The organism is Pedobacter sp. FW305-3-2-15-E-R2A2 (genome assembly GCF_038446955.1).
GTDB lineage: Bacteria > Bacteroidota > Bacteroidia > Sphingobacteriales > Sphingobacteriaceae > Pedobacter.
Genome location: NZ_CP151803.1, coordinates 7323505 through 7438847, shown reverse-complemented (window position 1 = coordinate 7438847; position 115343 = coordinate 7323505). Strand labels below are relative to the sequence as shown.

Here is a 115343-nt window from a genome sequence, read left to right as displayed (position 1 = left end):
CAAAAAATGTGATGTTCTCCTTTTCAAATACTTCGTTCATTCCGGCAGCATCGATGGCCATCACCAGACTATCAAAAAGTACCGGTTTAGCTTTAAGGTATTGCAGGATGGTACCATTGTATTTAGCGTTATGAACGCCGGTATCCACAAAATAGCCATCCTTCGAACAGGACATTAGCATACAGCACATCACACCTAGTATAGCCGCGCTTGTTTTAATTATCTTTAACATATCGTTTTTCATCATTTGTTTTTTCGAAGTATTCCTTGTTTTAATGGTACTCAAGAACACTTCGTGGTTTTTAACGGTTATGAGCTTGCATAAGCTGATGCAGGTTTCCTTCTAGTATTATTTCCAATAGTTGTTCAGCACCATATAAGGATTGTCTATCAATGCGCTTTTATCTATCGGCCATGCCCAGGCGCCAGCTTTAAAAGCTTCTACCGGTATCGGGGAAAAGCAATATTCCTTATCCAGCACCTTTTTGGTGCGCACCAGGTCATAATAGTAATGACCCTCACCCATGAGTTCGCGACAACGTTCATAAAATATGGCATCTTTCAGTTCCTTACCACTCTCGGTAACCGGAGTAGCTACAGCCCTGGCGCGGATTAAGTTCAATGACGCTTTAGCACCATCTTCATTCCCCAGCTCAGCCTGTGCTTCTGCCCTCAGCAAAATGGCATCCGGCAACCGGAATACGATCAGGTCATCATCAGGAAGCACATCTTCTCCCTCAGCAGCAAATATGTTCACGAACTTCAGCAGCTCCCAGCTTCCGTCTGTGGCGTAAATAGTTGCCGGATCAAACCAATATTCACTGCGTTTATCTGGTGTCCCTGAGGGATATAGTTTCGCCATGAACTTGGGATTATAATAAATGTAACTTTTGGTGATTGACTTTACCGGCTTATGAGGGTAGTGTAATACCATATCGGTAAAAGTATTATAGAGGTAATTTCCTGTCGAATATTCGCCATAATTCAGGCTCCGCAACACTTCGAAAAGGCTTTCTTTAGTACGCCCTTTAAAGATCTCCTTAGTTCGGGTAATGGGAAGCAGCTCGTAACTGTTGGTACTCATGATTTCCTGCCCCAATTCATCAACGGCAGTATAATAGCTCGTTTTATCCCCTTCAGTAAATCCCGCAGCCCACATATTCATGTGCATCATTAAGGCGATGGCACTTCCACGCATGGCCCTGATCCCAACAATTGAAGGATCCTCATAGGTCCAGGGTAAATCGTTCTTTACCGCTTTCATATCGGCAATACAATTGTTCAGCACTTCCACCATTTTCATTCTTGGTAAAGCAGCCTGATTGTAAGCTTTAGTATAATAAGGGACATCTCCGAATTGACGAACCATAAAGAAATAGGCCAGGTTACGCAGAAATACAGCTTCGGCACGGTATTTTTTCCGCTGTTCTGCGCTAAGTGCTTCTACTTTATCCGCTTGCACGTATAAGATATTGGCCGCCTGAACCATCTTGTACCAATTGTTCCATTGGGTTAAACTTTTGTAGTTAAAAATCTCCTGATAATAACCGGTGCTATTGATCAGGATGGAAAGAGAATTGGTCGCAATCTCTGTAATATAAGTACGGCCCAGCCCTGGAGTTGCAATTGCAGGACTGCAACGAAGGTCGCCGGTTGTAGCGAAATAAGGAGAAGACAGGGTATTCTCTCTAAATTGATTATAGATCCCGGTAGTAAAGGCCTCTACATCTTTCTGGTTTTGCCAGTAATTGTTCCCCGATAAATTATCGATGGGAGTTACATTTAAGTATTTTTTACAACCGGAAAAGGTGATGGCCCCGGTAGTTAAAATAACGACTGCAAATAGGATACGTTTCATAAAACCCATTTTAAGATTAGAATTGAACATTAAGACCAAAAGTATACGTACGGGGATTCGGATATCCCTTTGAAGAATCCCTACCCAGATCAGTAACCGTTTCAGGACTCGGACCTGAGTAGTTAGAAAAAGTATAGATGTTATATGCTGTACCGTAAACACGGATGGAACTGGCTCCAAACCTTTTGGCATACTTCTTATCGATATTATAAGAAAGCGTGGCCTGCTGAAGTTTTATATAAGAACCATCTTCCTGAAACAAGGTCTGATCATACCGGAATGGACTGTATACGGAATAACGGGTATAATCATAAGGATTTGGATAAGTCGCCTTATCTCCTGAATTCTTCCAATAATCATACTGTTCCAGGGGCACTAAAGAATTTAAAGCAAGTGGATTTTCGAAACTTTGAAAACGTGAAGTAAGTGCATTGTTTAAGACATCTCTTATTAAGGTAAAAGATCCGGTAAGACTTAATGAAAAACCTTTGTACTGCATGAAAGAAGTAAAACCGCCTGTAATCAGTGGCTGAGAATTTCCTGCTCCCACCAAATCATTATCGTCAAGAATGTAATCCCCGTTAAGGTCAGTCCACATTGGGTCACCCCCTCTGAAGTAGGTACGCCGGTCAATTACTGATCCCGCACGATATCTTAAGCCAGTTAAGGGATCAACAGGAACACTCAAATCTGTCGTATAAACCCCTCTTGTATTTAACAATACATTGGTTAAACTATTTTTTCCCAGACGGTAAAGAATGTTCTGTCCGGTGGACGCATCTTTTATTAAAAGCTGACTTACATTATCAGGCAAGTGCACCAAGACATCTTTGTTAAGTGCAGCATTTAAACTTAGGGTCCATTTTAATTTGCTGTTTGCAGATAGGGGACGGGCGTTCAACGTGAGCTCATAACCATAATTTACCATACTCATTTCGTTGGTTTTCACTTCTCCGAATGCATTGATATTGGAGATCTTTTTCGTCCGGAGCATATTGTCTACCTGCTTGTAGTAAGCTTCAAAAACAAATCCGAATTTATTGTTCAGGAAACCGGCTTCAAAAGCAGCATTGTATTGTGTGGTCGTGGTAGGCGTTAATGCCGTGTTCGGAATTACCCCCAGATCAAGGTTTACCGTAGGCAGCTGATTGTAATTACCTCCGGCTACGTATTTTCCATAAACATCATAAATATTCCCTGTAGGGACGATGTTCTTTCCATAACTGGCGCGAAATGATCCATAATCTAACCAGCTTTCTGTGGAGCGGAGCCAATTCTCCTTATAAAAGTTCCATCTGGCGGCAACTGAAGGGCTTTTTGAATACCCCGCGTCCGGTCCGTTTGTAGAAGAACCATCGACCCGGTAAGTCAGGTCCAGCACATATTTCTGATCGTAATTGTACGAGAATGAACCGGCAAGAGAGGCAGATCTAAAATTGCTGAGGTTGTTTAACGTCCCACCTTTGGAATTAAACCAATCTGAACCCAAAGGTCCTTTTACCTGATCATTAGGTGTACTCACCTGCTGAGAAACATCAGCCCTGAAATTTGTAGAATTCAGTTCTGAGAATACGGCTGCATTAAAGTTGTGTTTTTCCGCAACCTGCTTTACATAAGAAAGCCTCGTTCTGTTATACAAAGTATTTTTACGATCAAAATAATTGTAAACAGAATCGACACCAGCACTCAGAGCGCCCGGAGTAAACCGGTCTTTTGCCTGTGTAATGTAATTGAAACTAAATGAGCTTGATGCCCTTAATCCCTTTACGACTTCATATTCCACATCAATATTGGTGGATACGTTGATCGTCTTATTATCGTCGTCGGTATTCAATGTATTTAATAACCCACTTGAAGCGGTAAACAACGAAGGTGCCGGCAACAAGGAAGATGAGGAACCCGATTCTGACAAACCAGTCTGACTTAAACTGCTTCCACCTCCCGAACTGCTGTTGGCCATCACGTTATTTAAAGAAGCCAATAACTTAAACTTCTCATTTGGCTGGTATTGGGCATTCATATTGAGGTTGTAGCGGGTAAAAGCCGTGTTTTCGACGATCCCTTTTTTATCGAAATAGCCTCCGTTCACCTTATAGTTAAACTGCTGATCCCCACCGGAGATAGACAAGTTATGTGTTTGATTAAAGGTAGTCCTGTAAAACAACTTTTGCCAGTTTGTAGAATTGTTATAAAAAGCATTTAAGCTATCCGCCAGGAAAGGATTTTTATTGATGGAATTCAACCCGTGATAAAAATTGGTGTCATTTTTTAAGATCTGATCAATACGCATCAAACGCTCTCCCCTTCCTCCAATCACTGATTTTAGCGCTGGTGGAGTATCAACTGTAAAGTTTGAAGTGAATTGAACAATAGGAACCTTTGAGTTCCCTCTTTTTGTAGTCAGCAAAACGACACCATAAGCACCCCTGGAGCCATATAGCGAAGTTGCCTGCGCATCTTTTAATACTTCTATTCGCTCGATATCCTCCACCGGAATTAAGGAGATCGGACTAATTCCAGGACCGGCAGACTCAAACCCGTAAGAATAATCAGTATTGTCATCAATAGGAATACCATCGACTACAAATAACGGAGAGGTAGGTGTTAGGAAGGCGTTATCTCCTGATCCGGAAACATTCAGGTTGGAAATCCCCCTGATGGTCATTGACCCTCTCATTCCGGGCGCACCATTGTTGTTCTGAATATTTAAACCTGCAACTTTACCCTGCAACAGCTCCATTACGTTGGCAACGGGTACGTCCTGTATGTCTTTAGCAGTAATAATCACACTTGAGCCTGTTGAAATCTCTTTGGTTTTTTTAGCATATCCGATGATCACCTGTTCTTTAAGCGCATTTACAGATTCCTCCATGCTGATGTCTATCGTCGCACTGCCCGACACTTTTCTGAACACTGTTTTATAGCTCAGGTATCGGAAGGTAAGCTCAGTACCGGGGTTTACGCTTAAGCTATATCTTCCATTACCATCAGTTTGACCAAGAGGGGTCTGGGATTTGCCTGAAGTGATGACCACTCCCGGGATAGGTCTTTTATCTGCCCTATCAATCACAGTTCCTTTAACTACAATATTCGTTTGCTGTGCTGTTAAGCGGCCGCTGAAGCCAAGCAACAGGAACAAAGAAAATATTACGACTGTATATCTCATATTAAGTCTTATATAAATTAGAAACTCCATGTTATTAATCATTAGTAAATTTTGGACTCTCTCCGGTAAACCAAATGATGATCTCCCAATTGCCCTTTTCATAGATTGAAAAATCAAGACTTAAAAAAGCCTCCTCGCGTATGTTTCCAAACCCCTGTCTTTCATACTTGAAAAGCGTACGCGCCCTATTACCCGCCGGATTGGTATATGGAGTCTGAAAGGCGATAAGTGGAATTGGGTAAGCCACATCATACTTTACAGATTCGTTGGTTTTAACCATGTTGAAGCCGTGCACAAGCTGGTCCCATTTAGTGAGGTTGAAGCTATTTGGATCTATCGTTTTAAACAGGGAATCGACAAACCGGAACTTCAAAGAATTGCCTGCCCCACTTACTTTATTAAACAAGACGGTAACATCATCATAAAAAAGTCGTTGATTGGTCTTCGCTCCACGTATATTCATAAGGCTGCTTGGAATTAAGCCAATAAACCTGGAGAGGCCTGTGATGGGATCTAAAACGGATGGCTCAAAAGGACGTTCTTTTAGCGGCATTAGTTTAAGGTCCCTGAAATATCTGCGTCCGCCGGAGTTAGACATCTCAACATCAAAAACATATCCCGAATCTGGTTGGGTTTTAAGCAGGGTCGATGTTGCTGCAGACCACATCAAAAACTGACCGGAATGCGCTCTGATTTCAAAGAGAGGACGGTTTTCCATTTTCCGCTTTGTTTCTATTTCTTCAATAGATTTTTCCGTACCCAGATAAGGCAGGCTCCATACCTGAACAGGAGTGTTATTAGTGAGTTCCGGAGCAGGTGATCCGTCTCTGGTCCTCATATTGATGATCTTAAAATTGAGTGGCTGTGAAGAAGCTCCAACAAAAAGATTATCAGAAAAAAGGGTATTTCGACCCAATACCGGACTATAAACGGTTTGTGTAAAACGGGTATCCAAACCTATAGACTCCCGGTCCTCAGGCAAGCCTTTCTTGCAACCTGAGGTTAGTATAAATAACATCAGCCCTATAAAGAAAGTGCCTGATGATAGTAAAGGATATTTTGTAGTCATTATGCTCATCATCTTAATTATTAACACGGGTTACAAACTCGCCAAAACCAAAATCATGTCCTGGAGACAATACATTTATGATGGCATTCTTTGTCTTAATGTTTACTGAATTGGTGGGCGTACTCTCCCAATACCTCACGAAAATGGAGTTCTTAGGATCGGTAAATGTGATCACTGCAGGGCCGCCGCCTTTAAAACCCGATGCATCTGCTTTTTTGTAGAGCACGTGCATGTTGTAATTGTGGGCAATGCTTTTTACAATCAGTCCATCTGCATAATCCTGGAAATATGAGCTGTTGAACTCTCCACGGATAATGTACTTGCTCACCATCGTATCCAATTGTTTTACATCCATATTGGCGAGGTACAAGGGCGCTTTATTGACTCTTTTACGAACGGCATTTAAACTCTCTACAGAAGTCTGAAAACTTCTGTTGGTGACCGCAAAAAAAGTGACCTTTTGATTTTTCAGAGAATCCTGCAATGAGGGTAAGCGGTCAAGTACAAGCAACAGGGAATCATATACCCCCGATTGCTGTGCCTTTAAGTATTCAAATGCATTTCCATCAAATTCCTTCAGGTCATTTTCATAATTGTAATATTCGGAATCATTTTTTTTGCAGGAAAACAACATGACACAGAGCAACATAGCCATCAGCATAGAAAAACCAAGTGTTTTTTTATTTCTCATTGATATCATGGGATTTGTATTTGGTGCTAATTCTTCTTTAGTTATTTTCATCTCCAATAGTTATTTTGTTCCAACTTATTGTTTGCATTCAGCACCTCTTTTGCAATTGGCCAGTAGATCCCTTTTTGCTGGATCAGGTTCATAAATGCAGGGTTGTTGTTTTGTATTTTATGGTATCTGATCAGATCGTACCAGCGCCATCCCTCTCCCATCAACTCCCGCCTGCGCTCCGCAAAGATTTCGCTGATCAGGTCCTTACCCGCTCCGTCATTGATCGTTTTTACACCCCGGTTTTTCTTAATGGTGTTTAGCAAAGTGATCGCGTCCTGACGCTGGCCAAGTACCGCCAGTGCTTCTGCTCTAAGTAAAACCAATTCCTCTAAACGGGTAAAAAGGATGTTTGAACTGTAAATGGCAAAATTTCCATTTGTGGAACCACCTCTTAAAACTTTAATTTTGCTAAAGACCGGGATCTCTCCGGTGAAATTCACAAAGTAGTTTGTTCTTGGAAGACCTGAAATCGTGTCTAACCCAAAACGCTGATCATTGAGGTCCGTAAATACAGATGCGATTGAATCTTTCGATATATAAAGATCAGGCGTCTGCTTTGAAATGAGTGGAGATGCAAGGACCAATTGTTCGATATGTCCATTTGCGGTAGACTCTCCATAAACGTCATTGAAACCAAAGGAGATCACCTGACTATAAGACTGTCCATTAAAAATGCCATCAGAAGCTGTTAATTGTGAGGTGGTAGAGTAAGCGATGTTTGCCTTTGCATAATTGGTCATAATGAAGTCTGTGTAAACAGAAACATCAAGATAATGTGACTGCCAGGCAGCGATATGTGCCAGAACTGCATAAGCAGATATTTTGGTAAACAAAGCACCTCTCCAGCGGTCCACGCCATAACCATAATAGGAACCAGGCAGAAGCTCATCTCCCTCTGCGCCATAAACATAAGGCAGGTCTTTGGCTGCAGTGATCAACTCGGTTTCTGCATAGGCTAAAACTTTCGACTGATCCGTTTTAGGCTTTTCTTCAAAAGTTCCATCATGTGAAGCTGTAATTAGAGGAACATCACCCCAGATGCGCACCATATAGAAATAGGCAAATGCCCTCAAAGCCCTTGCCTGGGCCAGGTCAGCCTTATAATTAGGTTCGGTATAACGGATATCTGTTGCCCGTACTTCCGCGGCTCTTTCGATGAACAGACTTGCGCTGTTAATCACCGCATAAAATGCCCTCCATGAAGTCAGCTTTTGTACCAGGGGGAAAGACGCTTTCAGGTTTTGATTAATGATTACTTTAAGATCGGATCTGCTGGAGGCAGTAAAATCTCCATTTCTCAATTCGCCCCATAACCAATGCGCATTGTTCTCAGCCATCGCACTCCTCATCAAGGAATAGCTGGCCATCAATCCTGATCTGGTATCCTGAAGCGAACTCCAATGGGTGTCTTCATTAGAAAGCCGGCTTGATTCAATATCAAGCATCTTCTTGCAGGAAAAATTAAGGCCCGAAATTGCAATTAGCAAGATCAGTAAGCCTTTATTAAACCGGATATTTATTTTAAAAATAGATCTCATATACTAATAATTTTATAACCTTATACCTTTATAAATCAACTTTAATTCCCAGTGTATATGTTTTTGGAATAGACAGTCCGTATCCGGTGTATAGCCCATTATATTCTATCAGCTCTGGATCGCTGCCGGAAAACGAAGTAACTGTCAATAGGTTGTTTCCCGTTACATATAGGTAAGCCCTTTTTATTGTGGTTTTATTTTTAAACAAAGCTGTTTTGGATAAATCATAGCCTAAAGACACTGTTCTCAATTTCGCATATGATGCATTCTCTAAAAACAGGTCCTGTTCTAAACGGTAAGGCACAACGCTACTCCAGGGATTGTATGTCGGATATTTTGACGCATCAACATTGACTTGCCAGGAGAAAACTTCCCTGACTGAATTAATGTCATTTGCCGCTTCCCTATTAATGAAATCATACTGAAAAGCAGCAGATTGATTTAGGGCTTTCTGCCCAACAGCATAAATAACATCAACATTCAATTTGAAATTACCATAGCGGAATTCATTCGACCAGCTACCGGTTAGCTTAGGCATCGAGTTCCCTTTTAATACTTTATCATCGCTGTTAATGGTAAAATCTCCATTGGTATCCTTCCATCTTGGATCGCCGGCTTTAAGTGTCGTACCCTCAAAACTCAGGCGCTGATTAGTAGCCGGATTAACCGGAACTTCGGCATCAGCAGTATAAATTCCCTGGTTCTCATAAATCCAGAAGCGGTCAATTGCTTCACCAACTTTCAATTTCCGATCTCCGATGATCAGTTCATTAAGTCCATTCGGAAGAGACTGCAGCTTGTTCTTATTGAAATTAAAGCCAAGCCCTGAGGTCCAGCCTAAATTCCTTCCAGTAAGAATATGCCCCTGAATACCTAAATCTATTCCGGTATTTCTAACGGCAAGTCCACTGCTAAACTGACTGGCGAATCCAGTTTCTGCCGAAATCGGACTGTTTAACAACATTCTCTTGTCATCCTTAAGGTAATAGGTGACAGATGCACCCAAACGGTTTTTAAAGAACGAACCATCGAAACCTATATTAAGCTGATCGGTATATGGCGTTTTGATATCATACCCAACCCAACCCGAAGAATAAGGTCTGGATATTGTTGCAATTCCGTTGTAACCCGGGATGGTTGGTTCCAGCGCCCAGCCAGAATTACTGCGGTATTGAGGACCAGCGGCAAATCTGTCATCGCTAAAAAGCTTTCCGATTCTAGACCAGGAAGCATCCACATTCAGTTTATCAATCCAATTGTTTGCTTTTAAAAATTGATTCTTTAAACTCCAGCTGGCACTGGCAGCTGGTGCGATAAACCAGCGGCTTCCTGGTTGCGAAGAAGAAGAACCATCATCGCGAACCAACGCAGAAAACGTAAATAAATCTTTGTAGGAATATTTTGCAGAACCGTATACTGAAAATAACCTGTTGTGAATTTTGTCGTTATATCTATATACCAAATAGCCAACAGGCTTAAGGTAACTGTCCTTCTTTTTATCTCCTTCAACAACGTTAATCTTGATAAAGTCGTTTGGCCCGTTATAAGCATTGGCATACCCGTACTTGTGCAGATCGTCTTGAATAGACTGACCGGCTTCAAAATAAATCTGATGATCCCTATTAAAGTGTTTGGTATAATTTACAGCATTGTTGATCATAAACCGCTGGTTGTATCCGAAGTAATTGGATACGTAATTGTTCCCTGCCATCAATGTTGTTGGATAGAAAACATCCCTCACCCCCTCGTTATAATCAAAATTAAATGTCGAAATAAAGTTTACTGGCTTAAGATCGAATTTCAATGACAGATAGCCCTGAACCAATGTTGTCCGGTTGTCGTCAATTGTTTTGTCATATTCATTAAGCAATGATTGATAGGTAGTTTTTGACGGTGAAATCGGATTGTATAAATCAGGAATATATCTGGTTTCTGCAAAACGATCTCTCAGGTTACGGTTTCTGTCGCGATCCAACCGGCTTGCATTCACCATGCTGGATACCGTTACCCAGCTAAATGGAGCCATATTGATTTGGAAGGAGGCGGCATACCGGTTTAACTTTGTATCATCCGAATTTCCTGCATTTTGAGTTGCTGATCCAAAAAACCTGAAATTAGCCCTTTCCGAGCCCCCGGTCAATCCTAAATCAGCTGAATATATAGCATGGTTCTTAGCATACAAATCACTCCATTTTGCAGGCCCGTAATAATCGAGGTTTGTAGAATCTCTTAAATAACCAACATAATTTAAGTAATCAGACTGTGAAGCATATTTTTGATAAAATGGTTTACGAAAGATGTTCTCGTATTGGGCATTTACGGTTTTGATATTACTTGCCTGTACCATACCGAAGTAGGTATTCACGCTTAAATCTCTATAGCCGGATTTTGCCGCTTTAGTCGTAATCCAAATGGCCCCGTTAGCAGCATTAGGCCCGAGTTTAGCCAAAGCTGCCGGATCCTTAATCACTTCTATCGAGTTAATGTTACTAATGTCGATTGAACTTAGTAAGTTCGTTGCAGGGCCGATTCTATTGTAATCATATTTTTGAATATCAAAAACATAAGCGTTTTCCTGAATCATTGGAATTCCATTCAGGTAAACCATTGGTTGAAGCCTGTAAATGTCATTTTTACTAAAAACAGGCGCTGAAAGTCCACGGATAATCATGCTCTGTTCTGAGCCCGGTTCGCCGCTTGCTTCCTGCACATACAACCCCGCAATCTTACCTTTCAGCATTTGCTGAACAGAAAGATGTGGATTTAATGCAGCGTGTTTTGCGTTCAGAGAATCCATTATTCCCTTTACCTGGCTCCGCCGGTCTGCCAGAATAATTGTATCCAGTTTTTTTTTGGAAGTGTCGTCAGTATCTTGTCTTAAAAGAATACTGTTGTAATTCAGTGGAGCAGTATAACGCGTTTTTGCCTCCGTCTTTGACAAACAAAGCACAGAAAGCAGGACGGCAGAAATCATACTCGCAATAATTCGGACCATTTTCATTCGTATTAATTAATTATTAGACGGTTAATTTTCTATTGCTCAATAAATTAGAAAGGAGCTGTCCTCTTGAGGATGGGGCATAACTATCCCATGACGACAACTACCTGTAGTTGCGATTGGATTATTTAATTAAAAAACAGGCAGATAAATACCGAACCACAGAGAATGCAGTTATCGGTATAGTATCAAAAAGGATTAATTGAATAACCTAATGGTTCTATAGATTAGAAGTGATCCTAATGCTTTATAAAACGATTGAGATCTGGATGTTGAAAAAAAGTAGAGATTTTGGTCATGGTCTGGTGGTTTAGGTTGTTGGGTCGGTATTGGTTTAAAAAGAGATTGCTCCCCTGGTTTTTATTTGGTCGGTTATCTCATTGTTGCAGAATTAATTACTCTGATGGTCGGTCAACAAGTAAGATTGTTTCTATTTACTGAAATCTAATTTAGGTCATTTCATTCATCTCTTTATTTCAATTTATAGCGCAAACGTTTGATAACCTAAAAATTACCTTCTGGCTTATGAATTACAGCAAAAAACGAATCTATTTTTTCACTTAAAGAAATATTATGCACCTTCGGATAAAGATTCATTTAAACCCGGAATTCCCCGGAACTTAAAACAAGATGAATGCTTTAGAAGAACCAATCGGCCCTATTTCTGTTATACTGCTACATGTGCTTCCTACTGAATAAATAAAAGCGAAAAAATAAACACAATAATTTAATATACAGACAGTTACAAAACTGAAAATTAACCAATCCACCCGGGTAAACAATTACTTTTCCTTAATGAGGAAACAGCTGAGACTTAGATTATTTTCCTGTTGGATTGCCATATTAAATTATCATGTTATATCAACACAAACGTTTGCATATCCAGTAATAAATATTCATCAAAGATTTTTTTAATAAAATTATCAAAAGCAAAAACCCCTTAGAATTGCAACAAAAGCATTTTTATCCACCAATTACATAGACATTAAGGATATTTGCAAATTACGTTGACAATCTTTATCGAAACCTTGCAACTCCAAAAAACAGCTATAGATGTTAAAATTGATGCCTGGGGGAATGATTGTTAAAAAAACACCTGTTTTCAGACGTTAATTCAGTGGATCTTAAGACCTTATTACAGAATTTTATGAAAAATGTGGGATCGAAAAAATTGGAAGTTGCAGTGATTTTTATCCTAATCTCCAATAGCCAGCTAAAAATATAACACATGGGGTACTTAAAATCCTGGTCCTTTTAAAAAGGATTTACTTGCATCTTTTTCGGTTAATTTATCAGAAAAAATTTTATCTTACTGATTTATATCCCAATAGTCAATCATTCACCTAAATTGGAATAATTATTGACATTAACATCTTGATTAACCACCGTATATTCTCCTTTTTAACCCCTCAACCAGCAAATGTTTTTCATTTATCAGATCAGAACACTAACACCTAAAGTAACGCCCTGTACTGACCTCAACTGCCCTTTATGCGGATCAAGGGCTGGAGTTGAATTGGCCATATTTCAAAAATATGCCTGGTTTATAATGCCCATGTGGCCAGAAGGTAAATTTGGAATAGCCTACTGTGGCAACTGCCAGCAGAAAATCCCCAATGTTAAATGGACGGACGAGCTGGAAGAACGTTATTATCAACTAAAGAAAGAAACAAAAACGCCACTAAACCTATGGCGTGGGCTCTTCATCAACCCGCTCTTATTGGCCGCTTTTATAGGTATTATCGCCGGCACGGTTTATATGCTTGCTCAAAGGAATAAACGGAATCAGATTGAAAACAAAGCCCTGTTATCTGAATATATAGTTGCCCCCAAAGCAGGTGATCTATACCGGGTCGCAGTATTAGTAAACGAACCATCGCCTTCCTATAACTACACGTATTTTCGCTATATGAATACCTCCGGCGACACGCTGTTCGTAGAAAAGCTAAAGAAGGGGCTACCCACATATGGTAGCTGGGACCAGCTCAATACCAGCGAAGCCAATGCCTTTGAAGGCAAAAAAATACCGCTAAACCATTCTGTTTTTAAAAAAAATCAGGATTTTCTAATCATGGGAGAAGAGACGATCCACATTTTCTTTAAAGGGATTGAAAGAGCTGGCCATACCTTGATAAAAAACTAACTAAACAAACGCAATACATGCAGATACCTGAAAAAAATCAAAATGAAGAGTATGAGTTCGTAAATCACGCTTCAAGAACGCCAAAGAAAAAAATATCGCCTATAGCATTGGGCCTCCTATTCATCGCAGGCGGCTTCGTCTGCAGCTATTTTTTCATTTACCAAAAAATACAACAAATGGCCGAACATTCAGCATCTGTTTCTTACTCCATGAAAGCAATGATGCTTGGGCCTATGTTGCTGATATTTGGCTTATATTATGCAGTAATCCGGCCAGATGATTTAAATCCGGTGTCCCCAAGGGATAAAAAATGGTTATATATTTTTGTTGCCATATTCATAATCGCAATGATTGCGCTGTATGCATGGTTTACAACGATAGCCAGAGGGTATGGGTACAGTCTATAGTTTTATAGTTTGCGAGATATTTTCCTATCCCTAAAACTATCTTTGTTGAGTTGGAACAAGTCTTTTACCTTCTGAATTTTTTTGGAAGTGTGAGCATCAATTTCCGGAGGTTTTAACGGCTTCCAGTCTTGAAAATAAGATTGAATTACAGAAACAAGTCATTGATCATAAAGAAGAGTTGCTGGTAACACAACGGAAATATATCTCAGAATTAGAATCCGGGATTCAAAAGTAAACTTTTAGGTGATGAATTAAGAAAGCGGAAATGATCTCCGACCATTCCCGCTTTATCTAAATTAACGCTCTCAAACAATAAGACGATAAAGAAGCATAAATATTGTGCCCGCTAATAAATTATCCAAGGCTATCCGGTTTAAAACCAATTCTTGTTCTTGTTTTTCCAGCAGTTCATCCAGGTAGCGAAATATGAAATCATCAGGGAAACACTTAATATTCCTTGTAACAGCTTTATTTAAATTACCTGTGGTTACACTTGATACAATTCAGCCAAATCTTCCTCTAGCATCACTTTACGTCCACGTATATAATAAATCTGGCAACTCATCAACGGCATCCGCATGTAGGTTGGGATTTTAACTCAAAAAAGGCTCACATATAATGTAGGAAAATTTGAATATTTTGGCAGGTCGGCAAAGCAAAAAAGCCTGCTATCGTATGATAACAGGCTTTCTAATATTTTGAAAAATTTGCGGACCGGACGGGACTCGAACCCGCGACCTCCGCCGTGACAGGGCGGCATTCTAACCAGCTGAACTACCGGTCCGTGTTTCCCTCTCGGGTGGCTTTTATAGTAGGGCCTCTACTTATTAAAAATAAAAGCACTCTTCTGAGTGCTTTTGCGGACCGGACGGGACTCGAACCCGCGACCTCCGCCGTGACAGGGCGGCATTCTAACCAGCTGAACTACCGGTCCGTTGTTCCCTTTCGGGATTGCAAATATAGAGCCTTTATTTATATTCACAAACTATTTTTTAAAATAATCGTAAGTCCTTATGCTACAGAACCTTCTTTCATTTTCTCTGCGTTTTCAGCAAACTGTAACGCATCAATCAGCTCCTGAACACCGCCATCCATCACGCCACTTAGGTTATAAAGTGTCAATCCGATACGGTGATCCGTTACCCTACCTTGTGGATAGTTGTAAGTTCTGATCTTTGCGGAGCGGTCACCGGTAGAAACCATAGTCTTACGTCTTGCCGCAATGTCTCCATTTTTCTTCTGCAATTCGATATCATATAATTTACTACGTAGCATCTCCATGGCAATCACCCTGTTTCCTAGCTGAGAACGCTCCTGCTGACATACTACCACAATCCCCGAAGGTCTGTGTGTCAACTGTACTTTTGTCTCCACCTTGTTCACATTCTGACCACCAGCACCACCCGAACGGGAAGTCTGCAAATCAATATCTGCCGGGTTCACATAAAGGTCAATCTCTTCTGCTTCCGGCAATACCGCTACAGAAGCTGCCGACGTATGTACACGTCCCTGAGTTTCTGTATCCGGTACACGTTGTACGCGGTGAACACCTGACTCATATTTCAATTGTCCGTAAACATCTTCTCCACTTACTTTCAGGATCACCTCTTTGTAACCACCAGCAGTACCTTCAGTCACATCAACAGTTTCTACCTTCCAGCCTTTTTGTTCAAAGAAACGGCTGTACATACGGTATAAATCGCCGGCAAATAAAGCCGCCTCATCACCACCGGTACCACCTCTGATCTCAAATACTGCATTTTTAGCATCCTCAGGATCTACCGGAATCAGCATCAAACGTACTTTTTCTTCCAGTTCTTCCTGTTGCTTTAACAGCAGATCAAGTTCTTCCTTGGCCATCTCGCGCATCTCAGCATCCTTCTCTGTAGTCAGGATCTCCTTGTTTGCATCGATATTGCTCATTACATTCTTGTAGATCTTATACTCATCTACAATCTTGCCTAAATCTTTGTACTCCTTATTTAAAGCCGCAAAACGCTTCATATCCTGCATCGTATCAGGATTACTCAACTGCTCTTCTACATCTTCCCAGCGCAGCTTAATTGCTTCTAATTTCTCTAACATATTCTTTTTTCAGAAAATTAAAACTTGTTGCCTTTTCAATTAAAATCCGTCCTGCGGAGATCTATCCTGGCAATTGATTTATTTGGGCAGCAAAAATACGGCTTTTTCAGTTAATGATACTAAAAATTTATTCGTTGCCGGATTCTTTTACCCCGTTCATTACTTTTCGAAATAGTTCAGTGTTAAATCTTTGCCGTCAAATACCGCATAAGAATTAAAATTAATCCATTCCCCAATGTTTATATACCTGCTTTTATCGGTCAGCTGAATATCCAGAGGCAGGTGACGATGCCCAAAAATAAAATAATCAAAATGCGCCTTTTGCAATTGTTCCTTCGCATAAACAGCCAGCCATTCATTTTCTACACCATTAAAAACCTCTTCAGTACTATTCGCCAGCCTGCTGCTGCCAGACCACCAGTTCGCAATTCCCAATCCAATTCTTGGTGGAACGATAGAAAACAACCACTGACATACCGGATTCCGGAAAATCTTCCGCAACACTTTATATTTTTGATCCCCCGGACCAAGCCCATCTCCATGATGGAGATAAAAACGCTTCCCTCCTCTTTCCATCACCAATTCATCACTAATGATCTCAATGCCCATCTCTTTTGTGAAATAGTCATTTACCCACATATCGTGGTTCCCTTTGAAAAAATAAATTTTTATTCCCGCATCGCTCATCATCGCCAACTTCCCTTGCAAACGAACAAAGCCTTTAGGAACGACCTCACGGTATTCAAACCAGAAATCAAAAATATCACCCATCAAAAAAAGCTCACTGCAATTACCTTCAATAGCATTTAACCAGCGAATGATCCGATCTTCGCGCTTCCTGCTTTCGGAATGACTCGGAGAGCCCAGGTGGAAATCAGAAGCAAAATATATGTTTTTTGTCATCAGTATGAACAAAGATAAGTAAAAAAATTATCCGAGTTTTGTCAGAAGTTCTATCAATTATCTAGAATATATCTAAACTACCGCTGTTATTAAAACAAAAGTTCGTAAATTCGCCAAAAATTTAAACACATGATTTCTACTGATATAGCCATTATTGGCGCCGGACCCGTTGGTTTATTTGCAATTTTTGAAGCTGGACTCCTTAAAATGCGTTGTCATCTGATCGATTACTTACCTCAGGTAGGTGGTCAATTGTCTGAAATATATCCTAAGAAACCTATTTATGACATTCCCGGATACCCAACAGTATTGGCCCAGGAACTTATAGACAACCTGATGGAACAGGGAAAACCTTTCCACCCAGGCTTCACTTTAGGAGAAAGAATCGAAGGTTTAGAGAAACGTGGAGAAGGCGATTTTGTATTGACGACCAATATGGGTACCATCATAGAATCAAAAGTGGTGGTTATTGCCGGTGGATTGGGATGTTTCGAACCTCGTAAACCAGCAGTAGCAGGATTAGAACAATTTGAAAACGGAAGAGGGGTCAACTATATGATCCTTGATCCGGAACAATACCGCGGACAGAAAATGGTGATTGCAGGTGGTGGTGACTCTGCCTTAGACTGGACCATCTTCCTGGCTGATATTGTGGACGAATTGACATTGGTTCACCGCAGCGAAAGCTTCCGTGGTGCCCCGGACTCTGTAAATAAAGTAATGGCCCTGGCAGAAAGCGGAAAAATCAATCTGGTATTAAACAGCAACCTGAGCTCCGTAACCGGAAACGGAAAACTGGAAAATGTAGAATTGGTGCACAACCGCAGCCTGGAGAAAAGCAATATTGCTGCAGACCATTTAATTCCTCTATTTGGTTTAAGCCCTAAACTAGGCCCGATCGAACAATGGAACCTAAACATCAACAAAAGCGCAATTGAAGTAAATACTGATGATTATTCAACGAATATTCCGGGTATCTACGCTATTGGTGATATCAATACCTACACAAATAAATTAAAACTAATCCTTTGCGGTTTCCATGAAGCAGCCTTGATGAGCCATAGTGCCTATCAGTACATGAACCCGGGAATTAAATATACCATGAAATATACTACCGTTAACGGCGTATCAGAATTTTAAGCATGGAAGAAAATAACATTACCCTGCACGTAGAAAATCCGGACGGTAGCAGAACGACATTGGAAGCCCCTGTAGATATGGGCCTCAGCTTAATGGAATATTTAAAAGCATGTGAATATGACATCCTTGCCACCTGTGGCGGAATGGCACTTTGTGCCACCTGCTGCGTAGATGTCCTGGAAGGCGAAGACAAATTAAAAGAAATGAGCGATGACGAATATGCCATGCTCGATACCCTGCCAGATTTGCTTCCAAATTCCAGACTGGCCTGCCAGCTACAGCTAAACCACGAAATGGATGGCCTTGTGGTTAAACTTCATGGCACAAACTAATCACTAATTTTCTATAGGTACAGCCGCAATTGTCTTGATTGGGCTGCCTATAGTTTTATATTCGCCCTCCCCTTTCAAGATCGCCAGCATTTTAGTGTTGCTATTTAAGACCGCCTTAGCCGCAGTCAATTCCTTATCGTATTGAAATGCCTGGATCACTTTCCCTTTCTCATAATAATAACGACTCACAATTTGTGTTTCCAGCACTTTTTTGATCTCTGATTTAAAAGTAATCAGGTCCGTTTTCTTCGCACCCAGCATCTTCGCTTTAAGGTCCTCCAGATCGGCCTTTACCGCAGGAAGTTTGTTTTCCTTTTCCGCTTCCGTACGCAAATCTGACAACAAACGCTCCGCACGGGAAGTATAAGAATAGTCTTTCCCTTCCAGTGAACTTACAAAAGCAGCGTAATCCTGATCCGTCAGTTGAAAACTGGCAGCGGGAGCAATGGTCTTATTGTTCTTTTTATAGCTGTTCGCATAGTCAAAAAATAAGCTCTTATTCAACAAGGAGATCGTAATCGGACTAAACTTCGATGCTTCCACGACAACATCAGGAAACACGCCATTTCCATCATATACATTTCTGCCCACCTTCGTACTGAATCTCGTCATGACCGAATCCGCCACCTTAGGGGTCTTGCCATTCGCGTCTTTATGGGCATAATCAAGCGCCTGGATGCATCTTCCTGAAGGAGTAAAGTATTTAGCCACGGTCACCTTAACCAGGCTGTTATAAGGCAGGTTAAAAGTTTGCTGTACCAGGCCTTTTCCATAACTGCGCTGACCTACAATAATCGCCCTGTCGAGATCCTGTAAAGCACCGGCAACAATTTCTGAAGCAGAGGCCGAAGAACCGCCAACCAGGATCACCAGTGGGATCTGAGGAAGAATAGGTTCGGCCTGAGTTTTATAGGTAATGGTCTTCTGTGGATTCCTTCCTTTCTGAGTCACCACCAAAACATCCTTATTCACAAAGAGATTCACAATCTTTACCGCCTCCTGCAAAATCCCACCACCATTATACCTTAAGTCAATGATTAAACCTTTCGGCTGCTGTTTGTTTAAAGTCAATGCTGCCTCTTTTACTTCCTGGGCCGCATTTTCCAGAAATTTATCCAGACGGATATAACCGATCTGATCGTCCGTCATCCCGGAATAAGGGACATTAGGTTGTTTAATTTCATCTCTGATGATGCTTTTGGTAATCACCGAACCATTTCTGATCAATAACAACTCAGCTGTAGAACCTTTTGGTCCTCTCAACAACTGGCTCACCTGTGCACGCTCTTTCCCTTTCACCTCCACATTGTTGATTTTCAAGACCTGATCACCTGGCTTCAGGTCCTGCTTATCTGCCGGATAACCTTCAGAAACTTCATTCACAAACAACTTACCCTCAATAAAAAGCGTAGTCGCACCTATCCCCCCGTATTGAGTACTGACATATTTTAGTTTATAGTCTTCAATCTCAGACTCCGGAATATATTCTGTGTAAGGGTCAAGGCCTCCCAACATGGCATCAATGCTGTTGCGCATCAAATCCGATGGATTGGTTTCCTCGACATAATTGATATTAACCTCCTTATAAAGGGAAGCGAAGATATCCAGGTTCTTGGAAACCTGAAACAAATCCTCCTTAAAAGACCAGCTTAAAGAAGCGAAAGCAATAAGGGAGAAGGCTGCGGCAAGTTTGTATTTTTTCATTTTACCCATCTGTTGAAAGGTAAATTTACAAAAAAGCCTTGTAACTCAATAGGCTATTGAAGATTTATAGCCTGTTGCCATCAGGATCAGCCAAAGCCTTCTCGATGGTAAATTCAATGTACTTACGGTCTCTTTTTACTAAACTCATCAATTGCTCCACCAACTGGTCCTCTTGTCCGGGAACAAAAGAAATTTCCACGCTTGCCAAATCACGGTATTTTCTAAGAAACTTGATTTTAACCTTTTTCCAGGTCTCAGGAGTAAGTGTAAAACTTGCCATAATATATACTTTGACGCAAAAATAGGAAAATAACTAATAGGATTTGCGCTTTAAAATAAAGACGGCAAATAAAAACGCCCCTGGAGTTCAGAGGCGTTTCTATTTTTAAAGGAATAACTATCGGTTAGCCGTATTGTCTATAAACGTCCTGTTCGCAGCCGTGGTTCCTCCTACGGTGATGTCACCCCGCAAGGTCAAAGTATAAGTATTGGATTTCGTAAAAGAAACTTCCGTTCTGGTGTATATATTGGTATTGCTGTTAGGATAACGCAAGAACAAATCGTAAACCCCCTGAGGTATTTTCACAAAAGCTCCCCCTGATTTATAAGGAAGATTAGTCGCGATGGTCAGCTCCGCTTTACTGGTCCTGTTCTGAATGATCAGATCTACAGGGTTTGCATTTGGAGAAGTATGAACCAGCCTAACATAGGCCGCCGAAGAATCTATCGCAGGAAGTACATCCTCCAGTATAAAGGAGTCACTCGTCTTTGCCACCGTATTATAGAAACCACAGAGGTACACAGAATAGTTCTTGCCCTCTACCAGGGTTGTACTGAGTTTATTAATCACAAGTTTAGGATCTGCAGCCGCATTAGTTGGACGTGTAGCCTTCAGGTCATAGGTGCCGCCTGGCAATATCGCATAGGCATTCGTAGCAGGATAAACCGCTGCATAAGCCAATCCGGTTGTGCCACTCTCTGCCCCTGTTGTAGAAACGGCAGCAGTCACCTTAGTATCATTCGCGTAATAATTAACCACAGGACCATTTACCGCGAAATTAAAGAACTTCACCGAAGCGCCCGTAGCAGGCCCGTCAATCGTCTGAATGTCGGTCTTGTCGCAGGAATATATGATGGTCGACAGCAGAAGTACTGCTGATAATAAAAATTTTCTTTTCATATGATTAAGGTAAAGTAATCCACATTTCTTTGGTATGATAGTCTGTTGTCAGTCCGCCGATTTTGTCCAGCGCCTCTCTGTTCCAGATGTACTCAGAATTGTATCGCGGACGAATACGGTAAACGAATTTACCGGCATTATCTGCATATAAGTTTGTTGGAGGGGTAAACCCTGCAAAAACCTGGGCCCCGGTTGCAGCGTCAAGATCCTTATAATGATACCTCCGTAAGTCCATCCATTGCTCCAAATGTCCATATCCCCACTGCGCAATATACTTTTGAAGCATAATATTGGTCAGGGTAAGATCATTTGGTGATGTCGGGATAACCAAAGCAGAAGCCATATAAGTGGCTTTTTCAGTGGCAGAAATCTGGGTAGGCACCTGTCCGTCATCTGAATTTCTTGCATTTACAAAATCGAAATGCGCAGAGACTCCCTTGGTATAGGCATCCAAAGCCGTTACCTTATCCCCTTTTTTAAAGGCTGCTTCCGCCTTTACAAACTGGAGTTGAGAATAGGTGAACAGTGGCAATTTGGACTTGGTAGAAAAAATATATCTTGCCGGCGTTCTTACAGAAAGCGCCAGCGTTGGATATCCCCAAAAATTATTTGGCAGCTGAGCAGTCGTCAAGGCCCCGAAGCCAAGTGCAATATCCAATCCTCTATACTGGCCATCCGGTGATGGAGACAACATCCTGCTCATTCTTGGATCTACTAAACCAGGGTATTGTGTTCCATTCATTAGACCAAGAATAAATTTAGTCTGACGGTAATTGGTCAGGTTATCTCTAACCCCCGCGTAAAAATTAATGTCATCATTGGCCGTACCGGTATAAGCAAGCAACGGTTGCTCCGCATCACTTGCCCCTATGGAAGCATCTACTGCAGCGATCACATCGTCAGGTTTATACAAGCCGGTTTTATTGGAGAAATGGTTCAATGCCATCGCTTTTAAGCCATTGGCAAATTTGATCCACATGTTCGTCTTTCCTTTATAAATAATGTCTGTTTTCGCCAGGTAATTATTATCAACGGCCCCATCCGTCCTTTTCAGGTTCGCAATGGCGAGGTCAAGCAAACGAAAGGATTCCTGATAGGCAAATTCCTGCGTATCATAGTCAAACGTGGTTTTTCCCTCAAATGCCTGTTTAATGGGAATTTCACCATGGACATCGGTTAGTGCCAACCAGCCCCAGGCTTTCAAAATCTGTCCCACCCCAAGCAAATCCCAACGCTGTTCCTTTTCCGCGATGGAATTCATATTTACAAGATTCTGCCCAAGACTCCAATAGACGTCCCGGAACAACTGAGCCGCATTATCTGAAGCCGGGTCATAACCCTGCCTGTCCCAGGTCGTAGCTGTCGTGGTGATCGTCCAGTTTTGAGTGTAACGTCCGATAAAACGGGCGTCGTACGTAGGTGAAGTGACCATCCAATGCAGCATTGGAGCGAGGTATAAATTTGCTTCCACCACCTGAGGTGCATTTGGATTATCATTTACGTCCAGAAACTTCTTGCAACCTCCAAGGGTTACCATTCCGGCCATGATCAATAGTATATATATTTTTTTCATCTTTAATTACCTTTAAAAGCCAACCTTAACACCAAAATTAAATCCTTTCGGAATCGGGAAATTTCCATAGTCAATTCCCTGTGAGCCTGAGCCCCCTACCGCAGCGGTATTGCCATTCACAACAGGATCAAGCCCGGTATAGTTCGTAATCAAAAACAGATCTGTACCTGTAAAGAAGACACTTGCGTTCTTTATGAATCCTTGTTTCTTCAGGAAAGAGGCAGGTAATCTGTATTGCAGTGTAATGTCTTTTAGTCTGATCCAGTTGATGTCCTTTTCAATAAACAATTCCTCACTCATCTCGGTATAATACAGGTTCTGATAGAATGGAGTAATACTGATATTATTACGTGTCGGATTCGCGCTGTTTTCCAAACCATCCCTCATTACGCCCTGAACAATCCTCGGTTGCAATCGGTCCAGCGTCATCGGCGACAATCCCAATTGGGTCAGCAAACTTTGCGTTGCATTCAGGATGTCCCCACCTTTTCTAATGTCCAATAAGAATGATAATGAGAAATCCTTATACCTGAAAGTATTCGTGATGCCTAAAGAAAAATCAGGCTGACGGTCATAGCCTCCTTCAATAAAGGTGGTAGACCTTACCGGCAAGCCACTCGCAGGATTAATCAGGATTTCGCCCTGATTATTGCGCAGATAATAAAGCCCGGTTAGCGTCCGGGTTGAAAATCCTTTAGTCACCCCATTCCTTACATTTCCATATAACCAACTGTCCGATACATAAGATTCAGGAAGAGAGTTAGGTAATGCCAGCACCTTTCCCCTGGTCATATCAAAATTAGTCATAATGTCCCAGCTGAAGGCATCAGTCTTAACAGGCGTCCCCCTCAAACTGATCTCCAATCCCTGATTTCTGGTTTTAGCACCGTTTAGGTTGAACAAAATAAACCCGGTCGCATAACTTCCCCTTACATCATTCACTATCTGATCTGTAGTTTGTTTACGATACACCGTCACATCAAGACCCAATCTGTCTTTGAAAAATGCCAGCTCTGTTCCCAATTCATAAGAACTTGCGAATTCAGGAACAAGTCTTGGATTAGGTCCTGTAAAACCATACCCATATCCCCCACCTACTGTGGTTTTACTTTCCAATGCAGGCGTATAAGCATAAGGTCTTGCATCTTTACCTACATTGGCAAAAGCAGCCCTCAGCTTACCTGAGGTAAATATTTTACTTAAACTGTTTTTAAACGCAGGAACTTCTGTAAACACAAAACTTCCCGATACTGATGGGTAAAAGAAGGAATTCGCACCCACCGGAATCGTAGATGTCCAGTCATTTCTTCCGGTTAAGGTAAGGTATAAGTAATCCTTATAGCCTAATGTAGTCCGGGCAAACAAACTAAAAACCCGCTGTCTGGCTTCAGAAGACTTTGCATTTCTTAAGGTACTGGTCGTATTGTTGATGGAAATAAAATTAGGGTCAAGAAAGTTCTCTCCATACTGACTTTCAATTTTAGAACTCAATGCTTTTATGGCATTACCAAATGTCGCATCAATTGTAATGTCCTTGGTGATGTGCTGTTTGGTTAAATTAATTAGCGTCTGAGAGTTGATGTTACGGGTATTGTCATTGGCAACATCCATAATGCCTCCTTTAAGAAAACCTCTTTTACTTTCAGGGTGACTTAAAATCAATGCATTATTATTATACGCATCTATCCCAACATTTGTTCTGATGTTCATCCAGCTTACCGGCGTGATGGTGAAGCCCAAATTAGAAATGGTCCGGTTGTTTTTTGTGGTAGACTTATTTTTATTCACATTGAAGTAAGGATTTTCAATTTCCAGTGTTTGATCACCTCCGGTGAGTAATCTTCTTCTGGTTCCGGATGCCGTGAGGTAATCTTTCGCATCGTCATTCTGTGGCCAAACCAATAAACCAATCAGCGGACCTCCATCCCCTTTAAATGCCTGGTTATTGGTTGCATAGGAATAGTTCATCGATAAATCCATATCTAACCACTTATTGATCTTTCCTCCTGTTGAACCCATTAAAGTGAACCGGTTATAATCGGAACCTGGAACAACGCCTTGCTGATCCGTATAGGAAGTAGATACCCGAAAATTAACGGCATCAGAACCTCCTTCAATGGACAAATTATGTTTTTGCGTAAACGCGGTCTGAAAAAATCCATCCACATTGTCATAAAACTTGGTTCCCTCAGCGTATCTGGGCCCAAAATATCTTAGTCTGTCGCTAAAGGGGGTACCAAAAGAACCCAGATCAAATTCCTTTTGCAACTCAGGAACGGTAGTTGTCTTTTCTGTGCGAAAGCTGTTATTGTAATTGATCGCACCGAGACCAGCCTTTCCTCTTTTTGTCGTGATGACAATTGCACCGTTTGCAGCATCAATACCGTACAAAGCTGCTGCTTCAGGACCTTTTAAGACCACCAGGGTCTCAATATCTTCCGGATTGATATCTGCAGCTCTATTGGTGAAATCGACGCCTCTGTTTGCAAAAGAAGTCGTAGAACTGTTCTCCGAATAAAACGCAGAGGTGTTTAAGGTCTTATTATCGATAGGCAATCCATCGACAACAAATAAAGGCTGATTACTTCCACTAATGGAACTGATCCCACGAATGGTAATCGAAGAAGAAGCTCCGGGCACACCAGAGGAACTGGTCACCTCTACCCCTGCAACACGTCCCTGAAGCGCATTAATGAAATTCTCTCTTTGTGTTTCCGCAATCGCTGCGCCGCTCACCTGCTGCTGTGCAGTGCCGATAGCGCGTTTCGAGGCCTTTTGACCCAATGCAGTAACCACAATCTCATTGAGCGAATTTGCGTCATCCAATAAAGTGACGTTCATCACTGCGCCGGTAACGAGCTTACTCTGCGTGGTCATGCCGATATAAGAAAAAGCAAGTACATCCCCGCTGTTCACCTTAATACTGAAAACCCCATGCACGGAAGTCTGAGTCACAGCAGTTGTTGCTTTAGACTTTACCGAAACCCCCGGGATGGGCAACCCGTCGGCAGACTTGACTGTACCTGTAACCGTAATTTGCTGCGCAAACGTTTGCGTAACAAAGACAGAAAGGCCCATAAAAAGTAATAGTAGTTTTCTTTTCATAAAAGCTTATTTGGTTAGAATTTTAATTTTGATTGTCTGTCCCCCTGAATTAAACACGCAATTAAACGCAAAATAAGTCAGTACTTTAGTAAATATCACAAATGTTTTTCATTATTAGCAGAAACAATTGCCCTTAGTCACAATTTTGTTACGGACAATGTCGCATAAACACGCATAAACCCGCAACTATGGTTTTCCTTTTTTTTACTACTTTAGTCCAAAAAAAACCAGATGTTAAAAAAAGAAAGGCACGACTCCATTATGCGACAGATCAATCTGCACAATCGTGTACTGACCTCTGATTTAGTGCAATTGTTAAGTGTCTCAGAAGACACCATCCGTCGCGACCTGCAGGAACTTGCAGAACGGGAACAGCTTTACAAGGTCCATGGAGGGGCACTTTCCAAATCGTATCAATCTTCTTTTGACGATAGTACCGTATACGCCAAAGAAGCCAAAATTATGATCGCAAAGAAGGCAATTACATTGATCAAGGACGGAATGGTTATTCTAACCGGAGGAGGTACGACCATCATTGAGATGGTAAAACAACTCCCTGAAAACCTCCACGCCACCTTTTTTACCATCAGCCCTTTTGTAGCCATCGAGTTGGCCAATTATCCAAGGGTGGAAGTCATCCTCATCGGAGGTTTATTTTCTAAGAATTCCCAGGTTACTTATGGTGGACATGTGATCAATCAATTGTCGGAAATCAGTCCGGACCTTTGCCTGTTGGGAACAAGCGCGCTTCATCCCAACGATGGCCTCACGGATACCGACTGGGAAATCAATCAATTGAAGAAAACGATGCTCAACTGCTCAAAAAAGACGGCCGTATTGTGCATCTCTGAGAAATTAAACATCTCATTAAGGCTCAAAGTAGCCCCCATAACAAATATTCAATACCTGATCACAGAATTGCCGGCAGACGATCCTCAGCTGGATGACTACCAAATAAAGAGCCTTGATATTTTATAAAAAAACAATCTTAAAACAAAACCGCCTTCCCGTATTAAATATAGGAAGGCGGTTTCATTATTCCTTATGCCCAGGCTAAAATGCCGGATCAGCGGGAACATTTAGATTTCCGCCGTCTCTTTCCACAAAAGGGTAAGGGAAAAAGTTTCTTTTCCGATCCGTGAGTGGTTTGGCAAACCTCCTCATATCTTCTATCTTTAATCCGGAAAGATAAAGCTCAATACAACGGTGTTTATAAATTAAGGCCAACAGTTCCTCTTGAGAATAAGATCCGGTTAATTCAGGCAAAGCTGCTCCTAATCCAAAAACATCGAGTGCTGCAGTTTTCGTCACCACTTTATTCAACTCAATTAAAGCATTGCCCGGATCCGGTTGGCGTGCAAGCGCCTCTGCTTTAATCAAGATCATTTCTCCCGGCAGATATACCGGAATAATCGCAGCCGTAGCATTACCAAAACCGTTTAAACTGATCAATGGAGCTTTAGTTCCAAACAGAATGTGAAAAGGAACGCGCTTGTCGTTGGCATCAGGAACATCAGTCCCTTTTAAGCCCAAAGTTGCATTTAGAGGCTGGAATACATTATTCGTAGAAGTCGCGATGTCGTAAATTGGGTTTGGTGCATTCCCATCAAAACCAAAATAAGACTTTACATTCAGATCCACGCTGCCTGCTGAAGTTAGCGCAAGCGGATAGTTTTCCGAAAAGAGCGCATAACGCGCTTTTAAAGCATAAAGCGTATTTTTGATGTCAATCCCTTTAGGAATATTGGCTAAAAATGCGCTGCTGATCTGATTTGCGGTGATCACCGACAATGCATTATCAATTACCGCAATTGCCTTTATAAAACCATCTTTCCGGCTGACAAAGTTAACCTGCTGCCCCACACCATTTGGAACCTGCTGCCAATATTGAGATAAATTACCAATGGCTAAAGCTTTAAAAATGCTGGAATAAGCAATCAATCCGGAAGCATAGGATTTGTCGGACAGGTTTGCTGCATTATTGATCACATTATCTGCGTCAAAGATGATCTTACTCGAATTCGCCCATAAATTGGTCAGAATCGCGTTGGTTCCATCCACTTTAGCCCCACCGGTAAACAATTGCAATTCAGGGATATTTCCGGCATTGGAAAGAAAAAGTTCGTTGGTCACGAAGCCATTTGCCGTAATAGAGCTAAAAAACACGCCCGGACGTCCTACGGAATAAACTCTTTGTAAACCTACAGCCACTCCCGTCAGTCCCTTTGCCGATTTCAACACATCGGTAGCCAATGCCCCATTCGGATCCTTAAAATCTTGCTTACAAGAACTAGCCGTCATGAACAACATCAGGACGAGCGCTATTTTTAGCGAATAAAATTTTTCTATATAATTTTTCATGTCTGATCTTTTTAAAATTAAAACTTAACCTGTACACCTAAGGTAAAACTACGCGGAATCGGCACTGACCCGAAGTCAATGTTACGAAGAATGGTCGACTGCCCTCCTGAGTTTAACTCTGGATCATAGCCTTTATATTTGTCCCATGAAACAAGATTTCTGCCGCTTAGGTTGATGGTTAAGTCGTTAATAAACTTCACCTTACCCACATTGTAACTAAGGGCTACTTCCCGCAGCTTAACAAAAGAGCCATTGTCTATCCGCCATTCTTCCGTTGCATATACGCCGGCAACATAACCTCTTGGTAACAATCCCATCTGTTCCTGCTCTGCAACCTTACCACTTCCAACTCCCTGACGTGTCCGCCAATCCGCATTCCAGACATCTGAACCCCGGACAGCGTCCAGCTGAACATGAAGGCTCAGTTTTTTATAGGTAAAGTCATTCACGAACGACAACGTATAATCCGGATTCGGATTACCGATCACTTTTCGCAATGTCGTTCCCGTAGGCATACCATTGGCATCTCGCTGAGGGGTATAACTGGTCGCTGAATTCTGAATTCCAGCCTCCAGCTGAGGAATCCCCGCAGCATTTTTCAGCAGACTTCCATCTGCATTCCTTGCGAAGAAAGTGCCGTAAAAAACACCGATAGGCTGTCCGTCAATAATGGCAACAGGCGCTCCGGGATTAGTAGAAATCAACCTCAACCCACCTGTCCCCACTGCCTTATTTCTATTTCTATTGAATATAAAAGTGGTATTCCATTTGAAATTTTCTTCAGAAATGGGCATACCGGTCAGCATTAATTCTATCCCTTTGTTCTCTAATGCCCCGTTGTTATCCAATAAGCTGGAATAACCAATGGTAGGCGAAATCACCACGGGAATCAACAAGTCTTTCACTTTCTTGTTGTACCAGTTAAAAGTCAGGCCCAAACGGTTGTTGAAAAAAGCCATATCCGTTCCGATTTCCAATTCCCGCTGGCGCTCAGGTTTTACATTTTCATTGGCCAAAGTCGCACTAGACACGAAAGCGCCCTGTTGCAATAGCGGATTGGAAGCATATTCATTAAAACGATCATATGCACCAATTCCGGTTAAATTACCCGATTCTCCATAAGCAGCCCTTACTTTAAAAGCAGTCCACCATTTGGATACACCCAGATTTTTCCAGTAATCAGCAGAAGAAAGCACATAACTGACATTCGCTTTCAGGTATTCTTGTGTCCTGTGTTTCACGCCAAATACGGATGATTGATCCACTCTTAGCGCTCCAGTTACAAACAAATGGTCTCTGTATTTGAAATTTTGCTGTAAATAAGCCCCCATAATGGTAAATTCAGACCTGCGATCACTATTGGGAAGAACCGTACTTGCGGCATTTACTGTTTCAATGAAAGGGGCCAAACCACGGCCGTTTAGTAAAGAATACAGATCTTTTTGGTATTGAAAGGATCCCCCAAGCTGAGTGGTCGATAATAAACCTTCAGCAATTTTGGAATCATAAGTAAAGTTCAATTCGTTGTTAAACATGGTGGTGGTCGCATTTGCAGCACTGGCATAACCATTCAATGCCGGAGTCTGTGCAGCTCCTCCTCCATAAAAGCCTGTACTCACATTGTAGGCAAAAGGAGGTATAAGTGTCGTTCCATTCTGAATGGTATTGTCTACACCCATCGTATAATCAATACTTAAGTTTTTTACCGGAGTCAGCTTCAATCCTGTATTGGCCATAATGCGGTTGGTAAATTGGCGCTGCTTGATGTCTTCAATTACAGAAACAGGATTTACCCTGCCCCGCTCACCAACAGCTTTAAGATTTCCAAAAACGTCTCTGGTAAAAAGATCATGAAAGTTACCGATAATGGTAACGGAGTTCATAGGAGAGAAAAAGGAGTTCCCATCCGGTTTCTCATCTGCATCACTGTGCACATAGTTAAATCCTACGGTTAATTTTGCCCAGTCAGCAATCTTCTGATCTACGTTCGCACGGAAATTATACCGCTTAAAATTGGTATTCTTAATGATCCCCTGATTTGAAAAATAGCCCGCAGAAGTATAAAACTTCGTATTGTCATTTCCCCCTGATAAGGAAACCGCATTATCAGTCCCTAATGCAGACTGAAAAATATAATCCTGATAATTATATCTCGTAACATTGGTTTTTTCGGTTGACAAAGCCGGAGGATCCCCCACCAATTGGATCACATCCTGAGTCGCAGCATCCACAGAACCGCCAAATTTAGTCGGCGACTGGTTTACTTCTATTTGTTTACGCAATTTGCTGGAGCTGATGCTGGAAGAAAAACTCAGTACCGGAGTACCACTCTTACCTCGCTTGGTAAAAATCTGCACTACTCCTGAATTTGCTCTGGAACCATAAATAGCTGCTGCTGCAGCACCGTTTAAAACCTCAATCCGTTCAATATCATTAGGACTGATATCGACCATTCTGTTCTGGCCGATACTGCCCACAAAATTTCCATTTTGCCCAACAGCACTTCCGGAATTGTTACCACCGTCATAATTTGCGGAGGTATTCGTGACACGGGTAGTCGAGTTATTCACGATCACACCATCAATGATGTACAAAGGCTCTGAAGAAGAGTTGATGGAACTTACCCCACGCAACCTTACTGACATTCCCCCTGCAGGATCTCCGGAATTCTGACTAATCTGCGCTCCGGCTGTTTTTCCCTGCAAAGAGGAAAGTACGTTCCCACTAGGTGCTTTATTCAGATCATCACCTTTAACCGTGCTGACGTAACTTCCCATCTGCTTCCTCGTCGTTCCTTGCGAAGTTCCGGTAACAATCACTTCATCAAGGCCAATGTTGTCTGTAGCCAGCTCCCCATTGATCACAAGCTCAGTTTTTTCCCCGAAGGTGATGCTTTTTTGTTGTGACCGGTAACCTATGGAAGAGAAAACAACCTGATAGGTTCCTGCCGGGAGATCTGCAGGCAGGCTAAATTTCCCATCTCCATTCGTCGCAGCCGCGAATTTCGTATTTTGTATCTTGACCACAACGCCGGGGATCCCCTGGCCCGCAGTCCCTTCTGTGACTTTGCCGGTTAAAATGTACCGCTTGTTCTGCGCGTAGGCAACCTGGCTAAACAGGATTAGAAAAATTGGTAACCAGAAAGCCAACAGGTTTCTGGAGAAACCAAAAACGTAAAGTTTTTTCATAAAATTTGGTTTAGTTTGTATAAATATAGTTTTTACACCTATCATTTAAACAAATAACCAAATATGTTACCTCAGAAAACTATTCCGGCAAACAAATTTTCCCCATCGTAACCGAAGGTACTCCTTCCCGGTTTCCGAAGTTAGTTTGCTCTCCCACAAGCGTTTCATTAGCAAGAACAGCAAAAAGCACGGCCTCTTTTGCATCGGGATTGATGTCCAGATCGTCTGTGGTATAAAATGCTGCCTTTGGCAAGCCATTCCTCAGGGCCGCGACCAACAAAGGATTGTGCATCCCGCCTCCACTCATAAATATCGAAGGTGTTTCAGCCTGACCGAAACATTTCTCTACCGCAGCCACAATCACTGTCGCAGAAAAACGACATAAAGTAGCCAGAATATCCTCGTTGCGCAGTCCTTTCGTTCCGGACCTTTCCTGGGCCTCCTCGAGATAAGAAAGATTGAAAAGTTCCGGACCTGTTGTTTTTGGAAAATCTGCACTTAAAAACGCAGCCTGCATCAACGCTGTGAGCAAATCTGCATTTACCTCCCCGGTACTTGCAATTGCTGCGTTTTCATCGAAATACAAGCCTTCATAATGTTTTTGAATAAACTGGTCCATCAGCGTATTGCCTGGTCCGACATCAGTAGAGAATACCTTCGAAGCATCGTTATCTGCCGGCAGGTAGGTGAAATTGGCAATGCCTCCGATGTTCAGCATAATGCGGTCTTCCCCTTTTTTGGAGAACAATAAATAATCCCCATAAACAGCCAAAGGAGCACCTTCTCCACCCGCAGCGATGTGTTTTTGTCGAAAATCACTAATGGTGATGATGCCGGTCTTAACCGCAATATGATCTCCATCTCCAATTTGAAGAGTGGCATTTGGATAAGCAGACAGGCCATGCAATGATGCCGGAGCATGGAAAATCGTTTGCCCGTGACTGGCGATGACATCCACCTCTTCAGGCTTTCTTCCCCAGGATTTCAGCGCCGCCAAAATCAGCTCTGCGTGAAGCAATCCAATCTTTTCATTCATCAGACAGACCATTTGCAAATCTGCATCTCTCCTGGAAAAAATAGATTTCACTTCTGCTTTTAAAGCATTGTCGTAAGGAATGGTGCTAAACTCCAGTACCCTGACCTTCGTTTCCGCCCCCTTGCCCTGAATAGCGCAAAGCGCGATATCCAGACCGTCTAATGAGGTTCCCGACATTAATCCGATGATCAGGCGTTCCTGCTTTTCCAGTATTTGAAATATTCTTTTCCAGTTTGAATTCATAGCCGCAATTAATGAGTTTAACACGATAAACAAAAGTAAACAATCCCGACAGGAGATTTCCAGGGCCCTGGTCGAAAACAAGTTTATTTGCAAATACCGAAAATCAATGCTGATCCGCAACAAAAAACAAAAATCCGGACCGATTTCGTAAAAAATTAATCAAAACCCTTGCAAAAACTACCAAATTCACAAAAAAGACCTCCTCAAATTATCGATTTTAAACAAAAAACCGCTTCGGGTTAAAAAACTTTGATTAAGTCAATAGAGTCACTATATTTACTGCTCCGTACAAAATTTAAGAACAATTAAATGGCAAGATTAAATCTTCTGGAAGAAACGCGCTTTGAAAAACTGCCCGTTTCTGTCTTTGAAAATCCTAAAGCAGCATCTTTAAGTGTTGCTCACCGCATCGGGGACCTTATTAAAGAAAAACAAAAGAACAATTCCAAGGCTGTCTTAGGCCTAGCTACCGGAGCTACACCAATAGCGGTGTACGCGGAATTAGTTAGAATGCATAAGGAAGAAGGTTTGAGCTTTAAAAACGTAATCACGTTCAATCTCGACGAGTACTACCCTATGCAACCAGATGCTGCACAGAGCTATGTATCTTTCATGAATGAGCATTTGTTTGATCATATCGATATTGATAAAAACAATGTTAACATTCCTGATGGAACACTAAAACTGGAAGATATTCCTGCTTTCTGTCTGAACTACGAAAAGAAAATCACTGAAGTAGGTGGATTAGACATCCAGATTCTGGGTATCGGTCGTACTGGTCACATTGGTTTCAATGAGCCGGGATCAGCACCAAACTCAGGAACACGTTTGGTAACCCTGGATGATCTGACAAGAAGAGATGCAGCCAGAGATTTCGGTGGTAAATCTTTTGTTCCGACAAAAGCCATTACCATGGGTATCGGTACCATTTTCAAAGCCCGTGAAATCATCCTGATGGCATGGAACAAGAAGAAAGCGTCCATCATCAAAAAAGCAGTAGAAGGCGAAATCTCAAGTGAAGTTCCGGCTACTTACTTACAATTATCTGATCATGTTGAGTTTATTCTAGATCAGGATGCAGCTTCTCAACTGACCCGTTTTGATACACCATGGTTGGTAAAAGATTGTGTATGGGACGACGTACTCACCAGAAAAGCAGTAATCTGGCTGGCAAACACACTCAGCAAACCGATCCTTAAACTTACTGAAGACGACTTCAATAACAATGGCATGGCTCAGCTGGCTGTTGAAAAAGGCCCTGTATACAACATCAACATTCATATTTTCAATAAATTACAACATACCATCACCGGATGGCCGGGAGGTAAACCAAACGCAGATGATTCTCAAAGACCTGAGCGTGCGGAACCTGCGAAAAAACGTGTGGTGATCTTCTCTCCACACCCTGATGATGATGTGATCTCTATGGGGGGTACTTTTATCCGCCTGGTAGATCAGAAACATGATGTACATGTTGCTTATCAAACTTCCGGAAATACAGCAGTATGGGATGATGATGCACTTCGATTCGTAGAATTCAACATCGATTTCTCTGAAAAAATGGGAATGGGCCAACAGGGAATGAAAGACCTGTACCAGAACATGCGTAAGTTCATCGAAAAGAAACAGCCTAACCAGGTAGATACTCCGGAGATCCAATCCGTAAAAGGACTGATCAGAAAAGGAGAAGCAATTGCTGGCGCAAGGTATTGCGGATTAGAAGATGATCATATCCATTTCATGGCACTTCCTTTCTATGAAAGTGGTAAAAACCAGAAAAATCCGGTTACAGAGAAAGATATCGAACTGACCATGGAGCTGTTACAAAAGATCAAACCAGAGCAGGTATTTGCTGCCGGAGATTTTGAAGATCCACATGGTACACACATCGTATGTTTTAACATCATCTTAGCTGCTTTGCAAAGATTGGCAAAAACAGAAAGCTGGGTGAAAGATTGCTGGTTATGGTTATACCGTGGTGCATGGTTGGAGTTTGAGACCTATGAGATCGAAATGGCTGTTCCATTGAGTCCGCAGGAAGTAGAGCGCAAGAAATTCGCCATCTTTAAACACCAATCGCAAAAAGACCGCGCCGTATTCCCTGGTGATGATGCAAGGGAATTCTGGGAAAGAGCTGAAGACAGAAACAGAGAAACTGCCCAGGCTTACGACAACCTGGGATTAGCTGAATATGAGGCGATGGAAGCCTTTGTTCGTTACAAGTTTTAAATTATATTTATAGCCGCTACTGTTCAAAAAGTAGCGGCTTTTTTGTTTTAAAACCATTGATATGACCTCTTCTCCAAGCCTGCAGGATGCCCCTGTCAGATTACTGTCTCTAGATTTTTTTAGGGGTGCAACCGTTGCAGCCATGATCCTGGTGAACAATCCCGGAGACTGGGGGAATATATATGCGCCTTTAGAACACGCCAACTGGAATGGCTGTACACCAACAGACCTGATTTTTCCGTTTTTCCTGTTTATCGTAGGGGTTTCCATTGCTTATGCCATGGGCAGTAAGAAAACAGATCCGGCCACACATCAAAAGACAATTCTCAAAGCAGTAAAAAGAGCACTGACCTTATTTGCCCTGGGTTTATTCCTTTCCTTATTCCCAAAAGTATTTACCGACCCGATAGCCGCCTTCCAACATGTCCGCATTCCGGGCGTATTACAACGCATCGCGATCGTTTTCCTGATCTCTTCCATTATCTTTTTGAAGACCTCTGAAAAAAACATCTTTAGAATCATGATCATTCTCCTGGCGGGATACTGGGCAGTCATGACCTTTATCCCTGTCCCAGGTGTAGGATATGCAAATCTGGAGAAAGAAACAAATTTAGGCGCATGGATAGACCGTGGTCTCCTTACCGAAGCACACCTCTGGAAATCTTCAAAAACATGGGACCCTGAAGGATTACTGAGTACCATTCCGGCAATTGCGACCGGCTTATTCGGAGTTCTTGTTGGCGTTTACCTGAAACGTAAAGACCTTGAGGCCGCCACCAAAATAGCCTGGTTATTTTCCGCAGGATGCCTTGCTGTTGCCCTCGGACTCATTTGGGACTTACAGTTCCCCATCAACAAACAACTCTGGACCAGCTCATTTGTATTGTATACCGGTGGCCTGGCAACGGTAATTCTCGCGCTATGCTACTGGATCATAGACATCCAGCAATACAACCGATTCACCAAACCCTTTGTCGTTTATGGCGTCAATGCCATTACCGTATTTTTCCTTTCCGGCTTAATCCCACGCATCCTGCACATGATTAAACTAAATCAGCCTGACGGAAGCCAGATTGATCTTCAGGCCTGGTTATATTCCGGTTTTACCGCCAGCTTTTCACCGGTCAACGCCTCTCTGGCCTGGGCGGTTACCTTTATTCTCTTCTGGTTGGTGATTCTTTGGGTGATGTACATCAAGAAAATCATTATAAAAGTTTAACGCCTTAACCTATTAAGACTCCTTAACATTTATTAACATTTTATTATGGATCATATCTGCTGATTCTTCGCATATTTATCCTCGTCAATTATTAAACAAAATTTAAATAGTTTCTTAATTTAGCAAAACTTATTATCTATCCATCCTGAAGCCATCAATAATATACCGCTCATACACAGCAATGTGTCTGCTCATAGGGGCTTCTTATCCATAAAAAAACAAACAATTACCAATGAAAAAGAACCTTCAGATTCTGGCCATAGGACTTGTTGCTCAACTGGCTGTTTACAGTCCGGGTTATGCACAAAAGAAACCTGTTGCCACAAAAAAATCAACAACCGTTCAAAAACACGACGGCAATGTCATTCCGAATGACCCTAATGTAAAAATAGGTAAGCTTGCCAATGGCCTGACTTATTACATCAGAAAAAATACGGAGCCTAAAAAAAGGGCAGAACTTTACCTGGCTACCCGCATTGGTTCCTTAATGGAAAATGACGACCAGCAGGGACTGGCGCATTTTACGGAACATATGGCCTTTAATGGTTCTAAAGATTTTCCAAAGAACGAAATGATCAATTACCTGCAAAGAGCAGGGGTACGTTTCGGTGCCGACCTGAATGCCTATACCGGTTTCAACCAAACGGTCTACCAATTGCCGATCCCTACAGATAGTGCAGAAGTATTCAAATCCGGATTTAAAATCCTGGCCAACTGGGCAGGAAAAATCATCATGGAAGGTGAAGAAATTGACAAAGAACGTGGTGTCATCATCGAAGAAGACCGCCAGCGTGGAAAAAATGCACAGGAAAGAATGAGCAAGCAATTGTTACCCCTGTTATTGAAAGGCTCCCGTTATGAAAACCGCTTGCCAATCGGTAAAATAGAGCTGCTTAAAACATTTAAGCACGATAAAATCAGGGACTTCTACAAAGACTGGTACAGACCAAACCTTCAGGCAGTCATTGCAGTGGGTGACTTTGATGTCAATGAAGTAGAACAATTGATTAAGCAGAATTTCTCTGAACTGACAAATCCCGCAAATCCAAGACCTCGTTTGGCCTATGATCTTCCCGACAATAAGGAGCCATTGCTGAAAGTCATTACCGATCCTGAACAGCCTTACAACGTCGCGATGGTAATCTATAAACAACGTGGCGGGGTCACTAAAACAACAGCAGATTTCAGGAAAAGCCTGGCGTATAATATGATCAACAGTATGTTGAGCGCAAGGTTCCAGGAAATTCTTCAAAAAGGAAATGCTCCTTTCCTATTTGCCCAAACGAGTTTTGGTCCTTACCAGGGCGGTTTAGTCTCAAACATAAATGCTTTCCAAACCACGGTAGTTTCAAGCACCGGTGCGACATTGGAAAAAGCACTGACCGCAGGACTTGCAGAGAATGAACGCATGAGTAAATTCGGGTTCCTACAGTCGGAACTTGATGTCGTAAAGAAAAATATCGCTGCCGGTAATGAGCAACGCCTGAAAGAAAAAGATAAAACACCTTCTTCCAGCTTTGTTCAGAAATACCTGAACAACTTCCTGGAAGGAAGCAGCATCGCATCCACAGAATATGCTTATGAATTAACGAACAAAACTTTGTCGCAAATTACATTGGCAGAAGTAAATGCCCTTGCAAAAACATTGATCACGAAAGAAAACCGCATCATCGTCGTTCAGGCTCCGGAAAAAGACAAAGCAACACTTCCTACAGAGGCGCAATTACTTGCTGCTTTACAAAATGCAGGTAAGGGTATAACTGCTTATGTAGACAATTCTGTAAATAAGCCGCTCTTAGAGAAAAAACCTACCGCAGGTAAAATCCTTACCGAAAAGAAAGTTGAGGTCATAGGCGCCACCGAATTGACGCTGAGCAATGGAATAAAAGTAATATTAAAGCCTACTGATTTCAAAAATGATCAAATCATTTTCAGCTCTTTCTCTAAAGGAGGAACCTCTTTAGCCGGAAATGACGATTATCAATCTGCAGAAATGGTGAGTTTGATCAGCCAAAGTGGCGTTGGAGAATTTAATCCTACACAACTCAACAAGTTACTTGCAGGAAACACAGGAAGTGCCGGTTCTTATGTAAGTGAACTATATCAGGGTTTCAGTGGCAGTGCTGCTCCAAGAGACCTGGAAACAGCTTTCCAATTGGTTTATGCTTATGCGACCAACCCGAGAAAAGATGTAGACATCTTTAACAAGAACATCAGCGACTATAAAGTGGTCCTGGCCAACAAAAGCGCCAGCCCTTCCAGCGTATTTGCAGATACGGTACAGGCAGTACTGGCTTCCTACAATAAACGCGGAATGCCGACTACCCTTGCTGATCTGGACAAGATCTCCCTGGACAAAGCATTCGCTTTCTATAAAGACCGCTTTGCGGACCTTGGGGAACAAACCTTTGTCTTCGTTGGTAATTTTGAAGTCGACAAGCTAAAGCCATTAATTGAAACTTATATTGCCAGCCTCCCTACGGCCAATAAAAAACAGAATTTTGTAGACAATGGGGTCAATCCTCCGGTAGGAAAGATCAGCAAAACAGTATACAAAGGACTGGAAGATAAAGCCGCAGTAGAATTATACCTGCATGGCGATTACGACTATACTCCGGAAAACAATGTACAGCTGGAAGCCCTTAAAGCAGCCCTGGAAATTAAAATCCTGGAACGTCTGCGTGAGAAAGAAAGTGGCGTTTACAGCCCGAATGTTGGCCTGAGTGTGAACAAACTCCCTAAAGCACATTACTATTTCACGATCTCCTTTAGCTGTGCAACAGCAAACGTAGAAAAACTGATTGCTGCAGCTTTAGATGAAGTAGAGAAAATTAAGGGCAGCGGAGCAACCACCGACGACATTAAGAAGTTTAAATCTGAAGAACAACGTCAGATGGAACTGAGCCTTAGAAACAACAACTACTGGTTGAACTACATCAGCAGCTGCCTGAAAAACGGGGAAGACCTGGGCTTATTTTTACAGGAAAAACAAATGATAGAAAAGGTAACCGTAGAAAGTACCAAAGCAACAGCAGAAAAATACCTGAACGAAGACAATTACATTCGTTTTGTATTGATGCCACAGAAATAAAAAAGGAGCTCTTTAATGCCAAAAAGGCCGGATGATTGATCATCCGGCCTTTTTTATGCGTGTGGCAAAAATATTATTCCTGACTGGCCAGTTCCTTTGTCTGAATCCCTACAGGGCCACTGGGATCGCTTTCGTTTTTCAAACGATCCAATGCCGTTACGAGATAATTATATCTTTTTCCTTTCTCAGTTGTCGTATCTAAAAAGAACGTGAAATCCTCAAAGCTGATCTTCAGAATGTTCTTCGCATCCAGAACATCGATCTTTTCACCTTCATTAAAACGGTAAACCACATAGCCCGATGCCGTCTCTCCGTCGCTCGCTACAAATGGCTTTTCCCATTTCAGGTGAACACCATCATTTTTAGATTCTGCACTCAGCTGTTGCGGCTTATTAGGCACGACATCATCCAGCCATGGCATTTGAGGCGGAAGGGCCGGATATCTATACAAATCATTTTTCAAGGAATCTCCCGTAGCGCGGGCTACAGTAGAAAATGATTTTGAACTGAAAAACACACTTCCCTGCACCCGGTTATTCTCCCGGATATACCTGATCTGTGAAGGGATCTGATTGGGCAGGCGCCATGCCGCTTCTCCCCGCTGATTCACCAGATAAGCAGCCTGTCCGATATAAAGATGCCTTCCATAGGTATTGTTTCCCCACCAGTCTACCAGCGTACCAAAAGGGGCAACCTTGCGTGTAAAGCTGAAATAAATCTGTGGATTGATATAATCTACCCATCCTTCTTTTACCCATTTTCTGGAATCGGCAAAAAGCTCATGGTAATTGGAAAGTCCTCTGGTCGCAGAACCCTGGCTATCCTCATTGTCGTTTTTCCAGATCCCAAAAGGACTGATCCCAAACTTCACATATTTTTTATGGTGATGAATGCTATCGTCCAGCTGTTTGATCAATAAATCGACATTATTCCTTCTCCAGTCGTTGATGTCCGTAAAGCCGTTTGAATATTTACTAAACGTAGCCTCATCATTGATCCGCTGGCCTGCAATCTTATAAGGATAAAAGTAATCATCAAAATGAATTCCATCCACATCATATCCTTTTACCACATCCAGAATTACCTGAATAATATAGTCCCTTACCTCAGGAATTCCGGGATCAAATTGTTTCTTGCCGCCATAAGTAAAAAACCAATCGGGGCGTTTTCTCGTCATATGGTCAGGACTCACCACAGTATTCACACTCATCGTTGCACGATAAGGGTTAAACCAGGCATGTAATTCCATTCCCCGTTGATGAGCTTCTTTAATCGCAAAGGCTAAAGGATCATACCCCGGTCCCGGAGATACCCCCTGCCTGCCCATCAGCCACTGGCTCCAGGGCTCCCTCGATTTCGCATAAAAAGCATCTGCTGCAGGCCTTACCTGTAACAAAATCGCATTCATTCCATTTGCTTTATGCATTTCCAAAATGCCAATCAGTTCCTGTTTTTGCTGGTCCGGACTCAACCCGGGTTTGGATGGCCAGTCAATATTCGCGACAGTCGCCACCCAGACCCCGCGAAACTCTCTTTTTGGAGCAATTTTTGATGTAGTCTGAGCGTAAAGGATCGTAGGAGTTATTATGATTAGGGATAATAGCGCATAGATAGTGGTTTTAAACATCTTATGTAGTTTGTGCTTTATTTAAATAAGTTTCATTTGTGGTCATCAGTATACACTAATATCTGAGACCCTAGCAAGTAAACGATTTTTTTTAAGGTCTCATACAAATAGGGCTTTTTTTTTGCTATTTCCTATATTTTTATACTATGTTCGCGTTTTAAACACATTTAGAGAAGAATTTAAGAAATGTCAGACCAGAATGAGATGGTGAATAAAGGAGATCGCAATAAGATTTATTTCCTGATTGTGGTTATTCTTGCACTCCTTGGCACAAATGCTTACCTGTACTTTAAAGACAGACATCAGAGTCAACGCTTTGTAACGGTGAATACCGAAAAGGACAGGTTAAAACTTGAAGTAGAAAAAATTGAAGCAGAACTCGATAAAGTAAATGCGATCAACCTCAGCCTCAGCGAAAAGCTTCAGGAGGAACAAAAACTCGCAAGAGCGAAAATTGCGGAATTGAAGCTCGCCCTTCAAAATGGGAAGCTGACGCAGGGCGACCTTCTGGTGGCACAAAAAGAAGTCAAAGAGCTCCGGGAATTTGTAAAGAACTATAGTGAAGAGATCATCCGTCTGGAGAAGGAAAATACCTCGCTGAGGACGGAAAGAGACAGCCTAAAGGAATTTGCCTACACAGCCAATCAGAAAGCCCGGGACCTGGAGAAAAAAAACACCGCATTAAAAGAAAAAGTTAAAACCGGTGCCGCTCTGAAGGCCGGCAATGTACAAGTGATTGCTTATAAAGTTAAAAATAGCGGTAAAAATGTCGAGGTAACCCGTGCCAGTACCGCAAAGAAGCTCAGTGTATCCTTCACGATCGTTCCAAATCAACTGGCTCAAAAAGATTATCATAAGATTTATTTAAGGGTATTTGATCCTGCGGGTAACCTGATTGCCGATGGAGAAAATCTGTTTGAAGCAGATGGAGAACAGATGCAATACAGCTCTTCTACGTCCATATCTTATAATGACGACAGTACTTCCTACACCATGGACTGGGTGAACCCTAATCCTTTTATTAAGGGCATTTACTCCATTATTTTATACACTGATGGTTTCACTATGGGGAAAGCTACAATTTCCTTAAGATAAAGGGAAACTCAGATAAAAGGTAGTTCCTATCTCCGCAAAAGACTTAAAGGATACAGTACCCCCGGCGTTTTCTACCGCCTGTTTCACAAATGCAAGTCCTAAACCTGTTCCCGACGATTTGGTCGTGAAATTAGGAACAAAGATCTTATCCTGCTGATCAGGGTCAATTCCCTTCCCATTATCTTCTACCTCCACAAATACGTTTTCCTCATCGTTCATCAGGTTGATTTTAATCACACACCTGGATTCGGGATCTGCAGCCTCAATGGCATTTTTAAGCAGGTTATTAAAGGTTCGCAGCAGCTGATCTTTATCTCCAAGCACGGTCACTTCCAGTAGGGTATGGTTAAAGATGTAAATCTCTACATTTTGTGTATTGGTAAAAACATCCCTTGCCTGTTGAATAATCGGAAGCAAGACGAGTTTTTCCAGTTTGGTATCCGGCATCTTCGCAAAATTAGAGAACTCAGAAGCAATCGATGCCAGACTATCGATCTGCTCTATAAATGATTTATTAAACCGCTCAAATTTCTTCTCAAAATTAGGGTCTTGTTCTCTCCAGGACTTCTCCAGCAACTGCACCCCAAGCTTTAGCGGTGTCAAAGGGTTTTTGATCTCATGCGCCACCTGTTTCGCCATCTCCCGCCAGGCAATCTCCCGCTCTGAACGGGCAAGTTTACTGGCACTTTCTTCCAGCGCAGCAATCATTTTATTGTATTCCTTGATCAAAGAGCCAATCTCATCATGACGGGACCACTGGATAGGCTGATTTTTCTGCCCCAGTTTCGTCTTTCTGATGCTGTCCTGAATGAAAGTAAGCGGACTGGTAATCTGATTGGCCAGAAATACCGCAAGGATTCCTATCGCCACAAAGACCAGGGCATATATGTTAATCAGCGTATTGATGTAAAGTCCAATTTTACGTTGATAATCTGCTTCATTTGCATAATAAGGCAATCCGATATAAGCAACCGTCTCGTTCATTGAATTCCGGATCGGCGCATAAGCAGAGGAGTAGGTAAAATCTCCGATGCGCTCATTGGGATCGATATATTCAGACCGTTGCATCTGGCTGAGGTAGATGTAAGCATCAGCCCCCATTTTACGCCCTATGATCCCAAAATCATAAATCCTGGGTAAAGAAGTATACAAAAGGTTTCCCTGTACGTCAAAGAGGTTTAAATAGGCCGCATTGATATCCGCAAACTGATTGAAATCCCGGATAGATCCATCACTGATCTTTGGAACACCGGAATTAAAAATACTTTTCTCATAAGAAAGCTGCACTTTTCTAATTTTCTCCTGGATAAAGTCTTCCTGTTGCCTGCGGTATTCATCCCTGATGTAGAAATAGGTAGTCCAGCCCACAATCAATAAAGTCGCGACTACGGAAAGGACAATAGAAAACTGAATCCTGGTCTTATACAGGATCTTGTTCGCATTAATCATCAGGGAACGGTTGATGTTAAACCAGCCTCCCCAACTCTCATCAATATTCCTCAACACCCAGATCAGGGAGTATAAAGTGACCGAAAAAATGATAAAGACCAGAAAGAAGAAAGACAGTGTCGCTAAACGAACCACATAAGACACCTTTTCCTTGCTTACCACGATCATTTTGGAAGCAATTGGCATATACACCAGGTGGGTATATCCGAGGCTGTCTGTGATGATCTGAGGCTTTTTAGGCTCTGCCCGGAATTCTGAACCGGAAAGCTTATAGGTATATTTCCCCGATTGATTGGCCAGTCTGCCGTAATTGTAGAAAGCAAAGGAATAATTGCTGTAATCATCCTCACTTTTATTCTTACGGTCGATCAGGATATCCGGAAGCTGGCTATTGTAATTGTATTGCTGGGATTTAAGTTCAATCACCAGCGTACCCAAAATATGATTATCCTGAAAAATAGGGATGATCCCAAAGTAATTCTGATACCCGAACGTATCGTTCAGGCGGTAAAAGAAATTAGATTCCGAAGCTTTTACCGAGCCAGACTGCACGAGTTTTTTATAATAACTCAAAGGCACCCCTTGTCCATTGATCGAAGAGTCCAGGTTATTGTATTCGTAAAGATTGTATTCAAACTTGGAGAGGTATCCCCCAAGAAACTGTTTATTGATATGTCTTTGTAAAATATCAGACCTCCTCAAGGCGGGTTGCTTAAAATAATCGGCGACAAAACTGTCTGTATAAATGCCAACTTCAAGACTTTCAATAGAACTGATGATCTTTGGGTCATCTGTAGATTCCAGCTTCTGAGCAATGGTATACCGTTTAATTTTCTCCTTGGAATCGATAAATTTCAGGTATTTTAAGGAAGACATAAAAGCCAGACAAAAGAATATCGCCGTAAATACCCCGATGGAAAACCGGTTGTTCTTTACGTATACGTTCCAGCCGACGATAAAAATAAAGAAGGCATATACGATAAAAAAGACGTTGAACGTTGTGGCCAGTCTGTAGATCAGATAACCTGCAAAGACCAATAAAAACAAGATCAAACGCTCTTTATTGGTCACATTCAACGGCCTGGTCTGCTCCAGAAAGATAATGATGACCAGGTAGATGTTAAACCAGACCAGGCACAGGATCACAATACTGATCCAGCTGATCCAACCCAGATTGATGATATTGGTAATGTCAAAATTGATCTTAGAGTTGATGATGAGTCCCAGAAAGATCTGATCACTCATAAAAGCCATTAAGCCAAAGATGACGAGCAACACAAAATAAAGCAGCAATCCCGCCAGCTTACTCCTGACCAGCCAGGAAGGTAACTCATACTGTCCTCTATGCTTATAGACAAAATAAACCAGCCAGGTTAGCGCAATCACATTGAGCAGGAAATCGCCCAAAGAGGGCAAAAGAAAACTCTCCCCGTAAATGGTCGGACTGAAGATCAACAGGTTAAACTGATGATTGAACCAGCCATATTCCAGATCGGTTACCCTTAACGTGACGAAAAACAGCGCCAGAAGTAAGGTTGCCGGAACGAGATTTCCTCTTTTTGCCAGCCATACACAGAAGGAATTGAAGAACAAACAGATACTAAAAATTCCAATAGCCCAAAGCCAAACTTCTATAGCGGCATAAATACTTTTAGAATATCCCTGTTTCAGCTTGACCTCAAACAACAAGGTTCCGTCAAACTTATTAATGCCATACACCTCTGTATCGGTAAAAGAAGCGAGGGACAAAGAGTTAGAGGGCAACAGGTATGGAGAAATGTCATTGCTGAGAAACTGATTCTGAATCCCATACTGGCTTTTTACCTCGATCAGAAACACCAGCGCATAGTTTCCCCTGGTTTTCCGGATCACCTCATACCAGCCATTGGGCAGTTGTAAAAAAGAAGAACCCTCTTTGATCCCATCCAGGCCGGTTGGAAATGCCGTAAAAGAACTCCAGAACTTTAGTTCGGAGTTCTCATAAGTCAGCAGGTTAATCCCGATGTTCCGATAGAAATTGATAAAATCAAGTCCGTATTTCTCATTCAGGTGGAACTGTTTTGCCTGCTCAATCCGCTGTGGATCTGAAAGGAAATCATAAACAATGTCTTCCTTTTGATGCAGGTTTTCCTGAAGTTCAGCGGCTTCGTGGGTAAGTAAGTCTTTTTTACTGATCGTGTTTTTTAAAGACAGGGCCGTACCAATACAGCAAGCCCCCAGTATCAACAATAAAAATCTGATTTTACCCGCGATGCTCACGTTAATATTAAGCTGTAGTAGTTGCGGAAGTAGTTGCAGAACTGGTTGGAATTGCCCTGTTCACCTTTTTTACAAGGCCTTGTAAGACATTTCCGGGACCAACCTCAACAAATTCAGCAGCGCCATCAGCAATCATACTTTCAATCGTTTGTGTCCATTTCACCGCTCCGGTTAACTGTGTAATCAGATTGGCTTTTATTTTAGCAGGGTCTGTATTCGGAGTCGGATCTACATTCTGATAAATCGGACATACCGGAGAAAGAACCGTTACATTTTCGATCGCTTCCTGTAGTTCTACTCTCGCAGGCTCCATTAACGGAGAATGGAAAGCACCACCTACATTGAGCTTCAAGGCGCGTTTTGCTCCGGCCTCTGTTAATTTCTGACAAGCGATGTCTACTCCTTCAATGCTTCCGGAGATCACTATTTGTCCCGGACAGTTATAATTAGCCGCCACCACAACTTCGTCAATCTCCGCACAGATGTTTTCTACCACTTCATCGGCAAGGCCTAAAATAGCCGCCATCGTAGAAGGCTGCAATTCGCAGGCTTTCTGCATGGCATTCGCTCTGGCAATCACCAGTCTTAAACCATCTTCGAAGGATAAAGCCGATGCCGCTACCAATGCAGAGAATTCTCCCAAAGAGTGACCTGCCACCATATCCGGCTTAAAGTTGTCACCTAAAGTTTTGGCCAGGATCACCGAATGAAGGAAAATAGCCGGTTGAGTTACCTTGGTTTCTTTAAGCTCTTCATCAGTTCCGGAGAACATGATGTCACTGATGCGGAAACCAATGATCTCATTTGCTTTTTCAAACAGTTCTTTAGCGACTTCATTTTCGTACAATTCTTTACCCATGCCCGAAAACTGAGCGCCTTGTCCTGGAAATATATATGCTTTCATTTTTATGCTTAGTGTAATTGGTTAGTGTAAGTTGGCAGTGATTAACCTCAAAAACTCTGCCCTAGTTTTATCTTTCGCAAATTCTCCCGTAAAAGCAGAGGTGGTGGTCACCGAATTTTGCTTCTGAATTCCGCGCATGGCCATGCATAAGTGCTTACACTCAATCACAACGGCTACTCCTGCAGGGTTCAAAGTTTCCTGAATACAATCTCTGATTTCATTTGTTAAACGTTCCTGTACCTGCAAACGACGGGCGAATGCATCCACAATTCTCGGGATCTTGCTCAGTCCAACGATATGACCGTTTGGAATATAGGCCACATGTGCCTTACCAAAAAATGGCAACATATGGTGCTCGCACATCGAGAAAACCTCGATATCCTTCACCACAACCATTTGGCTGTAATCTTCTTTAAACATCGCTCCTTTAAGGATCGCTGCCGGATCAAGGTCGTAACCATGAGTCAGGTATTGTAATGCCTTAGCCACGCGCTCAGGCGTTTTGATCAAACCCTCACGGGAAGGATCCTCACCCAACTGAGTTAAGATATCGGAATAATGATTGGCTACGGAAGCAATCTTACCTTCGTTATAACGGTCTATTTTGATGTAGCCGTTCTCTGTTTCATCTAGATGATCTGTATGATTATTATTCATGTCTAAAGGTTATTAACCGAAGTACTCCACAAAGTTGTTTTCAGTTTCGTAAATTTTTATGCAATGAAGTTTTGCACCCGACTCTTCGATAAAGGGCAGCAATTCATCCCATATGGCAATCGCTAAATTTTCTGTTGAGGCCAGTTTACCTTTCATGAAGTCAACATCAAGATTCAGGTTCCTGTGGTCAATTTTATCTACGACATAAGTATTGGTCACATCTTTCAACCACTTCAGGTCTACAAGAAAGCCTGTTTCAGGGTTAATTTCCCCTTTAACAGTCACATACAACTGATAGTTGTGTCCATGCCAATTTGGATTGGCACATTTTCCGTAAACTTCTGTGTTTTTATCTTCAGACCAATCAGGTCTTGACAATTTATGCGCAGCGTTAAATGATGCTTTTCTGGTTATGTATATCATTCTCTGTTATATTGTTGACAAATATACGCAGAAAGCTTAAAGTAGAAAGGTTTAATATCTAACTTAGACTTTATGAAGATACTTTTAGTAGCGGCAACAAGTGCAGAAATATCCATATTAACGGAACATTTTCAATTGGCGGAAGCCGAATTCATGCAAACAGAAAAGTTCGACATCCTCATCACGGGCGTAGGAATGACCGCAACGGCCTTTGCCCTGGGTAAACACCTGTCCAACCGCTACAACCTCGTACTGAACCTGGGGATTGCAGGTAGCTTTGACCCCGATATTCCTCTGGGCACTGTCTTAAATGTAACCGCAGACGACCTTTCAGAACTGGGCGCAGAAAATAAAGGCACATTTCTTTCTACCGAGGAGCTTGGTTTCGGAAAGAGCAGTTTTAAAGCGCACAACAACCTGCTTCACTCTTCCTTATCCGGATTGCGGAAAGTAAAAGGAATCACCGTAAATACCGTTCACGGAACACAGCAAAGTATTAATGACATCAAAAAAAGGCTCAACCCCATTACAGAAAGTATGGAGGGTGCCGCCGTCCTTTACTGCTGTGAAAAAGAAGGAATCCCATGTCTGCAGGTTCGCAGCATCTCCAACTATGTAGAACCCCGTAATAAAGACAGCTGGAAAATCGGCCTGGCGATTAAAAATCTAAATGAATGGGCCATCGGATTTTTGACAAACAGCTAACCAAGTCATTTTGGATAGTCCGTACCTTTGAAACCGATAAAACAGAGAAAAATGACCTTAAGCCTTGGATTTTCCCCCTGCCCGAATGACACCTTCATCTTTGATGCCCTTATTCATCATAAAATCGATACCGAAGGATTAGATTTCAATGTATCATTCGATGATGTGGAAACCCTCAATCAAAAGGCGATTAAAGGAGAACTGGACATTACCAAATTAAGCTTCCATGCTTTTGCTTACGTCTATGAACAATATGCATTGCTGGACGCCGGGAGTGCCTTAGGTTTCGGTGTCGGTCCTTTGTTAATTTCCAAAAATGAATACCTGGCCAATCATCCCGACAACTTAAATAAAGACTTAAGGGTTGGAATACCAGGAAAATACACGACTGCAAACTTCCTGTTGGGGATTGCATTTCCCCATTTAACAGAAAAACAGGAAATGGTTTTCTCAGAGATTGAGCAGGCTGTTTTGGACAACCGCATCGACCTTGGCCTGATTATCCATGAAAACCGCTTTACCTATATGGACAAAGGACTGCACAAAGTGATGGATCTTGGCAATTACTGGGAACAACTTACCGGATGTGCCATTCCTCTGGGCGGCATTGTGATCAACAGAAATCTGGACCAGGAGACCAAAGAAAAGGTGAACAGGATCTTGCGTAAGTCGGTGGAATATGCTTTTGCCAATCCGAAATCAGGAATTGAATTTATCAAACAACATGCTCAGGAAATGAGCGAAGAGGTCATGTATAAGCACATCGAACTGTATGTCAACAAATACTCCATTGACCTGGGGGTGGAAGGCAGGAAAGCAATCGATGTCTTATTTACAATGGCGCAGGAGAAAGGATTGATTCAGCCGATTCAGAAAGACCTCTATCTGATCCCTTAAAGGCCTTAATTACAAGGCCCGTCGGGAATTTCTTTAGTGATCTTCAATAGTTTCGTCACCACCAGGGTGGAATCAAAGTCTGCAGACACCATCAGGCTGTCGGACTTGATCACATGACATTCTACTTCGATATATACCGGCTCGTAAGGTTTTTCAAAATTGAAATTGCTGTAGGCGAGTTCCAGAGTCTTGGCACTATCGGCCACCCAGTATTCGTTTCCTTCTTCGCAATCTGTAAAAGATTTCATCTCAGGACCATAGGTATATAGCCCCTTAATTACCCGGCTTGTACGTTTTTCAACAGATACAGGTTTGCTATTACAGGCCACGATAACAACAGCCAGTAAAATCAACAGGGGTAATGGTTTTATAGATATATTCATGATGTTAGAGATCTTGATTTAAATGGTCTATTTTCTTTACGCTTAGATTAGATGACAAAGCTGATGCCATAAAAGAAAATACCGTTACGGTTAAAAATACTAATAAAAAATCCATCCATTTTAAGCCAATTGGATAGCCATTGGTCAGAATCGGATTGTCCTGCGCCATTTTGACAAAACCGAATTCCTGTTGCAGCAGACAGAAAATCAATCCCACGATCAGCCCCAGTATACAGCCTGTCATGGTGATCATCATTCCTTCCAGTAAAAAGATCCTTTTGATCAGGCTTTTACCTGCCCCGAGGCTACTTAGAACGGCAATATCTTTCAACTTGTCAATCACCAGCATCGTCAATGAACCGATGATATTAAAGATAGCAATAATTAAAACAAAAGTCAGGATGATATAAACGGCCCATTTTTCGGAACCCAGAATGTTGTGTAATGCCGTATTTTGTTCAATCCGGTCTTTCACCTGGAAGCCTTCTCCGATTTCTTTTTCTATACGGGATTTAAACTTGTCTGCATCAACGTCCTTATTTAAAAGGATTTCTATGGAGGAGACTTTTTGTGGCTCTTCCAACAACTTCCTCGCAAATGCCAAAGGTACAATGGCCACGTTATCAAAATCCTGCTGCACTTCAAAAACACCTGAAACAGGGATAGAGAGCACCGTAAAATCATCCCCCGGATTTAAGGAGCTTGTTGACCTCCCCTTTTTTGGAGAATAGACCTGCAAAGGAAGAAAAGGATCCGTGGTGTTCACCATCAGAAAATTCTGAATGGCAGAACCAATGACCGCAAGATGGCCGCTGGGATTATCCAATATAAAATGCCCATCAATAATGGTACTATCCAGGCTTTTATTTTTTAAGTAATCAGGACTTACCCCCTTGATCAACCCTACAGACTGCTTATCGTTATACCGGAGCAATGCATTTTCAGAAAGGACTTCTACATATGAATAAATGCCCTCCGCTTTCTTCAATTGGTTAAAATAAACCGTATTGGGCTCAAAAGTTTTCCCCTTTACCGGCGTAATCACCAACTGGGGGGTCATGGTATTGAACATTTTCAAAACCAGGTCTTCCAGGCCGTTAAATGCAGATAATATGATGATCAATGCAGCGCTTCCCACAAACACCCCTACCACAGAAATTGCGGAGATGATGTTAATCGCATTGGTAGATTTCTTTGCAAAAAGGTACCTGCGGGCTATGTAAAAGGCTGTATTCAAATCTATTCAGGTAATTAAGACTGTAAAAAAGGATTGTGTTGTTTTTCGAAACCGATGGTCGTAGACTGACCATGTCCCGGATAAACTGTGCAATCATCAGGCAATATAAACAAGTTATTCCTTATGCTATTGATCAATTGTGAATGATTTCCACCAGGAAGATCTGTGCGGCCGATACTGGTATAGAAAAGCACATCTCCACCGACCAGGAAATTATCTGCCGCTGCGTAGAAACACAAATGGGCAGGAGAATGACCAGGGGCAAAGATCAGTTCCAGCTGACTGTGTCCGAATTTAACCGTCCCGCTCTCCCCCAGGAAAACCTCCGGCTCCGGAGAAAGCTCATAATGGAACCCCATCTGAGGTGCATATCCGGGAACAGCGTGCAAAATTGGCAGCTCCCCGGCATGAAACTGAGGTTTCAGGCTCCAGTTGTCAAAAACAAATTTATTTCCCAATACATGGTCAATATGGCAATGCGTATTTAAAAGCAACACTGGATTCAGCTTGTTTTCTTTGATGAAGCGAACCAATTGATTTTGCTCCTCAGCATCGTACATTCCAGGATCTATAATCACACATTCCAATGTTTCATCGAATAATACATAGGTATTTTCACGGTATGGATTAAAAGCAAACTGTTGAATACTGATCATAAAATTTAAATATTAAAAGGTATTAATTTTTCCATTTGAAGGTATTGATCATTCGGTCAATGTCCTTCTTTATAAAAGTGACCACCGGCTGAATCGAATCGTATTGCGGTCGTTCATTAAAATACAAAGCGCCACGAAAATAATGCTTCACACTGTCTGTCAAAAAGAACTGTACCGAGGAAGCTGTATTCCCTTCTATGGCATAATATATTCCATATACTTTCTTTTCGGGGTAATTGATCAGCTTCTGATCGATCGCATTCGCCTTCACCGTATGTTTAAAAGCAAACGTCCTCGCATCTTCCACCAGTCCTTCGTACTCCTTTTTCGAGGAAACGTCGTAATAAGTCAGGTGTAATCTCGCATTAAACTGAGGAAAGGAAAGGTTATTCCAGCAAGGCTGAGTGTCTTTACTACTGTCCGGATTTAAATTCGCATAGACCGGATAATCGAAAGAGAAAGCACATCCCCCATCGTAATGCTGATAGGCTTTTTTTGGAAAGTCGATGTGAAAATACCCTCTTGGTTTTGGTGCATAGTTGTTGTTATTACAAGCAGAGAAAGCCAGTAAGATGGCAAAAAGGCAAACTGGAAGGTATTTTTTCATATTAAGAATTCCAAATATACCAGGAGCGTTCTGCCTGAAGATATAACATTTCTAATCCATTTTTAATGGCTGCACCGCGGGCACTGGCCTGTGCCAGAAATTTTGTCACTTCAGGATTGTATACCAGATCATAAGCAAGGTGCTGCTCCGTCACAAACTCATAAGGGATTTCCGGATAGGTATCCGAATTTGGCGACATGCCCAATGGCGTGGTATTCACCAACAGCGTATGTTCCTTAAGGATTTGTTCGGTTACCTCTTCATACAAAATACTGCCCTCTGTCGGTTTTCTGGTCACAATCAGAAAAGAAATCCCCAGCTTATTCAACACATATTTAATGGCTTTGGCTGCTCCTCCATCCCCGAATATCAGGGCTTTGGTATGGTGTTCTTTCAGGAAAGGCTTCAGAGATTCTTCGAATCCATAAGCATCGGTATTGTATCCTTTGAAAATTGTTTTTCCATTTTCTCTACGGATATCAATACAATTGACTGCTCCGATTTTTGCCGCAGCATCATCGAGGTCCTTTACATAAGCCAAAACACTTACTTTATAGGGAATGGTGACATTTATTCCGCAAATCTCCTCATCAGAAGAGATCAGGTCAGGAAAAACTTCAATATTCTCTATCGGATACAGTTCATATTCACAATTGTGAATATGTTCCTGTACGAATTTCTCTGTAAAGTGCTTCTTTGAAAAGGAATGTGATAAAGGGTAACCAATTAAGCCGTATTTCTTCATTTGTATAAATGTACGATTACAATTTATCCAAATTTAAAAAATGATCAAAAGTATCACCTCTTAAACCCAAACGGATGGTTTCCAAAGGAATCGTTTCCGCAGGTGCGATATTTCCAAGGTTTACATTTGCCCCTAAAAGCTTGATAAACCATACTTGTTGTTCCTTTTGTGGTGCTTCCCAGATGATGGTTTCTTCAGGGATTTGTGTCAGAATTTCATCTACTAATCCTTCTCTTACTTCTCCTGAACCTCTGTAAATACCTACATTTCCGCCTTCTCGGGCTTCGGCAATTACTTTCCATGAACCGGCTTCAATTTCCGCATTCATCAATTTGATCCATTTGTAAGGAGCGAAAATCTTAGCTGCATCTTTAGATCCAACTTCCGAAATTACCGTCACCTGCGTGGATAATTTCCTGATGAATTCGCATTTAAGATCGTGTTCAATGGTAATAGAGCCATCAGAAACTTCGGCATATTCCATATTGAACTGATCCAGCACTCTTCGGTAATCATCAAACTGATTACGGATGGCAAATGCTTCGAATAATGTCCCTCCAAAATAGGTAGGAATTCCTGCATCTCTGTAAATCGCCAGCTTCTCTTTTAGATTAGGGGTAACAAATGAGGTTGCCCAGCCAAGTTTTACGATATCAGTATGTACTCCGGCAACTTCTATAAAATCTTCAGTTTGCCTTAAGCTTAGTCCTTTATCCATGACCATTGTAATGCCTTTACTTCTTGGCTTTACTGATCTTTCGGGTATATTATTTAATGGGTAGTTCATATTGCTCACAAAGGTGGAAAAAAAACGGACAGTTTTTATCAGCTATTTCTAATAAAAAATGGTACAATTATTTAACATAACGGTTAATTACTTCTATTATTGAACCATTGTCCTGCAATTGTGGCAAATATTCAAATAAAATGTAATGCTTATCCGGATCGGTCACCAGAGCGGTTTCCAGATACGCAAGCGCATCGTTCTTTTCTCCCAAAGCAAACAGGTAAGCGACCATCCGATAATACAGCTCTGCGGCATCGGGATTGTTCTTGATTCCATCTAAAATGGTCTCTGAAGCTTCCAGCAACCTTCCCTGTTCATATAATACCGTAGAAAAATCCAGCCAGGCTTCTATATCTACCGGATTAAATTCCAGCACTTTATAATAAGCTTCAATAGATTGTTCTATCTGTCCGAGTTTATAATAAGCATCCGCCATAGCGAACCAAAAATCGGGATTTTCCCCATCCAGCTCTAAAGCTTTACGGTAAAAATGAAGCGATTCAAAATAGCGTTCTTCAAAATTCAGGGTCACACCGATCCCAAACCAGGCATCTGCCATCTTGTGGTCCATCTTCACTGATTTCTTATAATACGCACGGGCTTCGTCCATATGCTCCAGCTTTTCATAGCATTCTCCTATCGCGCAATACGTATCGGCATTAGGTGGTTCATACTCAAAAGTCTGTTTATAAACCTCAATGGCCTCGGCATAACGGTCCAGCTGAACCAATGCATTTCCTTTATTGTAATAAGCGGAAGCAAAATTATCCTTAATCAAAATGGCATAATCATAGGCATCAATCGCTTTTTCAAAGAGATCGAGCTTATGGTAAGAGTTAGCCAGGTTATACCATGCGGCATAAGAATAAGGGTCGTTGTCGATGTATTCCTGATAAAACTGAATACTTTCCTCCTGTTTGTCTAATATATCATAACAAAATGCCAGCTCATATAAGCCGTCTTTGTTTTCCATATTCTGTTCCAGACTTTGCTTGATATAAACGATGGCCTGTTCATAATCCAGCATATTCTGGTATACATAAGCAATTTGTAACAGAATTTCATCTGTAGTTTCCGCGAAACCCAAAGCAATCTGAAAATTATCCAGTGCTTCCGAATAACGTTCCAGGCTATTATAGATATTTCCGCGTAAAATATAGATCTCTGCTTCTGAAGCTTCCAGCATTTCGGCTTTTTGCAAAGCGAGAAATGCCCTTTCCGTCTGGTCGGTCACAAAGAACAACTGTGCCTGTTTTACCAGAAAGACTGCCGCATAAGGGTGTTGGTTTACGGCGTACTCAATGACCTGAAGTGCCTTTACAGGATCACTCTTCTCAATGTAATAATCAATAATATTTTCAAAAGCCTGGGCATCAAAAAAGTACTGATCCTCGTTACGTATCATCTCCTCGTAACGTTCTACCGAACGTTGCGCGTCATCACTAAAATCAAATAAAAACTCCTCTTCCATGTCGCGAATAATTAAAGAACAGATCCCATATTTTTAAAACACAATATAAGTTTACAACATTTATGAATAGCATAAACGAAATAATTTTCAACATACACACACCCGCGCCCCTAAATGACTGATAATATTAATTTTAGCAAAAGCGTCGGGAGAAATTAGCTGACTTATTTTTTTGCATAGAGATAATGATCTGAATTATAATGCAAAATAACATAACTTTAATTGAAAACCGGTAAAATTCAAGTCATGAAAAAATATAGCCATCTGACTTTCTTCCTATTGATCGCCTTTTTCAGTGCTGCTGCGCAGGAAAACAAGGCCGAAGAAGCACTTATTAAACAAAGCATAAATCAACTTTTTGAAGGAATGAAAAAGGGAGATAGCAGCCTAACACACGCTTCGTTTTCCGATCAATGTATCATGCAGACCATTGCCACGCCTAAAAATGAAGCCCCGAAGGTAAAGACCAGCAGCCTCAGTGATTTCCTTAAATTTATTGGAAGTCCACATAAAGAACGCTTTGATGAGCGCATTGTATTTACCAAAATCCTGATTGATGGCCATCTTGCCAGCGTATGGACGGACTATAAGTTTTATATAGATGATCAGTTTAGCCACTGTGGCGTAAATTCATTCCAGCTTTTCAAGGGTGCAACTGGCTGGAAAGTGATTTACATTATAGATACCCGCAGAAAAGAAAATTGCGGAGCTTAAGGTGACATTCCTTCCATTATTTTTTTGTTGATTTGTAATATTACATGACAGCTCTTGCTAGCATTATTATCATTAAAAAACCAAATATTAATGAAAACAAACATCAGTTCCGTTTTAAAAAACTTAGGGATTCAGGAATTAAATCCTGCGTACAGCACAGGTAATCACTGGGCTGCTTCATCAAATGCAAAAACTATAGACAGCTATTCTCCGGTTGACGGAAAAAAGATCGCCAGTGTACAGGTCGCTACTGCAGATGACTATGAAACCGTAATGAAAAAAGCGGAAGAGGCATTTGTTTTCTGGCGCGGCTTACCGGCACCAAAGCGTGGTGATATTGTACGTCAGTTTGGCGATGCTTTAAGAGAAAGCAAAGAAGATCTGGGTACATTGGTATCTTATGAAATGGGTAAAAGTTTACAGGAAGGATTCGGTGAAGTACAGGAAATGATCGACATCTGCGATTTCGCGGTAGGACTTTCCCGTCAGCTTTACGGTTTAACGATGCACTCTGAAAGACCAAACCACCGCATGTATGAGCAATGGCACCCAATGGGTATCGTGGGTATCATTTCTGCATTCAACTTCCCTGTAGCTGTTTGGGCATGGAATACGGCCTTGGCATGGGTATGCGGTAATGTGTGTGTTTGGAAACCATCTTCAAAAACACCGCTCTGTGCAGTGGCTTGTCAGCATATCATTGCAAAAGTATTAAAGGCCAATGACCTGCCAGAAGGAATCAGCAGTTTATTGATTGGAAATGCAGTTGGCGATATGATGAATAACGACAAACGGATTCCATTGGTTTCCTTCACTGGGTCCACCAGAATTGGGCGCATGGTATCTACAGCAGTTGCCGGCAGATTCGGAAGAAGCATTCTGGAACTGGGTGGAAACAATGCCATCATTATTTCAAAAGATGCAGATTTAGACATGTCTATTATAGGAGCAGTATTTGGAGCAGTAGGAACAGCGGGACAACGTTGTACTTCTACCCGTCGTCTGATCATCCATGAAGATATTTACGAAGATTTTAAAAATAAACTGGTAAAAGCTTATGGCCAGTTAAGAATCGGCGATCCTTTGGATCAGCACAACCATGTAGGGCCACTAATTGACGTTTATGCCGCAGATATGTACACTGATGCCATTGAAAAAGGCAAAAAAGAAGGTGCACGGTTCGTAGTAGAAGGCGGTGTCCTTAGTGGCGATCAATACAGTTCAGGCTGTTACGTGAAGCCTTGTGTAGCCGAAGTAGAGAATCATTTTGACATTGTACAGGAAGAGACCTTTGCTCCGATCCTATATCTGATTAAATATAAAACGCTGGACGAAGCGATTGCATTGCAAAATGGCGTTCCTCAGGGGCTATCTTCAGCCATTATGACGCTGAACCTGAGAGAAGCAGAACAGTTCTTATCAGCAGCGGGATCTGACTGCGGTATTGCCAATGTTAATATCGGAACTTCAGGTGCCGAAATTGGCGGTGCTTTTGGAGGAGAGAAAGAAACCGGTGGTGGCAGAGAAAGTGGTTCTGATGCCTGGAAAGGTTATATGCGCAGACAAACGAATACCATTAATTACGCGAACACCCTTCCTTTAGCACAGGGAATTAAGTTTGATTTGTAAACGACAAAACAGCGTTAAAACAAAAAGTCCTGGCTGAGCCAGGACTTTTTGTTTATAAGCATACTTATGGTGTGCCTGCCCTACACGGATCGCCCGTTCACAGGACTTTTTTATCAGAATTGGATTTAAATTTCTACCTATACTAATTTACGCAAAAATTAGATTTATCAGTGTACAATTTTTATTAACAAATTCACAATTTATTGTTACCGATCATGCTCCGATTTAAGCCACGGGCCCTCTATGTCAAACCAATGAAGATTTTTTTGGTACAAGTCTCCCCTTCCTGAGCTGAAATTTATTTCTCAACGATGAAATATGACCATACGGAGTTATATTTTGAGCAATGATCAGCCAGGTTTCCCCGGAAGATGTTCCAGTTTATTTTTTAACACCTCATATTCCCTTTCCAGGTTCCGGAATGCTTTACTATTGACGGGATTTCCCCGGTTATCTTTCATTTGCTGTAAGTAATCGGCCTCCAGAACATCAAAACGTTGTTTTACCAACACATAATTTTGCTTTTGCCTGATCTCTTCCGGGCTTTCCACTGCTCCGTTCAGGTTGCCGATGTAGGCACTGTCTGAAATGGCCTTGCCATTGGCGGATTTAAAGCAGATATAAGCTTCTATCGGTTCCTCAACCCGCTGCTCGTACAAATCGATAAAATAACTCCCGGCATCTCTCCTGCAGGCATTAATCACAGACATTGCCGTTTTTTCCAGCGGGTGATAAAGAAGAATCATCACCGTGTCGTTGTACTGGCCACTCGGATCCCAGCTCACCAATACTCCTTTTTCCTTCTTTTCGATTTTCAGGTCATTTGCACCTGGTAAATGACCATTGCTGAGTATGACCTTACTGTAATCCACAGAAATATTTGGATATTCCCCTTTTAAAGCGTGTTTTTTAATATATGAAGTGGCGAGGTTATGAGCATTTCGAACCGTTCCTCTTGCTTCCAGCTCAAAGCTGACATTGGTAAACTCAGAGATCCTGCTCACCATTTCCATAGTCACAGACATCGCCTGACGGTTAGCCAGCTGATTCCTGCTCGGTTTACCCGGATCTCCAATCGTACGAACAACCGGCTGTCCATTTAAGACATAAAAAACCAGGTTGTGTAATTTTCCATTTAAGGCCCCCAAAGGCCCATTTGGTGCTTTTGCCATATTCAATAGATTAATCACTAAATAATAAAAGTTAATATTTTAAATATCAACAATACTAATATAAGCAATAAGTTTTATTAAAGCCAACATCAAACGTATAACATGCTGCCAATTACTTTTAGGTTACTATTAAATTTCAGCATTCAACAATCGGGGTTAACAGGGCTACAGACCCTACAGGACCCTAGCAACCTACCCTCAAAAAAGAAGCAAAATAGTAGCAGTTGGTAGCTTGGCCTAAGGAAAGCTACCCTTTAATCAGAGATTCCGACGGAGATCAGACCTCAAAAATGACATTTGTAGTTCAAAGAAAAGCACTGATTCTGTTAACTTTACCTTGATCAATAAAAACAGACATGGTAAAGAAATACGGACTTTTTGGTTTATTTATGGCCTTTTCTCTCTTCTGCAATGCTCAGCTTAATCTGCAACCCGGAAAATGGAAAGGAACTTTGCAACGGCAAGATGGACATCACATCCCTTTTGAATTGCAAATCGAAAAACAAGGCAGAAAGCACGTTTTCTATGTCATCAATGACACAGAGCGCATGAAAACAGAAGACATCATCGTGTCTAAGGACTCTATCTTGATCAAAATGCCGGTATTTGAATCTTATTTCAGGGTTAAAGTAATCAGCAAAGACAGTCTAAATGGCGTATGGATTAAAGGCGGATCAGCGAAAGACCTGGTGATGCCCTTTTATGCAGTAAGCGGAGTTAGCCGTTTCCCTAAAAGCGCTCCGGGAAACCTGCAGCAGATAGCTGGGAAATGGAAAATGGAATTCACCAGGGCCGACCAGACAAAAAGACCCGCCATCGGCGAGTTTAGTCAGCAAGGCCAACAGATTAAAGGTTCCGTACTGACTCCTGCCGGAGATTACCGCTACCTTGTCGGAACCCTTGCAGCAGATTCAATGTTCCTTTCTACATTTGATGGTGTACATGCGCTTTTCTTCGCTGCCAAAATTACTGCAGGGGAACTTAAAGGCAACTACTACAGCAGCGCATCCCTACCTGAGCCTTTTATAGCAGTGAGAGATGCAAATGTCACCTTAGATCCTCCGGTGACTACCCTGAAAGAGGGGGCCAGTGGATTTCTGGATTTCAGTTTTAAAGATCTGGAAGGAAATACCGTATCCCTGAAAGATGAAAGATTTAAAGATAAGGTGGTTATTCTACAGCTGATGGGATCATGGTGCCCTAACTGTATGGATGAAATGGCGTTTCTAAGCGCCTATTATCGTAAAAACAAAACCAGAGGCATTGAGATCATTGCACTGGCTTACGAATTGAGTACAGATGAAGCCCGCTCCAGAAAAAGCCTGAAGAAGTTCCAGCAGCAATTTAAAGTGGAATATCCGATGCTGATTACCGGGGTAACCGTAGGCGATCCGCAGCGTACAGAAAAGACATTACCCCAGCTGACACAGATTAAAGTTTTCCCTACTACCGTTTTCTTAGACAAAAAGGGTCGGGTGAGCAAAATCAACACCTCATTTTATGGCCCCGGAACAGGGACATACCACACAGAATATAAACAGGAGTTTGAGAAGACCATCACTAAACTTTTAGAATAACACCATCCATAAAAAAAGCGACGGGATTAACCCGCCGCTTTTTACAGAACTGCAATTCTTCTTTTCTATTTCACCAATGCCGTTTTCGTGTTTGCAGCAATTCCAGCCTCTAAAGAGGTCATTTCTGTTTTCAGAGCAGCAAATTTCTCTGTATCCAGTATTGAGTTTCTATTTTTAACAATGATGTGTTGGTTTGCAGTACCGGCCAATTTCAAGTCTGAATTGTCTTTGGTCACAGTATACAAGCTATTGATGGTCCCTTTTACACTTGCTGTAGCATTGTCCTGCAAGAACACTTGCAATACTTCCAGATTAAATTTTCCTACGGTCGATACTTTAGCACCTTGAGAAGCATCGATTCTTTGTAAGTCTGTCACAGAAACCGTTACATATAATGTTTCTGAAGCGGTAGAGTTGATGTACAAGGTATACCCTTTTTGTTTAAAAGATGTCTTGCTTTGATCAAATTCGTTATCTACCGCAATGTCTTGTTTTGATTTCTGAACCAGGGTCAGTTTTACGTTTCCGGTTACTACAATTTTGTTAAAAGCAGTCAGCGGGGCCACCATTCCTAAAGGGCTTTTATCTGCTGCAACAGCAACGCTGCTCAATGCAGAAGTAGATAAAACCAGGGCTGTTAGTGTTAGTGCGAGTAATGATTTGAAGGAGGTTTTCATAATATTTTGTTTTTAAATGATTTCTTAAGGTTTTGTAGATAAGACGTATCCGTTTTAGAAACGTTTCACTCATTTTCAGCGTTTTAGACCATAATGTTTCAATAGCCGACGAAACGGTATTTTTTTTCGACGAACGGGCAGAAAAAAAATCGGTTAATTCTGCTATTTTATTTGAAAGAAGTTCAATTTGCTGTATGTTTAAAGATTTTTAAATGCTTATCCTCCCTTTGTTTTAACCTTTAGCTAATGTTACGAGTAGATAGTTCTAAACCCTGCAAAATTGTATACTCTTTATGTAAGCATGAGTTTTTCGGCTATTTGATAGAACCCCATATTGTTCAATTGAACCCTCAGGGTGATTTCTCATTGACCTACCAGCGGATATTTTCGCATACTGCAACTGAATTCGCCAGGCATCTGACCGAAAAAGACTTGAAGCTTATTAAGATCCTCGATGAAACCGAACAGGATTTCATCATCAAGAAGTTCCATAAAAAGCCGATCCGCCCTGTAGAGTTCTTTAGTAAATTTTTCAATGAGAAGTTTTACGAAAGTGTACGTCCGAAAATTGAGAAGAAACTTTCTGAAGTATTAGAGCTGATTAAAGTTGATGGGGAACTGTACCTCATGGATAGCGATGGCTGGCCTGCGGAGCGTAAAATTGAAATTGCTGCAGAAGCCGCGACTGTTTTATTTCATTTCAGGCGAAATGCCATCGAAACCCGGTACTTTCCAACGATAAAATACCAGGGAATGCGAATAGATTTCATGTTTAAGGAAGCACAGGTGGTGAGTAACCAACCTGCATGGCTCCTCTTAAATGACATGCTCTATTTTTTTGAACAGGATATCGAAGGTAAAAAGTTAATGCCCTTCCTGAATAAGCGATACATCACTATTCCAAAAGCAACTGAAGGGGCTTATTTCGAAAAATTTGTGGCTCCCTTAATTGAAAAATACCATGTCTATGCAGAGGGTTTTGAGATTAGGACCGAAAAACACGACCCTAGTCCGGTTATTAAAGTGATTTATGTGGATTCAGGTGTTTCACAACTCCAATTGTATTTCAAATATGACACCCATGCCTTTGCCATGGGGAATGAGAAGAAAATAACCGTTCATTTAGAAAAGGAAGATGACAATTACATCTTCACCCGAATCAAAAGAGATGCGACATGGGAGAAACAAAAATTTAATGTATTAACCAGCCTTGGCTTAAAGAAAGTCAGTCCGATATTCCATAACCTGGAAGTTCCGCCAAACCGGGATGAAGATCAATCTTATGCCATCATCAATTGGGTGAATGAACATATTGAGCAATTAAAAGAAAATGGTTTTGAGATTGAACAGCATCAGGGGACCAAAAAATTCCTGTTCGCCAGTAATAAAATTGATTTTGAGATCAAAGAAGACAATGATTGGTTTGACATTAATGCCATAGTTTATTTTGGCACACACCCCATTCCTTTCATCGCATTAAAACAACATATCCTCCATAAAAAAAGGGAATTCACTTTGCCCGATGGTGCTATTGCCATCATTCCGGAAAAATGGTTTACCCAATACGGCAGTTTATTTAGCCTCTCCGACGGTGGGAAGGCTTTAAAGCTTAAGAAACACCATATCGGCCTGATCAATGAACTGGCAGAAGACGGCATTGCCAATGTTACTTTAAGTCGGAAGCTCGAAAGGCTCAATGATTTTGAGAACATTGCCGATACCCAAATGCCGGTACATTTTAAAGGAGACCTGCGCAGTTATCAGAAAGCAGGTTACAATTGGTTCAGTTTCCTCAGAGAGTACAACTTTGGCGGATGTCTGGCGGACGACATGGGTTTGGGTAAAACCATTCAGACCCTGGCCATGCTTCAAAAAATCAAGGAAGAAGACGAACAAAACGCTACAAAAAGCACTTCCCTGATCGTAATGCCGACTTCCTTAATCTATAACTGGTTAAATGAGGCAAAGAAATTCACTCCAAAACTGAAGATTCACGCCCATACCGGAAGCTCCAGAAATAAGGACATCAGTCAGTTTGCGAAATACGACATCATCATTACAACTTATGGCATTACCAGAGTAGATATTGACCTGCTTAAAGAATATTATTTCAATTACATCATTCTGGATGAAAGTCAGAACATCAAGAACCCTTCTTCCAAATCATTTAAGGCAGTAAGGGCCCTTAAATCCAGACATAAACTCGTGCTGAGCGGTACGCCTGTAGAAAACTCGGTGAGTGACCTATGGACACAGCTCACCTTTTTAAACCCGGGATTGCTGGGCACACAGGCCTTCTTCAATGAAGAATATGTACAAGCCATAGAGAAACGGAAAGATGAAGAGAAAGCGCGCAAGCTGCAAGCCATCATCAAGCCTTTTGTATTGCGGAGAACCAAGGAGCAGGTGGCTTCGGAACTTCCTGCAAAAACAGAACAGATCTTTTACTGCGACATGAGTGAAGACCAGGCTGCTTATTACGAAAAAACAAAATCCGCTTACCGGAATGACCTGCTGAGCAGTATGGATGATGGCACCTATGCGAAAAAGCAAGTTCAGCTTTTACAGGGATTAACAGCATTGAGACAATTGGCCAACCATCCGGTCATGATCGATGAGGAGTACACTTCTGATTCCGGAAAGTTTGAAAACGTGATCCACACCCTGGACAATGTGTTAAAAGGCGGACATAAGGTCCTGATCTTCTCTCAGTTTGTGAAACATCTGAACATCTTTAAGCAGTATTTTGAACAGGAGTCTATTCCTTTCTCTTACTTAGACGGGGCGACAAAGAACCGGGGCGAGATTGTGGCCGAATTTCAGGAAAACACCGAACTGAAAGTCTTCCTGATTTCCATTAAAGCAGGTGGTGTAGGTTTGAACCTGACCCAGGCCGACTATGTATTTATTCTTGATCCATGGTGGAATCCTGCGGTAGAGCAACAAGCCATTGACCGGACCCATAGAATCGGACAGGAAAAGAAAGTGTTCATTTATAAGTTCATTGCTAAAGATACCGTAGAAGAGAAAATCCTTGCCTTACAGAACCGTAAGAAAAGACTGGCCAGCTCATTGATTACGACCGAAGAAAGCTTCTTTAAATCGCTCAGTAAGGAAGATATCCGGGAGATTCTGAACTAAGTCGTAAGTAAGGTATAATATTCCTCACGACTGATCATTACCGCACCCAGGCTCATCAAATGATCATTGGGCAGCTGACAGTCGATCAACTTAAATTCATTGGTCTGGCAAAGCCAGATCAATGCTGTTTTTGAAGCATTGCTAACCAGACTGAACATACTTTCCCCGCAAAAGACTTCGCCAACCTGAACGCCATATAGTCCGCCGCACAATGTTCCATCCTTCCAGACTTCCACACTCTGCGCATAGCCATATTCATGTAAAGCGATATAAGCTTCCTGCATTTCAGCAGTGATCCAGGTACCGGGCTGATCTTTCCTGCCCACCATGGCACAATTCCGGATCACCTCCGGAAAGGCCTGATTATAGGTGACTTCAAAAACCTGGTCTTTCAAAACCTTTGCCATGCTCTTACTGATCTTTACCTGATCAGGATAGATGACACAACGCTCGTGGGGAGAATACCAGCATATAGGATCGTCTTCACTAAACCAGGGAAAGATGCCATGATGGTAGGCTAAAAGCAATCTATTGATACTCAAATCACCTCCTATCGCCAATAACCCATCTTCCTCAGCCAATGCCGGATCGGGAAAACTGATCTCCTTTTCGTCTAGTCTAAAAACCATATGCAATAATAAAACAATACCTTTAATGTAACTAATCCTTCTTTAGGTCATCTTAATTAAAAATACAATATGAATTTACTAGGCAACCTAATCTGGATCATTTTTGGAGGTATATTTATCTTTTTCGAATATATTATCGGAGGTCTGATTTTATGCCTAACGATCGTAGGCATTCCTTTTGGGCTCCAATGTTTCAAATTTGCCATTGTTGGCCTCGCCCCTTTTGGTGTAAAAATTACGGATACCTCTTCCAATACCGGATGCCTTTCTACGATCATGAACATCATCTGGATTGTTTTCGGTGGGTTCTGGATTGCATTGACACATTTTTTCCTTGGCCTTCTTTTCTGCATTACCATTATCGGAATTCCTTTTGGCAGGCAGCATTTTAAACTGATGAACCTGGCCTTTACGCCTTTTGGGAAATCGATCAGTTAAAAACCAATCAATCCGATCTTCTTTGAATGTGCAATGGCTTCTTTGCTATGGTTAAACAGGCAGGTCTTAATTCCCTTCGCTTCAATTTTGGCCAGGATTTCCAAGGTGGATTCCGTCCTTGATTTACGGATATTCCTAATGTAAACTGCTTCAATATTCTGAGGATATTTTTCGGCAATTGTGGCATAGATGAAAGGATCTTTCTGAGAATTATCTCCGAAAAAGACAAATTTCTGATTAGGAAAAACATCCAGAATCCTCCTTACCCGCAGCAGCTTCCCTTCATGTCCGGTTTTACCCGTTTTCAACAGGTCAGTCCAGCTTTTAATCTGATTGAGCAGGAATGCCCCTTCCGGTAGGCCATTAAATCTGAAAGTTTCTACCAGGTAGTCGTACAGGTTCCACTCACTGCTGGAAACATAGAAAAAAGGGTTCGGCTGATCCGCATCGGTATGCGATAAGGCGAGTAATCCATAGTGCTTCCTGGTATCGGTAAAAGTTTTCCTGGTTCTTGGGTTTTTAATAAAGAGCTCTCTGAGCCTTCTTCCGATCTTTGCAGAATGAGAGATCATCACGGTATCGTCGATGTCTGAGATGAAGGCATACTGGGTAATATGGGGCACATAAACCTTTCCTTCCGCCACTGCAAGCAAGGCATCATCTGCTCCCAAAGCCTCGACCCTTACCTCATGCCATCCTGCAGCGACATTTTCAATCGCTTCCCATTCAAACTTAAAGAAGCCATCATAGGCTGTTTTTTGATGAACAACCTGTCCCTTAAAGTTCAACCGGACGTTAACATACGGTGCCGGCCTCACCCGGAACAACTTTAACAGGTGAACGATGTTGACGAATAGATTGTCGCTGTAAACCTGGGTGCTCTTTGCTTTAAAATCAAACACATGCCCGTAAAGCACCAGATTGTGCGTATGCCCATAACCATGATATACCTTAACACTGGTGGAATTATTCATTATTCTTTAAAACAGAGTAAGGGGAAAGTTGTTTGTGATATTAAAGATTATACATGGGAAAGCGCAGTTCAAACCTAAAATTACTATTTATTGTAAACCCGGGTTCTGGAAATAACGAAATAGATTTTGCCGAAGCAATACGCACTTATTTTGAATCAAAAAACTCGGATTTCGAGATCTATGAGCTATTTAAAGGCTGTAGCCTGGATAAATTAAGGTCCGTTATTACACAAGCAAAGGCCGATCGTGTGGTGGCAGTTGGAGGAGATGGAACCTTAAAACTGGTTGCAGAATGCCTGGAAGGGACAGATACCCCTATTGGCATTATTCCTGCAGGATCTGCCAACGGAATGGCCAAGGAACTCGGTATCCCATTGGAAGTTGATGCCGCCCTGGAGCTGGTCGTAAATGGTCATCCAAAAAAGATCCATGCCGTAAAAGTAAACGGAGAACTTTGCATCCACCTCGCCGACATCGGTTTTAACGCATATATCGTCAAGAAGTTTGATGACCTTCCCCAACGCGGAATGTGGGGCTATACGAAAGCAGCATGGAAAGCCCTTTGGAACCACAGTAAGATGGAGGTAGAGATCAAAATAAAAGACAAAACCATTCGTACTCAGGCGGCAATGGTCGTGATCGCCAATGCGACGATGTACGGTACGGGAGTGAAGATTAACCCTGATGGAAACCTGACAGACGACCTCTTTGAGGTCATCCTCGTGAAAGAATATTCGGTGATGGAAATTTTAAAAATCAGGTTTACCGACCTTCCCTTTAATCCGGAGAAAATTGAAACCTTTTCTACCAGAGATTTAAAGATCAAAACAAAGCGTAAGGTTCATTTTCAGGTAGACGGAGAATATATGGGAAAAGTAAACCGTGTAGAGGCAAATATTCTTCCTGCTGCAATTACGGTCATTGTTTAGCGGCAATATTGAGCGATCAGCTCATCTGCCAGCTTTGAACCCATGTGCTTTACAAACAGGAAGTCTTCACAGGCACCTTGCAGGTCTTTTTGTTTCAACTTGCGTTTGCCATCATTGATCCGCTCCTTTAGATAAGCCTCGTCATACCCCAGTTCCGCCTTTAAGCGTAAGATTCTCGCCTCTTCTTCGGGTTTATATTTTACCGAATCTTTGTTTTTATAGAAATTCAGGACGGCATTGGTCATCCCCTCACTGGTTTTATAATTGGCAATGGCACGCTGAATGTCTTCCTTAGTTTTGAGGTCGCAGCCATAACCGGACAGGTTAAACACCATCGGCGCAATCAGGACCAGGGTCGAATCGTGCCCTGTAGGAACCTCCCATTGACCACTGCTCAGGCGGATCAACCTCAATGCTTCATCGTCTAGATCCGTTCCGATCCCTTTACGAACCACAGAATAGTAGACCTCGCCTTTTTTATTGAGCTTAAATCCGATGTTTACCAGCCCTTCAATACAATTTTGCAGGGAGTATGGAGGATAGACCTTATTGGCCGTAACAAATGCCTCCAGACCTCCTTTTAATTGAGGCTGCGCCTGAACGGTAAATCCAACCAGAAGAAATAGTGCTAAAAGAATTCTGCCCATGCACTAATTTACGCATTTTTAAATCAATGCAGATTTAAAAGTGTGTTTTAATATTGGGGCAGGATCAGGGGAATTGCCCAGAAAGGCTGCTTTTTTGGAATACTGACATACTCCGGGATAATCGCCTTTAAAGGCGTACATATTAAAAATCAGTTGAAAATGCAGGTGTGGCGGCCAGAAACCATTCTCTTCCGGGATGCCAAAACGGGCAAAAGCCTTACCCGCAGGAATCGCTTGCCCCTCCTCCAGTCCGGTCAGGGAATCCAGGCTCAGGTGCCCGTATAGCGCATGAAAAACCTGTCCGTTGAGGTTATATTTCAGGATAATGGTTGCCCCATAATCCCCATACTGGTCATTGAATTTAAAGCTATGGACTACCGCATCATGAAAATTGTAGACCGGCGTTCCTGCAGGGCCCCAGATGTCGACCCCGAGGTGTAAGCGACGGGGCTCTTCGGCAGTATCAAAATGATGACTCCGGGCATAGATGGTCCGGTGTTCATCATAGCCGCCTATTCCATAGCGGGCAGAATGAGCGCTGAGCTCATCTGCTACCCAGGTACTAAAAGTAGTGGTATCTTCCAGGATTTCCAGTGTGATGGCCGTGTTATTTGCAGTCAGGTCAAAGGTATAAAGCTGATCCGATTGAGGATCAAAGTCTACCACTTTTCCAATTGCTATGCCTTCCAGATTTAACTGTGTTTCCCTTTGTCCTGCTACCTGCATCGTATAAAAGATTATTCCGCTTCTTCGTCTGTCTCTTTACGTTCCTTTGAAATTTTGTCGAACAGCTTATCCATGTGCTCTACATATTCATTGGTATCATCCACAAAGAAGGTTAAGGTAGGCACCACTCTCGCCTGATGGCGGATTCTTGCACCTAATTTATACCTGATCTCACTGGAATGAGAATTTACTTCTGCCACAGATAAAGTGGTATTGTTGGTGTTTAAAAAGCTTAAATAAACCTTTGCTACCGCCAAATCCGGAGAAACACGAACTTTGGTAATGGTGACAAGGGTATTTGGTAAATATGCTGCTCCTTCACGTTGAAATATAGCTGCTAATTCCTCTTGCAGGACTCCGGCAAATTTCTGCTGACGTTTACTTTCCATAATTATTCCAATCTTAAATATTAATATAACAGCTTATCATAAGGATAGCGCTCGGTATGTAAAGCGACAACTTTATCGTACAATAATTGCTTAAATTCTTCTAAATTCTCTTTGTGTATTGCAGAGATGAATAAGGCAGGCGCATTGTCGTTGGCCATCCAGCTGCGCTCAAACTCTTCGAGTGTCAGCGTAGTTTTCTCCTCATTTTCGGTATCTACTTCCGGGCTCACATACGCATCAATCTTGTTGAACACCATAATCGTAGGTTTATCCCTGGCACCAAGATCTTTCAGGGTTTCGTTTACTACGTTGATCTGATCTTCGAAATTGGCATGTGAGACGTCGACTACATGGAGCAGGATATCGGCTTCGCGCACCTCATCGAGGGTAGATTTAAAACATTCTACCAGATGGTGAGGCAGTTTTCTAATGAATCCTACCGTATCTGACAAAAGAAAAGGCAGGTTTTCGATCACCACTTTACGTACCGTCGTATCCAATGTTGCGAAAAGTTTGTTCTCTGCAAACACTTCAGATTTCGACAACATGTTCATGATCGTCGATTTGCCTACGTTGGTATAACCCACCAATGCCACGCGGATCAGTTCTGCGCGGTTTTTACGTTGTGTTTCGTTCTGCTTATCAATTAATTTCAGGCGGCTCTTCAGTAAAGAGATTTTTTCGAGAATCATCCTTCTGTCACTCTCAATCTGAGTTTCCCCGGGACCTCTCATTCCGATACCCCCTTTTTGGCGCTCCAAGTGGGTCCATAAACGGGTTAATCGTGGCAACAGGTATTGTAGCTGAGCCAGCTCTACCTGCGTTTTTGCCTGTGCAGTTTGTGCCCTTCCGGCGAAAATATCGAGGATCAGGTTACTCCTGTCCAGGACTTTTACCTGAAGTTCGCGCTCCACGTTTCTAAGTTGTGATGGTGACAATTCATCATCAAAAACAACCATATCTATCTCTTCCGACTTTACATAAGCCGCTATTTCTTCTAATTTCCCTGTACCTACGAAGGTAGCACGGTCTGGTTTCAGCATTTTCTGCGTAAACGAACGGTCTACCACACCACCGGCAGTATCTACCAGGAATGCCAGTTCATCCAAAAACTCTTTGGTTTCTTCCTGGGTTTCTCCTGGTCTAATTACGCCAACCAGAACAGCACGTTCGGGTTTAAGCGCGGTATCATAATATTTCTGTTTTCCCATGTAAAGTACAAAGATACAAAAGTTATACCGAGATCAGCTGACTGACAAAGTCGGTCATGGATGCTCCCGGGTTTTCGGTTTTCATAAAGTTCTCCCCAATCAGGAAACCATCGAATCCCGCAGCACGCAGCTCATTAATCGTCTGTGGGTTGCTGATGGCACTTTCAGAGATCTTCAGGAAGTCGTCCGGAATCTCATCTACCAGGTCAAAAGAGGTTTGAATGTTCACCGAGAAATCAGCAAGATTGCGGTTGTTCACCCCAATTGCATCCAGTTCGGGAATGACACTTCTTTGCAATTCTTCCAGGTTATGAACCTCCAATAACACGTTTAAACCGAGACTTTTAGCGAAGACCGCCAGGTCTTCGATCTCATCCGGAGTCAGGATCGCCGCAATGAGCAAGATGATGTCAGCTCCTAAAGCTTTGGCTTCCAGGATCTGGTACTCATCGATCATGAAATCTTTTCTTAAGATCGGAATCTGATTGGCTGCCCTTGCGGCCAGCAGGTCATTGGTATGTCCACCGAAAAAATCTACATCCGTTAATACAGATAAAGCGGAAGCACCTGCAGCTGCATATGCCGTAGTTACCTCTTCAACAGTCACTTTGTCATTAATGATGCCTTTTGAAGGGGAACGTCGTTTAAATTCCGCGATGATACCACTGCGCTGATCGTCCAGTAAAAAATCTTCAAAGGAATAAGGAACACGGTTGAAATGTAAGGCTGCTTCCAGTTGTTTGATGGAAACATTCGCTTTAGCGAGTTCCACTTCTTCTCTTTTGCGCAGTACGATTTTATCTAAAATATTCATAATTAATGGGCTAACCAGTTTTTCATCATTTGTTTACCATATTCCGTAAGGACGCTTTCCGGGTGAAACTGAACACCTCTGACATTGAACTCGTTGTGTCTTAGCGCCATGATTTCGTTGTCTTTATCAGTTGCAGTTACGGTAAGGCATTCCGGCAATCCTTCATTGCTGACTACCCAGGAATGGTAACGTCCTACATTAATTGTTTCCGGGCAATCTATAAACATCACTTCTTCTTTATCCAGTACCGTAATGGGTGTTGCAATTCCATGCATCGGGCGACCTAAATTTAGTAAAGTTCCGCCAAATGCTTCTGCAATTGCCTGTTGCCCTAAACAAACACCAAAGATACTTTTAGTGGGCGCATATTTTTTGATCACTTCCAAAAGCAATCCCGCTTCTTCCGGAATTCCGGGACCTGGAGAAAGGATGATCTGATCATATTGGTCGACATCTGCCAGGTCGAACTTATCGTTACGCCACACTTCCACCTCTCTACCCAGTTCATTGATTAAATGCACTAAATTATAGGTGAATGAATCGTAATTGTCGATTACCAGTACTTTCTTCTGCATGTTCGTATGATTTGTCATGTTATATTCCTGTAGCCATTTCTATTGCCCGGCGAAGGGCTGCAATTTTATTATTTACTTCATTCATCTCATTTTCAGGGATGGAATCTGCCACGATACCCGCACCCGCCCTGTAATGCAGCTGGTTATTTTTACTCATGAAAGTACGGATCATGATGGCATGGTTGAACTTATCATCAAAACCCATATAGCCAATGGCTCCGGCATAGAAGTTACGTCCCAGTCCTTCGTATTCATCGATGAGTTGCATTGCCCTGTATTTGGGTGCACCGCTCAATGTTCCGGCAGGATAAGTATCTGCCACCACCTTAAAGGCAGAAGTGTTCTTTTGAAGATTTCCACTTACTTTGGAAACCAGGTGAATCAGATGTGAATAGTATTGTACTTCTTTGAAGGACTTTACTTCTACCCCGCTACAATGTCTGCTCAGGTCATTTCTTGCCAGGTCTACCAGCATCACATGTTCTGCACTTTCCTTAGGATCCTGTTCTAATTTTCTGGCCAGTTCTGCATCCTCCTCATCATTTCCGGTTCTTTTGAAGGTTCCGGCAATCGGGAAAATATTAGCTACATTATTTTTTATCGTGATCTGTGCTTCCGGCGAGGAGCCGAACAGCTTAAAGCTTCCATAATCGAAATAGAACAGGTATGGAGAAGGGTTGATGGAACGCAGGCAACGATATACATTAAACTCATCCCCTAAGAAACCCTGTTTAAATGCTCTGGATGGAACGATCTGAAATACATCACCACGCAGGATATGCGTCTTCATCTTGTCGACAATATCCATAAAGCCCTGATCCGTCAGGTTTGAATGCTCTTCACCCGTGGTTTTAAAGCTGTATTCCGGGAAATTTTTATTCTGAACCAGGTATTCCATCTTGGTCAGGTCCTCATCTTCATCTCCGTTAAAAGTATTTTTGAAGAGGGTAACTTCGTTTTTAAAGTGGTCAATCGCGATGATGTACCGGTAAATATGGTATTGCATCACCGGAATTTCTTCTTCCTTTGGGCATTCCGCTTTGAAAGTAATGTCTTCAAATTGAGGGATGGCATTCCAGGTAAAATATCCGAACAAACCGTTAGAGATATAGCGGGTATCTTCCACTACTCCTGGTTGAAACTGTTGTTTGAAAGCATCAATTTCTTCGGTCAGCACAAAGTTCTCTTTTTCACTTTTCTTTCCATCAGGGAAGTAGGAAGATAAGATGCCGTTGTTGAGGGTAATTCCTGCAACAGGTTCTGCGCAGACATAGCTCACAGAGTTCTCCCGGCTGTGGTAGTCGGAACTTTCCAATAAAATGGTATTTGGGAACACATCTCTTAACCTCAGATAGATGCTCACCGGAGTCGTGGTATCGGCAAGGCGCTTCTTGTAAGTGGTATTAATTATATAGTTCTTCATCTTAATTCTTGGTTTTCATTTGCATTGCTTTCCACTTTCCGGGAGCAATCCGTATATATTCATTTTTTCGATCGTTATAGGGCTTTCTTTTCCAGGAAGCTTTTGTTTCATTTTCAGGCGCCAGGCCAGGTATGCTTTCGATTTTCCATCTGTATCTATTTGTTCTTTAAGGGTTATGAAACGATCATAAGCCTGTTTATCAAGTTTTGTAAGCCCTATGCTTACGATGTTTCCCTTTCCTCTTCAAAAAAAATATGCAACAAAAAACCCGACGTGTGGTTACGTCGGGTTAAAGTGTGGTTTGGTTTAGGTTGATAAACTATAAGGTACACGAAGCTACGACGAAACTCTTTTCAGAATTACTGCGCCATTGCCAAGTATGTATATTGTTAATCATGAGCAACAAAAATATAAATAAATCTTACAACACCAAATTAAATTGTGAAATTTTATGATACTCCCCAGAATGTCCTTGCAGGATCAGCCTTGATCATTGCGATAATTGCGGCAACAATCATGATTAGTCCAAGACCAAAATAAAGGGCAATAGTGCGATGTTTACCTGCTGGCTCCACTATTCGCTTCGATCTTGCGTTTCCGACAGTGATTAAAATGGCTGCAAAAATCATCATTGAGATGTGCTCCATTTTCCAATATCTAATTCCCGCCTCTACTAAAGGGCTCATAAAGTATAATATCAAGCCAAATAAAATTTGGACATGGGTAAAGATCAATGTAAAAACATTCAATTTCCTGTTTCCTTCTGTGTATGGTTTTTTACCCAACCATCCTGTCAATGCCTGAACGATTGCCAATACCAATAAAATTAAAACCAAGTAACGCCATCCTGAATGCGCACTTCTCAAAATCTGATAGAAATTCATAACTGTGTTTTTCTTTCAAACTTAACTAATAAATTACTTGATTATAAAAAAGAGAAAATAGTAATTCTTATTTAAAACCATTCTAAATGATACAAGCACCTTGTTTTCAGTAAAAAACATGTTATAAAGCCCTGTAATTGTTTTTTTATGATAGATTTAGGGAACTAATCTAAATTTTTATGAAGAAAATTCTACTCTCGCTTGCGTTGGTCTTTTCTGGTACTTTTGTATTTGCACAGCAAACCTATCCTGTCAATGGTTCTTACGACATCAGGCAGGGTATGTATGCTTTCACCAATGCAAATATTGTAGTGAATGCCAACCAGACCATCTCTAACGGAACCTTATTAATTAAAGGACAGACCATCCAGTCTGTAGGCACAGGAACAGCGGTACCGAAAGGTTATGTTGTGATTGACCTGAAAGGCAAATACATTTATCCCTCACTCGTGGATGCTTTTACCGCTTATGGCGTAGCAGAAGGCAGTCGCCAGGGAACAGGTGGTCCACGCCAATCGATTTTTATCTCTACGAAAAAAGGAGCTTATGGCTGGAATGAAGCCATTCGTCCGGAAACACATGTCAGTACGATCTTTGCCATAGACACAAAAAAAGCAGACGAGCTGCGTAAAGCAGGGTTTGGCAGTGTCAATGTGATCAACAGAGACGGCATCTCCCGCGGAACCTCTTCGGCGGTGACTTTAAGCGACGAACGGGAAAACAGCATCATCCTGAAACCCCAGACTGCCGCCAATTATTCCTTCAATAAGGGGACTTCACAAAACGATTACCCGACCTCATTGATGGGATCTATCGCGCTCCTGCGTCAGACCTATTACGATGCACAATGGTATGCCAAACAGAAAGAAGAGTACAACATCTCTCTGGAAGAGTTTAACAAACAACAAGAGCTGCCTCAGATCTTTGAAGCCGATGGCTGGCAAAATATTCTGCGCGCCGATAAAATTGCAAAAGAGTTCGGCAAACAATACATCATCAAATCAAGTGGAGATGAATACCAGAGAATTGATGCCGTAAAAGGCACCGGAGCCAGTCTGATCATTCCCATCAACTTTGTGAAGGCCTACGATGTTGCAGATCCTGCAGATGCAAGAGCAGTGACACTGGCACAAATGAAAGGCTGGGAAATGGCCCCTGCCAATCCGGGAGTTCTGGAAAAAGCAGGGATCAGGTTTTCTTTAACCGCTCATGGCCTGGATAAACCAGCTGATTTCTGGACCAATATCCGTTCGGCAATAGACAATGGATTGAGTCAGAAACAAGCTTTACTCGCCGTTACGGAGGTTCCCGCAGCAATGATTGGGATTTCCGATAAGGTAGGTACGATTGAAAAAGGCAAACTGGCCAACTTCATCATTACTTCCGACAGCTTATTTAAAAAGAGCAACCTGGTTCTCGAAAACTGGGTTCAGGGAAAACGCTTCATCACCTATCAAAAAGACGAAAAAGATACGACGTCAAAAGCCGCTGCGAAAAAAGAAGAACCGGTACAAAAACTGGCAACAGGCACGCTGATCTATCCATTCACAGCTTTCGGCAATGCCAGTCCTTTAAAACAAGAAACAGTATTATTGAAAAATGCGACCGTTTGGACGAATGAAAAAGAGGGCATTTTACAGAATGCAGATGTCTTACTCGAAAACGGAAAGATCAAATCGGTAGGTAAAAACCTAAGTGCGGGTAATGCAAAAGTAATTGATGCGACCGGAAAACACATCACTCCCGGTCTGATCGACGAGCATTCCCATATCGCGGGAACAGGCGGGATCAATGAAGGCGCTCAATCTTCCTCCGCAGAAGTACGGATTGCAGACATCATCAATTCTGAAGACGTTAATATTTACCGTCAGCTGGCAGGTGGGGTCACCACTTCACAGATCCTTCATGGCTCTGCGAACCCGGTAGGCGGACAGGCACAACTGATCAAACTCCGTTGGGGGAAACTTCCTGAGGAGCTAAAATTTGCCGGTTCTGATGGCTTTATCAAGTTTGCGCTTGGGGAGAACGTAAAGCAAAGTAATTTTGGTTCCGGAGCACGTTTTCCGGTAACAAGAATGGGAGTAGAACAATCTTTTGTGGATCAGTTTACCCGTGCAAAAGAATATAAAGCGGCAATGGCTGTCAAAGGAAGCGCCGTACGTCGTGATCTGGAGCTGGATGCGATTGTAGAAATTCTGGACAACAAACGTTTCATCACCTGTCACTCTTACGTGCAGTCGGAGATCAATATGCTGATGAATGTGGCCGATAGTCTTGGCTTTAAGATCAACACTTTTACCCATATTCTGGAAGGCTATAAAGTGGCCGATAAAATGAAAGCGCGAGGCATCAATGCTTCTACGTTTTCTGATTGGTGGGCTTATAAAATGGAGGTTGCAGAAGCCATTCCTTACAATGGAAAGATCATGCACAACGTTGGAATCACTACCGCTTTCAATTCAGATGATGCGGAAATGGCCCGCAGGCTAAACCAGGAAGCAGGAAAAGCGGTATTATATGGCGGTGTTCCTGAAGAAGATGCCTTGAAATTCGTGACCTTAAACCCGGCAAAAATGCTGCACATTGACAACAAAGTGGGCAGTATCAAAGCAGGTAAAGATGCGGATGTGGTGATCTGGTCAGCACACCCTTTATCTATTTACGCCAAAGCAGAGCAAACATTTGTGGATGGCATCTCTTACTGGGACATCAATCGTGATGAACAGGTAAGAAAAGCGCAAAACACAGAGCGCGAAAGGCTCATCAAAAAAATGCAGGACAGCAAAAGTAAAGGAAGCAAAACACAACGCCCTGTTGCAGAAAGCCCGCGCATGTACCATTGCGAAACGGTAGAAGATTATGCTATGGAACTAAACGAATCAGAAAGGACACATACTCATGAATAAATATTTTTTAACCCTGTTCCTTGCCGCCGCAACCGCCGTTTCTGGTTTCGCTCAGGCTAATATCTCTCCTGCCCCGGCACAAAGTAAACTGACCTATGTATTGGGCGCCAAGCTACACCTGGGCAATGGTACCGTTATTGAAAATGGATATCTGATCTTTGATAAAGGCAAGATCACTGGCATTGGAGATGCCACGGTGGTCCGCCTGGATATGTCAAAAGGCGAATTGATCCAGGCTAATGGCAAACATGTTTATCCTGGTTTTATAGCTCCGGTAACGAATTTAGGTCTGGCGGAGTTTGAATCGGTAAAAGCATCGCTCGATTTTTCTGAGATCGGCAACCTGAACCCTCATATCCGCTCTATCATCGCTTACAATACGGATTCCAAGGTTCCTGCCACATTGAGGAGTAATGGTGTGCTGATGGCACAGGTTACCCCACAAGGAGGCACAGTTTCTGGAAGCTCCTCAGCGGTACAGCTCGACGCCTGGAACTGGGAAGACGCAGCGATCAAAAAAGATGACGCCATGCACATGAGCTGGCCGGTAACGCCAAAGATCAGGCCTGGCTTTGGAAACCGTCCTCCTACACTTACTCCCGAATTGCTAAAAGAAAGAACACAAAATTCCATCAATGAGCTGGACCAGCTTTTTTCTGAAGCTAAGGCCTATGCGGAAACGGCTAAACCAGCAGTCAGCAATGCGCGTCTTGCAGCGATGAAGAACCTGTTTAATGGTAGTCAGAAGTTATTCATTAGTGTGGATGGGCAGAAAGACATTCTTGCGGCGGTCAATTTCGCGAAGAAATATCAGATCACTCCGGTAATCGTGGGTGGAGATGAAGCCTATCTGGCGATTGATTTTCTAAAACAAAACAACATTTCTGTCGTGGTTAAACAGCCTCATGCTCTTCCCAATGCGACGGATGACGATGTGAACATGCCTTACAAGAATGCTGCAGTTTTGGTAAATGCAGGATTGAATGTGGTGATCAGCATTGATGGTTACTGGCAGCAAAGAAACCTTCCTTTTATGGCAGGAACGGTTGCTGCATGGGGTCTTGATCCTGAAAAAGCACTACAAACCATTACCCTGAATACGGCTAAGGTACTTGGAATTGAAAAGACTACAGGCAGTTTGGAAACGGGTAAAGATGCGACTTTCTTTATCTCCTCCGGAGATGCTTTAGATATGAGATCCAATCATGTGGAAAAGGCGTTTATTCAGGGAAGGGACATCAATCTGGACAATTTACACAAACAACTGGACAAGAAATTCAGTGATAAATACAATGCACAGAAGCCCTAGTTAATCCGTATCATTTCTAGTGCTTAACAGGCAATCATTTATAGGCTATCTTTTTAAGGTAGCCTATTTTTTTTGGGGTTATTCAAGTATCATTTCTTAATACAAGTATAGTTTTCTACTAACATCCCGACTTTACTTTCGTCTCGGAAAATTAATCTAAAAACTTATTTAATGATGAGACATCTACTGTGCACCGTCCTGTTATTTTTCTGCTGTTCTTTGTTAAAAAACGAATTAGCAGCTCAAACAACACTAGCCTCCATCACTGGAGTCATTACGGACAACCAAAACAAACCCATTCCCGGCGTATCCGTTAAGGTAAGGAATGAATCTACCGGTTTCACCACCAATACCACAACAAACAATCAGGGAAGTTATACCTTTAAAGAACTTCCATTAGGATCACCATATACCATTACCGCGAGTTATGTCGGTTTTGGTCAGCAGCAAAGAACTGGTTATTCATTAAATCAGGGTGATGCCATTAAACTAAACATCTCCATGACAGATGCAGCAGAGAATCTTTCCGTAGTGGAGATTGTTGGATCAGGAATGAAAAACAAGACAGAGACACTTGGTGCCGCAACCACGATTTCCGCAAGAGATATCACCAGGCTTCCGGTGAACGGCCGTAACTTCAGCAATCTGTCAGACCTATCCCCATTGGCCGGAAAAGGAGGAAATATTTCCGGGCAACTCGGCTCTTCCACCAATTTCACCATTGATGGGATGACTGCAAAGAACCCTACTTCAGCTGGTGCAACGACCAGTCGAAGCGGCGCCCCTTATTCTATCTCTATAGAGGCGGTACGTGAATTTAAAGTCGTGACCAACCAATACGATGTTACTCAGGGTCGTAGTGGTGGCGGAACCATCAGTGCGGTAACAAAATCCGGTACCAATACCTTAAGCGGAAGTGCTTTTGGTTACGGTCGGGCAGACTGGTTGGTGAGTCCTAACGAAATTGACGGGAAAAAACGGACCTCGGACTTCTCGACTTATCAATATGGTTTCTCTTTAGGAGGGCCGATTATTAAAGACAAGTTACATTTCTTTGTGGCATGGGATCATCAAAAGGATTCCCGTCCCCTTAACATTGTCAACATTCAATCAGATGCAGATGTAACCAAATGGGGAATCAATCAAGCTACCCTGGACAAATACACTGACATTGCCCGTCGTGTTTATGGTGTTGCCAATACGCCTCAGTTCGGCGCTTTTGATAAAAAAAGAGGTACTGATGCAGGTTTTGCACGCTTAGACTGGCAGATCAACGATAAGAATTTATTGACCATCAGGGACAATTATACGAACGACAGAAACCCTCTTGGTTTAATGGACAACATACGGGTTTCTTTATATGAATCTTACGGTAATGACAAGAATGTCGACAACAGCTTATTGGCTACGTTACGGACTTCTATCAGCCCACGCTTAACAAATGAGCTAAAGGCACAACACCTTTACACTTACCAATTGAGCAGTCCCGGAAATCAGCTTCCCTCTGCAAACATTCCAAGAGCTGTAGTTGAACAGGTGAAAGACGGAGCTTTAAATACCGTTGTTCAAATGGGTGGTCATCGTTTTGCTCAGGAAGGGTTTGAAAACAACGTTTTTCAATTGGTAGATAACCTATATTACAATACAGATAAGGTAAAGTATACCTTCGGAGCAGATTTAATGTATACCCGTGCACATTCTACCTACGGAAGTGAGTTGAACGGACGGTTCTGGTTTACAGATAATGGGGCCAGTGCACTCGATAATTTTGAAAATCAGCGTCCTTACCGTTACACGAGAGAGGTTCCGCTTCTGGCCGACCCAAGTGTTACTCAGGGAATTTTTAGCGCAGCACTTTATGCGCAGATGCAAACCAAACTGGCAACCGGTCTGGACATTATTGCCGGTATCCGCGGAGATTATACGTCTTATCCAACTACTGCTTTTAATCAGCTGGTATTTGATAAACTGGGTTTAAGAACCGATAATTCGCTATCTACCTTCCAAATTCAGCCCCGTGTTCAATTCAACTGGGATGTAAATGAAAACCATACCGATTTCATTCGCCTGGGTGCAGGTATCTTTGGCTCAGACATCAACAATTATGCAACGATTAACAATACCGTATTTGACGGAAATCACCTGGCTACTATTGATGTAACCGGAGCAAATGTACCGAGACCAGATTTCCTGGGTTATCGTGCAAACCCTTCCAGTGCCCCTGGCCTGGAATTGCCAAGAATCAGTACGATTAACACCAATGCAAGTGATGCGCGTGTCCCAGTGGTCTATAAAGCCAATATTTCTTATAGTCGTTTTATCACAGATCGCCTGAAAGTAGGAATTACCGGATATATGACTTTGGGTCGCCATAATTACATGTATGTAGACCGGAATATGGTTGCCCAACCCTTCTTCCGTTTAGCAAATGAAGGTAACCGCGGTGTATTTGTACCTGCAGAAAAGATAGATCCTAAGACCTTATCCAACTGGCAGGATGGAAGGATTACCAATGAATTGGGCCGTGTACTGGAATTGAACAGTAAAGGAAAGGTAAATCAATTTGCCATGGTTATTGATGCTTCTTATCGTTATTTTAAGGATGGAGAGCTGTCTTTCAGCTATACGCTGAACGATGCCAGAGACAACACTTCCTATAATGGTAACGTGGCTAATAGTGCAACTTTATCCCTGCCGGTTATAGACGATCCAAGAGATTTAAGCAGGATGACTTATTCCGACAACCAGTTCCGCCATAAGATTGTATTGTATGGGTCCTCTCCTACATTCTGGGGATTTAGTGTGGGATTAAGGTATTCAGGAATCGGTGGAACACGTTACAGCATGTTATCTGGCATTAATACCAACGGTGATTTTGTGCCGACAAATGACCTGGCTTTTGTATTTGACAGGAATAATCCTGACGTTCCTCAAAAGGTCCGCACAGGCTTACAGGCTATCCTTGATAATCCAGCTACCAGTCAGAGTACAAAAGACTATATCCTAAAGTATGAAGGAAAAATAGCTGAAAGAAATGGAGGGATCAACAAGTTCTATGGCATTTTCGACTTAAGGATCACTAAAAAAATCAAGCTTTATAAGAATCATAATATTGAAATATCAGGAGATTTATTCAATGTGGCCAACTTAATTAAGAAAAAATGGGGTGTAAATGAGAGTATGGGTACTCAAACTTTATATGCCGCAGGAGATCCGAAATTTGATGTTGTGAAACAGCAATATTCATACAATCCAAATGCTAAAGTAGGTGGAGTTGTTGCCTCAGGAAGTCCTTATCAGGGACAAATCGGATTCCGTTATGCATTTTAATGCCTTAGTAAGGAAGGATTTGATCACATTTTAGACTAACCTAAAAAAGCCGGCAATCAATTGATTGCCGGCTTTTTTAGATTGCAGGAAGGTTGTAAAAACTTTGTTTTTTTAATGTAAAAGGCGTTAAAAAGAGAGTGACCTCATCCAAGGTCACTCTTTTTTAACTAACTTATTATTCATAAAAAAACTGGCTGTTGGGGAAGGAGTCGAACCTTCAAGGGGTAGTTAGCTATAGTTCAAAAAATCAATTTGTGGTCAACCCATAAACTACGTTTATCCATTTATCCCCGCCACCGAGACAAGGAGGTGTGTCTGCCAATTTCACCACCCAACATTATGTGAAAGTACTACGTCTGAGTTTTAAGCTTTAAGTTGTTTATTTCTAAATGCACCTTAACTTAGAGCTGAAAAACTTATCACTCAAAAACTCATTGCTGTAGGGGAAGGAGTCGAACCTTCAAGGAGTAGTTAGCCCTTACGGGTTTTCCATATTCTCCACCACCGAGACAAGGAGGTGCGTCTGCCAATTCCACCACCCTACAGAGTATAAGCAAATGTTAAAAGAACTATTGTTTTTGTTACTTGCTTGATACAAATGTAACAACAACCCAAATACGTTGCAAATATTTTAATCATATTATTTTATTTTTACCATATTTATAATTATATTTGAATATCGTTAACAAATATCAAAATCATGCTTAAAAAAGAAAGCCAAAATTTAGAAATTGATAACCTGGATATTGACATTTTAAAACAGTTGATGCAGGATGCTACGAAACCCTATACAGAAATTGCTAAAGATCTGATCGTTTCGGGTGGAACGATCCATGTAAGGATGAAGAAACTTCAGGAAATGGGCATTATTAAAGGTTCTCATTTGATCATAGATGCGCAAAAGGCAGGCTATGACATCTGCGCCTTCTTAGGAATCTACCTGGAAAAAGGAATTCAGTATAAAGATGCAGTAGCACAATTGAGTAAGATTAAAGAAGTAGTAGAACTACATTATACCACCGGTGCCTATAGTATGTTTGCCAAAATCATCTGTAGAGATACCAACCATTTAAGACATGTCCTGAATGAAGAGATCCAGGCTGTTGAAGGGATCCAGCGTACGGAAACCCTGATTTCATTGGAAGAAAGCATCAGAAGGCAGATTGAATTGTAATTCAATCTGTTTTTCTATAAAGATTTGCTTTCTATTTAAATTAAATGATACCTTTGCAGTAATTCCTTACTATTCATCGTTTTAAAACCAAGGAATCATGACTGAACATTTCAACATATCGCCCCTTTCGCAGGCTGCCTGATCCAGGCGGACGTCATCACATTTACTTCTTAGTATCGTGTAATTAGCTATATGGCTTTATAAGTCAGTATTGCGCATTCGTCTGCCATATTTTCAAAGTCCCGCTGCGAACTCAATAAGGGTATATCCTTCATCGGAGGATGAATAGATCCAATTCAACTACTATTATATTTTTTTGAGTACAGTCCAATGGACAATTATGAACAATCGTTCGATGTCTTGCAGTACAGATTAAAATCTGCAAGAAGGAAGAAACGATTACAAAAAAAGGATTTCGATAAGCAATTAATTCAAATTACTAAACAGGAAAGGCTTCTTTGGCAAAGGAGACGTGACTTACCCATGGTTCCGCTTGAAAACCCTTATCAGAAAGGGTGGAAACGTTATTTTGTGGTAAGGGATGACATCAAAAGATCTCCTTCGGCCGGCTTTTTCAGTACACTTTTAGAAAAGATAAATACGGTGCAATACCATCCGGAAAAATCTTTTAAGGTAAAGAAGAGAAGAAGAGGCTCCCGCAAAAGAAGCAAGGGGCCTGAGGTTAGAAGGCAGTTTCTGCAGGAATTTTCGGAATGGCACTGGAACCACCACAGCTTAAAGCTGACGGAACTGGAGAAAGCGCATTTTCATTTATACGAAAAGATGAGCAAAGATGGAAAATCAAAATGTCTCGTTTACCGGTTTAATGAGCCCTGGCGTTATGTGTTGCAAGTAAAGCCACATATCATCACTGAAGTGAAAATGGTGGACGGCCTCCTGGAACAGGAAATTCAACTGCTGGATAATTATGTCACAAATCATTATTTACAGCCTAGAATGAGCAGGCTAACCGGTGGTGTTTATAAGTATAAAAGCTGGCAGGAAAACACGAACAGAGGCTATCGAAATCTGCTATACAGCAACGCATTATCTTCCTTTTTGGAGGAACGCGAAGAAATAAACAACAACAATATTTAAACGCGATGAGCATTTTAAAAACAAAAGAACTAAGTAAAATAGGTTATATAAATGATAAAGCAAGAAGTTTAGTGATCAATACGATCTCTAAAAACTTCAAGCATCATACTAAAAACCAGATCATAGAATTATTAATAAATATTAAAAACACCCCCGAAAATTATGCAGAAGACGAACACCTTGGCAAGATTGCCGAAACCTTTATGGATAAGGTAAAGGAAGTTAATTTCCAATCTTATCAGCTGTTACAGGAAAGCGGAATGTTAAAGACTTATGGCAGCAAGGAAATTGAACATGGCGCCAAGAAACAAATGGAACTGGCGATGTCGCTTCCTGTGGTTACTCAGGGCGCTTTAATGCCGGATGCACATAGTGGCTATGGATTGCCCATTGGAGGTGTCCTGGCTACTGTTAATGCAGTTATTCCTTACGCTGTTGGCGTAGATATCGGCTGCAGAATGGCATTGAGTATTATAGATGAAGGTGATAGTTTTTTTAAACGTTATAGTCACCAGATGAAAGTGGCATTAAAAGAACTCACTCATTTTGGAATGGAAGGCTCATTAGACATCCAGCCAGAACACGATATCCTTGACAGTCCTGTTTTTAAAGAAACAGAGCTGCTCAAGAAACTTCATGGCAAGGCATTCAGGCAACTGGGCACCTCTGGCAGCGGCAATCACTTTGTAGAATTTGGCGAAATAGAGCTGTATGACAACAATACCTTAGGCTTACCCGCAAAGAAATACATAGCCTTGCTTACACATTCCGGAAGCCGGGGTTTAGGGGCTAATGTAGCCATGCACTATACCAAAATAGCCATGGACACCTGCAGGTTGCCAAAAGAAGCGAAAAGCCTGGCCTGGCTCGATATGAATACCGAAGCTGGTCAGGAATACTGGTTAAGTATGAACCTTGCTGGTGATTACGCCAGGGCTTGTCATGATGTAATTCATTCCAGTCTACTGAAATCTTTAGGCCTGCAAGCTTTGGCAAAAGTGGAAAACCATCATAATTTCGCCTGGAAAGACAAGTTGGCCGATGGAAAAGAGGTCATTGTACACCGGAAAGGCGCCACTCCTGCACATCAGGGAGAACTGGGAATTATTCCGGGAAGCATGGCTACCGCAGCTTATCTCGTGATGGGTAAAGGGGTTGAAAATTCTTTACATTCTGCAGCCCATGGAGCCGGAAGGGCAATGAGCAGGCAAAAAGCAAAGAACAATACTACTGCCTCTGCTTTGAAGAAAATGTTGGCAACTGCTGGCGTGACTTTAATTGGTGGCAGTGTAGAGGAGAATCCATTGGCCTATAAAGACATCGAAAGGGTGATGCATGCCCAGAAAGACCTGGTCGATGTACATGGAAAGTTCTTTCCAAAGATCGTTCGAATGAACAGGGATTAAAGTAATAATCCTTTAACATTAAAAATAAGGCCGTCTCTTTAGCAAGGGGCGGCCTTTAAGCTTCTGAAGACTCCAGGTTTTTATATTGCTTAGCTGACTCTTCCAGTCTTTTGCTGATTCTGGAAGCAAGATTTCTTGGTCCCAGAACTTTCATACATTCTCCAAAACCCAGGATCTCCCGTTCCAGCTCAAAGTTCAGGACTACATCGATTCTAATGACAATACCCTCATGGTCTTCTTTCAGTAAGACCTGGCTGTGGTGCAGCGGTTTGGTTAGAATATAAGGCGCATGGTGTTTATTTACCTTTAAAATTACTTTATGCGCCCGGTCCCTCTCAGATTTAGTTACCCCAAGCAAGTCATCAAAATAGCGATCAAAATCAATCCCCTTGTATTCTATAAAAGGTTCTTTGGTCAATTCCTGAAATTCCAGAATCCGGTCTAGCGCCAGTGTAATCAGGATCCTCCCCTTCTTTGGTTTTACAATCAGAAACCATCGGTTCCGATATTCTTTTAACAAGTAAGGAAAGTAAATCATCTGCTGCGCCTTTAATGCCTTAAAGGATTTGTATTCGATCAATAAAGGCACTTTATTCAGAATGGCACTGTACAAAGGAGTGATGAACTGCAGGCCACGAAGCTGTTTATTGCTTTCGAACTGAATACAGTTTCTGCTTTGGTTGGTAGATTTATACAGGTTATTTTCCAGCTTAGCGATCATATCGCTCATTTCATCAAAATAACTAAAGCCATTAAATTGTTTCAGTACTCCAACGATCTCCTTCATCTTCTCAATATCGTTGTTATTGATGGGCGCTTTCGTAATGCTGTAATTAGGGTCACTGTAAGCGTAGTACTTTCGATCAGTTACAATGATAGGCGCATTATAGCCCAATTTATCGCTCCTCATAGTTTGAATATCAGACTGAACGGTTCGTTTGCTTACTCCTGAACTGATTCCTTCGTATTCAAATAACACTGCAGCAACCTTTTCAATGAGGTCATCAAGGCTCCATTTACGGAACCTATTCTTCAAACATTCATCTATGGTTTTGTAACGTATTAGGGCTAATTTATTGATTGACATCTGAAATTTCCTTTTTATAAAAGTAATAAAACCAATTGACTACGCAATAGAACTGCGCATTTCAAATCATCATGCAGTTAATTTAGAGAAAAATAAAAATTATCTTATTGATAATAAGCATGATAATTAATTAGCATCAAATCAAAAACAACTGCGCAATTGTGCTGCGTTCTACCCGATGCACCTTTGTAATGTCGATCGCAACGACAAGTTCTTTGAATCAAATCAGTACGTAAGTACTTAAAAATATTCCCGAAAGGGAATGGCAATACTACCTCAATAACGTCCGCAGTTGCGGGTTTCTGTATGGCCCCAAAGTATGAAGCAATTATGTTTTCATATCCTGGCGAATTCAGGTAGTGGATTGTCAATACATGTATGTGTCGTGGGTTCGAATCCCACTCCCGGTTTTCCGGGATAGCTCAGGGGTAGAGTAATACAATTTGCAGGTTCGAATCCTGCTTCCTACCAAAATTGGAATAGCAAAATGGTAATGCAATGGACTTAGGATCCATAATGAAGAAGAGGAACTTCACAAATCCTCCTCATTAAGCATTGGAGAAAAACATTCCGCTTAAAACCTGACCATCAGGAGATCGGGAATAAAGCAATCCAAAAGAGACTTTGAAAGTCCGTAACGGTACAGAAGAATGTTGATTGTCAAATATGCCAGACCTTACGAACCGCATCTGAAAGGGACGGTTTGAATCGTGTAGCGCAGTTTTAAGATCAAAATATTCCTGCCAAACGGAACTTCCGTATCCTTTGGATGAATGTTTTTCAAAAAATGCTTGTTAAAAAAAGAGAAAAAGCTGCCGGAAGAATGGTCAAAGAGCGCACCATTCTTCCTTAGGTCAGGAATAAATAAATATTAAACCAACCAAAATTAAAAATAGATGAAAAGAGTAACCATTAACACCAACTCTGTGGGGTTGGTTTACAAAAACAGAGAATTTAAAAGCATATTAACCGCAGGAAACCACTGGTTAGGATTTGGAGAAACCATAGAAGTTTATGATCAGTCTAAAACTTTTATCGCTTCTACAGAGCTGGACGTCCTGTTACAAAATAAAGATTTCGCAAATCTGGTACACCTGATAGAAGTCAAAGACAACACTTTGGTTTTAGTATACCAAAACGGAAACTTCAAACAGGTCTTGACTGCCGGAAGGTATGCCTTTTGGATTGGATTGAACAAGTATACATTCCTGAATGCAGACCTGAATAAATATGAAATCACGGAAGACATTGATAAAAGCACTTTATTGAAGTCCTTGATGCAGCCTTATGTCAGATCGTTCAGAATTGAAAGCTACGAAGCCGCTTTGATGATGGTTGATGGAAAGTTTGAACGCGTATTGGAAGTAGGAAACTACATCTGGTGGAACAACAGTACCCTGATTCAGGTGTTAAAAACTGACCTGAGACAACTCAACATGGAAATCGCCGGACAGGAGATCTTAACCAAGGATAAAGCACAGTTGAGAATCAACTTCAGTGTTCAATACAAAGTATCAGATGCCATCAAAGCATTGTTGGAAAACAAAGAATTTGAGAAACAGCTGTATGTATTGATTCAGCTGGCCCTGAGAGAATTCATTGGAAGGTTAACCTTTGATGAACTGATGGAAAGCAAGGAAAAGATTGCTCAGCATGTATTAACCAGCTCCGCAGCGAACGCAGCGCTTCTGGGTGTTGAACTGATCAACTGTGGCTTGAAGGATATTATATTACCTGGTGACATCAAAGAAATCATGAATCAGGTACTGATTGCTGAAAAAAGAGCACAAGCCAACCTGATTACAAGAAGAGAGGAAACGGCCTCTACCAGAAGCTTGTTAAATACAGCAAAACTGATGGAAGATAACGCCATGTTATATAAACTGAAAGAAATGGAATATGTAGAGAAGATTGCAGAAAAGATCAATACGATCAGTTTATCCGGAAGCGGGCAAATGATCGATCAATTGAAGCAAATCTTCGTTAAATAAGATGCCGGTGATGGCTTCACAACTATTAAAAAAATATACTGATGACAACAACAATCGTAAATAGACTTAGTGCAATAGCGCAAGCGCATGGTATAAAAATACTCTTCTCTTGCGAATCGGGCAGTCGGGGATGGCAATTCCCATCGCTGGACAGTGATTTTGATGTGCGGTTTATCTATGTAAAACCTGTTCATTACTACCTGTCGATAGCGGAAAGGGCAGATCACCTCAGCTTCCCTATAAACGATGAGCTGGACATCTATGGATGGGACCTGCGAAAAGTTTTGCAACTGTTAAGAAAATCCAATACCACTCCTTTTGAGTGGCTTCAATCTCCGGTTGTTTATGGAGAAGAAGGGAACTTCAAAGCCCTGTTATGGGATTTATGCCAGGGTTATTTTAGTCAGCGGATAAATGCACACCATTACCTGGGGATCGCCAAAGGTGCTATGGATACTGTCGTGAATGAGGATGAGATAAAAATAAAGAAGCTGTTTTATGTACTTCGGCCACTGCTTTCTGCAAAATGGTGTTTAGAAAAGAATCAAATCGCCCCCATGGAAATAGGCCCTTTAATGGACCTGCTTCCAAAACATTTGCAGACATTGGTAAGCGATTTGATCGTATTTAAGGCTACCGGAAAAGAAGAAACGGTGATCAAAATACCTGCGCCGTTAAAGAGTTATATAGAGGAGGAATTTATAAATTGTACCGAAGCGGCTAAAGACCTTTCTAAAAATCAATTTGACCTGGAAGGACTGAATCACTTCTTTATAAAAATAATAAACGAATATGACGATACAAGACCTAAAGGATAAAGGCCTGTTGCTTTTTGAATGTGTTAGCGGAAGCCGGTCCTATGGATTAGCTACCGCGACCTCTGACAGGGATCTTAAAGGCGTTTATTACCTTCCAAAATCCGAATTTTATGGGTTGACTTATACCCCTCAAATCAGCAATGAAAGCAATGATGAAGTGTATTATGAATTGGGCAGATATGTAGAATTGCTGATCAAAAACAATCCTAATATGCTGGAAATGCTGGCCTCTCCGGAAGAGATGATCCTGTACAAACATCCGGTCATGGACAAATTGAATACTGCGATGTTTTTATCGAAACTATGCAGGGATACTTTTGCCGGTTATGCCATCACCCAGATCCGGAAAGCGAAAGGATTGAAAAAGAAAATCGTCAATCCGCTTCCCAAAGAAAGGGCAACGGTGTTAGACTTCTGCTTTATACTAGCAGGCTATAACGCCCTTAGCCTCCGGGATTGGTTAAAAACGCAAGGATACAAACAGGAACAATGTGGGCTGATCAATATTCCGCATTCCAGAGGTTTATTTGCTTTATTTTATGATGAGGAAGAAAACCTGGGCTATAAAGGAATCGCAACAAATGTGCTGGCAAATGAGCTTTCCTTATCCTCTGTTCCTAAAGGAGAAAAAGAAATGGCCTACCTGCAGTTTAACCAGGACAGCTACTCCAGCTATTGCAAAGAATACCGGGAATACTGGGATTGGGTAGCCAAAAGGAATGAAGAACGCTACCTCAACAACCTGGAACACGGCAAGGACTACGATGCAAAAAACATGATGCATACCATCCGTCTGCTGCAGGTAGCAGAGGAGCTCCTGCGCACAGCTGAACTCCGGATAAAGCGGCCCAACAGAGCGGAATTGCTCTCGATAAAGTCTGGTCATTATTCCTATGATGAACTGCAAAAGATGGCAGAGGAACTGATCGTACAGATAGACCTCGCTTACAAAAAAAGTGATTTACCGGAAGCTCCGGACGCTGAGGCACTGGAAAAAGTGCTCATTGCCATGAGAACGGAGTTATACCATTAGAAATTAAACAATGAACAATATATTAAATGGAGATGACCTGATTAAAAGAGGTTATGCTCCCGGAAAAATACTCGGACTTGCCTTAAGTCTGACAGAAAATAAATTTGAAGAACTAAGCAAAGAAGCGCTGATCAACCTGTTGGTGGAAGTAAAGGCGAAAGCAGAAGCGTTCCTGGATGATAAAATCCTTGGGGAACTGGCTACAGCCATTATTGAAGCAGATGCTGTACCAGTAGATGACACCATTGCCCTGTCAGCACAAGCAGCAGTTTATACCGTCTATGGGAGTGATCAAATAGAAGAAGGCGCCAGGAAACAAATGAATATCGCGATGAGGTTACCGGTGAGTGTTGCCGGAGCATTAATGCCGGATGCGCATCAGGGATATGGTTTGCCGATAGGCGGTGTTTTAGCGACGCGTAATGCAATTATACCTTATGGAGTGGGTGTTGACATCGGTTGTAGAATGGCCTTGTCTGTATTCGATATTTCAGAGAGCCATTTCCATGCGCATGAAGCTCAGTTCAAAAGAGAACTGATTGCACATACCAAATTTGGGGCAGGACATGGTTTTCATGGACGATATAAAGCAGATCATGAGGTCCTGGATCGCGAAACGTTTAACCTTACGCCAATGATCAAAAACCTGCACGACAAAGCTTATTCTCAATTGGGAAGCTCCGGAGGTGGAAATCACTTTGTGGAATGGGGAATCATCGAGTTTGAGAAAGACGACGAGATCTTAACCATTCCTAAGGGAAAATACCTCGCCTTGCTAACGCATTCAGGTTCCCGCGGATTTGGGGCAACGGTAGCGGGATATTACACCAAACTGGCTAAGGAATTGTGTAAGCTTCCGCAAGAGGCGGCAAATCTGGCTTATCTGGATATGAATTCTGAAGCCGGACAAGAATATTGGCTGGCGATGAACCTTGCCGGAGATTATGCCTCTGCCTGTCATGAGGTGATCCATAAAAAACTGACTAAGGCCATTGGTGCAGAAGTGCTGGCTACGGTAGAAAACCACCATAATTTTGCCTGGAAAGAGATCTGGAACGGAGAAGAAGTGATTGTTCACCGTAAAGGAGCTACCCCTGCTGGTAAAGGCGTAATGGGAATTATTCCGGGCTCTATGACCGCTCCGGGATTTCTGGTCCGCGGAAAAGGAGAGACTGCTGCCATTAACTCTGCCTCTCATGGTGCAGGGAGATTAATGAGCCGAACAAAAGCCATTAAAAACATCTCCAAAGATCAAATGAGGGCGATTTTGAAGGAACACGAAGTGACCTTGATTGGAGCAGGATTAGACGAGGCACCGATGGCTTATAAAGACATCAACCTTGTGATGGATGCTCAAAAAGAGCTCGTGGATGTGGTGGCCAGGTTCAGTCCGAAGATCGTCCGTATGGCCGATGATGGAAGCCGGGAGGATTAAATAAAAAAGGTTCGAAACTCACATTTCGAACCTTTTTTTGTTTATCGTCTGTTATTTAAACTTATTTTTCAGTGCTTCCAGCTTCAGCTGCAAATCGCCTTCCGGCTGCGCTTTTTCTTTTCGCTCCGGTTTAGGTGCAGGTTTTGGTTTAGCCGCTGATGGTTTGCCGAACGTTTTCGCCTTTTCTGCCGGTTTCCCGTTATTTTTAGCTTTAGGTCTCGCTTCTCCTGTCTTCATGGATAAGGAAATGCGTTTACGTGCCACGTCTACTTCCATTACCGTTACTTCCACCTTTTGATGCACTTTTACCACATCGTTAGGGTTGGCGATAAAACGATCAGACATCTGACTTGTATGGACCAATCCATCCTGATGAACACCTATATCCACAAAAGCACCGAAATTGGTAATATTTGTGACAATTCCAGGAAGTTTCATACCGATCTTCAGATCTGAAACCTCATTTACGCCATCAGTGAAGCTAAATGCTTCAAATTGCTCACGGGGATCTCTTCCCGGTTTTGCCAATTCGCTCATGATGTCATTCAGGGTAGGCAAACCGATCTCTTCACTCACATATTGCTGCAATTTGATCTGCTTTCTCAACTCTGTATCTTTCACCAACTGGGCAACCGTACAATTTAAATCTCTGGCCATTTTATTCACCAAAGCGTAACGCTCCGGGTGAACACCACTTGCATCCAGCACATGCTCTGCATTTCTGATCCTAAGGAATCCAGCTGCTTGCTCAAATGCTTTATCACCTAAACGAGGAACCTTTTTCAGGCTTTCCCTGTTTTTAAAGGCTCCATTTTCATTTCTATAGGTCACGATGTTTTGCGCCAATTGAGGGCCAAGGCCGGAAACGTAAGCCAACACTTGTTTTGAAGCGGTATTTAACTCCACTCCTACCGCATTTACACAGCTCATTACGGTATCATCCAGAGATTGTTGCAATTTACCCTGGTCTACGTCGTGCTGGTATTGTCCGACGCCAATAGACTTAGGGTCGATCTTTACCAATTCGGCCAATGGATCCATTAACCTTCTGCCGATAGAAACGGCTCCACGAACGGTAATGTCCTGAGTTGGAAACTCTTCTCTAGCCACATCTGAGGCAGAATAGATAGAGGCTCCGTTTTCATTCACCATCACCACTGTGATTTCCGGCAATTGAAGTCCGCGGATAAACACTTCTGTTTCTCTACCTGCGGTCCCATTACCAATGGCAATGGCTTCTACTTCGTGCTTTTTACAAAGCTCAATAATTTTATCCGCGGCGTTCTTCACATTTCCTTGTCCGGTATGTGGATAGATCGCTGTATTCTCTAATAATTTCCCTTGTCTGTCCAAACAAACCACCTTACATCCGGTACGGAATCCGGGGTCAATGGCCAGCACATTTTTTTGTCCCATTGGTGCTGCCAATAAGAGCTGTCTGGCATTTTCAGCAAATACACGAATGGCCTCTTCATCTGCTTTATCTTTAGAGAAAGAGCGGATTTCTGTTTCCATTGCCGGGCCTAACAATCTTTTATAACAGTCCTGTATTGCCAGCTTCACCTGTTTACTACCTGGTGAATTACCTTTCACAAACTGTTCTTCCAAAATTGTAATCGCGCCTTCTTCTTCCGGCATGGTCTCCAATTTTAAGATCGATTCGTTCTCTCCCCTTCTCATCGCGAGTACACGGTGTGAGGGTGCTGCTTTCAGGGGTTCTTCCCAGTCAAAATAATCTTTATACTTGATTCCTTCTTCCTCTTTACCCTTCAGCACTGAAGATTTAAAAGATGCTTTCTGCTGGAAATACCTCCGCATTGAAGTTCTCACTTCCACACTCTCATTTACAATTTCCGCAATGATGTCTCTTGCACCGGACAAAGCTTCTTCGGTAGAATTTACACCCAGCTCTGCATTTAAGAAAGCTTCGGCTGCCGCATCAGGGTCGACTTTTCCTTGTTCCAGGATCAGTAAGGCTAAAGGCTCCAGGCCTTTTTTTCTGGCTTCAGATGCTCTGGTTTTACGTTTAGGCTTATAAGGAAGATAAATATCTTCGATTGTCGCGATGTTTGTAGCCTCATTAATCTGAGCCTCCAGTTCAGGCGTCAGCTTATCCAGTGCCGCTAAAGCTTTCAGGATTGCTTCTCTGCGTTTGTCCAGCTCACGAAGCTGCTGAAACCTATCGCGGACTGCCGCCACCTGTACTTCATCCAGGCTACCCGTCATTTCTTTACGGTAACGTGAGATAAAAGGAACTGTTGCTCCTTCATCCAACAATTCAATAGTCGCAATAACCTGCTTTTCAGCTACCACAAGTTCGGCAGCAATTATTTTAGAATGGTGACTCATTTAAAGATCTTTTGGTATTCTAACGTACAATTGGGGCCAAAATTAATTCTAACAATCGACATCCTCAAATAAATAAAATGTTAATGAATTGTTGCGCCCTGGTTAGGATAAATAAAAAAAATCCCGCTGGTTTTTTGCCAACGGGATCATATAATAGGATATATTAAATAGCTTATTTTGCTACGTACATTACTTCTTTAACTGCTTTAATCACTTTTTCAGCATTAGGTAAGCTAGCTGCAATCAGTGTTGGTGCATACGGAAGTGGAACATCAGCACAAGTGATACGCAATACCGGAGCATCTAAATAATCAAAAGCATTCTTTTGAACATTAAATGCAATCTCAGAAGAGATGGAGGCCAGTGGCCATGCCTCTTCAACGATCACTAAACGGTTTGTTTTCTTAACAGACTCAATGATGGTTGGATAATCGATAGGACGTACAGTACGTAAATCGATTACTTCTACACTGATTCCTTCTTTAGTCAACTCTTCTACAGCCGGGTTTACCACACGGGTTAACATTTTACCAAAAGTAACGATCGTTACATCAGTACCTTCTTTAACCACATTAGCTTTACCGATTGGCAGGTAATATTCTTCTTCAGGAACTTCTCCTTTATCGCCATACATTACTTCAGATTCCATGAAAATTACCGGATCCGGATCAAGGATAGCTTGTTTTAACAGACCTTTAGCTTCATAAGGAGTAGATGGAACCACTACTTTTAAGCCCGGGCAGTTTGCATACCAGTTCTCAAAGTTCTGAGAGTGTTGTGCACCTAACTGACCTGCATTTCCGGTTGGGCCACGAAATACGATCGGAATAGGGAACTGTCCGCCACTCATTGATAACATTTTGGCTGCGCCGTTAATAATCTGATCAATAGCAACCAACGAGAAATTGAAAGTCATAAATTCTATGACCGGAATCAATCCATTCATTGCTGCGCCAATACCAATACCGGTAAAGCCCAATTCGGCAATTGGAGTATCAATTACGCGTTTGTCGCCAAACTCGTCTAACATACCCTGACTTACCTTATAAGCACCATTGTATTGCGCTACTTCTTCACCCATCAGGAATACGTTCTCATTTTTACGCATTTCTTCACTTAGGGCTTCACGTAACGCTTCTCTAAATTGAATTTCTCTCATTGTATATTCAAATATTAACTGTGGGCAAATATAACTATTGTAACTTAATTATAAAGTAGTGTTTTAATTACACTTTGTTTTCTATGGATTCCCCGAAATGAATGATGTTTCCATTGTTGTCTAAAATCGAGAACTGACGCATTCCCCAGGGCATTTCTGCTAACTTTCCATTGGGGTGAATCACGCCCAGAGGCTCATATTGTTGATATAATTGCTCAACTTTATTTACATTGATATAACAACCGGTATGCTTTGGAATGTCCGGATCTGTTGTTGGCCAGAGGTGCAAAGTGATGTCATCTTTACTAAAAATCAGGTACCCATCCCATTCGGAATGAAAAATGAAGTCCAGTTTTTCGGTATAAAAGGCGATGGTTTCCGCTGAATTTAGTGAGGCAAGAATAGGGACTGCAGAGACTAACATAGGCATCAATTTAATTATTTTCCGCAAAGGGTCAGATAAGGACAATACATGCAATTATCAGCTATCGTTGTGTGGGTAAAGGGAACATCAGGATTGAATAACTCTTCCAGTTTTTGCTGTAACAGGGTTTTGAAACTCTCCTTCATTTCATCCAGCTGTTCTGCCTGTAAAAGTACTCTTTTCCTGTTTTCCTTCAAATAGAACAAAGTTCCTTCTTCGCGCATTTTACGAATGATATAAAGGTTGGGTTCCACGCCGGTAATTCCCTTTGCCTGCTCATAAACGTAAGTATAGAACAAGGTCTGGACCAGCGCTTTATTCTGTTTATTACTTTCGCTGTCAAAGAGTTCTTCGATGGAAGAGAAGCCGATTTCATCCCTTCCGGTCTTATAGTCGACAATTCTGGTTACGCCATTGCGCTGATCAACACGGTCGATGATTCCAAACAAGGTTAATGACCGCTCCTCTCCTTTCACCTTAATTGGGAAAGGAATCACATAATCTTCATCATTTTCCAGTTCTACCAAGGTAAAAGGAGCTTGATTTTCATCATGATCGAGGATGACATTCGCGTATTCTGCAACGATGGCCAGCATGACCTGCTGCATTCCGTTGTGCTCAAGAATCTTTTCTTCCTCTTTGAACATTACAAAAGCAAATGCCCGTTTACACAATTCGTCAAGATTTTTTCGGTTCTCTATGATTCTTTCTTTGGTGATGTATGGGCTTTCCGCCTGAAGTTTCTGATAAAAGCGCTCCAGCACAAGGTGGAGGGTGGAACCGATACTATTGGCTTCGAGATTTTCTGCCAGCTCTTCCGGCTCCTCTACTTTAGCAATGTATTTATAAAAAAACTGTACCGGACAGTTCAGGTAAGTCGTGAGTCTGGTGGCAGAGAGCTTAGCCGAAGGGCCTTCCTGTCCATCCAGATAGAGGTTTAATCTTCGGAGGACTTCTCCTTCCTTTTTAATGTCAACATTTACTTTATACTCAATGGCAACGGATTGCGACTGGTCAAAATATTTAAAGGTATAACCACTTTCAAACTCCAGCTGACGGAGGAAACGACTTGGTTCTCCGGTATTATTATCGTCTCCCTGTCCGTTATAAACCAGGCTTACTTTCTTGGAGCGCTGCAATAAACGGTAAAACATATAGGCAGAAATGGCATCCTGATTTTCAATTACCGGTAATCCATAAGCCCTTCGGATGCTATCGGGAATAAAGCTTGGTGAAACATTTACCTGCGGCAGAATTCCTTCATTTACCCCAAGCACATATACGTGTTCGAAATCCAGGCTCCTGCTTTCCAATAATCCCATGACCTGCACACCCTGTAAAGGCTCTCCACTTAAAGGGACTGCAATGCCCTGCACTGCTTTTTGCATGAGCGAAAGCACAAAAGAAAGGGGCAGCTGGGCAGCGTAATCTTCCAGCGTATCGTGCAAGCGGTTTAACTCTTTTAAAGTAGCAGCAAACAAATCGGCCTCGGTTTGTTTTAAAGTTTTATCTTCCAATTGGCGCTCCAGGATCAACCTGAATACCTTTTGCAGGTTATTTATCGCTGCTAAGCCCTTATGCACTTTTGTAAAAAACAAAGTAGACAATTCATCGCCATGCAAGGTGAGCACAGGAACTTCTATCAATTGTTCTTTTAAAATTTCCTGCTGCACCAGGTCTCTTTGTTCGGCAGACACCCCTGTTAACGGGTGCGATAGAAAGGCTTCTACATCTCTATAATATACCGTATCCTTTTTACCTTCGATCAGCTGCGCCTGAATACTCAGCCAAAGATCCGCCAGGCCAAAAATAGAGGTTGCCAGTAAGGGGTACCCCATCGTAACATTGAGGTCAATGTTAGAAATGCCGTCTGCATGCTGATACTGTGTAGGGATGGTCTGTAATACGGGAAGTAATAAACTTTCGTCGGCAAGAATCAATGCAATTTTTCCCGCATTGTCTGCCGCCTCCAATAAAGGATAGTCCTGCAGCAGTTCCTGTTGAAGGATTTTTGCCTGTGCAGTTTGTCCTTGTGTTTTATAGACGTTAATTTCTTTCTGATGGCTTCTGATCAGGTCTTTGCCCGCACCCAACGCATTTGGAAGACCTAGCTTTTGAATATTTTTTCTCAGGAACAATCCGGCTTCCTGGGTTTCATCCTGGAGGTAATAATTGTCCGCATCAAAGTAGAATAAAGCTTTTTCATCTTTATTCCATCGCTTAAAGATGACCGCTTCGGCATTACTTAATGCATTGAAACCTGCAAAGACCAGTTTTCCTTCACTGAAATCGTTGATAAAGGTTGGCCGGTCTGCATTTCCTTCCGCCAGCTGGCGATAAATATAGGCCATAGTTGTATAACCCTTTTCTCTTAAAGCATGATGAAAATTACGGTACAACTTTGGCATACGCCGCCACATTCGAATAAATTGTTCCTGATGGTTCTGCTGTTTCCCTGAGGAGAAAGAAGACCAGAACTGCTCTAAAAACTGTTGTTGTTCGGAGGTCAGGTGCTGAAATTCCTTTTCGATCACGGCAATATCTTCCAGTTCCTGAAACAGCTGATCTGCATTAACAAGGTCGTTGTCAATTTGCGAAAAATCACTCAGAATGATCCTGGCAATGGGATAAAAGACATCCGGATTCAGCGCTTTTCCTCCCTCCTCTGCCAGCAATTTATTGTATTGCTGCAGCAAGGTGAAAAACTGGGTGAATCCATCTGCAACCTGTAAATGGGTAGAAAGGGCAAAAAACTCCTGAATGGTGAAAAATGAGGGGCTCCAAAAAGGCTTCCCAATGGTATCTGCGAGATGATTCTGTAGGTAAGGGACGGGGCGTTTATTGTTAAAAACCACCGCAGCATGATGCAGATCTCCGCCAAGGCGCGCTACCAAATCTTCTGCTACTTCTTTTAAAAATGCACTCATCTTTACACTAATTTTAGTTCTGCACTATGCGCATAAAACAGATAGGTTTGTACTTTCTGATAGCCCATGGCGAGCAACAAATCCCGATAACCATAGACCTGTTTGATATGGGCATCGCTTTCTTTAAGGGTAAACTTATAATCGATCACCACGACCTCCTTTCCTGAGATCAGGACTTTATCCGGACGGTACATCTTTCCGCGGATGTCTATAATACTTTTTTCATTAATCGTTTCTTTGCTTGTTCCGAGTAAGGCCTGCAAGTCTTTATGTTCCAAAACATTGATAGCCTGCTTTCTCAATGCCGGACGTTCTTCGGCTTTAAAAACACCTTCATTCAGCATGGTATTCAGGACTTCGTCCACTTCTGCTGCATTCGCCGAAAGGGCCAATACTTCATGTAAAATGCTTCCCTCTCTTCCCGCATTGGTGCCGGTTAGCATTTCCAGCTCTCTCCTCTTGAGTTTATTATTGAACACCTCGCTGAGGCGCCCCGAGGTAGGATATTCCAGCAAGTTGATCAATGCTGGGCGTTCTTCTTTGGAAGCTGATGAAATTGTTTTTTTAACGACCGGTTCATCCACGATAAAGGCTCCTTCCTCATTTAACTCTTCTTGCAAGGTCATGGCCATCAGATCGCCAATGGTGCTAATGGTATCTGTTTTTTTGCCAAGACAGGTAATGTACAAATATTCTTTTGTCCTCGTGGTAGCCACATATAACATGTTTAGCGCATCCATATTGTTGTACAATAATTCCTCATAATAAGGAATTGCCACAGCCGATTGTCCCAGTTCCTTATTGTATTTCAAAGGAATACTCTGCAACTGGTGGTAAGGTGTATTTTCTGTAGGCACCCAAAAGATGCTGTTGGGCTTACCGTTAATTTCCCAGTTACAGAAAGGCACCATGACCACTTTAAAGGCAAGTCCTTTAGATTTATGGATGGTAATCACCTGCACAGCATCTGTATTTTCTGAAGAAGGCAGTGTTTTCCTGCGTCCTTCTTCTTCCCAATAAGTAAGAAAGGAGGTAATTCCTTTTTCTCCCTGTCGGGCAAAATTCCCGGCGAGGTCCCTCAAAGCGAATAAATACGGCATATGAGCGGCATGATTTGGCCGGCTTAATCCATAAGCACGGATCAGCTTTTCTAACAATTCAGGCAATGGTTGCTGCATCCAGCTTTTCCAGTTTTCACAGAGCTCCGGCGGTAAAATATCAGACAGCTCTTCCAGTCCTTTAATTTTCAGGTTAAACAATTGTTCTGGCTGTACTTTTTCTGCTTTTAGCTGTGCATACAGGCTGATACAATTGGCCTTATATAAGGCGGTATTATTTGGAAGCCCGGCCATTACCATCAGGGTATTGATTAGAATTTTTACTGCTGTATTATTTTCAATCAGTAAAGCCTCACCTGAAATCACGTTGATGTTGTTCTCCATCAATGCGTCCACTACGGCGATTGCTTCTGAGTTCGAACGCACCAATACGCAGGCATCACCTGCTTTATACCGCTGTTCTTCTACGATGAGGCGGGTTAGCGTAGCCACCATTCTTCTTAAAGCTTCCGGCTTAAAACCGGTTCTGCCCAGGCTTGCGCCATCTGCATCAGTTTTCAAAACCGAAAAGTCGATACTTCCTCCGGAAGCCGTTTTTGGGGTGAGCTTTTGAGCGACTTCCGCATATACATCTGTAATGATATGACCAAGACCTCTTTCTGCCCACCAGTTGGCAAGTTTTTGATTGGCCGATTGCTCTTCTATGGTGTCATTCAACCTCCCTTGCATCAATATCGGCAGCGCCTTAAAGAGCATATTGTTAAACAGAATGATATTTTCCGTACTTCTATAGTTTTCTTCGAGGTTTGCGGAGGTTACATAACTTTCGCCAATGTCTTTTTTCGCCTGTTGGTGAAGGATATTCCAATCGCCATTACGCCAGCGATAGATGGACTGTTTTACATCACCTACGATCAAATGATCGATCAGTTTACCATTGGCCTCCGCCATGGCATTTTTTAACAGGGGTTTGAAGTTTCCCCATTGATTGGAGGAGGTATCCTGAAATTCATCAAACAGAAAATGGCGATACCGGCTTCCTGTTTTTTCCCAGATAAAAGCAGGGTTATCATCATCCTCACCTGTAATTCCTTTCAGGAGATTCTGAGCATCACTGATCAGCAGGTTTCCACTTTCCTGTCTATAGGTTTTCAGTAAAACGGCCATTTCCTGCATCAAACGCAGGTAGTATAAGTTTTTATTAAAGGCTTGGGCCAGGATATACTCCGGTAAACCGGAAATATAACGTTGATATAATTGATCGAGTAATGGGTTGAGGCTGGAATATAAGGAATCGTCTGATCCTGCTTTAAACCATTCCTCCGGCTCATTGATCAGCTTTGCTATACTTTCAATTTTTGAAAAATCACCATCTGCAATTTTTGAAATGGAAAGCAATGGGGAGCGTGATTTCCCTTTCAGCTGATCAGTATTGATATTGGCCGATTCAAATAGGTTCCTGGCTTGTAAAGCTTTCTCTTTGAGGTCACTTTCAAATAAGGTAATCTGCTGCCGGGTAGATTTGCTGTACTCCCCAAACATGACATTCAAGTCATTGTGCTCAATGAGCTCCTGAATTGCATTGTCGAAAGGCTGGTATCGCTCTTTAAATATTTCTCCGGCAAGGTCAATCAGCTCATTTCTGTAATTCCAGCTGATGTTGTTGCTGATTCTGTCCATGGCCAGGTCAATGATCCACTGGAGCAGGTTGGGATTGCTGTCCATCTGCTCATCAAGTTTATCGGCAAGTTCATTTTTTACTTTTTCAAAGTTCATTTCCAGTGCATAACCGGAGTCTAAACCAAGTTCAAAGGCAAAACCCCTGATGACCTTTTGTACAAATCCATCGATGGTGCTGACAGAAAAACGGCTGTAATCGTGTAATATTTTTTTATAAATCCTTTCTGATTTTTCCTGTAAAAGGGTTTTGTTTAAATCAGGATGTGCTTTTAGGACTAAAGTTCTGTAATCTTCTACCTCTTCCTGCCCTAATGCGAAGCCTTTAAGCACCTCCATGATCCTGGTTTTCATCTCTTCGGTCGCCTTATTGGTGAAAGTTACGGCAAGAATTTCCCTGTACTTGGTTTCTCCAGACAAGAGCAAGGTCAAATAATGTGCTGTAAGACTGAATGTTTTACCGGATCCTGCGGAAGCTTGTAATATTTTTAGAGGCTGTTGCGGCATTAGGTAAAGCTAAAATATTCTGATGAGGTTTTTATAAAATAGTAGACGACTTAATTAGTAGACAATTTTATAATCTGATCACATAAAGATCTGAATAGTTTCTTACTTTTGATTTTAGCGCTATGATTTAGAGCTGTGGGGATTATGGTCTAGCTTTTCATATGATGAAAATCAATCCTAAATTACCTGAAGCAGAAAGAGCCGCTAGTAAACAATAAAACAAATGACAATGAAAAGAATAGCTTTAATACTTTTTGCCTTTGTGGCCATTTCGACGAGTGGCTTTGCTCAGGCGGCAAAAGAAGCCGTAAAGATTTACAATCCTTCTGCGAATGCCCAGGCAGATATCGACGCTGCTGTATCCAAGGCAAAAAAAGAAGGTAAACATGTATTTATACAGGTAGGCGGCAACTGGTGTTCCTGGTGTATTGCTTTCCATAATCTGGTAGACAGCACTCCCGAACTTAAAGCGGTGCTTAATGACAATTACGAAACGGTATTGGTGAATTACAGTAAAGAGAATAAAAATGAAGCGGTACTGGCAAAATTAAACTACCCGGGACGCTTTGGTTTTCCGGTATTCCTGATCCTTGATGGAGACGGAAAACTATTACACACGCAAAACTCAGCTTATCTTGAAGAAGGTAAGGGACATAGTGTTAAAAAAGTAACTGAATTCCTTAAAAACTGGAATGTTGCAGCACTAAAGCCTGAAAATAATAAATAAATATTTTGAAGATCATCCTGCAGATGTGACCTTATAGATTACATCTGCAGGATTTTTTTATTCCCCGTCGCCGTATTTAAAGGCCGCATTTACGGTTACCGGCAATTTCCCGGTAGGAACGAATTGGTTTTTAATCACCGAAGATGCTGCACGCTGCATAAAATCTTCTTTCTGATAGGCTACAATCAGCCCTTTACTATTTTCCAGCCCTGTTAAGGCGCTAATGTTATAAGGATTGGCAAACAATGCAAACACGGCATTTTTATCAGACATATCCTTAATGAACATTTTTAAATCTGCACTCAGCACCATTCCGTTTCCGGGACGATTTCTCATGTCATGAATCCCCACAATTACCTGATCGAAACCAGCAATCTCCCTTAGCACTTTTGCAATCGAATTCGCATTGGCATCTTTATCCAGGGTATAAAAAACTGAATTCTTATAATAACTGCCCAGGTCTTTTTGGAAAGTCGTGATGTTAGGAGTACCAATACTGATAATGATCGTTCTTTTTTCTGCAGATAGTGTTTTTAAGTATTGCTTACCTCTCAAAACCGTCATAGATGCATCTGCCAGTTGCTGCAATAAGGCTAAACTCTCCGCTCTGTTGACTTCAGCAAGAACCTGATGTTCATTGATGGTATCTTTTACATTTAGTCCAGCCCAGTATTTTGCAGTAAGGATCTTCTTTACGCTCTCATCTATCCGGTCCATGCTGATCCTTCCTGATTTTACGGCTTTACGAACCAGCTTAATGGCTCGGGCACTATTTTCTGAAAGCTCTAAAATATCATTCCCCGCAATGATGCCCATCACATCGGCTTCGCCATCTTTAAAGTATTTTACTACACCTTTCATTCCCATCGCATCGGAAATGATAATGCCTTTAAAGCCCAGTTCTTCTTTTAGAATTCCGGTGACAATTGGTTTAGATAAGGTAGAAGGCATATTGGGTGTGTTGTCCAATGCCGGAATATTCATGTGTGCAATCATGACCCCCGCGGCACCTTCTTTAATGAGCTCTCTGAAAGGATAAATCTCAAGGCTATCCAAACGTGCTTTGGTAAAGGGCAATTTTGGAAGGTCATAATGGGAGTCTACATCGGTATCTCCATGGCCCGGAAAATGCTTTAAACTCACCAAAAGACCACCGTCCTGCATTCCCTTCATATAAGCTGATGCTTTGGCGGTTACGTTATATTTATTCTCACCAAATGACCTGAAATTGATCACTGGATTTTTTGAATTGTTGTTGACGTCCACATCCGGGGCAAGATTCATGTGCATCCCTATCCGTTTGTAGTCTTTCGCGACTTCCAATCCCATCTTATAGATCAGTTCTTTATCCTGAACAGCTCCTAATGCCATCTGGTAAGGGTAGGAAACTGTACTATCCAAACGCATTCCCAAACCCCATTCCCCATCTGAGGTGATGAGTAAAGGAACCCTTGCGAGCGATTGATATTGATTGGTCAATACTGCTTGTCTGCCGGGACCACCCTGAAAGAAGACCAGTCCGCCAATCTTTTCTTTTTTAATCACTCTTCCTATGGAATCTTCATAGACTTTACCCATATCGGTATGTGCCCTTACGAAAAACATTTGCGCGATCTTCTGACGCTTATTTAGTTTTTTAAAGACGGAGTCTACCCATTGGTTGGGGCTCGCCAGAGTTTCTAAGTACGTTTTTTTCTGTGCCTGAACTGACGACAGTCCGCTGAACAAAAGAAGAAGGGCTATCGGATGCTTAAATCTCATTGGGGTGTAATCGGTTAAATCTCAAAGTTAAACAAAAAGCATTTAGATAAAAGGAGGGCTGATGTAACAAAAGCGGGGAGAAATAAAGTTTAAAAAAGAATCCCGGCCCTTTTGAAGGTACCGGGATCTGCTTTCCATAGGTAAATGGAATTAAAAAGTATAGCCTAATGACAAGGCAAAGCCTTTATTTTTCAGTTTATCCTGATTGATGTCGTCATTAAATGTTTTCTGGAAGTCCATTGTATATCTTCCATTCACGTTGATGTTAGGCGTAATGGCATAACCTAAGCCTACTACACCACCGGCGATGGATTTTTTATAATCTTTTTTATTGGTAAAGCTATCTCCTACCTGTTCGCCATTCACTTTAAATGACGATTCCTGGGAAAGTAAGAACGATGCCTGAGGACCAACAAAAACCGTTAGTTCGGGAGTAGGTCTGTATCCAACCAAAATTGGTACATCCAGATATCCAACCTTGGAATCAAATTCAGAGGTCGTATTTCCAAAAGTTTCTTTCACTTTACCTCCTTTTTGGGAATAAATCACCTCCGGAAGGAAAGCAAAACCACCACCTAAAGGCAGATCCGCATAAACACCGGCCTGGAATCCAACTTTAGAATCTGTGGAATAACTCTGATCCCCTATAGAGATCTTTCCCATGTTCATTAAATTTGCCCCTGCCTTAATACCGAATCTCATTTGATCGTTTGCGGCAGATTGTGACGTTTGTGCTTTTGACTGGAAGGCCATACTACTCAAGGTCAGACCCAATCCTATAATGAATAATTTTTTCATGATTGTCGATTTTAATAAGTTTAAAATTCGGGGTGGGTATTGTAATAACCATGCCAAAAAAGGCTATTAACCCTATATTTCGCAAATTGACACTAAAACAAACACACTGACATACAGACGATTAAAGTCAAAAAGCAAATTTAGACACGAGTAAAAAAGAGAGGTTTTAAATTGTCCCAAATCCAACACATAATGTGGTGTGGATCAGGAAACCGGAAACTTGAAGAAACAAAATTCTGTCTAAAAAAAGAGGGTACCTGTTAAAGTACCCTCTTCAATATATTTTTTTCTAAGGTTAGAATTTCACACCTACACCTACAGAGAATACCTGGTTTTTGTATTCAGGAGTTTGTTTCGTTCCATCTTCATTGTTTTTCTGGAAATCAAGAGCATAACGACCATGAATATCAAATTTATCGTTGAGATCATACCTAAATCCAATTACTCCACCAACAAGACTCTTTTTAAATTTATCCGAATCTTCATTGAATTCATTTTCTATAACAGTACCAAAACGATTATCAAATTTATTCTTGGTAGAAGTTAAAAAGGAAACCTGAGGTCCTACAACCAGGTTTAATCCACTACCCCCAAGATTAATGCTTGCCAAAATTGGAATATCAATGAAGTGAGTAGTTTGAGTATATTCTCCCAAAGAAGTTTCTGCTTTATATCCTTTGGTCGAATACAATAGCTCCGGAGTAAATGCAAGTCCTTTGATCAGGTTGATGTCTAAGGTAACACCGGCATTAAAACCAGGATTTACTTTAGTGCTATAATTGTTGTTTCCATCTCCCTTAATGATATTAGGAAGGTTCAAACCTGCTTTAACCCCTAACCTGATGGGGCTTTGTGCATTAGCTGCACCAGCAACGAATAGGCCTATAGCCAAAATAATGATCTTTTTCATGTTGTGTTGTTTTATCTCAGGGTCTTAGAAAGAAATGTGCCAAGATTTATATTTTCGCTGTGGGATCTTGCCAGAATCTGGGCTACAGATTCATTTAAAGCGAATTAGCATCCAGATATCTCTTATCTTTCTTATCGATGGGCACAAGGCATCTTCTTCTACAATTGTATCGAATTTGATACAAACCAGATTCAGATTCCAGGGATAGGTTCTGAAAAAACAGTGGAAATTAATAATTGACATTTTCGATCCCCTTCTTTTAGTTTCAATAACGATTGTTTATACTTACGTATAATTACGATTAGTGTTATAAATCATTAAATCTTTTCAGATGTCGGAATTTTCAGCCGAAGTAATCGGCACTATGGTCATGATTCTTTTAGGAAACGGTGTAGTGGCCAACGTTGTTTTAACAGGAACAAAAGGGAATAACGGGGGCTGGATCGTCATTACGACAGCATGGGCGTTGGCCGTATTTGTAGGCGTGGTAATTGCCGGGCCATATAGTGGTGCTCACCTTAATCCTGCTGTTTCCATCAGCCTTGCCCTTATCGGGAAACTAAGCTGGGCAAAAGTGCCTATTTACATCCTCGCACAGTTTATTGGTGCTTTTTTAGGGGCCTTCCTCGTTTGGCTGACCTACAAAGATCACTATAAGCAAACCGAAGATCAGGGCGCCAAACGTGCTACATTCTGTACGGCTCCTGCCATCAGAAATACCTGGTCTAACCTCATTAGTGAAATTATTGGAACATTTATATTGATCTTTGTGATCTTTCATTTTAGCGATGCCTCTATGGGCATTAGTAAAACACCTATAGGCTTAGGTTCTCTCGGGGCATTACCAGTCGCCTTTCTTGTTTGGGTCATCGGCCTATCGCTCGGAGGTACTACAGGCTATGCAATTAACCCGGCAAGAGATCTGGGGCCAAGAATTATGCATGCCATTTTACCGGTTCATGGCAAAGGAGATAACGACTGGGGATACGCATGGATTCCTGTTGCCGGCCCATTGATTGGCGCCTTGCTTGCTTTCGCTTTGGATCTGTTTATCAAAATATAAATATTCAAAAGGCCGATTCAGAACATAATCCGAATCGGCCTTTTGAATTATAACACTTGTATAAATATCTTTTATGGAGTCTTTGCTAAAGGGGTGGAAAGAAGTTCTTCCAGTTTTTTATCCAGATCTTCTCCTCTCAGGTTTCTACCAACAATTACTCCATTAGGGTCAATAAGTACATTGGCAGGAATCGCCCTAACCCCATACAACTTCGCAGCTGCACTATTCCAAAAGGCAAGGTCAGAAACGTGTGTCCAACTCAAGTTGTCATCTTTAATCCCTTTTAACCAGGCTTCTTTATTTTTATCAAGAGATACAGCAAAGATTTCAAATCCCTTATCATGATATTTCTGATAAGCTTTTACCAGATTTGGATTCTCCCTTCTGCAAGGTCCACACCAGGATGCCCAGAAATCAAGCAATAAATATTTTCCAAAATGATCAGATAATTTAATTGATTTTCCCTCTGGTGTTAATCCTTCAAAATCAGGAGCCTTATTTCCAATACCAACACTGGTTAATACATTTACCAGGTCTTTCAGTACCACAACATAGGGCGTATTGGATAATTTAGGATCCAGTAACTGCAAATTCTGTCTAATCTCTTCCGGACTCAATCTATACGAGAAATCCCTGTAAAGAACATAAGCCGCGACTAAAGAGCTTGGATTCTCCTTAATAAATGCGCCTATTTTAACCTCTTTTTGTTTTTTGTAGCTGGTAAATAAATCATTGGAAGCAGATCCGGTTACCACCGAATTCCTATAATAACCTTCCGGGTCCAGAGAAACATCTACTTTCCCTTTTTCTAAAAAGACATACAGCGGACTCTCCTCCTTATCTACAGTTAAACCATACAACTCCGGTAATTTAAGTGTCTTATTAAATTTGAAAGTTCCATCTTTCAGCTCTGCAGAATCCAATGTAAAAAACATTTTATTATCGAATTTCTGCAGGTAGACCTTGCCTGAATTCAGTCCTTTAACCGTTCCCGTAATTTCTACATTACTTTTCTCCTGTGCGTAAACCGCTGCGCTACTCAAGAGCAACGATAGTGTAGCTATAGTTAGTGTTTTCATCATATATCGGTTGATTTAATTAGGCTTTTTATGTCCATGAGCCTTAAGGTAAAACAAAGATAAATAAATAAACTACTAATTCCATAGACTTTAATCACAAAACCTATCCTTCTTTTCCACCTTTTCGTTTTTCATTGATTTTCAAACACTTACCATTAATTAAAACTACCTTACACCAGGTAAGGGCGATGATGCCCGAAATCGTGATGACCATTCCATTGGAACAAATCTTTAATAAACTCATTGACAGCTTCATAGAAAACAAGGTTGGTATAGCAGAACATTTTTTAAGCGAAGATCTTGCCGCTCATTTGAAAAACAACTTAACGCAACTTTACAAAGAAAACCTCCTTTTATCCGCCGGAACAGGAAACGACACGCTGGTAGTCCATGATAAATTATTTAGAAGTGACCGGATATACTGGCTTGACCGAAAGCACAATAATCAACATGAAAATGATTTTTTCGATTTGATGGACCGCTTTGTAAGTCACCTGAACAGCACCTGCTATACAGGTATCACTGGCTATGAATTTCATTATACGTTGTATGAAAAAGGGAGTTTTTATAAAAAACACCTTGACCAGTTTCGTAGTAATGGAAGCAGACAATATTCAATGATCATGTATCTAAATACAGATTGGAAAATAAATGACGGTGGCGAACTCTGCATTCATCATCTGAACAATCTTCAAAACATCAGTCCATTAAATGGAAAAAGTGTGTTCTTCAAAAGCAGTGAGCTGGCTCATGAAGTTTTACTCACAAATAAACCCAGAATGAGCATCACAGGCTGGCTAAAGGTGATGTAATGAAAAAACGAGAATACTAAAGGAGATCTAAAGCGAAAGAATTTAATTAATCTTGATTTTGAAGGAGAATAAATTAGCCTAACTTTAATAGAAATTTGCTCGATTTATGTTAAAAAGAAAGCTCTCTTTAATTGAAGGTACGATGTATGCCAACGGCTCTGGAGTCGTTAACGTTGTATCTGGCATCAGAATCAAAGGAAACATTCCCGAAAAAGCCTTATACGATGCACTCTCAAAAATTCAGAAAAGACATCCTTTGCTCAGGGTGGATGTTGTAAAAGAAGACAATGGCACTCTCTTTTTTGTGGAACGAAAAGACATCTCTGAAATACCTGTGCGCATGGTTAGGCGACACAGTAATGAGGATTGGGAAAAAGAGTCCATCGCAGAATGCCTCAATCCTTTTATTTTAAAGGATCAACCGCTCGCAAGACTAGTTTGGATAAGATCAGAAGAGGTATCAGACTTAATTTTCGTCTGCCATCATTGCATTTGTGATGGCAAATCTGTTTTGAGCATGATGGACGAAACACTTCGTTTATTAGCTGAACCGCATTTGGATATTGGCAGTTATCACTCCTTCTCCTCCGTTGAAGAATTTATTCCTGACAGCATTAGACATAATAAAACCAATATTATAAAAGTTAGCATCTTTGCTAAACTGGTACAGTTCAGTTTAAATATTTTATGTTTAAAAAAAGAAATCAAAAGAGAGCAGCCCTACTTCTTGCACTGGAAAATAAACAGAGAAGAGTCAGCCATGATCCTGAAAGGTTGTAAGACGGCAGAGATTTCCATTCATTCCGCACTGTCCATAGCCTTTTTAAAGGCCCATCAACAAATTAAGCAACTTAAATCATACTCCAGACTTTACTGTGCCGTGGATATGCGAAAATTCCTTCCTGAGATTAAAGAGGACATGTTTTTTGCCTTTCCTGCAATGATAAGCCTGAGCTTAAAAGCAAATGAAAATAATAACCTTTGGGTTCCGGCAAGGATGTTTAAAGAAAAGCTTCAGCAGGAAATCAACAAGATGGATATCAATAAATTTTTTCTGTATAGCAGTGGGCTACTGCGGGCCCTTCCAAAAATGAGTAAATATGCTAAAGCAGAAAGAGGAATTCACGATTTTACCTTTTCCAATATGGGGAAGGTCCGCATCAAAGAAAATTACGGTATCCTTGAAGTAGAAGCCTTACACTCTCCTTCCACTATGTTCCCTTTCGGCAATCCAAGCACACTCTCTACCACGACATTCAGAGGAGAAATAGACTTTATATTTACTTCAGATGAAGCTTTCATAAAAAAAGAAGAGGCCATGATGCTAAAACAAAATGCCATGCAATTATTAATCAATTCGACTAAAACGATGCCTTGTTAATAAAAATTACAACATGCTTCTTGTCGTAAATTCCCCTTCATTTTGTCGTTTCTCCCTATCGCGTTTCCAGGAAAGTCCGGCTAATTTTACATCATTCAATCATTAACCAGAATCATTCAATTAAAATTAAGCAAAATGAATACAACAAATCAGATCAACATTACAGTAGAAACAATTGTAAACGCAGCAGTAGACACCGTTTGGAACGCATGGACCTCTCCGGAACATATTATAAAATGGAACAATGCTTCTGAAGATTGGCATACCCCGAGAGTGGAAAATGATTTGCGCACAGGAGGAAAATTCCTGTCAAGGATGGAAGCTAAAGATGGTAGCTTCGGTTTTGACTTTTCCGGAGTCTACGACGAGGTAAAAACCAACGAACTCATTGCTTATACACTTGGAGATGATAGAAAAGTGAGTATTTCATTTGTCAGAGATGGCAACACGACGAAAATAACTGAAACATTTGAAGCTGAAAGTACAAATCCGATAGAAATGCAGAAAGGTGGCTGGCAAGCGATCCTGGATAACTTCAAAAAATATGCAGAATCATTGGCAAGCTAACTAAATGCCTTTTCCTTCAATTGCAAAAGAAAGTGGGTGCCTAAAATATTTTAGGCACCCACTTTCTTTTATATAGATCATGTTAGCTAATGAAACTGAGCTGTTTCCGTACTGTCTTTCATGGCCATAGTAGAGGCAGTTCCTTGCTGCACGGTGCTCTGAACGCAATCAAAATATCCGGTTCCCACGAAAGTCTGGTGTTTCACGGCCTTAAAACCATGCTCCTGCAATGCAAATTCCCTTTGCTGCAATTTAGAGAAACCAGCCATACCGCTTTCCCTGTACGATTGAGACAGTTCAAACATAGAGGTATTTAATGCATGGAAGCCGGCTAGCGTAATGAACTGGAACCTATATCCCAAAGCCGCCAGATCTTCACGAAACGTTTCCATCTCTTCTTCTTTCAGGTGTTTGCTCCAATTGAAAGATGGAGAACAGTTATAAGCCAAAAGTTTTCCTGGATAAACAGCATGAATCGCTTCAGCAAATGCTTTTGCAATGGCAAGATCGGGTTGCGAAGTTTCCATCCAGATCATATCCGCATAAGGCGCATAGGACAAACCACGTGAAATACATTGTTCCAATCCATTTCTTACTGAATAAAACCCTTCATTGGTTCGCTCGCCTGTAATGAATTCCTGATCTCTTACATCAATATCAGAAGTAATCAGATTCGCCGCTTCTCCGTCTGTGCGTGCAATAATGATCGTCGAAACATTCATCACATCTGCCGCCAATCTTGCTGCAATTAGTTTATTTATGGCTTCCTGTGTAGGAACCAATACTTTCCCACCCAAATGCCCGCATTTTTTTGCAGAAGACAACTGATCTTCAAAATGAACACCGGATGCTCCACCATCAATCATTGCTTTCATCAATTCAAATGCATTTAAATTTCCTCCAAAACCAGCCTCAGCATCTGCAACAATGGGTGCCATCCAGTCTTTCGAGTTATCTCCATTTACAGAATCAATCTGTTCACAACGCAATAAGGCATTGTTAATCCTTTTCACCACGTCAGGTACTGAATTTACAGGATACAAAGATTGATCCGGATACATGGTTCCTGAGGAATTGGCATCAGCTGCAACCTGCCATCCGCTCAGGTAAATCGCATCTAATCCTGCGGCTACTTCCTGTACAGCCTGATTCCCTGTCAGGGCCCCCAGAGCCGCAACATATGACTGCATTTTCAATTTTTCCCATAATTTCTCTGCCCCATGTTTGGCCAAAGTATATTCAATTTCTACTTTACTGCGCAATTTCAAAACTTCTTCTGCGGTATAAGGCCGATTGATCCCCTCCCATCTCGGATTGGTTTGCCATTCGGTAAATAATCGGGTAGCTCTATGATCTGTTCCCATTGTGGTTCGTTTTTTAGGTTAACATTTACATTGATTTTTTATATGGTTATCGTTTTTTCATCTGTTACAAAAAGAGAAGACACGCTTTCCGGCTCCCGGACTTCTTCTTCACAAACTTTCTTCTCATCATTAGAAAGAATGAGTTCATAACCTGGCAGGGTGAGAAAGTCAACCCATTTATTCTGAACAATCAATTTATTGAAAATACAGATCGCCTGAACGTATTGGCCTTCCTGGTAAGCTTTACTCCCTACCGTGCTCCTGATTTGTTCAATCTCATCATCTCTCATGTCTTCGTACAAACTATGGTTAATGATTCTGCCATCTTCTAAACTGGCTTTATTGTGTAACCATTGCCAAACCTGTGTGCGACAAATCTCTGCGGTCGCGGCATCTTCCATCAGGTTATAAATGGCTGCAGCACCATTTCCACGAAGCCAGTTTTCGAGATACAAAATCCCCACATTGATATTTTGTCTTAATCCTTCTTCGGTGATCGTTCCCTCTGGTAATTGTAATAATTCGTCTGCCGTACAAATAAAATCTTCCCGTTTTACATGGAGTTGATTTGCTGTTTTCATACCGACATCAAATATTTCCTTAGCAATGGCAACCAGTCCCGGGTGCGCAACCCAGGTCCCATCGTGGCCATCTGTTACTTCCCTCAACTTGTCTGCTTTTACCTTTTTTAGAGCAGCTTCGTTGGCGGCTTCGTTATTTTTAATTGGAATTTGTGCCGCCATCCCACCTATGGCATGTGCCCCGCGTTTATGACAGGTTTTTATCACCAATTGGGTGTATGCCCGCATAAAAGGCACGGTCATATTTACCTGTGAACGGTCTGGAAAGACATATCCCGGAATATTCCTGAACTTCTTAATGAAGGAAAAAATATAGTCCCAGCGGCCGCAGTTCATACCGGCAGAATGGTCTTTCAACTCAAATAATATTTCATTTAGCTGAAATGGAGCAAGAATGGTCTCTACCAATACAGTTGCCTTGATGCTTCCATAAGCCACACCGCAATATTCCTGTGCGAATACAAATACATCATTCCAAAGTCTGGCTTCTCTATAACTTTCTAATTTTGGTAAATAGAAGTATGGGCCCGTTCCTTTTTGCAAGAGCGTTTTGGCATTATGAAAAAAGTAAAGTCCAAAATCAAGCAAGCTTCCACTGATGGGCGCTCCATTAACTTCAATATGTTTTTCCTCCAGGTGCCAGCCTCTGGGACGAACGAATAAAGTAGCGGTCTGCTCATTTAACTTATATTCCTTTCCGTTATCCGCATTGACAAAGCTGATAGAACGGTTAATGGCATCACGCAGGTTAACCTGACCACCAATGATGTTCTCCCAGTTTGGAGAGTTACTGTCTTCAAAATCGGCCATAAAAACATTAGCGCCAGAATTCATAGCATTAATGATCATCTTGCGGTCAACGGGTCCGGTAATTTCCACCCGACGGTCCAGAATATCTTCGGGTACCGGGGCAATCTGCCATTCGCTGCTCCGTATCTCTGCTGTTTCCGGAAGAAAACGAGGTTTCCATCCGGCATCAATTTTTTGCTGCACTACCTCTCTCTCTTTAAGTAAGGCTTTGCGATGCACATTAAAATGGAGGTGCAATGCCTTAATAAACTGCAGTGCATCATCCCCAAGTATTTCCTGGTAAGCTTCCTGGAACGGAGCTTTAATGGTCATGCCCTCCGGGGCAGGATTCCATTTGCTGGGGTGGTTCATAATTGATGTCATGGTTGTAAGTTTTATGCAAGATACGGATTATTCTCAATTAGCGAAATATTCGCTAATATTTTTTTTTTCGTTAAACAGGTTCTTTTTCCTACTTTAGCCGTATGATAACCGATAATGATAGCGTACGCCTGATTTTGGGCCTGAAAGTAAAAGCTTTACGTCAGGAAAAAGGACTCTCCTACCAACAACTTGCGGAGAAAACAGGCATGTCTCTCTCTTATGTACACGATATTGAGACCGGAAAAAAGTTCCCAAAGGCAGATAAAATACTCTCATTAGCGAAAATTCTGGGCGTTGATTATGATTATCTGGTGTCGTTAAGGGCCAGCAAAAAGCTCCAGCCAATTATCGACCTGATCAATTCTGATTTTATCAATGCAGTACCCTGGGAACATTTCGGACTAACCCCCGCTTCTCTTCTGGATCTTTTTTCCAATACGCCCGATAAAGTGACAGCTTTCATCAGTACCCTACTTAAAATCTCCAGAAGCTATCAATTATCAAAAGAAAACTTCTACAATGCCGCCCTTCGTTCCTACCAGGACCTTCATGACAATTATTTTGAAGATCTTGAGGATGCCGTAAGGAACTTCAGACTGGAATATCAATTGGAAGAAGATCTCAAAATTGAAATCCCGCTACTGGAAGCCATTTTAAATAAAATGGACATTCAGGTAAACCGCAAGCGGATGAATACTATGGATGCTTTACAGGGATTACGCTCATTTTACGCTACAACAAGCAAAACATTTTACATCAATAAAGGCATGAGCCCTGCTCAGGAGAAATTTCTACTGGCCCGGGAAATCGCATTTCAGTACCTAAAGATCACTGAGAGGCCTTATGAAACCATTATTCAGCATAGCGATTCCTTTGACATGATGCTAAACAACTTCAACGCTTCCTATTTTGCAGTAGCATTGCTGATGCAGGAAGAAAAATTCGTGGAAGATGTAAAATACATTATGATGCAAACAAAATGGGATGATAAAGCATGGATTAACCTATGGACACAATATGATGTGACGCCCGAAATGTTGGTACAGCGACTAACCAATATTTTGCCAAAACACTTCAGCATCGATCAGCTTTTCTTTTTGCGCATATCAGGAGAAGTAAAAAAAGATGAATTTGAAATCACCAAAGAATTACACCTTTCTCAGCTACACAACCCTCATGCCAATGCCACTCATGAGCATTATTGTCGCCGATGGGTCTCTATCAATTCCCTTAAGCATACGGCGAACCTGGTTGCAGCCAAAAAGTACAAACACCCTATTGTTGAAGCACAAATATCCCAATACTGGCAGACACATAACCGTTATCTATGCATCTCCATTTCAAAACCGACAGGAAAAGGGAATGAAATGATTAGTGTGACGCTCGGATTATTGATAGATCAGAAGCTCCTTCAGGCGATGTCATTTGTAAATGACACTGCGATTCCTGTAAAAACCGTACACACCACCTGCGAACGCTGCGGAATCATGGATTGCTTGGAAAGGGCAGCCCCACCAACTGAAATCCTGAAGGAACAAAAACAGGAAAAGATCAATAATGCACTAAAACAACTCCAATAATTAAGAATGAACCTTTATAAAACCAGTCTGTTTTGCGTTTTAACCCTCGCCATAGCTTCAGTCGCAAATGCCCAAAATAAGGTCATATTCAAAGAAAA

The 115343-nt window shown here is 41.7% G+C and carries 87 protein-coding genes and 5 tRNA genes (2 of these 92 only partly in view); 35 read left to right on the top strand and 57 right to left on the bottom strand.

Annotated elements, in window-relative coordinates; translation table 11 throughout:
* The 7 genes from AAFF35_RS30360 to AAFF35_RS30330 all read right to left on the bottom strand — a co-directional run.
* Positions 1–232, bottom strand: the start of a protein-coding gene (locus AAFF35_RS30360) for a fasciclin domain-containing protein (protein WP_342330183.1). The gene continues 488 nt to the left of window position 1, outside the view; 232 of the gene's 720 nt are visible here — the first part of the coding sequence; its start codon is at positions 230–232; the stop codon falls past the left edge of the window.
* Between the two features lie 117 nt (positions 233–349).
* Positions 350–1858, bottom strand: coding sequence for a RagB/SusD family nutrient uptake outer membrane protein (locus AAFF35_RS30355; RefSeq protein ID WP_342330182.1), 1509 nt, complete (start codon positions 1856–1858; stop codon positions 350–352).
* A 16-nt stretch (positions 1859–1874) separates the two neighbouring features.
* A complete protein-coding gene (locus tag AAFF35_RS30350; RefSeq protein WP_342330181.1) occupies positions 1875–5024 on the bottom strand; it encodes a SusC/RagA family TonB-linked outer membrane protein in 3150 nt (1049 codons plus the stop codon).
* 34 nt (positions 5025–5058) lie between these two features.
* Positions 5059–6093 carry a DUF5007 domain-containing protein gene (locus AAFF35_RS30345; protein ID WP_342330179.1) on the bottom strand — a complete coding sequence of 345 codons (1035 nt, stop codon included), beginning with the start codon at positions 6091–6093 and terminating at the stop codon, positions 5059–5061.
* Between the two features lie 13 nt (positions 6094–6106).
* Entirely contained in the window at positions 6107–6784 is a 678-nt protein-coding gene (locus AAFF35_RS30340) for a hypothetical protein (RefSeq protein WP_342330177.1), read from the bottom strand.
* Between the two features lie 47 nt (positions 6785–6831).
* Complete coding sequence (locus tag AAFF35_RS30335; RefSeq protein WP_342330176.1) at positions 6832–8373, bottom strand: RagB/SusD family nutrient uptake outer membrane protein; 1542 nt, start codon at positions 8371–8373, stop codon at positions 6832–6834.
* 28 nt (positions 8374–8401) lie between these two features.
* Positions 8402–11368 carry a SusC/RagA family TonB-linked outer membrane protein gene (locus AAFF35_RS30330; protein ID WP_342330175.1) on the bottom strand — a complete coding sequence of 989 codons (2967 nt, stop codon included), beginning with the start codon at positions 11366–11368 and terminating at the stop codon, positions 8402–8404.
* A 1423-nt stretch (positions 11369–12791) separates the two neighbouring features.
* Here AAFF35_RS30330 and AAFF35_RS30325 point away from each other — a divergent pair.
* Together AAFF35_RS30325 and AAFF35_RS30320 are read left to right on the top strand one after the other, a co-directional pair.
* A complete protein-coding gene (locus AAFF35_RS30325) occupies positions 12792–13514 on the top strand; it encodes a hypothetical protein (RefSeq protein WP_342330174.1) in 723 nt (240 codons plus the stop codon).
* A gap of 17 nt (positions 13515–13531) precedes the next feature.
* Complete coding sequence (locus AAFF35_RS30320; RefSeq protein ID WP_342330173.1) at positions 13532–13921, top strand: hypothetical protein; 390 nt, start codon at positions 13532–13534, stop codon at positions 13919–13921.
* Positions 13922–14631: 710 nt separating this feature from the next.
* Here AAFF35_RS30320 and AAFF35_RS30315 read toward each other — a convergent pair.
* The 4 genes from AAFF35_RS30315 to AAFF35_RS30300 all read right to left on the bottom strand — a co-directional run bounded on the left by AAFF35_RS30315 (position 14632) and on the right by AAFF35_RS30300 (position 16909).
* Positions 14632–14705, bottom strand: a tRNA-Asp gene (locus tag AAFF35_RS30315).
* Positions 14706–14781: 76 nt separating this feature from the next.
* Positions 14782–14855, bottom strand: a tRNA-Asp gene (locus AAFF35_RS30310).
* 77 nt (positions 14856–14932) lie between these two features.
* On the bottom strand, positions 14933–16006 hold the full coding sequence (prfA, locus tag AAFF35_RS30305; protein WP_073238553.1) for a peptide chain release factor 1: 1074 nt from the start codon (positions 16004–16006) through the stop codon (positions 14933–14935).
* A gap of 159 nt (positions 16007–16165) precedes the next feature.
* Positions 16166–16909, bottom strand: a complete 744-nt coding sequence (locus AAFF35_RS30300; RefSeq protein WP_342330172.1) for a UDP-2,3-diacylglucosamine diphosphatase — start codon at positions 16907–16909, stop codon at positions 16166–16168.
* Between the two features lie 129 nt (positions 16910–17038).
* Between AAFF35_RS30300 and AAFF35_RS30295 the strand changes: the two genes are divergently transcribed.
* On the top strand, positions 17039–18049 hold the full coding sequence (locus tag AAFF35_RS30295) for an NAD(P)/FAD-dependent oxidoreductase (protein ID WP_074613014.1): 1011 nt from the start codon (positions 17039–17041) through the stop codon (positions 18047–18049).
* A gap of 2 nt (positions 18050–18051) precedes the next feature.
* Positions 18052–18381, top strand: coding sequence for a 2Fe-2S iron-sulfur cluster-binding protein (locus AAFF35_RS30290; RefSeq protein WP_342330171.1), 330 nt, complete (start codon positions 18052–18054; stop codon positions 18379–18381).
* 3 nt (positions 18382–18384) lie between these two features.
* Here AAFF35_RS30290 and AAFF35_RS30285 read toward each other — a convergent pair whose 3' ends face one another.
* The 5 genes from AAFF35_RS30285 to AAFF35_RS30265 all read right to left on the bottom strand — a co-directional run bounded on the left by AAFF35_RS30285 (position 18385) and on the right by AAFF35_RS30265 (position 25943).
* Entirely contained in the window at positions 18385–20085 is a 1701-nt protein-coding gene (locus AAFF35_RS30285; RefSeq protein WP_342330170.1) for a S41 family peptidase, read from the bottom strand.
* A gap of 64 nt (positions 20086–20149) precedes the next feature.
* Positions 20150–20365, bottom strand: coding sequence for a hypothetical protein (locus tag AAFF35_RS30280; RefSeq protein ID WP_342330169.1), 216 nt, complete (start codon positions 20363–20365; stop codon positions 20150–20152).
* A 117-nt stretch (positions 20366–20482) separates the two neighbouring features.
* Positions 20483–21265, bottom strand: coding sequence for a DUF4397 domain-containing protein (locus AAFF35_RS30275; protein ID WP_342330168.1), 783 nt, complete (start codon positions 21263–21265; stop codon positions 20483–20485).
* A 4-nt stretch (positions 21266–21269) separates the two neighbouring features.
* A complete protein-coding gene (locus AAFF35_RS30270) occupies positions 21270–22838 on the bottom strand; it encodes a SusD/RagB family nutrient-binding outer membrane lipoprotein (RefSeq protein WP_342330167.1) in 1569 nt (522 codons plus the stop codon).
* A 12-nt stretch (positions 22839–22850) separates the two neighbouring features.
* Positions 22851–25943, bottom strand: coding sequence for a SusC/RagA family TonB-linked outer membrane protein (locus AAFF35_RS30265; protein ID WP_342330166.1), 3093 nt, complete (start codon positions 25941–25943; stop codon positions 22851–22853).
* 231 nt (positions 25944–26174) lie between these two features.
* Here AAFF35_RS30265 and AAFF35_RS30260 point away from each other — a divergent pair, with 231 nt between their 5' ends.
* Positions 26175–26921 carry a DeoR/GlpR family DNA-binding transcription regulator gene (locus AAFF35_RS30260; protein WP_342330165.1) on the top strand — a complete coding sequence of 249 codons (747 nt, stop codon included), beginning with the start codon at positions 26175–26177 and terminating at the stop codon, positions 26919–26921.
* 75 nt (positions 26922–26996) lie between these two features.
* On the opposite strand, the gene AAFF35_RS30255 is transcribed toward AAFF35_RS30260, so the two are convergent.
* From AAFF35_RS30255 to AAFF35_RS30245, 3 genes are all read right to left on the bottom strand, one after another.
* Complete coding sequence (locus tag AAFF35_RS30255) at positions 26997–28304, bottom strand: RagB/SusD family nutrient uptake outer membrane protein (RefSeq protein WP_342330164.1); 1308 nt, start codon at positions 28302–28304, stop codon at positions 26997–26999.
* A 17-nt stretch (positions 28305–28321) separates the two neighbouring features.
* Entirely contained in the window at positions 28322–31492 is a 3171-nt protein-coding gene (locus AAFF35_RS30250) for a SusC/RagA family TonB-linked outer membrane protein (RefSeq protein ID WP_342330163.1), read from the bottom strand.
* A 79-nt stretch (positions 31493–31571) separates the two neighbouring features.
* Entirely contained in the window at positions 31572–32771 is a 1200-nt protein-coding gene (locus AAFF35_RS30245) for an anhydro-N-acetylmuramic acid kinase (protein ID WP_342330162.1), read from the bottom strand.
* 309 nt (positions 32772–33080) lie between these two features.
* Here AAFF35_RS30245 and nagB point away from each other — a divergent pair, with 309 nt between their 5' ends.
* From nagB to AAFF35_RS30230, 3 genes are all read left to right on the top strand, one after another.
* The gene (nagB, locus tag AAFF35_RS30240; RefSeq protein ID WP_342330161.1) at positions 33081–35000 is read left to right on the top strand and encodes a glucosamine-6-phosphate deaminase; all 1920 of its coding nucleotides are present in this window, start codon (positions 33081–33083) and stop codon (positions 34998–35000) included.
* 61 nt (positions 35001–35061) lie between these two features.
* Positions 35062–36219, top strand: coding sequence for a DUF5009 domain-containing protein (locus AAFF35_RS30235; RefSeq protein ID WP_342330160.1), 1158 nt, complete (start codon positions 35062–35064; stop codon positions 36217–36219).
* Between the two features lie 232 nt (positions 36220–36451).
* A complete protein-coding gene (locus tag AAFF35_RS30230; RefSeq protein WP_342330159.1) occupies positions 36452–39310 on the top strand; it encodes an insulinase family protein in 2859 nt (952 codons plus the stop codon).
* A 73-nt stretch (positions 39311–39383) separates the two neighbouring features.
* Here AAFF35_RS30230 and AAFF35_RS30225 read toward each other — a convergent pair whose 3' ends face one another.
* Positions 39384–40937, bottom strand: coding sequence for a family 10 glycosylhydrolase (locus AAFF35_RS30225; RefSeq protein ID WP_342330158.1), 1554 nt, complete (start codon positions 40935–40937; stop codon positions 39384–39386).
* Positions 40938–41123: 186 nt separating this feature from the next.
* On the opposite strand from AAFF35_RS30225, the gene AAFF35_RS30220 reads away from it, so the two are divergent.
* Entirely contained in the window at positions 41124–42032 is a 909-nt protein-coding gene (locus AAFF35_RS30220; protein WP_342330157.1) for a hypothetical protein, read from the top strand.
* Here the strand turns inward: AAFF35_RS30220 and AAFF35_RS30215 are convergent.
* The 4 genes from AAFF35_RS30215 to AAFF35_RS30200 are packed head-to-tail and all read right to left on the bottom strand — an operon-like array spanning position 42024 to position 47724.
* Positions 42024–45710, bottom strand: coding sequence for a HAMP domain-containing sensor histidine kinase (locus AAFF35_RS30215; protein ID WP_342330156.1), 3687 nt, complete (start codon positions 45708–45710; stop codon positions 42024–42026). The genes AAFF35_RS30220 and AAFF35_RS30215 overlap by 9 nt on opposite strands.
* Positions 45711–45747: 37 nt before the next feature.
* The gene (gene fabD, locus AAFF35_RS30210) at positions 45748–46644 is read right to left on the bottom strand and encodes an ACP S-malonyltransferase (RefSeq protein ID WP_342330155.1); all 897 of its coding nucleotides are present in this window, start codon (positions 46642–46644) and stop codon (positions 45748–45750) included.
* Between the two features lie 21 nt (positions 46645–46665).
* Positions 46666–47301, bottom strand: coding sequence for a GTP cyclohydrolase I FolE (gene folE, locus AAFF35_RS30205; RefSeq protein ID WP_124585819.1), 636 nt, complete (start codon positions 47299–47301; stop codon positions 46666–46668).
* Positions 47302–47313: 12 nt separating this feature from the next.
* Complete coding sequence (locus AAFF35_RS30200; protein ID WP_074613030.1) at positions 47314–47724, bottom strand: 6-carboxytetrahydropterin synthase; 411 nt, start codon at positions 47722–47724, stop codon at positions 47314–47316.
* 72 nt (positions 47725–47796) lie between these two features.
* Here AAFF35_RS30200 and mqnB point away from each other — a divergent pair, with 72 nt between their 5' ends.
* Entirely contained in the window at positions 47797–48429 is a 633-nt protein-coding gene (gene mqnB / locus AAFF35_RS30195; protein ID WP_342330154.1) for a futalosine hydrolase, read from the top strand.
* Between the two features lie 51 nt (positions 48430–48480).
* Positions 48481–49326 (top strand): 1,4-dihydroxy-6-naphthoate synthase, encoded by an 846-nt coding sequence (locus tag AAFF35_RS30190; protein WP_342330153.1) that lies wholly within the window; start codon positions 48481–48483, stop codon positions 49324–49326.
* A 5-nt stretch (positions 49327–49331) separates the two neighbouring features.
* Here the strand turns inward: AAFF35_RS30190 and AAFF35_RS30185 are convergent, their stop codons facing one another.
* From AAFF35_RS30185 to AAFF35_RS30155, 7 genes are all read right to left on the bottom strand, one after another.
* On the bottom strand, positions 49332–49709 hold the full coding sequence (locus AAFF35_RS30185) for a hypothetical protein (RefSeq protein ID WP_342330152.1): 378 nt from the start codon (positions 49707–49709) through the stop codon (positions 49332–49334).
* A 4-nt stretch (positions 49710–49713) separates the two neighbouring features.
* Positions 49714–50946: an ABC transporter permease gene (locus AAFF35_RS30180; protein ID WP_342330151.1), complete on the bottom strand. Its 1233-nt coding sequence runs from the start codon at positions 50944–50946 to the stop codon at positions 49714–49716.
* A 14-nt stretch (positions 50947–50960) separates the two neighbouring features.
* Entirely contained in the window at positions 50961–51602 is a 642-nt protein-coding gene (locus AAFF35_RS30175; protein ID WP_342330150.1) for an MBL fold metallo-hydrolase, read from the bottom strand.
* A gap of 22 nt (positions 51603–51624) precedes the next feature.
* Positions 51625–52209, bottom strand: coding sequence for a gliding motility lipoprotein GldD (gene gldD / locus AAFF35_RS30170; protein WP_342330149.1), 585 nt, complete (start codon positions 52207–52209; stop codon positions 51625–51627).
* 1 nt (position 52210) lies between these two features.
* On the bottom strand, positions 52211–52954 hold the full coding sequence (locus AAFF35_RS30165) for a shikimate dehydrogenase (protein ID WP_342330148.1): 744 nt from the start codon (positions 52952–52954) through the stop codon (positions 52211–52213).
* Positions 52955–52970: 16 nt separating this feature from the next.
* Positions 52971–53741, bottom strand: coding sequence for a phosphosulfolactate synthase (locus AAFF35_RS30160; protein WP_073238473.1), 771 nt, complete (start codon positions 53739–53741; stop codon positions 52971–52973).
* 67 nt (positions 53742–53808) lie between these two features.
* Positions 53809–55212: a tetratricopeptide repeat protein gene (locus AAFF35_RS30155; RefSeq protein WP_342330147.1), complete on the bottom strand. Its 1404-nt coding sequence runs from the start codon at positions 55210–55212 to the stop codon at positions 53809–53811.
* Positions 55213–55458: 246 nt separating this feature from the next.
* Between AAFF35_RS30155 and AAFF35_RS30150 the strand changes: the two genes are divergently transcribed.
* Together AAFF35_RS30150 and AAFF35_RS30145 are read left to right on the top strand one after the other, a co-directional pair.
* Complete coding sequence (locus AAFF35_RS30150; protein WP_342330146.1) at positions 55459–55926, top strand: hypothetical protein; 468 nt, start codon at positions 55459–55461, stop codon at positions 55924–55926.
* A 90-nt stretch (positions 55927–56016) separates the two neighbouring features.
* Positions 56017–57555: an aldehyde dehydrogenase family protein gene (locus tag AAFF35_RS30145; RefSeq protein ID WP_074613040.1), complete on the top strand. Its 1539-nt coding sequence runs from the start codon at positions 56017–56019 to the stop codon at positions 57553–57555.
* Between the two features lie 350 nt (positions 57556–57905).
* On the opposite strand, the gene AAFF35_RS30140 is transcribed toward AAFF35_RS30145, so the two are convergent.
* The gene (locus AAFF35_RS30140) at positions 57906–58727 is read right to left on the bottom strand and encodes a DUF6266 family protein (RefSeq protein ID WP_342330145.1); all 822 of its coding nucleotides are present in this window, start codon (positions 58725–58727) and stop codon (positions 57906–57908) included.
* Positions 58728–59083: 356 nt separating this feature from the next.
* Here AAFF35_RS30140 and AAFF35_RS30135 point away from each other — a divergent pair, with 356 nt between their 5' ends.
* Positions 59084–60304, top strand: coding sequence for a TlpA disulfide reductase family protein (locus tag AAFF35_RS30135; protein ID WP_342330144.1), 1221 nt, complete (start codon positions 59084–59086; stop codon positions 60302–60304).
* A gap of 65 nt (positions 60305–60369) precedes the next feature.
* Here the strand turns inward: AAFF35_RS30135 and AAFF35_RS30130 are convergent, their stop codons facing one another.
* On the bottom strand, positions 60370–60981 hold the full coding sequence (locus AAFF35_RS30130; RefSeq protein WP_342330143.1) for a DUF2807 domain-containing protein: 612 nt from the start codon (positions 60979–60981) through the stop codon (positions 60370–60372).
* 246 nt (positions 60982–61227) lie between these two features.
* Between AAFF35_RS30130 and AAFF35_RS30125 the strand changes: the two genes are divergently transcribed.
* Positions 61228–64122 carry an SNF2-related protein gene (locus AAFF35_RS30125; RefSeq protein WP_342330142.1) on the top strand — a complete coding sequence of 965 codons (2895 nt, stop codon included), beginning with the start codon at positions 61228–61230 and terminating at the stop codon, positions 64120–64122.
* On the opposite strand, the gene aat is transcribed toward AAFF35_RS30125, so the two are convergent.
* Positions 64119–64751, bottom strand: coding sequence for a leucyl/phenylalanyl-tRNA--protein transferase (gene aat / locus AAFF35_RS30120; RefSeq protein ID WP_342330141.1), 633 nt, complete (start codon positions 64749–64751; stop codon positions 64119–64121). The two genes, AAFF35_RS30125 and aat, sit on opposite strands and share 4 nt — an antisense overlap.
* A 69-nt stretch (positions 64752–64820) precedes the next feature.
* Here aat and AAFF35_RS30115 point away from each other — a divergent pair, with 69 nt between their 5' ends.
* Positions 64821–65189 (top strand): YccF domain-containing protein, encoded by a 369-nt coding sequence (locus AAFF35_RS30115; protein WP_342330140.1) that lies wholly within the window; start codon positions 64821–64823, stop codon positions 65187–65189.
* On the opposite strand, the gene AAFF35_RS30110 is transcribed toward AAFF35_RS30115, so the two are convergent.
* Positions 65186–66163 carry a phosphatase domain-containing protein gene (locus tag AAFF35_RS30110; RefSeq protein ID WP_342330139.1) on the bottom strand — a complete coding sequence of 326 codons (978 nt, stop codon included), beginning with the start codon at positions 66161–66163 and terminating at the stop codon, positions 65186–65188. The genes AAFF35_RS30115 and AAFF35_RS30110 overlap by 4 nt on opposite strands.
* Positions 66164–66216: 53 nt before the next feature.
* Here AAFF35_RS30110 and AAFF35_RS30105 point away from each other — a divergent pair, with 53 nt between their 5' ends.
* Complete coding sequence (locus tag AAFF35_RS30105) at positions 66217–67092, top strand: YegS/Rv2252/BmrU family lipid kinase (RefSeq protein WP_342330138.1); 876 nt, start codon at positions 66217–66219, stop codon at positions 67090–67092.
* On the opposite strand, the gene AAFF35_RS30100 is transcribed toward AAFF35_RS30105, so the two are convergent.
* The 8 genes from AAFF35_RS30100 to AAFF35_RS30065 form a co-directional block, all read right to left on the bottom strand.
* Entirely contained in the window at positions 67089–67739 is a 651-nt protein-coding gene (locus AAFF35_RS30100; protein WP_342330137.1) for an energy transducer TonB, read from the bottom strand. The two genes, AAFF35_RS30105 and AAFF35_RS30100, sit on opposite strands and share 4 nt — an antisense overlap.
* 18 nt (positions 67740–67757) lie before the next feature.
* Positions 67758–68465 carry a peptidoglycan DD-metalloendopeptidase family protein gene (locus tag AAFF35_RS30095; protein WP_342330136.1) on the bottom strand — a complete coding sequence of 236 codons (708 nt, stop codon included), beginning with the start codon at positions 68463–68465 and terminating at the stop codon, positions 67758–67760.
* A gap of 11 nt (positions 68466–68476) precedes the next feature.
* On the bottom strand, positions 68477–68854 hold the full coding sequence (rbfA, locus tag AAFF35_RS30090) for a 30S ribosome-binding factor RbfA (protein ID WP_342330135.1): 378 nt from the start codon (positions 68852–68854) through the stop codon (positions 68477–68479).
* A 20-nt stretch (positions 68855–68874) separates the two neighbouring features.
* Positions 68875–70065: a GTPase HflX gene (gene hflX / locus AAFF35_RS30085; protein WP_124585855.1), complete on the bottom strand. Its 1191-nt coding sequence runs from the start codon at positions 70063–70065 to the stop codon at positions 68875–68877.
* A gap of 22 nt (positions 70066–70087) precedes the next feature.
* Entirely contained in the window at positions 70088–70879 is a 792-nt protein-coding gene (gene trpC, locus AAFF35_RS30080) for an indole-3-glycerol phosphate synthase TrpC (protein WP_342330134.1), read from the bottom strand.
* A 2-nt stretch (positions 70880–70881) separates the two neighbouring features.
* Positions 70882–71454 carry an aminodeoxychorismate/anthranilate synthase component II gene (locus AAFF35_RS30075; RefSeq protein WP_342330133.1) on the bottom strand — a complete coding sequence of 191 codons (573 nt, stop codon included), beginning with the start codon at positions 71452–71454 and terminating at the stop codon, positions 70882–70884.
* Between the two features lie 19 nt (positions 71455–71473).
* Complete coding sequence (locus tag AAFF35_RS30070; RefSeq protein ID WP_342330132.1) at positions 71474–72877, bottom strand: anthranilate synthase component I family protein; 1404 nt, start codon at positions 72875–72877, stop codon at positions 71474–71476.
* Between the two features lie 449 nt (positions 72878–73326).
* On the bottom strand, positions 73327–73761 hold the full coding sequence (locus tag AAFF35_RS30065; RefSeq protein WP_074611268.1) for a cytochrome B: 435 nt from the start codon (positions 73759–73761) through the stop codon (positions 73327–73329).
* 179 nt (positions 73762–73940) lie between these two features.
* Between AAFF35_RS30065 and AAFF35_RS30060 the strand changes: the two genes are divergently transcribed.
* The 3 genes from AAFF35_RS30060 (at position 73941) to AAFF35_RS30050 (ending at position 81306) form a co-directional block, all read left to right on the top strand.
* Positions 73941–76667, top strand: coding sequence for an amidohydrolase family protein (locus tag AAFF35_RS30060; RefSeq protein ID WP_342330131.1), 2727 nt, complete (start codon positions 73941–73943; stop codon positions 76665–76667).
* The gene (locus tag AAFF35_RS30055; RefSeq protein ID WP_342330130.1) at positions 76660–77976 is read left to right on the top strand and encodes an amidohydrolase family protein; all 1317 of its coding nucleotides are present in this window, start codon (positions 76660–76662) and stop codon (positions 77974–77976) included. Before AAFF35_RS30060 ends, AAFF35_RS30055 begins: the two co-directional genes overlap by 8 nt.
* 171 nt (positions 77977–78147) lie before the next feature.
* On the top strand, positions 78148–81306 hold the full coding sequence (locus AAFF35_RS30050) for a carboxypeptidase regulatory-like domain-containing protein (protein WP_342330129.1): 3159 nt from the start codon (positions 78148–78150) through the stop codon (positions 81304–81306).
* A gap of 191 nt (positions 81307–81497) precedes the next feature.
* Here the strand turns inward: AAFF35_RS30050 and AAFF35_RS30045 are convergent.
* Positions 81498–81643, bottom strand: a tRNA-Asp gene (locus tag AAFF35_RS30045).
* Between the two features lie 100 nt (positions 81644–81743).
* A tRNA-Asp gene (locus AAFF35_RS30040) sits at positions 81744–81851 on the bottom strand.
* A gap of 155 nt (positions 81852–82006) precedes the next feature.
* Between AAFF35_RS30040 and AAFF35_RS30035 the strand changes: the two genes are divergently transcribed.
* From AAFF35_RS30035 to AAFF35_RS30025, 3 genes are all read left to right on the top strand, one after another.
* The gene (locus AAFF35_RS30035; protein ID WP_069378440.1) at positions 82007–82480 is read left to right on the top strand and encodes an Lrp/AsnC ligand binding domain-containing protein; all 474 of its coding nucleotides are present in this window, start codon (positions 82007–82009) and stop codon (positions 82478–82480) included.
* 330 nt (positions 82481–82810) lie between these two features.
* Positions 82811–83578 (top strand): hypothetical protein, encoded by a 768-nt coding sequence (locus AAFF35_RS30030; RefSeq protein ID WP_342330128.1) that lies wholly within the window; start codon positions 82811–82813, stop codon positions 83576–83578.
* Between the two features lie 5 nt (positions 83579–83583).
* Positions 83584–84984, top strand: a complete 1401-nt coding sequence (locus tag AAFF35_RS30025; RefSeq protein ID WP_342330127.1) for an RtcB family protein — start codon at positions 83584–83586, stop codon at positions 84982–84984.
* Between the two features lie 55 nt (positions 84985–85039).
* On the opposite strand, the gene AAFF35_RS30020 is transcribed toward AAFF35_RS30025, so the two are convergent.
* Positions 85040–86020 carry a WYL domain-containing protein gene (locus AAFF35_RS30020; protein WP_342330126.1) on the bottom strand — a complete coding sequence of 327 codons (981 nt, stop codon included), beginning with the start codon at positions 86018–86020 and terminating at the stop codon, positions 85040–85042.
* Positions 86021–86485: 465 nt separating this feature from the next.
* Between AAFF35_RS30020 and AAFF35_RS30015 the strand changes: the two genes are divergently transcribed.
* From AAFF35_RS30015 to AAFF35_RS29995, 5 genes are all read left to right on the top strand, one after another.
* A tRNA-OTHER gene (locus tag AAFF35_RS30015) sits at positions 86486–86542 on the top strand.
* Positions 86543–86967: 425 nt separating this feature from the next.
* Complete coding sequence (locus AAFF35_RS30010) at positions 86968–88062, top strand: slipin family protein (protein WP_342330125.1); 1095 nt, start codon at positions 86968–86970, stop codon at positions 88060–88062.
* A gap of 41 nt (positions 88063–88103) precedes the next feature.
* Positions 88104–88880, top strand: coding sequence for a nucleotidyltransferase domain-containing protein (locus tag AAFF35_RS30005; RefSeq protein ID WP_342330124.1), 777 nt, complete (start codon positions 88104–88106; stop codon positions 88878–88880).
* Complete coding sequence (locus tag AAFF35_RS30000; RefSeq protein WP_342330123.1) at positions 88855–89913, top strand: nucleotidyltransferase domain-containing protein; 1059 nt, start codon at positions 88855–88857, stop codon at positions 89911–89913. The genes AAFF35_RS30005 and AAFF35_RS30000 overlap by 26 nt, the downstream gene beginning before the upstream one ends.
* A 10-nt stretch (positions 89914–89923) precedes the next feature.
* Positions 89924–91348 carry an RtcB family protein gene (locus AAFF35_RS29995; protein ID WP_342330122.1) on the top strand — a complete coding sequence of 475 codons (1425 nt, stop codon included), beginning with the start codon at positions 89924–89926 and terminating at the stop codon, positions 91346–91348.
* A gap of 51 nt (positions 91349–91399) precedes the next feature.
* On the opposite strand, the gene AAFF35_RS29990 is transcribed toward AAFF35_RS29995, so the two are convergent.
* The 5 genes from AAFF35_RS29990 to AAFF35_RS29970 form a co-directional block, all read right to left on the bottom strand.
* On the bottom strand, positions 91400–93697 hold the full coding sequence (locus tag AAFF35_RS29990) for a Tex family protein (protein WP_342330121.1): 2298 nt from the start codon (positions 93695–93697) through the stop codon (positions 91400–91402).
* A 172-nt stretch (positions 93698–93869) separates the two neighbouring features.
* Positions 93870–94856 (bottom strand): pyruvate dehydrogenase complex E1 component subunit beta, encoded by a 987-nt coding sequence (locus tag AAFF35_RS29985; protein ID WP_074611285.1) that lies wholly within the window; start codon positions 94854–94856, stop codon positions 93870–93872.
* 67 nt (positions 94857–94923) lie between these two features.
* Positions 94924–95280, bottom strand: a complete 357-nt coding sequence (locus tag AAFF35_RS29980; RefSeq protein WP_342330120.1) for a VOC family protein — start codon at positions 95278–95280, stop codon at positions 94924–94926.
* Positions 95281–95294: 14 nt separating this feature from the next.
* Positions 95295–98207 carry a PD-(D/E)XK nuclease family protein gene (locus tag AAFF35_RS29975; protein WP_342330119.1) on the bottom strand — a complete coding sequence of 971 codons (2913 nt, stop codon included), beginning with the start codon at positions 98205–98207 and terminating at the stop codon, positions 95295–95297.
* A gap of 2 nt (positions 98208–98209) precedes the next feature.
* Positions 98210–101449, bottom strand: coding sequence for a UvrD-helicase domain-containing protein (locus AAFF35_RS29970; RefSeq protein WP_342330118.1), 3240 nt, complete (start codon positions 101447–101449; stop codon positions 98210–98212).
* Positions 101450–101678: 229 nt separating this feature from the next.
* Between AAFF35_RS29970 and AAFF35_RS29965 the strand changes: the two genes are divergently transcribed.
* Positions 101679–102176 (top strand): thioredoxin family protein, encoded by a 498-nt coding sequence (locus tag AAFF35_RS29965; protein ID WP_342330117.1) that lies wholly within the window; start codon positions 101679–101681, stop codon positions 102174–102176.
* 57 nt (positions 102177–102233) lie between these two features.
* Here the strand turns inward: AAFF35_RS29965 and AAFF35_RS29960 are convergent, their stop codons facing one another.
* From AAFF35_RS29960 to AAFF35_RS29950, 3 genes are all read right to left on the bottom strand, one after another.
* Positions 102234–103937 carry a glycoside hydrolase family 3 protein gene (locus AAFF35_RS29960; RefSeq protein WP_342330116.1) on the bottom strand — a complete coding sequence of 568 codons (1704 nt, stop codon included), beginning with the start codon at positions 103935–103937 and terminating at the stop codon, positions 102234–102236.
* Between the two features lie 150 nt (positions 103938–104087).
* Complete coding sequence (locus AAFF35_RS29955) at positions 104088–104735, bottom strand: porin family protein (RefSeq protein WP_342330115.1); 648 nt, start codon at positions 104733–104735, stop codon at positions 104088–104090.
* Positions 104736–105030: 295 nt separating this feature from the next.
* Positions 105031–105645 (bottom strand): porin family protein, encoded by a 615-nt coding sequence (locus AAFF35_RS29950; RefSeq protein ID WP_342330114.1) that lies wholly within the window; start codon positions 105643–105645, stop codon positions 105031–105033.
* A 331-nt stretch (positions 105646–105976) separates the two neighbouring features.
* On the opposite strand from AAFF35_RS29950, the gene AAFF35_RS29945 reads away from it, so the two are divergent.
* Positions 105977–106708, top strand: a complete 732-nt coding sequence (locus AAFF35_RS29945; protein ID WP_342330113.1) for an MIP/aquaporin family protein — start codon at positions 105977–105979, stop codon at positions 106706–106708.
* A 71-nt stretch (positions 106709–106779) separates the two neighbouring features.
* Here AAFF35_RS29945 and AAFF35_RS29940 read toward each other — a convergent pair whose 3' ends face one another.
* Positions 106780–107790 carry a TlpA disulfide reductase family protein gene (locus AAFF35_RS29940; protein ID WP_342330112.1) on the bottom strand — a complete coding sequence of 337 codons (1011 nt, stop codon included), beginning with the start codon at positions 107788–107790 and terminating at the stop codon, positions 106780–106782.
* 131 nt (positions 107791–107921) lie between these two features.
* On the opposite strand from AAFF35_RS29940, the gene AAFF35_RS29935 reads away from it, so the two are divergent.
* From AAFF35_RS29935 to AAFF35_RS29925, 3 genes are all read left to right on the top strand, one after another.
* Positions 107922–108599, top strand: coding sequence for a 2OG-Fe(II) oxygenase (locus AAFF35_RS29935; RefSeq protein ID WP_342330111.1), 678 nt, complete (start codon positions 107922–107924; stop codon positions 108597–108599).
* Between the two features lie 106 nt (positions 108600–108705).
* Positions 108706–109980 (top strand): condensation domain-containing protein, encoded by a 1275-nt coding sequence (locus tag AAFF35_RS29930; protein ID WP_342330110.1) that lies wholly within the window; start codon positions 108706–108708, stop codon positions 109978–109980.
* A gap of 135 nt (positions 109981–110115) precedes the next feature.
* Positions 110116–110547 carry an SRPBCC family protein gene (locus tag AAFF35_RS29925; protein ID WP_342330109.1) on the top strand — a complete coding sequence of 144 codons (432 nt, stop codon included), beginning with the start codon at positions 110116–110118 and terminating at the stop codon, positions 110545–110547.
* An 86-nt stretch (positions 110548–110633) separates the two neighbouring features.
* On the opposite strand, the gene aceA is transcribed toward AAFF35_RS29925, so the two are convergent.
* The gene (aceA, locus tag AAFF35_RS29920) at positions 110634–111911 is read right to left on the bottom strand and encodes an isocitrate lyase (protein ID WP_342330108.1); all 1278 of its coding nucleotides are present in this window, start codon (positions 111909–111911) and stop codon (positions 110634–110636) included.
* Positions 111912–111949: 38 nt separating this feature from the next.
* Positions 111950–113665: a malate synthase A gene (aceB, locus tag AAFF35_RS29915; RefSeq protein ID WP_342330107.1), complete on the bottom strand. Its 1716-nt coding sequence runs from the start codon at positions 113663–113665 to the stop codon at positions 111950–111952.
* A 101-nt stretch (positions 113666–113766) separates the two neighbouring features.
* Here aceB and AAFF35_RS29910 point away from each other — a divergent pair, with 101 nt between their 5' ends.
* Entirely contained in the window at positions 113767–115245 is a 1479-nt protein-coding gene (locus AAFF35_RS29910) for an XRE family transcriptional regulator (protein ID WP_342330106.1), read from the top strand.
* Between the two features lie 6 nt (positions 115246–115251).
* Positions 115252–115343: the beginning of a hypothetical protein gene (locus AAFF35_RS29905; protein ID WP_342330105.1), read on the top strand. Its footprint extends 604 nt past the window's final position; 92 of the gene's 696 nt are visible here — the first part of the coding sequence; the start codon lies at positions 115252–115254; its stop codon lies off the right edge, out of view.

What these genes read in the sequence shown, in the direction of transcription:
- AAFF35_RS30070 (WP_342330132.1), bottom strand. Translation starts at nt 72,877, where the DNA reads ATGAAGAACTATATAATTAATACCACTTACAAGAAGCGCCTTGCCGAT.
- AAFF35_RS30330 (WP_342330175.1), bottom strand. Translation starts at nt 11,368, where the DNA reads ATGGTCCGAATTATTGCGAGTATGATTTCTGCCGTCCTGCTTTCTGTG.
- mqnB (WP_342330154.1), top strand. Translation starts at nt 47,797, where the DNA reads ATGAAGATACTTTTAGTAGCGGCAACAAGTGCAGAAATATCCATATTA.
- nagB (WP_342330161.1), top strand. Translation starts at nt 33,081, where the DNA reads ATGGCAAGATTAAATCTTCTGGAAGAAACGCGCTTTGAAAAACTGCCC.
- AAFF35_RS29960 (WP_342330116.1), bottom strand. Translation starts at nt 103,937, where the DNA reads ATGAGATTTAAGCATCCGATAGCCCTTCTTCTTTTGTTCAGCGGACTG.
- AAFF35_RS30035 (WP_069378440.1), top strand. Translation starts at nt 82,007, where the DNA reads ATGCTTAAAAAAGAAAGCCAAAATTTAGAAATTGATAACCTGGATATT.
- AAFF35_RS30265 (WP_342330166.1), bottom strand. Translation starts at nt 25,943, where the DNA reads ATGAAAAGAAAACTACTATTACTTTTTATGGGCCTTTCTGTCTTTGTT.
- AAFF35_RS30285 (WP_342330170.1), bottom strand. Translation starts at nt 20,085, where the DNA reads ATGAAAAAATACAAACTTGCCGCAGCCTTCTCCCTTATTGCTTTCGCT.
- AAFF35_RS30025 (WP_342330127.1), top strand. Translation starts at nt 83,584, where the DNA reads ATGAGCATTTTAAAAACAAAAGAACTAAGTAAAATAGGTTATATAAAT.
- AAFF35_RS30235 (WP_342330160.1), top strand. Translation starts at nt 35,062, where the DNA reads ATGACCTCTTCTCCAAGCCTGCAGGATGCCCCTGTCAGATTACTGTCT.
- aat (WP_342330141.1), bottom strand. Translation starts at nt 64,751, where the DNA reads ATGGTTTTTAGACTAGACGAAAAGGAGATCAGTTTTCCCGATCCGGCA.
- AAFF35_RS29970 (WP_342330118.1), bottom strand. Translation starts at nt 101,449, where the DNA reads ATGCCGCAACAGCCTCTAAAAATATTACAAGCTTCCGCAGGATCCGGT.
- hflX (WP_124585855.1), bottom strand. Translation starts at nt 70,065, where the DNA reads ATGGGAAAACAGAAATATTATGATACCGCGCTTAAACCCGAACGTGCT.
- AAFF35_RS30110 (WP_342330139.1), bottom strand. Translation starts at nt 66,163, where the DNA reads ATGAATAATTCCACCAGTGTTAAGGTATATCATGGTTATGGGCATACG.
- AAFF35_RS30130 (WP_342330143.1), bottom strand. Translation starts at nt 60,981, where the DNA reads ATGAAAACCTCCTTCAAATCATTACTCGCACTAACACTAACAGCCCTG.
- AAFF35_RS29990 (WP_342330121.1), bottom strand. Translation starts at nt 93,697, where the DNA reads ATGAGTCACCATTCTAAAATAATTGCTGCCGAACTTGTGGTAGCTGAA.
- AAFF35_RS30140 (WP_342330145.1), bottom strand. Translation starts at nt 58,727, where the DNA reads ATGGCAAAAGCACCAAATGGGCCTTTGGGGGCCTTAAATGGAAAATTA.
- AAFF35_RS30185 (WP_342330152.1), bottom strand. Translation starts at nt 49,709, where the DNA reads ATGAATATATCTATAAAACCATTACCCCTGTTGATTTTACTGGCTGTT.
- AAFF35_RS30290 (WP_342330171.1), top strand. Translation starts at nt 18,052, where the DNA reads ATGGAAGAAAATAACATTACCCTGCACGTAGAAAATCCGGACGGTAGC.
- AAFF35_RS30100 (WP_342330137.1), bottom strand. Translation starts at nt 67,739, where the DNA reads ATGGGCAGAATTCTTTTAGCACTATTTCTTCTGGTTGGATTTACCGTT.
- AAFF35_RS29995 (WP_342330122.1), top strand. Translation starts at nt 89,924, where the DNA reads ATGAACAATATATTAAATGGAGATGACCTGATTAAAAGAGGTTATGCT.
- folE (WP_124585819.1), bottom strand. Translation starts at nt 47,301, where the DNA reads ATGAATAATAATCATACAGATCATCTAGATGAAACAGAGAACGGCTAC.
- AAFF35_RS30155 (WP_342330147.1), bottom strand. Translation starts at nt 55,212, where the DNA reads ATGGAAGAGGAGTTTTTATTTGATTTTAGTGATGACGCGCAACGTTCG.
- AAFF35_RS30335 (WP_342330176.1), bottom strand. Translation starts at nt 8,373, where the DNA reads ATGAGATCTATTTTTAAAATAAATATCCGGTTTAATAAAGGCTTACTG.
- AAFF35_RS29985 (WP_074611285.1), bottom strand. Translation starts at nt 94,856, where the DNA reads ATGAGAGAAATTCAATTTAGAGAAGCGTTACGTGAAGCCCTAAGTGAA.
- AAFF35_RS30300 (WP_342330172.1), bottom strand. Translation starts at nt 16,909, where the DNA reads ATGACAAAAAACATATATTTTGCTTCTGATTTCCACCTGGGCTCTCCG.
- prfA (WP_073238553.1), bottom strand. Translation starts at nt 16,006, where the DNA reads ATGTTAGAGAAATTAGAAGCAATTAAGCTGCGCTGGGAAGATGTAGAA.
- AAFF35_RS30320 (WP_342330173.1), top strand. Translation starts at nt 13,532, where the DNA reads ATGCAGATACCTGAAAAAAATCAAAATGAAGAGTATGAGTTCGTAAAT.
- AAFF35_RS30010 (WP_342330125.1), top strand. Translation starts at nt 86,968, where the DNA reads ATGAAAAGAGTAACCATTAACACCAACTCTGTGGGGTTGGTTTACAAA.
- rbfA (WP_342330135.1), bottom strand. Translation starts at nt 68,854, where the DNA reads ATGGAAAGTAAACGTCAGCAGAAATTTGCCGGAGTCCTGCAAGAGGAA.
- AAFF35_RS29940 (WP_342330112.1), bottom strand. Translation starts at nt 107,790, where the DNA reads ATGATGAAAACACTAACTATAGCTACACTATCGTTGCTCTTGAGTAGC.
- AAFF35_RS30125 (WP_342330142.1), top strand. Translation starts at nt 61,228, where the DNA reads ATGTTACGAGTAGATAGTTCTAAACCCTGCAAAATTGTATACTCTTTA.
- AAFF35_RS30135 (WP_342330144.1), top strand. Translation starts at nt 59,084, where the DNA reads ATGGTAAAGAAATACGGACTTTTTGGTTTATTTATGGCCTTTTCTCTC.
- AAFF35_RS30355 (WP_342330182.1), bottom strand. Translation starts at nt 1,858, where the DNA reads ATGAAACGTATCCTATTTGCAGTCGTTATTTTAACTACCGGGGCCATC.
- AAFF35_RS30190 (WP_342330153.1), top strand. Translation starts at nt 48,481, where the DNA reads ATGACCTTAAGCCTTGGATTTTCCCCCTGCCCGAATGACACCTTCATC.
- AAFF35_RS29930 (WP_342330110.1), top strand. Translation starts at nt 108,706, where the DNA reads ATGTTAAAAAGAAAGCTCTCTTTAATTGAAGGTACGATGTATGCCAAC.
- aceA (WP_342330108.1), bottom strand. Translation starts at nt 111,911, where the DNA reads ATGGGAACAGATCATAGAGCTACCCGATTATTTACCGAATGGCAAACC.
- AAFF35_RS30005 (WP_342330124.1), top strand. Translation starts at nt 88,104, where the DNA reads ATGACAACAACAATCGTAAATAGACTTAGTGCAATAGCGCAAGCGCAT.
- AAFF35_RS29955 (WP_342330115.1), bottom strand. Translation starts at nt 104,735, where the DNA reads ATGAAAAAATTATTCATTATAGGATTGGGTCTGACCTTGAGTAGTATG.
- AAFF35_RS30230 (WP_342330159.1), top strand. Translation starts at nt 36,452, where the DNA reads ATGAAAAAGAACCTTCAGATTCTGGCCATAGGACTTGTTGCTCAACTG.
- AAFF35_RS29950 (WP_342330114.1), bottom strand. Translation starts at nt 105,645, where the DNA reads ATGAAAAAGATCATTATTTTGGCTATAGGCCTATTCGTTGCTGGTGCA.
- AAFF35_RS30165 (WP_342330148.1), bottom strand. Translation starts at nt 52,954, where the DNA reads ATGAAGAAATACGGCTTAATTGGTTACCCTTTATCACATTCCTTTTCA.
- AAFF35_RS29925 (WP_342330109.1), top strand. Translation starts at nt 110,116, where the DNA reads ATGAATACAACAAATCAGATCAACATTACAGTAGAAACAATTGTAAAC.
- AAFF35_RS30200 (WP_074613030.1), bottom strand. Translation starts at nt 47,724, where the DNA reads ATGATATACATAACCAGAAAAGCATCATTTAACGCTGCGCATAAATTG.
- AAFF35_RS30345 (WP_342330179.1), bottom strand. Translation starts at nt 6,093, where the DNA reads ATGACTACAAAATATCCTTTACTATCATCAGGCACTTTCTTTATAGGG.
- AAFF35_RS30275 (WP_342330168.1), bottom strand. Translation starts at nt 21,265, where the DNA reads ATGAAAAGAAAATTTTTATTATCAGCAGTACTTCTGCTGTCGACCATC.
- AAFF35_RS30065 (WP_074611268.1), bottom strand. Translation starts at nt 73,761, where the DNA reads ATGAATTTCTATCAGATTTTGAGAAGTGCGCATTCAGGATGGCGTTAC.
- trpC (WP_342330134.1), bottom strand. Translation starts at nt 70,879, where the DNA reads ATGAATATTTTAGATAAAATCGTACTGCGCAAAAGAGAAGAAGTGGAA.
- AAFF35_RS30075 (WP_342330133.1), bottom strand. Translation starts at nt 71,454, where the DNA reads ATGCAGAAGAAAGTACTGGTAATCGACAATTACGATTCATTCACCTAT.
- AAFF35_RS30280 (WP_342330169.1), bottom strand. Translation starts at nt 20,365, where the DNA reads ATGGCAAGTTTTACACTTACTCCTGAGACCTGGAAAAAGGTTAAAATC.
- AAFF35_RS29945 (WP_342330113.1), top strand. Translation starts at nt 105,977, where the DNA reads ATGTCGGAATTTTCAGCCGAAGTAATCGGCACTATGGTCATGATTCTT.
- AAFF35_RS30225 (WP_342330158.1), bottom strand. Translation starts at nt 40,937, where the DNA reads ATGTTTAAAACCACTATCTATGCGCTATTATCCCTAATCATAATAACT.
- AAFF35_RS30160 (WP_073238473.1), bottom strand. Translation starts at nt 53,741, where the DNA reads ATGAACTACCCATTAAATAATATACCCGAAAGATCAGTAAAGCCAAGA.
- AAFF35_RS29980 (WP_342330120.1), bottom strand. Translation starts at nt 95,280, where the DNA reads ATGTTAGTCTCTGCAGTCCCTATTCTTGCCTCACTAAATTCAGCGGAA.
- AAFF35_RS29910 (WP_342330106.1), top strand. Translation starts at nt 113,767, where the DNA reads ATGATAACCGATAATGATAGCGTACGCCTGATTTTGGGCCTGAAAGTA.
- AAFF35_RS29975 (WP_342330119.1), bottom strand. Translation starts at nt 98,207, where the DNA reads ATGAGTGCATTTTTAAAAGAAGTAGCAGAAGATTTGGTAGCGCGCCTT.
- AAFF35_RS30030 (WP_342330128.1), top strand. Translation starts at nt 82,811, where the DNA reads ATGGACAATTATGAACAATCGTTCGATGTCTTGCAGTACAGATTAAAA.
- AAFF35_RS30250 (WP_342330163.1), bottom strand. Translation starts at nt 31,492, where the DNA reads ATGAAAAAACTTTACGTTTTTGGTTTCTCCAGAAACCTGTTGGCTTTC.
- AAFF35_RS30220 (WP_342330157.1), top strand. Translation starts at nt 41,124, where the DNA reads ATGTCAGACCAGAATGAGATGGTGAATAAAGGAGATCGCAATAAGATT.
- AAFF35_RS29965 (WP_342330117.1), top strand. Translation starts at nt 101,679, where the DNA reads ATGAAAAGAATAGCTTTAATACTTTTTGCCTTTGTGGCCATTTCGACG.
- aceB (WP_342330107.1), bottom strand. Translation starts at nt 113,665, where the DNA reads ATGACATCAATTATGAACCACCCCAGCAAATGGAATCCTGCCCCGGAG.
- AAFF35_RS30050 (WP_342330129.1), top strand. Translation starts at nt 78,148, where the DNA reads ATGATGAGACATCTACTGTGCACCGTCCTGTTATTTTTCTGCTGTTCT.
- AAFF35_RS30150 (WP_342330146.1), top strand. Translation starts at nt 55,459, where the DNA reads ATGAAAAAATATAGCCATCTGACTTTCTTCCTATTGATCGCCTTTTTC.
- AAFF35_RS30105 (WP_342330138.1), top strand. Translation starts at nt 66,217, where the DNA reads ATGGGAAAGCGCAGTTCAAACCTAAAATTACTATTTATTGTAAACCCG.
- AAFF35_RS30245 (WP_342330162.1), bottom strand. Translation starts at nt 32,771, where the DNA reads ATGAATTCAAACTGGAAAAGAATATTTCAAATACTGGAAAAGCAGGAA.
- AAFF35_RS30255 (WP_342330164.1), bottom strand. Translation starts at nt 28,304, where the DNA reads ATGAAAAATTATATAGAAAAATTTTATTCGCTAAAAATAGCGCTCGTC.
- AAFF35_RS30115 (WP_342330140.1), top strand. Translation starts at nt 64,821, where the DNA reads ATGAATTTACTAGGCAACCTAATCTGGATCATTTTTGGAGGTATATTT.
- gldD (WP_342330149.1), bottom strand. Translation starts at nt 52,209, where the DNA reads ATGAAAAAATACCTTCCAGTTTGCCTTTTTGCCATCTTACTGGCTTTC.
- AAFF35_RS30055 (WP_342330130.1), top strand. Translation starts at nt 76,660, where the DNA reads ATGAATAAATATTTTTTAACCCTGTTCCTTGCCGCCGCAACCGCCGTT.
- AAFF35_RS30060 (WP_342330131.1), top strand. Translation starts at nt 73,941, where the DNA reads ATGAAGAAAATTCTACTCTCGCTTGCGTTGGTCTTTTCTGGTACTTTT.
- AAFF35_RS30000 (WP_342330123.1), top strand. Translation starts at nt 88,855, where the DNA reads ATGACGATACAAGACCTAAAGGATAAAGGCCTGTTGCTTTTTGAATGT.
- fabD (WP_342330155.1), bottom strand. Translation starts at nt 46,644, where the DNA reads ATGAAAGCATATATATTTCCAGGACAAGGCGCTCAGTTTTCGGGCATG.
- AAFF35_RS30260 (WP_342330165.1), top strand. Translation starts at nt 26,175, where the DNA reads ATGTTAAAAAAAGAAAGGCACGACTCCATTATGCGACAGATCAATCTG.
- AAFF35_RS30145 (WP_074613040.1), top strand. Translation starts at nt 56,017, where the DNA reads ATGAAAACAAACATCAGTTCCGTTTTAAAAAACTTAGGGATTCAGGAA.
- AAFF35_RS30295 (WP_074613014.1), top strand. Translation starts at nt 17,039, where the DNA reads ATGATTTCTACTGATATAGCCATTATTGGCGCCGGACCCGTTGGTTTA.
- AAFF35_RS30325 (WP_342330174.1), top strand. Translation starts at nt 12,792, where the DNA reads ATGTTTTTCATTTATCAGATCAGAACACTAACACCTAAAGTAACGCCC.
- AAFF35_RS30270 (WP_342330167.1), bottom strand. Translation starts at nt 22,838, where the DNA reads ATGAAAAAAATATATATACTATTGATCATGGCCGGAATGGTAACCCTT.
- AAFF35_RS30340 (WP_342330177.1), bottom strand. Translation starts at nt 6,784, where the DNA reads ATGAGAAATAAAAAAACACTTGGTTTTTCTATGCTGATGGCTATGTTG.
- AAFF35_RS30350 (WP_342330181.1), bottom strand. Translation starts at nt 5,024, where the DNA reads ATGAGATATACAGTCGTAATATTTTCTTTGTTCCTGTTGCTTGGCTTC.
- AAFF35_RS30095 (WP_342330136.1), bottom strand. Translation starts at nt 68,465, where the DNA reads ATGCAGGTAGCAGGACAAAGGGAAACACAGTTAAATCTGGAAGGCATA.
- AAFF35_RS30175 (WP_342330150.1), bottom strand. Translation starts at nt 51,602, where the DNA reads ATGATCAGTATTCAACAGTTTGCTTTTAATCCATACCGTGAAAATACC.